109 protein-coding genes, 3 pseudogenes and 1 riboswitch (1 of these 113 running past the window's edge) are annotated in these 115343 nt (G+C 60.0%); of the genes and pseudogenes, 34 read left to right on the top strand and 78 right to left on the bottom strand.

What is annotated here, in order from left to right; all coding sequences use genetic code 11:
- The 3 genes in view from E2F50_RS17955 to E2F50_RS17945 are tightly spaced (at most 39 nt apart) and all read left to right on the top strand, a layout consistent with a single transcriptional unit that may run on beyond the window.
- A protein-coding gene (locus E2F50_RS17955) for an amino acid ABC transporter ATP-binding protein (RefSeq protein WP_133317549.1) crosses the window boundary here: on the top strand, positions 1–534 show its 3' portion. It extends 270 nt beyond the left edge of the window; only the last 534 of its 804 coding nucleotides appear in the window; its start codon lies off the left edge, out of view; the stop codon is at positions 532–534.
- Positions 531–1877: an MmgE/PrpD family protein gene (locus E2F50_RS17950; protein ID WP_133317548.1), complete on the top strand. Its 1347-nt coding sequence runs from the start codon at positions 531–533 to the stop codon at positions 1875–1877. The genes E2F50_RS17955 and E2F50_RS17950 overlap by 4 nt, the downstream gene beginning before the upstream one ends.
- Positions 1878–1916: 39 nt before the next feature.
- Positions 1917–3221, top strand: a complete 1305-nt coding sequence (locus E2F50_RS17945) for an LLM class flavin-dependent oxidoreductase (RefSeq protein WP_133317547.1) — start codon at positions 1917–1919, stop codon at positions 3219–3221.
- A gap of 73 nt (positions 3222–3294) precedes the next feature.
- Here E2F50_RS17945 and fhuB read toward each other — a convergent pair whose 3' ends face one another.
- From fhuB to E2F50_RS17870, 15 genes are all read right to left on the bottom strand, one after another.
- On the bottom strand, positions 3295–5262 hold the full coding sequence (gene fhuB / locus E2F50_RS17940; RefSeq protein ID WP_133317546.1) for a Fe(3+)-hydroxamate ABC transporter permease FhuB: 1968 nt from the start codon (positions 5260–5262) through the stop codon (positions 3295–3297).
- Positions 5259–6143, bottom strand: a complete 885-nt coding sequence (locus E2F50_RS17935) for an iron-siderophore ABC transporter substrate-binding protein (RefSeq protein WP_133317545.1) — start codon at positions 6141–6143, stop codon at positions 5259–5261. Before E2F50_RS17935 ends, fhuB begins: the two co-directional genes overlap by 4 nt.
- A gap of 11 nt (positions 6144–6154) precedes the next feature.
- Complete coding sequence (locus tag E2F50_RS17930; protein WP_425375395.1) at positions 6155–6967, bottom strand: ABC transporter ATP-binding protein; 813 nt, start codon at positions 6965–6967, stop codon at positions 6155–6157.
- A gap of 60 nt (positions 6968–7027) precedes the next feature.
- Complete coding sequence (locus E2F50_RS17925) at positions 7028–7888, bottom strand: alpha/beta hydrolase (protein ID WP_133317687.1); 861 nt, start codon at positions 7886–7888, stop codon at positions 7028–7030.
- A 151-nt stretch (positions 7889–8039) separates the two neighbouring features.
- Positions 8040–10181, bottom strand: coding sequence for a TonB-dependent siderophore receptor (locus tag E2F50_RS17920; protein ID WP_133317543.1), 2142 nt, complete (start codon positions 10179–10181; stop codon positions 8040–8042).
- Positions 10182–10822: 641 nt separating this feature from the next.
- Positions 10823–12784, bottom strand: a complete 1962-nt coding sequence (locus E2F50_RS17915) for an FAD-binding monooxygenase (protein WP_133317686.1) — start codon at positions 12782–12784, stop codon at positions 10823–10825.
- 136 nt (positions 12785–12920) lie between these two features.
- A complete protein-coding gene (locus E2F50_RS17910; protein WP_133317542.1) occupies positions 12921–13898 on the bottom strand; it encodes an ABC transporter substrate-binding protein in 978 nt (325 codons plus the stop codon).
- 81 nt (positions 13899–13979) lie between these two features.
- On the bottom strand, positions 13980–14768 hold the full coding sequence (locus E2F50_RS17905) for a class II aldolase/adducin family protein (RefSeq protein ID WP_133317541.1): 789 nt from the start codon (positions 14766–14768) through the stop codon (positions 13980–13982).
- Positions 14769–14828: 60 nt separating this feature from the next.
- A complete protein-coding gene (locus tag E2F50_RS17900; RefSeq protein WP_245515460.1) occupies positions 14829–15833 on the bottom strand; it encodes an ABC transporter substrate-binding protein in 1005 nt (334 codons plus the stop codon).
- Complete coding sequence (locus E2F50_RS17895) at positions 15830–17359, bottom strand: aldehyde dehydrogenase family protein (protein WP_133317540.1); 1530 nt, start codon at positions 17357–17359, stop codon at positions 15830–15832. The genes E2F50_RS17900 and E2F50_RS17895 overlap by 4 nt, the downstream gene beginning before the upstream one ends.
- A gap of 77 nt (positions 17360–17436) precedes the next feature.
- Positions 17437–18402 carry an ABC transporter substrate-binding protein gene (locus E2F50_RS17890; protein ID WP_133317539.1) on the bottom strand — a complete coding sequence of 322 codons (966 nt, stop codon included), beginning with the start codon at positions 18400–18402 and terminating at the stop codon, positions 17437–17439.
- A 113-nt stretch (positions 18403–18515) separates the two neighbouring features.
- Positions 18516–19298: an ABC transporter permease gene (locus E2F50_RS17885; RefSeq protein ID WP_245515459.1), complete on the bottom strand. Its 783-nt coding sequence runs from the start codon at positions 19296–19298 to the stop codon at positions 18516–18518.
- Complete coding sequence (locus E2F50_RS17880) at positions 19277–20053, bottom strand: ABC transporter permease (protein WP_245515458.1); 777 nt, start codon at positions 20051–20053, stop codon at positions 19277–19279. The genes E2F50_RS17885 and E2F50_RS17880 overlap by 22 nt, the downstream gene beginning before the upstream one ends.
- Positions 20050–20889 (bottom strand): ABC transporter ATP-binding protein, encoded by an 840-nt coding sequence (locus E2F50_RS17875; protein ID WP_133317682.1) that lies wholly within the window; start codon positions 20887–20889, stop codon positions 20050–20052. The genes E2F50_RS17880 and E2F50_RS17875 overlap by 4 nt, the downstream gene beginning before the upstream one ends.
- A 5-nt stretch (positions 20890–20894) precedes the next feature.
- A complete protein-coding gene (locus E2F50_RS17870) occupies positions 20895–22709 on the bottom strand; it encodes a thiamine pyrophosphate-binding protein (RefSeq protein ID WP_133317538.1) in 1815 nt (604 codons plus the stop codon).
- A 245-nt stretch (positions 22710–22954) separates the two neighbouring features.
- Between E2F50_RS17870 and E2F50_RS17865 the strand changes: the two genes are divergently transcribed.
- The 3 genes from E2F50_RS17865 to E2F50_RS17855 all read left to right on the top strand — a co-directional run bounded on the left by E2F50_RS17865 (position 22955) and on the right by E2F50_RS17855 (position 26187).
- A complete protein-coding gene (locus E2F50_RS17865) occupies positions 22955–23908 on the top strand; it encodes a LysR family transcriptional regulator (protein WP_161974223.1) in 954 nt (317 codons plus the stop codon).
- 514 nt (positions 23909–24422) lie between these two features.
- Positions 24423–25481: a four-carbon acid sugar kinase family protein gene (locus E2F50_RS17860; RefSeq protein ID WP_133317536.1), complete on the top strand. Its 1059-nt coding sequence runs from the start codon at positions 24423–24425 to the stop codon at positions 25479–25481.
- A gap of 1 nt (position 25482) precedes the next feature.
- Positions 25483–26187, top strand: a complete 705-nt coding sequence (locus tag E2F50_RS17855; RefSeq protein ID WP_133317535.1) for a FadR/GntR family transcriptional regulator — start codon at positions 25483–25485, stop codon at positions 26185–26187.
- A gap of 186 nt (positions 26188–26373) precedes the next feature.
- On the opposite strand, the gene E2F50_RS17850 is transcribed toward E2F50_RS17855, so the two are convergent.
- From E2F50_RS17850 to E2F50_RS17840, 3 genes are read right to left on the bottom strand one after another with little or no spacing between them, the layout of a single operon-like run.
- The gene (locus E2F50_RS17850; RefSeq protein ID WP_133317534.1) at positions 26374–27495 is read right to left on the bottom strand and encodes an iron-containing alcohol dehydrogenase; all 1122 of its coding nucleotides are present in this window, start codon (positions 27493–27495) and stop codon (positions 26374–26376) included.
- Positions 27492–28466, bottom strand: coding sequence for a 4-hydroxythreonine-4-phosphate dehydrogenase PdxA (gene pdxA / locus E2F50_RS17845; RefSeq protein WP_133317533.1), 975 nt, complete (start codon positions 28464–28466; stop codon positions 27492–27494). The genes E2F50_RS17850 and pdxA overlap by 4 nt, the downstream gene beginning before the upstream one ends.
- 2 nt (positions 28467–28468) lie before the next feature.
- Positions 28469–29674 carry a sialidase family protein gene (locus E2F50_RS17840; RefSeq protein WP_133317532.1) on the bottom strand — a complete coding sequence of 402 codons (1206 nt, stop codon included), beginning with the start codon at positions 29672–29674 and terminating at the stop codon, positions 28469–28471.
- A gap of 351 nt (positions 29675–30025) precedes the next feature.
- On the opposite strand from E2F50_RS17840, the gene E2F50_RS17835 reads away from it, so the two are divergent.
- The 5 genes from E2F50_RS17835 to E2F50_RS17815 all read left to right on the top strand — a co-directional run bounded on the left by E2F50_RS17835 (position 30026) and on the right by E2F50_RS17815 (position 36095).
- Positions 30026–31543, top strand: a complete 1518-nt coding sequence (locus E2F50_RS17835; protein WP_133317531.1) for an ABC transporter substrate-binding protein — start codon at positions 30026–30028, stop codon at positions 31541–31543.
- Positions 31544–31633: 90 nt separating this feature from the next.
- Positions 31634–32548, top strand: coding sequence for an ABC transporter permease (locus E2F50_RS17830; RefSeq protein ID WP_133317530.1), 915 nt, complete (start codon positions 31634–31636; stop codon positions 32546–32548).
- Positions 32549–32562: 14 nt separating this feature from the next.
- On the top strand, positions 32563–33495 hold the full coding sequence (locus E2F50_RS17825; protein WP_133317529.1) for an ABC transporter permease: 933 nt from the start codon (positions 32563–32565) through the stop codon (positions 33493–33495).
- Positions 33488–35146, top strand: coding sequence for an ABC transporter ATP-binding protein (locus E2F50_RS17820; protein WP_133317528.1), 1659 nt, complete (start codon positions 33488–33490; stop codon positions 35144–35146). Before E2F50_RS17825 ends, E2F50_RS17820 begins: the two co-directional genes overlap by 8 nt.
- 52 nt (positions 35147–35198) lie before the next feature.
- Entirely contained in the window at positions 35199–36095 is an 897-nt protein-coding gene (locus E2F50_RS17815; protein WP_133317527.1) for a dihydrodipicolinate synthase family protein, read from the top strand.
- A gap of 369 nt (positions 36096–36464) precedes the next feature.
- On the opposite strand, the gene E2F50_RS17810 is transcribed toward E2F50_RS17815, so the two are convergent.
- Complete coding sequence (locus tag E2F50_RS17810; protein WP_281029214.1) at positions 36465–36758, bottom strand: FCD domain-containing protein; 294 nt, start codon at positions 36756–36758, stop codon at positions 36465–36467.
- Between the two features lie 10 nt (positions 36759–36768).
- Between E2F50_RS17810 and E2F50_RS17805 the strand changes: the two are divergent.
- Positions 36769–37807: pseudogene (locus E2F50_RS17805) on the top strand (tartrate dehydrogenase).
- 225 nt (positions 37808–38032) lie between these two features.
- Positions 38033–38278, top strand: a complete 246-nt coding sequence (locus E2F50_RS23705; protein WP_133317526.1) for an MOFRL family protein — start codon at positions 38033–38035, stop codon at positions 38276–38278.
- A gap of 183 nt (positions 38279–38461) precedes the next feature.
- On the opposite strand, the gene E2F50_RS17795 is transcribed toward E2F50_RS23705, so the two are convergent.
- The gene (locus E2F50_RS17795) at positions 38462–39118 is read right to left on the bottom strand and encodes an NrsF family protein (protein ID WP_245515456.1); all 657 of its coding nucleotides are present in this window, start codon (positions 39116–39118) and stop codon (positions 38462–38464) included.
- Between the two features lie 2 nt (positions 39119–39120).
- The gene (locus tag E2F50_RS17790) at positions 39121–39681 is read right to left on the bottom strand and encodes a sigma-70 family RNA polymerase sigma factor (protein ID WP_133317525.1); all 561 of its coding nucleotides are present in this window, start codon (positions 39679–39681) and stop codon (positions 39121–39123) included.
- 154 nt (positions 39682–39835) lie between these two features.
- Between E2F50_RS17790 and E2F50_RS17785 the strand changes: the two genes are divergently transcribed.
- The gene (locus E2F50_RS17785) at positions 39836–40621 is read left to right on the top strand and encodes an alpha/beta hydrolase (RefSeq protein WP_133317524.1); all 786 of its coding nucleotides are present in this window, start codon (positions 39836–39838) and stop codon (positions 40619–40621) included.
- A gap of 594 nt (positions 40622–41215) precedes the next feature.
- Here E2F50_RS17785 and E2F50_RS17780 read toward each other — a convergent pair.
- Positions 41216–42142, bottom strand: a complete 927-nt coding sequence (locus E2F50_RS17780; RefSeq protein WP_133317523.1) for an NmrA/HSCARG family protein — start codon at positions 42140–42142, stop codon at positions 41216–41218.
- A 98-nt stretch (positions 42143–42240) separates the two neighbouring features.
- Between E2F50_RS17780 and E2F50_RS17775 the strand changes: the two genes are divergently transcribed.
- Positions 42241–42639, top strand: a complete 399-nt coding sequence (locus tag E2F50_RS17775; protein WP_133317522.1) for a winged helix-turn-helix transcriptional regulator — start codon at positions 42241–42243, stop codon at positions 42637–42639.
- Positions 42640–42811: 172 nt separating this feature from the next.
- Here the strand turns inward: E2F50_RS17775 and E2F50_RS17770 are convergent, their stop codons facing one another.
- The 8 genes from E2F50_RS17770 to E2F50_RS17735 form a co-directional block, all read right to left on the bottom strand.
- Positions 42812–43345 (bottom strand): 2,4'-dihydroxyacetophenone dioxygenase family protein, encoded by a 534-nt coding sequence (locus tag E2F50_RS17770; protein WP_133317521.1) that lies wholly within the window; start codon positions 43343–43345, stop codon positions 42812–42814.
- Positions 43346–43370: 25 nt separating this feature from the next.
- Entirely contained in the window at positions 43371–44129 is a 759-nt protein-coding gene (locus E2F50_RS17765; protein ID WP_133317520.1) for an SDR family NAD(P)-dependent oxidoreductase, read from the bottom strand.
- Between the two features lie 80 nt (positions 44130–44209).
- Positions 44210–45661: an aldehyde dehydrogenase gene (locus E2F50_RS17760; protein ID WP_133317519.1), complete on the bottom strand. Its 1452-nt coding sequence runs from the start codon at positions 45659–45661 to the stop codon at positions 44210–44212.
- Between the two features lie 27 nt (positions 45662–45688).
- Complete coding sequence (locus E2F50_RS17755; protein WP_133317518.1) at positions 45689–46402, bottom strand: ABC transporter ATP-binding protein; 714 nt, start codon at positions 46400–46402, stop codon at positions 45689–45691.
- The gene (locus E2F50_RS17750; protein ID WP_133317517.1) at positions 46395–47123 is read right to left on the bottom strand and encodes an ABC transporter ATP-binding protein; all 729 of its coding nucleotides are present in this window, start codon (positions 47121–47123) and stop codon (positions 46395–46397) included. The genes E2F50_RS17755 and E2F50_RS17750 overlap by 8 nt, the downstream gene beginning before the upstream one ends.
- Positions 47120–48067 (bottom strand): branched-chain amino acid ABC transporter permease, encoded by a 948-nt coding sequence (locus E2F50_RS17745; protein ID WP_133317516.1) that lies wholly within the window; start codon positions 48065–48067, stop codon positions 47120–47122. The genes E2F50_RS17750 and E2F50_RS17745 overlap by 4 nt, the downstream gene beginning before the upstream one ends.
- A complete protein-coding gene (locus E2F50_RS17740; protein ID WP_133317515.1) occupies positions 48064–48936 on the bottom strand; it encodes a branched-chain amino acid ABC transporter permease in 873 nt (290 codons plus the stop codon). The genes E2F50_RS17745 and E2F50_RS17740 overlap by 4 nt, the downstream gene beginning before the upstream one ends.
- Positions 48937–49014: 78 nt before the next feature.
- Positions 49015–50256, bottom strand: a complete 1242-nt coding sequence (locus E2F50_RS17735; RefSeq protein ID WP_133317514.1) for an amino acid ABC transporter substrate-binding protein — start codon at positions 50254–50256, stop codon at positions 49015–49017.
- Positions 50257–50437: 181 nt separating this feature from the next.
- Between E2F50_RS17735 and E2F50_RS17730 the strand changes: the two genes are divergently transcribed.
- The gene (locus E2F50_RS17730; RefSeq protein ID WP_133317513.1) at positions 50438–51337 is read left to right on the top strand and encodes a helix-turn-helix domain-containing protein; all 900 of its coding nucleotides are present in this window, start codon (positions 50438–50440) and stop codon (positions 51335–51337) included.
- Here the strand turns inward: E2F50_RS17730 and E2F50_RS17725 are convergent.
- The 7 genes from E2F50_RS17725 to E2F50_RS17695 form a co-directional block, all read right to left on the bottom strand.
- On the bottom strand, positions 51319–52422 hold the full coding sequence (locus E2F50_RS17725; RefSeq protein WP_133317512.1) for an alpha-hydroxy-acid oxidizing protein: 1104 nt from the start codon (positions 52420–52422) through the stop codon (positions 51319–51321). The two genes, E2F50_RS17730 and E2F50_RS17725, sit on opposite strands and share 19 nt — an antisense overlap.
- Positions 52422–54134 (bottom strand): thiamine pyrophosphate-requiring protein, encoded by a 1713-nt coding sequence (locus tag E2F50_RS17720; protein WP_245515455.1) that lies wholly within the window; start codon positions 54132–54134, stop codon positions 52422–52424. Before E2F50_RS17720 ends, E2F50_RS17725 begins: the two co-directional genes overlap by 1 nt.
- A gap of 22 nt (positions 54135–54156) precedes the next feature.
- The gene (locus tag E2F50_RS17715) at positions 54157–55455 is read right to left on the bottom strand and encodes a TRAP transporter large permease (protein WP_133317511.1); all 1299 of its coding nucleotides are present in this window, start codon (positions 55453–55455) and stop codon (positions 54157–54159) included.
- Between the two features lie 4 nt (positions 55456–55459).
- Positions 55460–56011, bottom strand: coding sequence for a TRAP transporter small permease (locus tag E2F50_RS17710; protein WP_245515454.1), 552 nt, complete (start codon positions 56009–56011; stop codon positions 55460–55462).
- An 85-nt stretch (positions 56012–56096) separates the two neighbouring features.
- Positions 56097–57128: a TRAP transporter substrate-binding protein gene (locus tag E2F50_RS17705; RefSeq protein WP_133317677.1), complete on the bottom strand. Its 1032-nt coding sequence runs from the start codon at positions 57126–57128 to the stop codon at positions 56097–56099.
- Between the two features lie 171 nt (positions 57129–57299).
- Positions 57300–57755, bottom strand: a complete 456-nt coding sequence (locus E2F50_RS17700; RefSeq protein ID WP_161974221.1) for a MarR family winged helix-turn-helix transcriptional regulator — start codon at positions 57753–57755, stop codon at positions 57300–57302.
- A 54-nt stretch (positions 57756–57809) separates the two neighbouring features.
- A complete protein-coding gene (locus tag E2F50_RS17695; protein WP_133317509.1) occupies positions 57810–59258 on the bottom strand; it encodes an aldehyde dehydrogenase in 1449 nt (482 codons plus the stop codon).
- Positions 59259–59509: 251 nt separating this feature from the next.
- On the opposite strand from E2F50_RS17695, the gene E2F50_RS17690 reads away from it, so the two are divergent.
- On the top strand, positions 59510–60439 hold the full coding sequence (locus E2F50_RS17690; protein WP_133317508.1) for a ketopantoate reductase family protein: 930 nt from the start codon (positions 59510–59512) through the stop codon (positions 60437–60439).
- Between the two features lie 230 nt (positions 60440–60669).
- Here E2F50_RS17690 and E2F50_RS17685 read toward each other — a convergent pair whose 3' ends face one another.
- From E2F50_RS17685 to E2F50_RS17650, 8 genes are all read right to left on the bottom strand, one after another.
- Positions 60670–61566 carry a DMT family transporter gene (locus tag E2F50_RS17685; RefSeq protein WP_133317507.1) on the bottom strand — a complete coding sequence of 299 codons (897 nt, stop codon included), beginning with the start codon at positions 61564–61566 and terminating at the stop codon, positions 60670–60672.
- 362 nt (positions 61567–61928) lie between these two features.
- Complete coding sequence (gene ribB, locus E2F50_RS17680) at positions 61929–62564, bottom strand: 3,4-dihydroxy-2-butanone-4-phosphate synthase (protein WP_133317506.1); 636 nt, start codon at positions 62562–62564, stop codon at positions 61929–61931.
- A 110-nt stretch (positions 62565–62674) separates the two neighbouring features.
- A riboswitch (FMN riboswitch) is annotated at positions 62675–62820 on the bottom strand.
- A 180-nt stretch (positions 62821–63000) separates the two neighbouring features.
- Positions 63001–63783 carry a glucose 1-dehydrogenase gene (locus E2F50_RS17675; RefSeq protein ID WP_133317505.1) on the bottom strand — a complete coding sequence of 261 codons (783 nt, stop codon included), beginning with the start codon at positions 63781–63783 and terminating at the stop codon, positions 63001–63003.
- 53 nt (positions 63784–63836) lie between these two features.
- Entirely contained in the window at positions 63837–64574 is a 738-nt protein-coding gene (gene tpiA / locus E2F50_RS17670; RefSeq protein ID WP_133317504.1) for a triose-phosphate isomerase, read from the bottom strand.
- 4 nt (positions 64575–64578) lie between these two features.
- Positions 64579–65367, bottom strand: coding sequence for an SDR family oxidoreductase (locus E2F50_RS17665; RefSeq protein ID WP_133317503.1), 789 nt, complete (start codon positions 65365–65367; stop codon positions 64579–64581).
- A 22-nt stretch (positions 65368–65389) separates the two neighbouring features.
- The gene (locus E2F50_RS17660; RefSeq protein ID WP_133317502.1) at positions 65390–66868 is read right to left on the bottom strand and encodes a sugar ABC transporter ATP-binding protein; all 1479 of its coding nucleotides are present in this window, start codon (positions 66866–66868) and stop codon (positions 65390–65392) included.
- Between the two features lie 30 nt (positions 66869–66898).
- Positions 66899–67828 (bottom strand): sugar ABC transporter substrate-binding protein, encoded by a 930-nt coding sequence (locus tag E2F50_RS17655; RefSeq protein ID WP_133317501.1) that lies wholly within the window; start codon positions 67826–67828, stop codon positions 66899–66901.
- A 128-nt stretch (positions 67829–67956) separates the two neighbouring features.
- Positions 67957–68937, bottom strand: coding sequence for an ABC transporter permease (locus E2F50_RS17650; RefSeq protein WP_133317500.1), 981 nt, complete (start codon positions 68935–68937; stop codon positions 67957–67959).
- Positions 68938–69141: 204 nt separating this feature from the next.
- On the opposite strand from E2F50_RS17650, the gene E2F50_RS17645 reads away from it, so the two are divergent.
- The 4 genes from E2F50_RS17645 to E2F50_RS17630 are packed head-to-tail and all read left to right on the top strand — an operon-like array spanning position 69142 to position 73416.
- On the top strand, positions 69142–69951 hold the full coding sequence (locus E2F50_RS17645; protein ID WP_133317499.1) for a transketolase: 810 nt from the start codon (positions 69142–69144) through the stop codon (positions 69949–69951).
- On the top strand, positions 69952–70914 hold the full coding sequence (locus E2F50_RS17640; protein ID WP_133317498.1) for a transketolase family protein: 963 nt from the start codon (positions 69952–69954) through the stop codon (positions 70912–70914). It begins immediately after the preceding gene.
- Positions 70915–70972: 58 nt separating this feature from the next.
- Positions 70973–72439 carry an FGGY family carbohydrate kinase gene (locus E2F50_RS17635; protein WP_133317497.1) on the top strand — a complete coding sequence of 489 codons (1467 nt, stop codon included), beginning with the start codon at positions 70973–70975 and terminating at the stop codon, positions 72437–72439.
- A gap of 23 nt (positions 72440–72462) precedes the next feature.
- Positions 72463–73416 (top strand): sugar-binding transcriptional regulator, encoded by a 954-nt coding sequence (locus E2F50_RS17630; protein ID WP_133317496.1) that lies wholly within the window; start codon positions 72463–72465, stop codon positions 73414–73416.
- A 115-nt stretch (positions 73417–73531) separates the two neighbouring features.
- Here E2F50_RS17630 and E2F50_RS17625 read toward each other — a convergent pair whose 3' ends face one another.
- On the bottom strand, positions 73532–74512 hold the full coding sequence (locus E2F50_RS17625) for a sugar phosphate isomerase/epimerase family protein (RefSeq protein WP_133317495.1): 981 nt from the start codon (positions 74510–74512) through the stop codon (positions 73532–73534).
- Positions 74513–74951: 439 nt separating this feature from the next.
- Between E2F50_RS17625 and E2F50_RS17620 the strand changes: the two genes are divergently transcribed.
- The 5 genes from E2F50_RS17620 (at position 74952) to E2F50_RS17600 (ending at position 80111) form a co-directional block, all read left to right on the top strand.
- Positions 74952–75890: a D-ribose ABC transporter substrate-binding protein gene (locus tag E2F50_RS17620; protein WP_133317494.1), complete on the top strand. Its 939-nt coding sequence runs from the start codon at positions 74952–74954 to the stop codon at positions 75888–75890.
- Positions 75891–75963: 73 nt separating this feature from the next.
- Positions 75964–76608, top strand: a complete 645-nt coding sequence (locus tag E2F50_RS17615) for a DUF2291 family protein (protein ID WP_202615479.1) — start codon at positions 75964–75966, stop codon at positions 76606–76608.
- The gene (locus tag E2F50_RS17610; protein ID WP_133317493.1) at positions 76605–78149 is read left to right on the top strand and encodes a sugar ABC transporter ATP-binding protein; all 1545 of its coding nucleotides are present in this window, start codon (positions 76605–76607) and stop codon (positions 78147–78149) included. Before E2F50_RS17615 ends, E2F50_RS17610 begins: the two co-directional genes overlap by 4 nt.
- Positions 78146–79204: an ABC transporter permease gene (locus E2F50_RS17605; RefSeq protein WP_133317492.1), complete on the top strand. Its 1059-nt coding sequence runs from the start codon at positions 78146–78148 to the stop codon at positions 79202–79204. The genes E2F50_RS17610 and E2F50_RS17605 overlap by 4 nt, the downstream gene beginning before the upstream one ends.
- A gap of 94 nt (positions 79205–79298) precedes the next feature.
- Positions 79299–80111 carry a DeoR/GlpR family DNA-binding transcription regulator gene (locus E2F50_RS17600; RefSeq protein WP_202615478.1) on the top strand — a complete coding sequence of 271 codons (813 nt, stop codon included), beginning with the start codon at positions 79299–79301 and terminating at the stop codon, positions 80109–80111.
- Between the two features lie 231 nt (positions 80112–80342).
- Here the strand turns inward: E2F50_RS17600 and E2F50_RS23560 are convergent, their stop codons facing one another.
- The 4 genes from E2F50_RS23560 to E2F50_RS17585 all read right to left on the bottom strand — a co-directional run bounded on the left by E2F50_RS23560 (position 80343) and on the right by E2F50_RS17585 (position 82553).
- On the bottom strand, positions 80343–80477 hold the full coding sequence (locus E2F50_RS23560; RefSeq protein ID WP_281029210.1) for a hypothetical protein: 135 nt from the start codon (positions 80475–80477) through the stop codon (positions 80343–80345).
- Between the two features lie 362 nt (positions 80478–80839).
- The gene (locus tag E2F50_RS17595; RefSeq protein ID WP_202615477.1) at positions 80840–81262 is read right to left on the bottom strand and encodes a DUF6640 family protein; all 423 of its coding nucleotides are present in this window, start codon (positions 81260–81262) and stop codon (positions 80840–80842) included.
- A 29-nt stretch (positions 81263–81291) separates the two neighbouring features.
- Positions 81292–81645, bottom strand: coding sequence for a putative quinol monooxygenase (locus E2F50_RS17590; protein ID WP_161974219.1), 354 nt, complete (start codon positions 81643–81645; stop codon positions 81292–81294).
- 47 nt (positions 81646–81692) lie between these two features.
- A complete protein-coding gene (locus E2F50_RS17585; RefSeq protein ID WP_133317490.1) occupies positions 81693–82553 on the bottom strand; it encodes an SDR family oxidoreductase in 861 nt (286 codons plus the stop codon).
- Positions 82554–82783: 230 nt separating this feature from the next.
- On the opposite strand from E2F50_RS17585, the gene E2F50_RS17580 reads away from it, so the two are divergent.
- Both E2F50_RS17580 and E2F50_RS23000 read left to right on the top strand, forming a co-directional pair.
- Positions 82784–83650 (top strand): helix-turn-helix transcriptional regulator, encoded by an 867-nt coding sequence (locus tag E2F50_RS17580; RefSeq protein ID WP_133317489.1) that lies wholly within the window; start codon positions 82784–82786, stop codon positions 83648–83650.
- 95 nt (positions 83651–83745) lie between these two features.
- On the top strand, positions 83746–83889 hold the full coding sequence (locus E2F50_RS23000) for a hypothetical protein (protein WP_161974217.1): 144 nt from the start codon (positions 83746–83748) through the stop codon (positions 83887–83889).
- A gap of 115 nt (positions 83890–84004) precedes the next feature.
- Here E2F50_RS23000 and E2F50_RS17575 read toward each other — a convergent pair whose 3' ends face one another.
- Positions 84005–84802: an amidohydrolase gene (locus tag E2F50_RS17575; protein ID WP_425375397.1), complete on the bottom strand. Its 798-nt coding sequence runs from the start codon at positions 84800–84802 to the stop codon at positions 84005–84007.
- Positions 84803–84872: 70 nt separating this feature from the next.
- On the opposite strand from E2F50_RS17575, the gene E2F50_RS17570 reads away from it, so the two are divergent.
- Positions 84873–85130 carry a DUF3253 domain-containing protein gene (locus E2F50_RS17570; protein WP_133317488.1) on the top strand — a complete coding sequence of 86 codons (258 nt, stop codon included), beginning with the start codon at positions 84873–84875 and terminating at the stop codon, positions 85128–85130.
- A 99-nt stretch (positions 85131–85229) separates the two neighbouring features.
- Here the strand turns inward: E2F50_RS17570 and E2F50_RS23430 are convergent.
- The 13 genes and pseudogenes from E2F50_RS23430 to E2F50_RS17505 form a co-directional block, all read right to left on the bottom strand.
- Positions 85230–85775, bottom strand: a pseudogene (locus tag E2F50_RS23430) (spore photoproduct lyase family protein); the annotation flags it as partial.
- Positions 85776–85782: 7 nt separating this feature from the next.
- Positions 85783–86598: a DUF2461 family protein gene (locus E2F50_RS17560; protein WP_133317487.1), complete on the bottom strand. Its 816-nt coding sequence runs from the start codon at positions 86596–86598 to the stop codon at positions 85783–85785.
- Positions 86599–87131: 533 nt separating this feature from the next.
- Positions 87132–88616: an HAL/PAL/TAL family ammonia-lyase gene (locus tag E2F50_RS17555; protein WP_133317486.1), complete on the bottom strand. Its 1485-nt coding sequence runs from the start codon at positions 88614–88616 to the stop codon at positions 87132–87134.
- Positions 88613–89614: an ornithine cyclodeaminase family protein gene (locus E2F50_RS17550; protein ID WP_133317485.1), complete on the bottom strand. Its 1002-nt coding sequence runs from the start codon at positions 89612–89614 to the stop codon at positions 88613–88615. The genes E2F50_RS17555 and E2F50_RS17550 overlap by 4 nt, the downstream gene beginning before the upstream one ends.
- A 12-nt stretch (positions 89615–89626) precedes the next feature.
- Positions 89627–90943 carry an LLM class flavin-dependent oxidoreductase gene (locus tag E2F50_RS17545; RefSeq protein ID WP_133317484.1) on the bottom strand — a complete coding sequence of 439 codons (1317 nt, stop codon included), beginning with the start codon at positions 90941–90943 and terminating at the stop codon, positions 89627–89629.
- A complete protein-coding gene (locus E2F50_RS17540; protein ID WP_133317483.1) occupies positions 90940–91992 on the bottom strand; it encodes an LLM class flavin-dependent oxidoreductase in 1053 nt (350 codons plus the stop codon). Before E2F50_RS17540 ends, E2F50_RS17545 begins: the two co-directional genes overlap by 4 nt.
- Positions 91992–92735, bottom strand: a complete 744-nt coding sequence (locus E2F50_RS17535) for a DUF427 domain-containing protein (protein WP_133317482.1) — start codon at positions 92733–92735, stop codon at positions 91992–91994. Before E2F50_RS17535 ends, E2F50_RS17540 begins: the two co-directional genes overlap by 1 nt.
- Before the next feature lie 13 nt (positions 92736–92748).
- A complete protein-coding gene (locus E2F50_RS17530) occupies positions 92749–93681 on the bottom strand; it encodes an ABC transporter ATP-binding protein (protein ID WP_133317481.1) in 933 nt (310 codons plus the stop codon).
- Entirely contained in the window at positions 93678–94319 is a 642-nt protein-coding gene (locus E2F50_RS17525) for an ABC transporter permease (RefSeq protein WP_133317480.1), read from the bottom strand. The genes E2F50_RS17530 and E2F50_RS17525 overlap by 4 nt, the downstream gene beginning before the upstream one ends.
- Positions 94320–94332: 13 nt before the next feature.
- Positions 94333–94947 (bottom strand): ABC transporter permease, encoded by a 615-nt coding sequence (locus E2F50_RS17520; protein ID WP_133317479.1) that lies wholly within the window; start codon positions 94945–94947, stop codon positions 94333–94335.
- Positions 94948–95062: 115 nt separating this feature from the next.
- Entirely contained in the window at positions 95063–95938 is an 876-nt protein-coding gene (locus E2F50_RS17515; RefSeq protein ID WP_133317478.1) for a glycine betaine ABC transporter substrate-binding protein, read from the bottom strand.
- Positions 95939–96216: 278 nt separating this feature from the next.
- Positions 96217–96702 (bottom strand): gamma-glutamylcyclotransferase, encoded by a 486-nt coding sequence (locus E2F50_RS23700; RefSeq protein WP_425375396.1) that lies wholly within the window; start codon positions 96700–96702, stop codon positions 96217–96219.
- Positions 96703–97045: 343 nt separating this feature from the next.
- Positions 97046–97369, bottom strand: a complete 324-nt coding sequence (locus tag E2F50_RS17505) for a glutathione S-transferase family protein (protein ID WP_245515452.1) — start codon at positions 97367–97369, stop codon at positions 97046–97048.
- Between the two features lie 11 nt (positions 97370–97380).
- Between E2F50_RS17505 and E2F50_RS23425 the strand changes: the two are divergent.
- A pseudogene (locus tag E2F50_RS23425) lies at positions 97381–97689 on the top strand (hypothetical protein); the annotation flags it as partial.
- Here the strand turns inward: E2F50_RS23425 and E2F50_RS17495 are convergent.
- Both E2F50_RS17495 and E2F50_RS17490 read right to left on the bottom strand, forming a co-directional pair.
- Positions 97662–100082 carry a CheR family methyltransferase gene (locus E2F50_RS17495; protein WP_245515469.1) on the bottom strand — a complete coding sequence of 807 codons (2421 nt, stop codon included), beginning with the start codon at positions 100080–100082 and terminating at the stop codon, positions 97662–97664. The pseudogene E2F50_RS23425 and the gene E2F50_RS17495 overlap by 28 nt on opposite strands.
- Positions 100083–100431: 349 nt before the next feature.
- Positions 100432–101454: a chemotaxis protein CheB gene (locus tag E2F50_RS17490; protein ID WP_133317477.1), complete on the bottom strand. Its 1023-nt coding sequence runs from the start codon at positions 101452–101454 to the stop codon at positions 100432–100434.
- Between the two features lie 217 nt (positions 101455–101671).
- On the opposite strand from E2F50_RS17490, the gene E2F50_RS17485 reads away from it, so the two are divergent.
- A complete protein-coding gene (locus E2F50_RS17485; protein ID WP_133317476.1) occupies positions 101672–102175 on the top strand; it encodes a sigma-70 family RNA polymerase sigma factor in 504 nt (167 codons plus the stop codon).
- On the opposite strand, the gene E2F50_RS17480 is transcribed toward E2F50_RS17485, so the two are convergent.
- The 3 genes from E2F50_RS17480 to E2F50_RS17470 form a co-directional block, all read right to left on the bottom strand.
- Positions 102172–102567 (bottom strand): response regulator, encoded by a 396-nt coding sequence (locus tag E2F50_RS17480; protein WP_133317475.1) that lies wholly within the window; start codon positions 102565–102567, stop codon positions 102172–102174. The genes E2F50_RS17485 and E2F50_RS17480 overlap by 4 nt on opposite strands.
- Positions 102568–102576: 9 nt before the next feature.
- Entirely contained in the window at positions 102577–103008 is a 432-nt protein-coding gene (locus E2F50_RS17475) for a response regulator (protein WP_133317474.1), read from the bottom strand.
- Positions 103009–103138: 130 nt separating this feature from the next.
- Entirely contained in the window at positions 103139–104227 is a 1089-nt protein-coding gene (locus tag E2F50_RS17470) for a helix-turn-helix domain-containing protein (protein WP_133317473.1), read from the bottom strand.
- Positions 104228–104471: 244 nt separating this feature from the next.
- Here E2F50_RS17470 and E2F50_RS17465 point away from each other — a divergent pair, with 244 nt between their 5' ends.
- The 3 genes from E2F50_RS17465 (at position 104472) to E2F50_RS17455 (ending at position 107379) form a co-directional block, all read left to right on the top strand.
- Positions 104472–105476 carry an HWE histidine kinase domain-containing protein gene (locus E2F50_RS17465; RefSeq protein ID WP_133317472.1) on the top strand — a complete coding sequence of 335 codons (1005 nt, stop codon included), beginning with the start codon at positions 104472–104474 and terminating at the stop codon, positions 105474–105476.
- An 11-nt stretch (positions 105477–105487) separates the two neighbouring features.
- Complete coding sequence (locus E2F50_RS17460; RefSeq protein WP_133317471.1) at positions 105488–105844, top strand: response regulator; 357 nt, start codon at positions 105488–105490, stop codon at positions 105842–105844.
- Positions 105845–106125: 281 nt separating this feature from the next.
- A complete protein-coding gene (locus E2F50_RS17455) occupies positions 106126–107379 on the top strand; it encodes a cation:proton antiporter (protein WP_245515451.1) in 1254 nt (417 codons plus the stop codon).
- A gap of 132 nt (positions 107380–107511) precedes the next feature.
- Here E2F50_RS17455 and E2F50_RS17450 read toward each other — a convergent pair whose 3' ends face one another.
- From E2F50_RS17450 to tssI, 9 genes are all read right to left on the bottom strand, one after another.
- Positions 107512–109311 (bottom strand): APC family permease, encoded by a 1800-nt coding sequence (locus tag E2F50_RS17450; protein WP_133317671.1) that lies wholly within the window; start codon positions 109309–109311, stop codon positions 107512–107514.
- 801 nt (positions 109312–110112) lie between these two features.
- Positions 110113–110700, bottom strand: a complete 588-nt coding sequence (locus E2F50_RS17445) for a suppressor of fused domain protein (protein WP_133317469.1) — start codon at positions 110698–110700, stop codon at positions 110113–110115.
- 2 nt (positions 110701–110702) lie between these two features.
- Positions 110703–111230 carry an HNH/ENDO VII family nuclease gene (locus E2F50_RS23555; protein ID WP_133317468.1) on the bottom strand — a complete coding sequence of 176 codons (528 nt, stop codon included), beginning with the start codon at positions 111228–111230 and terminating at the stop codon, positions 110703–110705.
- A gap of 2 nt (positions 111231–111232) precedes the next feature.
- Complete coding sequence (locus E2F50_RS17435) at positions 111233–112456, bottom strand: hypothetical protein (RefSeq protein WP_133317467.1); 1224 nt, start codon at positions 112454–112456, stop codon at positions 111233–111235.
- A complete protein-coding gene (locus E2F50_RS17430) occupies positions 112453–112848 on the bottom strand; it encodes a PAAR domain-containing protein (RefSeq protein WP_133317466.1) in 396 nt (131 codons plus the stop codon). Before E2F50_RS17430 ends, E2F50_RS17435 begins: the two co-directional genes overlap by 4 nt.
- Before the next feature lie 21 nt (positions 112849–112869).
- Positions 112870–113724: a hypothetical protein gene (locus E2F50_RS17425; RefSeq protein WP_133317465.1), complete on the bottom strand. Its 855-nt coding sequence runs from the start codon at positions 113722–113724 to the stop codon at positions 112870–112872.
- Entirely contained in the window at positions 113721–114188 is a 468-nt protein-coding gene (locus E2F50_RS17420) for a hypothetical protein (protein WP_133317464.1), read from the bottom strand. Before E2F50_RS17420 ends, E2F50_RS17425 begins: the two co-directional genes overlap by 4 nt.
- 161 nt (positions 114189–114349) lie before the next feature.
- Complete coding sequence (locus tag E2F50_RS22990) at positions 114350–114505, bottom strand: hypothetical protein (RefSeq protein ID WP_161974213.1); 156 nt, start codon at positions 114503–114505, stop codon at positions 114350–114352.
- A 194-nt stretch (positions 114506–114699) separates the two neighbouring features.
- A partial coding sequence (gene tssI / locus E2F50_RS17415; protein WP_133317463.1) for a type VI secretion system tip protein TssI/VgrG occupies positions 114700–115343 on the bottom strand: 644 nt, incomplete at its 5' end.

Genomic DNA, 115343 nt, shown 5'->3' with positions numbered 1-115343 from the left:
AAACGCGTCGGCATCGTGTTCCAGCAATACAATCTGTTTCCGCACCTGACCGTGCTCGACAATATCGTGCTGGCACCGACCAAAATTCTCGGTGCCGACAAGACCGCGACCGTCAAACTGGCGCGCGAGCTTCTCGAAAAGGTACGCCTCTCGGAAAAGGCGGATGCCTATCCCGGCCAGCTTTCCGGCGGCCAGCAGCAGCGCGTGGCGATTGCCCGCGCGCTTGCAATGAAGCCGGAACTGGTTCTGTTCGACGAAGTGACCTCCGCGCTCGACCCGGAAACCGTCGGCGAGGTTCTATGGGTGATCCGTGATCTCATCCGCGACGGCATGACCAGCATTCTCGTGACCCACGAGATGCGCTTTGCCGAGGAGATCAGCGACACCGTCGTCTTCACCGAAAACGGCCGCATCGTCGATCACGGCTCGCCGCAGCAGATTTTTCACACGGCCGACAATCCTCGCATCCGCCAGTTCGTCGGCGGTCTTTCCGGTGGCGGGCGCGGCGCAGTGCGCGACGGCGAGGGTATCTGACCATGGCCAGTGCACCTTGTACCACCGCTTTTGTCGAGGCGATCATCCATTCCGACCCGACCCGCGATGCTGCGGCCATGGATGCGGCCCGTACGGCAATCATCGATTTTCTCGCCTGCACGATTGCCGGCGCGACAGACCGGACGACCAGTGTGCTCGCAAAGGCAGTGGGCGCCGATCTGCCGGGCAACGCAATCCTCGTCGGCAGCGACAAGAAGACCGACGCGCTGGTGGCAGCAGTAGTCAACGCCTATGCCGGCCATGTGCTGGATTACGACGACGTTCATGCCAGCGTGCGCGGCCATCCGACGACGGTGATCCTTCCGGCGCTGCTAGCTCTCGCGGCAGAACGCGAGTTTTCAGCCGAAGCTTTTGTCGCCTCCTACGTGGTGGGGCTGGAAGCGATGGCGCGGCTTGGTCTTTCGCTCGGCTCGAAACATTACGAGAATGGTTTTCACGCGACAGCAACGCTTGGCCCAATCGGTGTTGCTGCCGCCATCTGCCATTTGACCGGCGCATCCGTGGAAGAAACCGCTATTGCGCTCGGCATCGCTGCTACCCAGGCATCCGGTCTGCGACTTCAATTCGGCTACGACACAAAACCCTATCACGCCGGCATGGCCGCCCGATCCGGCCTGCTGGCTGCACGGCTGGCGGCGGCCGGTTTCGGCGGCGCACCGGATTTCCTTGACAATTCGGTCGGCTTCCATTCGGCCTACGCTTTCGACGCAGGCAAGCCGGAACTGGTCAGTGCAAACTGGGGCGCACTGTGGCAGATCGTATCGCCCGGTCTGACCCTGAAAGCCTATCCCTGCTGCACGGCCAGTCACCCGGTCGCCTCGCTGGGCATCGAGCTTAACGGCGAAGGTCTCAAAGCAGACCAGATCGAAACGATCACCTTCACCTATCCGCCCGGCGCCGATGCTGCTCTGGTCGTGACCAAACCGACCAATGGTATCGAGGCCCGTTTCAGCCCGGAATATGTGTTTTCCGCCGCCCTGATCGACGGCGCGCTGCGGCTCGACCATTTTGACGAACGCCCAGTCGAAGACCGCATCATGACGCTCGCCGCCCGCGCTGGCCGCCGCCATGACGAAAGCGCACCACGCATGTCAAGCGATCCGACCACGCGTTTTGTCGTGCTCGACATCATGCTGAAAGACGGCGGCACCATCAACCGGCGCTTCAACGGCCTGCCAGGCATTACCGATCCGACAGAAAAATTTTCCGACGCCACGGCCGGCAGCTCCGCCTTTGCCGAGATCCCCTCGCTCGTTCGCGGCATGAAGAGCGCCGGCGACCTTGGTCGGCTTCTGGCGCTGCTCAACCAGACCCATAGTTGACCAAAGAAATCCGCGCTAGATCCGACGAAAGACACTGCCATGACCGCCAAGCGACAAATCCATCTCGGCCTGTTCCTGCAGGGCGCCGGCCACCACGTTTCCGGCTGGCGCCATCCGCAGGCGGAGGCCGGCAGCGAAAATTTCGACCTGCTGCGCCGCGTCTCAGTCATCGCCGAAAAAGCGAAATTCGACATGGTGTTCCTGGCCGACGGCCTGACCAGTGGCGTCGACGCGCATCCTTCCACCATTGCCCGCTTCGAGCCGCTGACGCTGCTCGCTGCACTGGCGCTGGTGACGGATAAGATCGGCCTCGCCGCGACATCGTCTACCACCTACGGGGAGCCCTATCACACTGCCCGCGCCTTCTCCTCGATCGACCATCTGAGCCATGGCCGTGCCGCGTGGAACATCGTCACCACGTCCTATGCCCGCACTGCCAATAATTTTTCCAAGCCGCATCCCGAGCATGACGAACGTTATGCCGTTGCCGAAGAATTCGTCGACGTCGTGCGGGGCCTTTGGGACAGCTGGGACGATGACGCCTTCATCAAGAACAAGGAAACGGGCGTTTATGCCGACCCGTCAAAAGTTCGCCTGCTCGATCATAAGGGCAAATATTACTCGGTGAAGGGTCCGCTCAACATTCCGCGTTCGCCGCAGGGCCATCCGATCCTCATCCAGGCCGGTTCTTCCGGTCCCGGTCAGGACCTTGCCGCCCGCACAGCTGATGTGGTGTTCACCGCCCAGCAGAGCCTCGCGGAAGCGCAGGCCTTCTACAAGAGCCTGAAGACCCGCGTCGAAAAGGCCGGCCGCCATGCCGATGACGTCGCCGTCATGCCCGGCTTCCTGCCGGTGATCGGCCGCACGTCGGAGGAAGCCGCCGACAAGCTGGCCGAACTCGATCAGTGGACCGACTTGAAGAGCGCCATGCCGCTTCTGGAAGAACGCATCGGCCACAGCCTTGCCGATTACGATCCGGATGGCCCGCTGCCGGACCTGCCGATCTCCGACCAGCTGCGCAGCCGCGCCGAGCTTTTGACCGCGTTGGCGCGACGGGAAAACTTGACAATCCGCCAGCTGGCGCTGCGCGTCGCCGCCGGGCGCGGCCACCATATCGTACTCGGCACCCCGGTCGAAATCGCCGACCGCATGCAGGAATGGTTCGACGGCCGCGCCGCCGACGGCTTCAACGTGATGCCGCCCTTCTTCCCGGAAGGTTTAGAAGACTTCACTCAGTCAGTGGTGCCTATCCTGCAGGAACGTGGCCTTTTCCGTACCGAATACAATGGCTCAACCTTGCGCGACCATCTAGGTTTGGCTCGACCTCCGTTGTTGAGCCCGTGACACGTCAGATACCGCGCCGAGCCAGTAGCTGCCGACTTTAAGCAAGTCATCTTCTCGATCAACATATTGAAGATTACCGCTTCCTGCTCATCAAGAACATTAAGCAGGGCGCGCCGATAAGCGCCGAGATGAGGCCAGCCGGAATCTGGTAAGGTGCGGCAATGGTTCGACCGGCAAAGTCTGCCGCGACCATCAGCCCGCTGCCGATCAACGCTGCGCCGCTCATCTGCGGCAGAGATCGCGTCAGACCTGCCTCCCGTGCAAGATGCGGCGCCATGAGCCCAACAAACGAAAGAGGTCCAACTGTCAGTGTAGCGGCCGCGGTCATCAGCCCCGACAGCCCGAACAGCGCCAGTCTCGAATGCTTCAGAGGGATGCCGACAGCGGCGGAAGGAGCAGGGCCGAGCGGCAGGATGTCCAGCCAGCGGCGTGCAGCCAGAGAAACCATGATCAGCACTGTCGCGATTATCACCTCGGCCATGGCCGTCGAGCCGCTCACCAGATAGGTCGATCCGCTCATCCAGCGCATCAGCAAAGCCGCCCTCGGATCTCCCGTGGAGTTCAGAATCCCGACGACGGCGTCGACCATGGCACTCAGCGCGATGCCGGCGAGCAAAACCCTTTCCGGAGCAAACCCGGAGCGTCGCGACGTCAGGAGGATAAGGCCAAGAACCGCGACGGCTCCGGCAACGGCAAAGGCGAATTGTCCCAGAAAGACCGGAGCAATTGCGAAAAGCGCAATAGCCACGCCAAAGGTTGCGCCAGCGCTGATCCCGAGAACCTCTGGGCTCGCCATCTCATTGCCGGTCAGCCGCTGGAGGATCGTCCCCGCAACGCCGAGCATCGCACCTGACGCAAGCGCCGCGAACGCCTTCGGTGCACGGATCGCCAGGATCTGACCGAGAAAATCACCGGAAAGAATTGTCCATCCGCCGCCAGGGGTACGGCCGACAAACAGGCTCAAGATGACAAGAACGAGAACGGTTGCGGCTAGGATGATCACCGGCACCTTTGCCCCCCATAGACGCGGCCGCTGCCAGCTCTGCGCCTGCTGAATCCGGTGACGGATCTTCAGCCGCGGTAACAGTGCCAGAAGCAACGGCGAGCCGAAGATTGCAGTGACCGCACCGGTCGGCAGGAAGTCCCGGACGCCGCCTGCAAGCAGCTGCAGCACGGCATCCGCAAGGAAAAGCAGGCCTGCACCGATCAACGGAGACCAGAAGATCAGGTGAACCGGCCGGCGCGCTCCCGCCAATCGCGCAAGCGTCGGAGCAACGAGCCCGATGAAACCAATTACCCCGACCGCGCTGGTGACGAAACCGGAAAGCGCCACTGCGCAGGCGATGACAAGGATACGAAGGCGAGCCAACCTCACCCCAAGTGCTGCCGATCCACTTTCCCCCAGATCGAGCAGCGACAACGGCCTGATCGCCAGCCCGCAGATGGTCGCAAGCAAAACAATCTTCCAGGCGAGAGACAGGGGAATGACCCAACTCTGCTGTGCCAGCGATCCCGCCCCCCATATGAATAGGCTTACGAGATATCGCTGGTTGAGATAGGTGAGGATTGCCGAAAGCCCTCCGCACCAGAGGCTCAGGACCAGACCGCAAAGAACCAGCGAAAACGGCGAAAATCCCCGTCGCGCGCCGAGGCCCACGACGATCGCCGCCGCTGCGGCACTTCCCCCGAGCGCAACGATGTCGCGGCCCGCACCAAGAAGACCGGGCACGAAAAGCGAGACCACGACCAATGCGAGATTGGCTCCAGCCGAAATGCCGAGCGTGCTGGGATCGGCCAACGGGTTTCGCAGAACCTGCTGGAACAGTGCGCCCGACAAGGCCAGTGCAGCGCCGGCAAGCAGTGCCGTGGCAAGCCGCGGCAAGGTCGAATAATAAAGCAGCATGCGCTGGATGTCGTAACCTTGCACTGCCGGAGCCGACAGCGCCGGTTCCACAACCAGCCACGAGGCAACACTCCCACCACACAGCAAAGCCAAGAACACAAGCGCTGGCCCGAGATGGTCACGGCGATAAGCGCTCATACGTCCTGATCCAGAAGGTCGGTCACAAGGCGGGCGAAACGCACGGCCTCGTTGACCATGCCGAACATCAGTGCCGGCGGAAGCACGGAGAGGTGGCCAGGCCGTGGAAAGGGAAGCGACTGCCACAAGGGGCTCTCCGCAAGTTTGGGCAGCACGTCGGCCGGAACCGGATCAAAGGCGATCAGCCGGGCCTCGGGGTCGGCAATACTGGACAGCTCTTCGAGGCCGATCGTTTCGAAGCCCCAGAAGTTGGATTGCCGCGTCCACGCATTGCGCAGGCCGATGCGCTCCAGCGTGTTGTGGAACAGTCCAGGGGCAGAATAGATGCGCGCATGGCGGGCATCCATGAAGCTGACCAGCGCCACCGAAGGACTTGGCCGGTGAGACAGCCGCTCACGGCAGGTCTCGAAGAACGCGTCGGAACGCGCCAGGAAAAGCTCAGCCTGGCTTTCGCGGTTGAGTTCAACCGCCAGCTTGCGTGTGGCCGCGACCGCGGCCGGGAGAACAGCGCCGCTATCGGGCGTGAAGATTTCCAGCCGAAGCACTTTCGCTATGGGCTGAAGCTTCGGCAGAAGCTCGTCGAGATAAGGCGTGGTCAGGATGATGTCCGGCTTCAGTTGAACGAGGACCTCGAAGTCGACCTCGTAGGAGCTACCGATATCGACGACGGATGGCGGCAGGGCTGGCTCGACTATCCATTTGTTCCAGTCCGCCTGTTCGGAAATTCCAACAGGGGTTATCCCAAGCGACAGAAGTGTGGAGGCAAGTCCGTAATCCAGGCTGACAATCCTCTGCCCGGCGACTTCCGCCAAGACCGGCCCCGGAATCTGTAGAACTGCCGCGGCGGTGTATTGGAGAAATGAGCGCCTTGTAATCTCCATCCCCATCGGCCTCAACAGGCATAGGCGAGCGGATGCGGGAGTGCCGGAACAGCAACCACATCCATTTCGACCCCATAGATTGCGCGCAGCGTTTCCGGAACCAGGATCTCGCCCGGCGTCCCGCTCGCCACCACCCGTCCGCCTTTTAAGGCATGGATCCGGTCGCAGAAGCGCGCCGCCATATTGATGTCGTGAAGGACGATGACGACGCTGCGGCCGCCTTCATGGGCCAGCCGCCGTACCAGAGACAGCACTTCGACCTGATGGGCCACGTCGAGCGCCGCGGTCGGTTCGTCGAGCAACAGACACCGAGCGTCCTGCGCGATCAGCATGGCGATCCATGCCCGCTGCCGCTCGCCGCCGGACAGTGTTCCCACCAGACGATCGGCGAAGGGCTCGATATGGGTTGCGGCGAGTGCTGCTTCCACCATCTGCTTGTCGACCGGAGAAAAGTGTCCAAGCGCACCGTGCCACGGATAGCGCCCGCAGGCCACCAATTCGCGGATTGTCATCTCGGAGCCGGTGCCAAGATCCTGCGGCAGATAGGCGACAGACCTTGCGAAGTCCCGTCCGGGGAAATGCTGGAGGGCGCGACCGCCGTAAGCAACCGATCCAGCCGTCGGCGTCAGCTGTCGTGCAAGGATCTTCAGGAGGCTGGATTTGCCCGAACCGTTATGGCCGACCAGCGCCACCACCTCTCCTGCAGGGAAGGAAAGGCTAACCTCCGACAGGATCGCCCGGCCGTCGATCGACAGGTCGATCTTGTCGACAGCGAAAGCATTCGTCGTCTCAAGCGTATCGTGCGCGGATCGGGCAAGGGCCACGGCATTTCCTATTCTTGTTTTCAGGACGCGGACACAAGGCCGCATTCCGTGAAAGGCAGATTATGCTGCGCTGCTTCGAAAGGCGATGCCGACAGCGCGGTTCACGGCTGGCCCGAGCACGGACATGTGGGTCTGGCGGGCAAACAGCTCGAACTCCGTCCGGATCTCAAACCCGTTCAGCCGGTCTGCCATTTCCTGAGCCAAGGCAACCGTTCGCTCGCTTTTCTTGTTTTCCAGGCGCTTCTCCGCATCATTGTTGCGGTACTGGAAAGGCGCAAGCTCGTCTCCCTCGTACTCACCGGCCGACAGATGCAGGAAGGCTGCGTGACCGGAAACCCTTTGGCGCCGGGCCTCGTTGTTCAAGATCTCGCTGCCTTCCCAGTAGATCGTCGGGCTCGCCGAGATCCAGTTAGCGAAGAGGCTCGGGCGCTCGAACAGTGCATAGAGCGTGAAGAGACCGCCAAAGGAGTGCCCGAAGAGCGAACGGCGTGTCGTGTCAAGCCGCACCATCTCCCCCAGCCGCGGGAAGAGCTTCTTCTCGATGAAGTCTAGCAATTCCCTCGTCCCGCCGATGCGAACCGGAGGCCCCCCTTCATGGTAGGGTGGATAAGTCTTGATCGGCGGCGGACCGAGATCCCAAGCGCGTCGCAGCGCATCATAGGGTTCATCGGATGGATAGCCTATTGCCGCGATCGCGCCCCAGGTGACATTGGTGCCGGTTGGATAGGGTGCCTGCGTCACAAGGCTTGCGAATGCAAACGGAAAGGTCGCATTGCCATCGGTTAGCACCAAAAGCGGCCACCCCTCGGCGGGCGGCTCACCCTCCGGGATGAACAGGAGCACGCGATAGGGTTCGCCGCCCGCATCTGATGCAAGGTCGAAATAAGTGGTTCCGGGCAGTGTGTAGGCTTTTTCGGTCATGCTCATCGACTGGGAATGATACCCCTTAACATTGAACTGAACGGCCGTGCGGCCGAAGCAGGACGTTCCCTGGTTTTGCGTTAAGTCCGGCCAGGTTGCGCAAACGTCTGCTTCCGGTGGATGACGGAAGCAGACGCAGAATTAGTCCAGTTCACCACTTATACTTCAGCGAACCCAGCACTGTACGGCCTTGGCTGAAGTAGCAATAGCCGCCATTGCAAACCTGCTCCTCGCGGTTGGCGAGGTTTGTCGCGCTGACGGCGAGCGAAAGTCCCTTCAGGTCCGGCGATTTGGCGCCGAAATCGTAGGAGAGCGATGCGTCGAGATAGGCGACTCCCGTATTCTTTGCGGTGTTGTAGTCGTCGGTAAAGGACTCGCTTGTGGCCCGCACGCCCGCACCGATGCTGAACCCGCCAATGGCGGTCTCTTCCGGTGCTGCATAGTTCACCCAAAGCGACGCCACGTGGCGCGGGGTGGTCGTGGGGGTGTTGCCGATGATGCTGCTGTCGAGGTTCCCGGTCACTTCGCCGTGGGTATAGGTATAGGCGGCAATCAAGCTTATGCCGTTGTCGAAGGTCGTGCGTCCTTCAACCTCAAAACCTGTAAAGGTGTTCTCGCCGGAGTTTTTATAGATAAAGATCGGAGGGGTGTAGCCGGCATATTGTGGCTTATCTGTTTCAACGAGCCGATAAACAGCAGTGGTCAGGGAATAGTTTTCGCCTTCGGGCTGGTACTTGATACCCGCCTCAATCTGGCGGCCTTTCGTCGGATCAAGCACGACGCCTCCGGCCGCACGCTCGGTCGAAGGCACGAAAGATGTTCCGTAGCTGACATAAGGAGCCAAGCCGTTGTCGAAGAGATAAAGGAGCCCGACCTGTCCCGACAAGGCGCCCTCATCCTTTTCCGCGCCCGTGCCTGCGACCTTGTCGCTGGTTTCCTGGTGCAGCCAGTCGTAACGCAGGCCGCCGACGAAGCGCCAGTTGCCGATCTCGGCCTGCTCCTGCGCATATATCCCCGTCTGGCGCAGATCATTACCGGTAAAGCCCGTCAGCGCAGGAGTAGGCGCGCTTCCAATGGCGGAGGGATATGCATAATCATACCCGTCTGCAAAATCCGAGTTTACCCCTGTGTAATCCAGCCCAAACAACACGGTATTGGCTACTGACCCGGTGTCGAACTTCGCTTGGAGCTGGTTGTCGATCTGGTAGGCGCGAACTTCGTCAGTTACTCCTGCGGTTGCCCAGCTGTCAGCGGGTGCGCCTGGTGCGCGAGGCACCAAGGTTCTTGTATCGACATAGCGAGCCTCGAGATCGAGATCGCTGACGCGCGCGTTCTGCCGGAAAGTCAGGCCGTTTTCGAATTCATGTTCAAGCTGGTAGCCCAGCTGGTACTGCCGAACCTTCTGAAAGTCGTAGTCGGCATGACTGACGCGGCGAATGTCTCCGCCATCCTCATATGTCCAGGTGCTCGCTTCGCCTTCGCTCTTCTGCGCCAACCCATAGACCGTGATTTTGGTGCTGTCTGTCGGCTCCCAGGTGAAGGAGGGCTGCAACAGATAACGGTCGTCGGCGATGTCGTTATTGGTTTCCCCCTCACGAACCAGGCCGACAACCCGGTAAAACAATTCGTCGCTTTCTCCGACGGGGCCGCCGAAGTCGAAAGCCGCCTGTTTGCGGCCGATCGTGCCGTATTGGAGCTCGACCTCATGATGGCTTTCTTCCTGGGGCAGCTTGGAGATCTTGTTGACGATGCCGGCGGCGCTCGCTGCGCCATACATGACAGAAGCCGGTCCCTTCAGCACTTCCACACGGTCAAGCGTGTAGATCTCCGTCGGGAAGGTTCCATAGGTCATCACCGGCTGGCGCAGGCCGTCACGAAAATCACCGCTGGTGGTTGTTTCGATCCCGCGGATGTAGACCTGGTCGAAGCGCGGATCGTAGCCGAAGCCACCGGTCGTAACGCCGGACGTGTAGCGGGTGGCCTGGATCAGGTCTGTCACGTGACGCTGCTCCATCTCTTCGCGGGTTAACACCGAAACGGAACGAGGAGTCTCCACAAGAGGTGTATCGGTCTTCAATGCGGAAACGGATTGCCGGGGGACAATCGTGTCGTTGTCCTCATTAATCGTCTCCGCGCCGGAGCTTACGACGATCGTCTCCAACTGCGTTGCCTCACCAGCAGCATTTTGCCCGGAAGCCGTGACCGCTGTCAGCAAAACTGTCATTGCGCTCAGCAGCATTGTAGAACCGAGAACTTGGCCACGGGCAGGAAACTGGTGGAAGGCGACTATCATTGCCCAATCCTTTTCGGCATGCAGCAGATGGTGATGGTGATCGAAGGATCACCGAGGTGAGGAAGCGACTGGAGACGTCCAGCGCACCTATAGAACCCGATTTCTCAGCGATCAATAAATATGACGCTTGCAGTCATCTTTAAATCGAGGTCTGTTAAATTTGCAACGCATCCTGCTGAACAAGAGCCCATTGCAGCCGAGGCATTAGTAAGCAACTCAGCCTATTTGGGCAGTGAGCGTCCTTATCGCGCACCCCGTCTGCGAACAACCAGATCTCTGGCAGGATGGCCACAGCCGCACAGCGACCTGCTCGACGCCCAAGCCATCGCCGGAACGAGACAAAATGATCGCCCATTTAGATTTCTCGCTGTGGCTGTGATCACTTCAGACTGTCGTGCGAGCTCAAGATGATCATCGCGTCGTCCAGCAAGCCGCGCCGCTTGACAGCCTCTATCACCGGTCCACTCCCGAACAACATTCGGCAACCCGCATCTTTTAGGATTAATACAACGGATCGGGAGTTTATCCGCTTTCAGACATCGAACCCGAAAACCTCATCTTGTAACCGATTGTTGAAAGACAGTACTTGAAAGGACTGGAACGGCAGCCGGGATGAAGAGCAAGCAGGCCATCAACGGTCATTATTCACCGTTCCCTCGCATTATAGTCTCGCCTCTGTGGACCGGAAGAAAAACGCTCATAAAGAACGCGATAAGTTCTTCGTAAGCGTCAAGCTTGAAAATTTGAGACACATATTGATCAGGGCGGACCACGATCATGCACCCCATTTCCCGGCTCACGCTTCGGAGTTCGAAAATGTCTTTGCCAACACTGAGATCAGCACAAAATATCTTTTCATAATCCCGCAGATCAAGACGTCCTTTGGCAGGTACAAGCAAAGTTGGCATTTTCTCGACCTTAAGCTCGCGATGAGGCTGCTGAAAAGTGACGCGCAGGTCAATCACTGAGTCCACGTCCTCGCCTGATGGCGTATAAACTTCTAATGGGGAAGTCGCCGAACCAACCAGAAATTCGCACAGTTCCGCAATTGGGTGACCCGGCTGCCCGTTGTCGCCGACTCCGGCGAATACATAGAAGCGCCAACGGCCATCGGCTCTAGCCACATGGCCGAGTTGCATGGGCTTAGCGTCGGCGAGGCGAATAACAGGTGCCGAATGAAAGCGCATGCCGATGGGGAAACCAGGCGCAAGATTTTGGCATGATGCATTTCCGGTTAAGACCGAAGGCCCATAGAGGGTTGCCGTTCCCGCCGTGTAGCGACCCGACCTGATGAAATATTCCTGCACCTCACGCGGCTCTATCCCATTCGGGTTGGTGGCCGACTTCAGCGGCGCGCTAAGCATCCTGGCCCATCCGCGGTCGAACTCGATAAGTTCGCGGGCAATTGCCTGACGTTCTGCGGAGTAGGTGTGAAGCAAATCCGGTGAAGACCGCCCCTCAAGCACGGCGGCAAGCTTCCAGCCTAAGTTGAAAGCATCCTGCATCGACACGTTCATTCCCTGCCCGGCTTTTGGGCTATGGGTATGGCAGGCATCGCCTGCAATGAACACTCGCGGCAGAAGGGTCGCCATCTCTCCATCCGGAACATCGTCGAACTTGTCGCAAAGGCGCTGGCCGATCTCGTAAACCGACCACCAGGCCACCTCCTTCACCTCGAAAGTATAGGGGCGCAGAACACGCTGTGCAGCCGCGATCAGATGATCCACCGTGATATTCCTGCTTGCAACGCGCTCCTGCTCGGCAAGCTTGTCAAGTTCGACATAGATGCGGACCAGATACCCACCTTCCCGCGGTATGAGCACGATACTGCCCTCCCCCGCGGATTGTATGACGCATTTCAGGCGGATGTCAGGGAAATCGGTCACAGCGAGTACGTCCATGACGCCCCAGGCCTGATTGGCGGAATCGCCCTTGAGTTCGAGCCCAAGTGAGCGGCGTACCGTGCTCCTGGCGCCGTCACAACCAACGGCGTAGCGTGCGCGCACCGTCTCGATTTTATGGTCGTCATCCGCCTCAACCCGGTCAAAGCGAGCGATTACTGGATGGGTGCTGGAGGCCGCAGGCTCGATTGTCAAATCGACAAGTCGCCTCTGATAAAAAGGCTCAAGCCGTGTCGGCGAACGGCGCATGATGTCGAGATAGAAATCGTGAATGCGAGCCTGATTCAGAATGACATGCGGCATCTCCGACAAGCCTTCTTCAACATCCTGAATTCGGCCCTGACGATCAATGTTTTCGCGCATCCGTTCATCTGGTTTCCAGAACGCAGTCTCGTTGACCCAATAGGCTTCCTTGAGGACACGTTCGGCGAAGCCGAAGGCCTCGAACATCTCCATCGTACGGCAGGCGATACCATCTGCCTGCCCAAGCTGAAGAGGACCTGGCTTCTGATCGACGATCAGAGTTTTGATCTTTGGGAAGGCCGCAAGCTGCGATGCAAGCGTGAGGCCTGCGGGTCCGCACCCGACAATCAAGACATCGGCTTCCTCGGGCATCGAAGAAGTATCTGACCCAACATGGTCGTCAGACGCTTCTGCAACGGTCGGATCACCGGGACGAAAGCCATTCATATGAAACTGCATCATACTGCCTATTTCAGGATTAATTGAGCATCTTCACTACCGTGAGCTTTAGTGCCTCCAAACTTCTTCAGTTCCTCAGACCGTCGAGCCACGTCCCACGCAACGGGCCGCGGACCTCCTGTCAGCAGGCTGCCGCCTAAGGCGCAAGCGGGCCCGTGCCGGCGACGACCAGTTTCTTGACCTGATCTGCCTGCAGCGGAGCAGGAAGGTATTTGTAGGTCACCGCATCGACCATCAGCTTGTCGAGGCCGTTCACCGTATCGGGAGCGAGATTCTTCTTCGGGTAGAACTCGTCTCGTACCCGCTTGGCAAGCGCCGCATCGGTGCCGGCCCAGGCGGCATAGGCGTCAAGTGCCGCCGGATCTGAGTAAAGCCAGTCTAAGGCTTCGCGGTAGGCCTTCATGACGCGGCCGTAAGCCTCTGCCCGCTGCTCGAACGCTCCGGCATTGGCAATCATCACCCGCACCGACTGGTTAGCGAATTCCGGCACTTCGCCTCCCCGCGCGACGATCCGGATGCGACCCGCATCAATGTCCTTGACACCGAAAGGCGGCGAGGCCCATCCGACGTCGATCTGGCCGGACATCACCTGCGTCAGGGTGGAAGCAGGGCTGCCGGTCGCCGTCGGGGTGAATTTGACGCCCAAGGTCTTCTGCAGCCCCAGCACGACGAGGTTGGTCGAGGAGCCGTTGGTGGAATAGGCGACGGTCTTGCCGGCAGCGTCCTTGATCGTCTTGATACCGCTCTCGGTCTTCGCGTACCAGTAAAGGTCGTTGGCCCCAGTCATCGACGAGCCGATGATCTTCAGCGGCGCGCCCTTGGCCGAAGCGCCCATGACACCATAGGTACCGACGCCGATGCCGATATCGGCACTGCCGGCGATCACCGCCTGCTGTGTCTGCCCGCCGCCCTCGGTATAGAGCAGCTCGAGCGTGATGCCCTGCTTCTTGAAGAAGCCGGCGTTCTGGCCGAGTTCGCAAACGGAATTCTCCCAGTTACCGCGCTGGCCGATGGCGAGCTTGAACTTGTCCTCGGCGGCCCAGACGCGGCTGGAAGACAGGGCTATGGCGGGTATGGTGGCGCCGATCAGGCGCAGGGCATCACGACGTTTCATTTTGGCTTCCTCCCGGTTTTATGGATCTGCACTGCTCCTGCGCCGGCGACTGACAAGGTCGCGTCGCCGCTTCGATGATTGTCAACCGCGTCGGACGCGGGCCTGCTCGAGCCACATGTCCCAGGGGCGCTGGATCTGCCCTTCAACATTCTGCACGCAGGTCCGGCTTTCTTCCTCGGTCAGGAAGGTCACTTCGCCGAGCTGCATCGCCTGCAGCTGGTAGCGGGCGTTGAGTTCTGCATAAACCGCACGGTAGACAGCCTGCTTGATCGAGCCGCCAACCACAGTCGAGCCATGGCCGCGCATCAGCACGATGTCGTGCCCGTCGAAATGCCTGGCGAGCGCCTCGCCGAGCATGTTGTTGCTGATCAGCAGGTCGGTCGCATCGCCGCCGGCCTCGCGGATTTCGAAGACTGGAGCCCCTTGGCCCACAAAGCCAGCCATGTGGAAGATCGCCTTCAGCCGCATTCCCTTGACCACGCTCAAGGGCACGATCGAATGCGAGTGGCTGTGGACGACCGAAACCACGTCCGGCCGCGCCCGGTAGATCTCGCTGTGGATGAACCGCTCCAGATAAACCTTGCGGCCGTTAGCGTTTACCGCCTCGCCGTCCAGCGTGAATTCGACAATGTCTTGCGCCGTCACCCGGCTTGGCGCCATGTTGCGGGCCAGCAGAAATCGGTCCGGCCGCTTGTCGTGCCGCACACTGATATGCCCGAAGGCATCAACAACGCCTTGATCGAACAGGATCTGGTTGGCGGCGACCAGTTCCTCGATCAGCTCCGTCGATGGCGCGGCGGAAGCCTCGGCCGCATCGTCGATATCGACGGCGACCGGCTCGGAACGATGATGCGTGCTGGAACTGCACATGATGGTGGTCTCCTCCCAGAGAAAATGATCAATCGCCGAACCAGGCGGGAACTGGCGGCGCTATAGGCGATGCGTCTCTTGCGTGCCGGGGTGGAACAGGTCGCCGACGGTCAGCCTGCGCGACGACAACCCTTGCTCATGATGGTGCTTCAGGAATGTCTCGAGGGTCGGGAGGTTGTTCTTGACCCCATAAGTCCAGAAGTCCTCGCCCATCAAGGCCTTCGCCGTCGCCAGCTGCTCCTCGACGAAGGGCATGGTCACCTTTGTTGCCGACGTGTCCGCCAGCTTCCGCTCTGCAACCGCCTTCGAGGCCGAAAACGCTTTGAGCAACGCCGCCGGCAGCCAGGGATGCTGCTCGGCGATGGTGCGACGCAGACCCAGCACATGCATGATCGGGAAGATCGAGGTGCGCCGGTAGTAGTCTTGGGCGGCAGCCACCGGATCGGCAAACAGCCAGCCGACATTGGGCGCCCGGCGTGCGAAGCACGAGGGTGCGCGCGGCGTGATCATCGCGTCGATCTCGCCGTCCTCCAGCATCTGAGACAGCGACCGGTCCGCAGGCGCGGCCTCCAGACGGATTTTTTCCGGCAGCGTCACGGCCAGCTTTTCCACCCGGCCGGGCTGCTCGATGCCACCTCGGACCCAGGTCACGTCGTCGGCATTGACACCGTAGTCGTCGGCGAGGATCGCCCTTGCCCAGACGCAGGCGGTCAGCTGATATTCCGGCAGGCCGATGCGCTTGCCCTTGAGGTCTTCCGGGCGTTTGATCCGGTCGGTGCGGACATAGATCGACGTGTGCCGGAAGGCGCGCGACAGAAACGCTGGGATGCCGACATAGTCGCTCGTCCCCTGCGCCACCTTGAGCGTGAAGCTCGACAGCGACAGCTCGCAGACGTCAAACTCGGCATTCTTGAAGGCCCGGAAGAAGATCTCCTCCGGGTCGAGCGTCATGAATACCGGAGCAACGCCGTCCACCAGAACGCTGCCGTCGAACAGCGCCCGGTTGCGGTCGTAGTCGCCGATCGCAAAGGAAAGGCTGAGCTTGCCGAAAGAGTGCATGTTCATGACTGATGGCGCTCCGGTGTCTTGGCGGTGCTGGCTTGCGGGCGAATGCGGATGTGAATGTTCTTTTCCTGGGTATAGGCCAGCAGTTCGCCTAGGCATTCCTCGCGCCCGAGACCGGATTGCTTGACGCCGCCGAAAGGCGCGCCGAGGAAATGCTTCGATACCTCGTTGACCCAGACATAGCCCGCTTCCACCGCCACCGCCGTGCGGTGGGCGGCATCGAGGTCGTTGGTCCAGATCGAGCAGGTCAGGCCGTAGTCGACGGCGTTGACGGTCTCGATCATCGCCGCCTCCTCCGACCAGGGCATGACAGAGAGTACCGGGCCGAAGATTTCCTCGCGGGCGATGCGCATCTGCGGGTCGACGTCTGCAAACACCGTCGGTGGCACAAAGCAGCCGTCTGCCAGCTGGGCGTCGGCCGGTACTTCGCCGCCGCAGATCAGCCGGGCGCCTTCCGACTTTGCCGAAGCGATGAAATCGAGCACCCGCTCATATTGCTGGCGGCTGGCAAGCGCACCCATTGTGGTCGCCATGTCGAGAGGATTGCCCGGCCGAAAATTGCCGCAGACGTCCGGTATCAGTGCCAGGACCTGCTCGTAGATCGAGCTGTGCACAAAGGCCCGGCTGGTCGACCCGCAGGACTGGCCGCACCAGGTAAAATTCATGCCTGCCGCCATGGCTCTGGCGACCTCCATCGGATCCGCGTCGGCAAAGGCGATTAGTGCATTCTTGCCGCCCAGCTCCAGCAGAAGCGGCTTCACGGTTGCCGATGCCGCCTGCATGACGGCCCGGCCCGTCGGCACGCTGCCGATCAGCGACACCATGGCGATCTGCGGGTGCGAGGCAATAGCCGCACCGGCTTCGCGACCGCCTGGAAGCACGTTGAAGACGCCGGCCGGCAGCAGACCCTCCACGAGTTCCGCCAGCCGCAGCGCCGAAAGCGGCGCCTGTTCCGGCGGCTTGACGATCACGGCATTGCCGGCCGCGAGCGCTGCGGCGGACTTCCCTGCGACGAACATGAACGGGTGATTGAAGGGCAGTATCTTTGCGACGACGCCGATCGGTTCGCGGATCGAGAAGTTGATCGCCCCTCTCCCCATCGGGATCGAGGCGCCCTTCATCTCGGTGACCAGGCCAGCAAAGAAATCGAGCTGCGCTGCGGCTGTGTCGGCATCACCGAGCATAACCTTGACTGGATTACCGCAGTCCACCGCATCTATCGCAGCAAGTTCCAACGCATTGTCACGAACGATCTGGGCAATCTGTCTCAAGATCTTGGCGCGCTCGTTCGGATGTACATCCCTCCAGACCTTGAAACCGGCCCGCGCGGCGGCGACGGCGGCATTCACATCGGCTGCGTCGGCATGGGCGACCTGCCCGAGCGACAGGCCGGTTGATGGGCTCGTCACCTCCGATCGGCGATCGCCGGATGCCGGGTGCCAAGCGCCGCCGTAATAAAGATCGCGATGCTGCGGCAGGTTCGGCTGGATGATCCCGGGCGTCGGTTCGGATTTCGCTATGTCCATTGTCGTCCTCACAGCGTCATTGCAGGCTTGGGGATGATGCCGGCCTGCCTAGGGCCGGCATGCGAAGCGGTTTCGGGTCAGTTGCGCGCAGGAATGCGGATCAGCGTCTTCAGCTGGTCTGCGGTCAGCGGCTGCGACATCGCCTTGAACTGAATGCCGTCGGCTATCAGTGAGTCGAGCCCGGACATCTTGTCGGGGTCGATCAGGCTCTTCGGGAAGAACTCGTCGCGGATCTTGCGGGCCGTTTCTAGATCGGTCTTGGCGAATGCCGCATAGGCCTTCAGTGCGTCGTCGCCCTTGTACATCCACTCGATCGTCTCGCGGTAGGCATCCATGAACCGCTGCAACTGGGAAGCTTTGGCGTCGACGACCGAGGCATGGGCGATCAGGGTGCGGATCGACTGTCCCTTGACCGTTTCGACATCGTTTGCATGAGCCAGGATACGGATCTTGTTGGCAGCAAGCGCATCGAACCCGAACGGCGGCGAGGACCAGCCCACGTCGATCTGGCCGCTCATCACCTGCGTAAACGTGGCGGAGGGATTGCCGGTCGCTACAGCCTTCGCCTTCAGCTTGTAGGCGTTGAGATAACCGAGCACGATACTATGCGTCGATGAACCGTTAGTGGAGTATGCAATGGTTGTGCCGTCGGTGGCATCCTGGATCGTCTTCAGGGGCGAGTCGGCCTTCACGTACCAGAAGTCTGCCGCACCGGTTGCCTGGGCTCCGACGATGCGCACTGGAGCACCCTTTTGAAATGCTCCCAGCACGCCGATCGTGCCGGCGGCCACGCCGATGTCGACGCTATTGGAAATCACTGCCTGCATCGTCTCCCCACCGCCCTGGGTGTAGAGCAGCTCGAGGTCGAGATCGTGCTTCTTGAAGATTCCCGCATCACTGCCAAGCTGGGCGACCACCGTATCCCAATTACCCCGCTGGCCGATCGCCACCTTCAAAAGGTCCGCTGCCTGTGCCGGCATGGCCGCCGCTGCCAGACCTGCCGCCATCAGCACGCTGGCAATCCATGGATTGATCTTTTTCATCTCTTTCCTCCCGTATTGAACTCCGGCGGCTTAATTGTCGCCAGGATGTCGATCCAGACCATCGGGTGTTCCTCCACCCCGAAGGCCTTGAGGCACTGGTCCTCGTATGCCGTTCAACGGCGCCGACCGCCGCGAGACAGGCGGCCGAGCGCCGCATTGACGGCAACCGCAATGACGAAGATCGCGATCAGCAGGGCGTACATTCCCGGCATGTCGAAGCGTTGGTAGTTCTGGATCACCAGAAAGCCGAGGCCCTGGTTCGAAAGTTTGGTTTCGGCCAGCAGGACGCCGATCAGGGCGACGCCGAAGCCGAGCCGGAAGCCGTTGACCACCGGTTCGCGCATCGCGGGGAGGTGAACCTTGGTCAGCATCTGCCAACGGTTCGCCCTGAAGCTTTCACCAACGCGTATCAGGATCGGTGGGATCCGGCGCATGCCGGCTGCAACCGCGAGCGCGACGGGAAAGAAGCAGGACACTGCCCCCATCGCGACCTTCGATCCGGATCCAACGCCGAACCACATGATCATCAGCGGAAAGAAGATGATCTTCGGTGTCGGACCGAGATAGTAGAAGTATCGCTCGAAGGCGCGCTCCATGAAATATGAGCCGCCGAGCGACAATCCGGCGATCATGCCGGTCAATCCCCCGATCAGGCTTGCCGCCAGGATTTCCCCAGCGGTCACCTTCAAATTGACGTAGAATTCGGTTGTGGTCAGCAGACGGTAAAGACCGGCTGTGATTTGCGGCAGGCCCGGCACCACGTCCTCGTAGAGCAGGCCGGACATCGACAGCAGCTGCCAGAAGACGAGCAACGACGCGATGATAGCGATCCGCAGCACCAGCACGGCATCCATCTTCGATTTCTGCGGGATCGTCAGCGTACCGGTCGCAGCCATTTTTCCAGCCTTTCCATGACAACGAAGACGATGATGCTGACGAACACCACGAAGCAGATGGCAGCATAGGTGCCGGGCATGTCGTAGCGTTCTGCAAGCTCGTTGATGAGCGGCCCGAGGCCGCCGAAATTGATAAGGAACTCGACGCCCACCACATTGATCAGCGCAAAGATCAGGCCGATCCTCAGGCCCGAGAAGATGCTTGGCAGCGCCGCCGGAAACATGATCTTCCAGAACATCTGCCAGCGGCTCAGCCGAAAACTGCGCCCGGTATCGACGAGCGCCGGGCGAACGGCGCTCAGGCCCTCCAGCGTCAGCATGGCAACTGGCGGAAGCCCTGCAAGCACGGCAATGGCGATGATCGTCCACGGGCTGCGGCCGAAGATCACCAGGAACAGCGGGTAGATGAGCACGATCGGCGCCGCGGCCATCCCGGCGATCCACGTCTCCGTTGCCTTGCGCAGGAGAGGCACGCCCTGCAGGAGGGTGCCGAGCGGGATGCCTATCAGGGCGACCAGCACCGCCGCCGTTCCGGCCTCCGCGGCCGTGACAAGGAACCGGCTCAGGATTTGCTCCTCGACGACGATGCGCTCGAATGCCAATAACACATCCGACGGCCGCGGAACGACATAAGGATTGAGGATGGCGGTGCGGACGAGAAGCTCGATCAGCAAGAAGCCGCATATGATGACCGCCGCACCCGTCAATTCGGGCGCCCAGCGACGGAGAAAGGGATCGCGCGCCACCGTGCTCACCGCGACCCCCGCTCTGCATCCTGCATGCCGCGGCTCGCCTCTTCGCGCAGATCCGCCCAGACCTCGGCGACGTAGCGGCCGAAGGTATCGCTCGACAGCATTTCCGAAGTGCGCGGACGCGGCAACTCGATCAGCGCGATGCGCTTCGTGCGCCCGGGGCGATAGGTCATGATCAGGACCCGATCCGAAAGTTGGACCGCCTCGGTGATGTTGTGGGTGATCAGGAGTACCGTCTGGTTGAGTTCCTGCTGGATCTGCAGCACCTTGTCGCCCAGCAGAAGGCGGGTCTGTTCGTCGAGCGCTGCAAAGGGTTCGTCCATCAAAAGCAGCTTCGGCTCTGCCGCGAGTGTCCGGGCGATGGACACCCGCTGGCGCATGCCGCCGGAAAGCTCCGCCGGATATCGTTTCTCGAATCCATGGAGGCCGACGAGCGACACGAAATGACGCGCCCTCTCCAGCCGTTCGCCCTTCGCCATGCCCTGCAGCTCCAGCGGGAAGGCCACGTTGTCGATCACCGTCCGCCAAGGGAAGGTCGCATCCTCCTGGAAAACCATGCCGATCGACTTGTGCGGGCCGTTGATGGCTTCGCCGTCGATACGGATAGTGCCGTCGCTGATCGAAAGCAGGCCGCCGACGAGGTTGAAGAGCGTCGACTTCCCGCATCCGGATGGGCCGATGATCGACACGAACTCGCCGCGTCCGACGGTTAGCGATATATTGTCGACCGCGACCACAGGTCCGTCCGGCGTCTCGAAGCGCTTGGTGACATGGTCTATCACCAGCATCGGTTCGGGTGCCGTGACCGGAGGCTGCGCAATCTGTTCTGGTCTGATCATGTCGTTCACGAACGTCCTCCACCGTGGCCAGCATGTTCGCGTGTCAGTCCGCTTGCCATGGCTGGCGTGTAGCCCGGCTCCACATGCACCTCGACCACCGCGACACCTCCCGCGTCGACGATTGCGATAGCCTCCTGATAAGCCTTGGTCAGCGCCTCGCGGTCTTTGACCGGTCCGAAGGCGGTGGCACCCTGGGCGCGGGCGACGGCGGCAATGTCGACTTCCGGATCGTCCATCCGCTGGCCGATCCACTTGTTCTCCACCGGCCGGCCGCGCATGCGCGCCATCCGCTCCTGATGCACTTCGTCGTTGTAGAAGGACCGGTTGTTGGCAATCACCATCAGCATCGGGATGCGATAGTGAACCGCGGTCCACACTGCCGTCGCGCCCATCAGGAAATCACCGTCGCCGCAGATCGCAACCGGCATGCGACCGGTGCCACGCAGGGCAAGAGCCGCGCCGACGGCAATGCCGGGTCCACCGCCGATGCCGCCGCCGCCGTCGGACCCGAGAAAGTCCAACGGATCACGGAATGGCCAGCAGCCGCCATCCCAGGAGAGTGGCAGATGGGTTAGGGAAACGTGCTTGCCGATCAATGCCCGACGTAGTTCATAAGCCAGGTCCGGCACGCTGAGCGGTGCGCCGTCCGAGGCGGCCTGTTCGGCCGGCGCGTCGAGTCCCTGCGACGCCCCAGACTCGACATTCACATCAAGCCTCCGGTTGAGGGCGAACACCATCTGGTCGGGATCGGCCGCAATCAAAAGATCAGCGAGCGGCATGGCCTGGTGGTCCATGCTCCAGCCGTTGTGGATATGGTGGTCCAGCGAAACGCGGATCAGCTTGCCGCTAAAGCCGGCTTCCGGCGGCAGCACACCGGCCGGCGCGACCCAGTCGAGATCGAGCACTACGTCCGCATCACGGATGGCTTCCAGCGCTGACGACGACGGGAAGATTGCCGGCGGCGACAGCATCAGCGGATGGTCGGTCGGGAATGAGGCGCCGATTTTCAGGTCTGTCAGGACACGGGCGCCAAGCTTTTCGGCCAGCGCGACACGCTCATCCCAGGCCTTTCGGTCGCGCGACACCCGGCCCGCTAGAATGATGGGTCGTTTTGCGTCTTTTAAAAGAGCCGCGACCCTTTCGACATCGACTTCGCCGGGTGCGTGACTGATATGCGCCGCCATGCGGGAGATATCGAGCGGAGCCGGCATGGCCTCCAGCCGATCTTCCTGCAGGCCGGCATCGAGATTGACATAGACCGGACCGGCCGGAAGCGTTTCGGAAATCCATTTCGCCCGGACGATGGCCTCGCGGGCGGCAAGCGGCGATGCCGGCTGGTTGTCCCATTTGACATAGGGGCGGACGATCGCCCCCTGATCGGCCGCGGTATGGATCCAGTCGATCCAGGGGCGGCGCTTGGCGGCATCGACGGGACCCGTGGCGCCGATTACCAGAACCGGCATGCGGTCGCACCAGGCGTTGAAGATCGCCATCGTCGCATGCATGAGCCCGACATTGGAATGCACTGCGGCAGCGATCGGCTTGCCGGTGACCTTGGCATAACCATGGGCGATAGCGACGGAATGTTCCTCATGCAGACACACGAGCATCTGCGGCGACGTGTTGCCCAGGTAGTTCACCAGGCTGTCGTGCAGGCCGCGAAAGCTTGCACCAGGCACCAGCGCAATGAACGGGATGTCGAGGCTTCTGAGCGTATGGGCAATGAGGTCGCTGCCGAACAGCGCGGTGCCATTGGATGCGACCGGCAGCTCTTTGTTAGCAAGCGCCGTGCTATCCTGCGCAGTGACGCGAGTGTTCATCGCACCGTCCTCGCCGACCGGGCGCCAAGGAGCGATTTCAAAATCGCGCAATCTTCAGCCGGACGCGCTGCGCATGCCGGCAGATCGAACCTCGTCATGGAATACCTCCCTTGACCGCAGGCTGTCTCCTCATCCCTTGGTCGGCTATCAGCAAACCGAAAAGCGATGCCGTTGTCCAATACCGAAAACTTGCGTAGTCAGATTAAAAATGTTTGACTGCGCCGGCTTGCTACTGGGAGGACAGCGTGCGCATCCGGCAATTGGAATACTTTCTGGAAGTCTGCGCCTGTGGCAGCATCACCCAAGCTTCGGCAAAGTTGAACGTCGCACAGCCGGCTCTAGGCATGCAGCTGCGAAGTCTTGAGCAGGAGCTAGGTACCAAGCTGCTGAAGCGTACGGCACGGGGTACGGTTGCCACTGCGGCGGGCCAGGTCTGCCTTGAAGAGGCAAGGATTATTCTCAATCGCGTCCGGTTGCTCAAGCAGCGGCTGAAGGAGATGGAAGCCGCCGAGACGAGCACGGTGAGGCTCGGCCTGACGCCCAGTATGGCAACGCTGATGACCGGCCGCCTCCTGGAGACGATCGGTGCTGGTGCAGTTCCCATCAACGTCCAGATTTTCGAGGAATTCAGTCATATCCTGATGTCGCGGGTCGAGCGGGGCGAATTAGATATCGCACTTGCTTTCAGCGTCCCCGAAGGCACAAGACTCTCGTGTGAGCCGCTGCTGCAAGAGGAACTAACGCTGATCATGGCGCCCGGCACCGAATTCGACGTCGCCAAACCCATCGCTTTCCGTGATCTCGTCGATATCCCTGTCGTCATGCCGAGCGAAAGGGATTTTTTGAGGCAGCTTATCAACGAAGCGCTACGCCGCGAAGACCTGTCTCTCAACATCCTCTACCAGGTAGAATCCATGCGTGCGATGAAGGACCTGATCCTGCGCGGCAGAGCCTGCGGGATTCTACCTTACGGCAATGTCGTCGGTGAGGTCTCGGCAGATCATTTGCGGACAAGGCGCATCATCGATCCGCCGCTTACGCGGACATTGTACTTCATCTGGCCGGCAGGCATTGATTTTGGAAGAAAAGAAAGGATCGTGGTTTCTGCGCTACGCGAGCTTCTGCCCAATCTGTTCGAGGAGGTCGCGACATTCAGTCCTCTTCCCGCGCTCGATAAGGCCACTGGCCGAGTTCCGTAAAATGTCTGCATCCGGACAACGATCGTACTCAACGCAACGCGGCAGCAAGTGAAGCTCGCCTTAAGAGCCCTAATCCTAAGACCAGTAGTTGCAGGCGTATCCTAGTTCGTCAAGGCGCGATGCGGGAGCTTTCAACAAAGCGGCTCCTCAGCTCTGATTGATTTAGGCTTCCTAGATTGCCTAAAGAAGACGATGTTCGATCACGATCTAAATGACCTTCGTCTCAGGCAGCCAGCGACTTCGGATGCCAATGCAGCACCGATTTCGAGCTCGAAGAAGGGCGCTAAGCCGCTTGTTGATTCCAATAGTACGGGTCAGGGAGGTCGCCGATGTCACTGGCTGTATGCCCAAAAGCCGTCCTTTGACGCATGACTTAGGGACTGCAGCATGGTGGTTTTGTAAAAGTTATTGCAAAGAGAGTAACAGGAAACATTGTAATGAGATTGCCGCTTCTTATTGACAGCGCGGGCGTTTGAAGGCTTAAAAAGCTTACAACAAGATTTGGTAGCCGCTGATGCTGGTCATTCTCGCTGACGATCTTACAGGTGCGCTTGACTCGGCTGCCCCGTTTGCGGGACGCGGCTTTCGCACTGAGATTGCGCTTCACCGTTTTGCCGTCCATGTTATCGCCGAGAAACGTCCCGACGTGCTTTCAATCAATCTCAATACCCGCGAAATTGGAGCAGATGACGCCCGTCAAGCCACAGCGGCAGTGATCGCGATGCTGCCGGCCGGTGTCCGCCTATTCAAGAAGGTCGATTCCCGTCTCAAAGGCAATATTGCGGCCGAACTCGACGCCATTCCTTACGCAAGTGCTCTTGTCGCACCCGCCATTCCGGAATTCGGCCGCATCGTCGACGCGGGTTGCGTGACCGGCTTTGGCATCGACACGCCGATCGTCATAGCCGACAAGCTCGGGCCGCATGCCGGGCGTGCCAAGATGCCCGACACCCGATCGAGCGCCGACATGGATGCCGTGCTCGATACCGCGCAGACCGAGGGCACCGATCTCATGATCGGCGCACGCGGCCTAGCGGAGGCGCTCGCGCGGCGCATGACGGCACGGATAGAGGCACAGCCGGCCGCCGTGCCCGTTGGCCGTATCACCTTCGTCATCGGCTCGCGCGACCCGATCACGCTCGCGCAGATCGATGCGCTGCGCGCCAGCCACGACGTTGCGTATTTCGCCGCCCCCAACGGCCGGCTGGACACCGCGCCCGACGATGGGGAGCGGGCGGCGCTGACGCTGGTTCAGGCAACGCCGGGGACGGAAGCAGTCGATCCACATCAGGTTTCCGAACTGTTGGCCGAGGCCTTGGCCGGCGAATGCGCGGGCGATCGTGTAGACATGCTCGCAGGCCCCGGCACGACGCTTCTCCTGTCCGGCGGAGCGACGGCGGAAGCGGTGCTGCGAAAGCTCGGACTTTCGAGTATGCTGCTGCATGGTGAATGCCTGCCGGGTCTCGGCCTTGCTTCGGCTGGCGGACGTTGCGTCATCGCCAAATCGGGCGGCTTCGGCCCTCCCGACACGTTGACGCGCATTGCCGACATGGTTTTGGGAAGGACGACCTGAAATGGGGCTGGAAACCGGAACCGCCCGCAGGGGTCTCGCCGACATCGTCTTCGAGCGCATGCTGCGCGCCATCAAGTCGGGCGCCTACAAGCCCGACGAACGCTTGCCGACCGAACATGATCTCGCCGCAGAATTTGAGGTATCGCGCCCGGTCATCCGCGAAGCGCTGAAACGCCTGCGCGACCAGAGCTTGATCTATTCGCGCCGCGGCGCGGGCAGTTTCGTGCGCTCGGTCGGCCTGCGCAATCCGCTCGGTTTTGGCCAGCTGGAGAACGTCGCTGACCTGCTCAACTGCTATGAATTCCGCCTGACGCTGGAACCAGCAGCCGCCGCTGCTGCTGCCGCTCGCCACGACGCCGACCGCCTGATGGCGATCCGGCAGGCGCTGGAACTGCTGCGCGACGCCACCAACCGGCAGTCGCACCGCGAAGACGCCGATTTCCAATTTCATCTGGCAATCGCCCGGGCTGCCCAGAACAATTATTTCTCCACCGCCATGGAAGCGCTGAAGGAGCACATCGCCGTCGGCATGAAGTTCCACGGCGCGTCAATCAAGCGGGAAGTCTCCGGCCTTACGCGGGTTTTCGGCGAGCATGAAGCGATTGCCTCAGCCATCGCCAGTCGCAATGAGGACGAGGCACGAAAGCTGATGCTGGAGCATTTGAATGGGTCGCGCGAGCGGCTGTTTCAGTCGTCGCATCAGTAGCCCCCTCCTTCGTCATCCTCGTGCTCGATCCGAGAACCTAAGCACCGCGCAAAGTTCAGCACAGCAGATGCTCGGGACATGCCCGAGCATGACGATTGTAGGAAAAGTGCGCCTCTTTTCTTCTCTTCAAAAACATAAAAAGGCGGCACGATTGCTCGCACCGCCTCCCTCCTCCAAACCAGCTCCTCAAAAAGCGGAGCGGTAAATCCCCAGCACATCATCGACGCTCATGTCGGCCGGATTATTGTCCATCAGCCTGCGGATGGCATGCGCGTCGGCAGCGAACCGCGAAAGATCGGCTTCGGTGGCGCCATGCTTGGCAAGTGACATTTCAATGCCTAGACCGGCGCAGAAACCATGTGCCTCTTCCCGCAGATCTGCTTGTGACAGACCCTTTCCGAGCCCCAGCGCCTGAGCCACTTCCGCCGTCTTGTCGGCGACGAGCGGCTGGTTGAAGGCCAGAACATGCGGAAACACGATGGCATTGGCGAGCCCGTGCGGCAGGTGCAGAAGCGTCCCGAGCGGGTAAGCGATGGCATGGCCCGCCGCCGTGTTGACGGGCCCAAGGCAGATGCCGCCGTAATAGGAAGCGAGCATCATGCCCTCGCGGGCTTCCCGGTCCGATCCGTCCTTGACGGCGCGGGCAAGATACCTGCCAACGAGCGAAAAACCCATGCGGGCAAAACCGTCAATCATCGAATGCGCGCGTTTGCTGGTAAACGCCTCGACGCAATGGGCCATGGCATCGACGCCGGTAGCGGCCGTCACCTCCGGCGGCACTGAATAGGTCAGTTCCGGGTCGAGCACGGCGAGATCGGCGATCAGGTGCGGGCTTTCCACCGCGATCTTGCTACCCTTGACCGGATCGGTGATCAGCGAGCGGATGCCCGCTTCCGAGCCGGTACCGGCTGTGGTGGCCACCTGCACCAGGCGGGTCTTCCGGCCGGCCACCTTGTTCGGTCCGGCAACATCGGCCAACACCTGTTCCCCATCCCAAAGAGCGGCCACCAGTTTTGCGACATCCATGACGGAACCGCCGCCGAGACCGACGACCAGATCCGGCCGAGCGTCGCGCGCCGCCGCCAGCGCCGCATCGAGCGTGGCGATGTCCGGCTCGCCGGGAATAGAGTCGAACAGGGAAACCTTGCCCGGCAGTTGCAGGCGGTCGACGAAACCGCTGGTGATCGGCGTTGCGATCACGAGCGTCGAGGCAATCTCACCGGCCCAAGGGCCGACCTCGCCGATCGTACCGACGCCGACGATCAGCCGCCTCGGCTGGTGCAGGACGATGACGGGAGCGCTGCTCATGCCTGCGCTCCTTGCAACGCTCCGGCTCTGCCACCGCTCACCAGCTTGCGGGCATAGGCGATTGCCTCCAGCATGTTGCCATGGTTGGCAATGCCCTTGCCGGCAATGTCGAAGGCGGTACCGTGGTCGACCGAGGTGCGGTCGATCGGCAGGTCGACGGAAACGTTCACCGCCGTATCGAAGGCGACGAGCTTGATCGGGATATGGCCCTGATCGTGATATTGCGCCACAACGAGATCAAAGGCACCGGAATAGGCGCGGTGGAACACGGTGTCGGCCGAGATCGGACCATAGGCATCGATGCCTTCGGCACGCGCGGCAGCCACTGCCGGGGCGATCTGCTCGTCATCCTCGGTGCCGAAAAGACCATTCTCGCCGCAATGCGGGTTGATGCCGGCCACCGCGATGCGTGGTGCTGCATAACCGGTGCGTTTCAAATGGTCGTTGCCGGCCTTGATTGTTGCAAGCACCCGTTCGGTCGTAGCGCGGCCAATGGCTTCCTGCAGTGAAACGTGAGTGGAGACGTGGATGACCTTCAGCCTTTCAGAGGCCAGCAGCATATAGGCGGCCGCGGATTGCGTCAGGCTGCGCAGCATGCCGGTATGGCCGTCGTAATGATGGCCGGCAAGGTTCAGCGCTTCCTTGTTGATCGGCGCGGTCACCACACAGCCGATCAAGTCGGCCTCGGCGTCGCGTACCGCCTTTTCGATAAAGCGAAAAGCCGCATCGCCGGCAACCGGCGACAGCGTGCCCCAGGGCAGCGGCGCCCCCTCGATCGGCAGATCGACCACGTAAGGCACAAGATCGATATCGACGTTCAATGCCATCCGCGCCGCTTCCAGCGTCGGCAGGTTGCCGTAGATGCGCGTATCGGCACGGTCCGCATCGCCCATTTCGGCCAGCGCCCGGACCGTGATTTCCGGTCCAACGCCGCACGGGTCACCCATGGTGATGCCGATGATATTGCTCATGATTACTCTCCCGCTTCTGCAGCGCCCGAACCCGTATCGGCCCAGCCGGGTGCCAGACGAACATATTTGATGGCGCGCCTGTGATAGGTGTAGGTGATATGAAGACTGCCGTCGGTGCCTTCCAGCAGCCACGGATAGGACATTTCCCGGTTGTGACCGTCGATGGAATTGTTCGACAGGCAGGTGCCTGGACCATCCTCGATGACAATCCGCTGCGAAAAACTCTTTGCTCCGTCATCGGAAATGCAGACGGCAACCGGCGCCCGCGGCACACCCCAGATGGGCACACAGCCGCCATCCGGATCAGCGTCCGGCCGGTCGTCATCCTCGCCCAGTTCGTCGTAAAGCGAGGCGCGGCGATCTGCAGACATTTCGGCATTGGTCGGGTTGCAGATCATCGCGATACGACCGTCTTTCAGGGTGATCGCGGCAATCGATGAATTGTTGTTGGGCACGTCCGTCGCCTGCGGCGCGGACCATGTGCGGCCGCCATCGGCGCTTTCGGTGTGATAGACGAAATCCGCCTGACGACGTCGGAACACCGCCGCCAGCTTGTCATCGCCAATCGAGACGGGGCTCATGTGTACGCAGCCGGTGGACTGGTGGAGATCCTCGAGAACCCAGGTCTTGCAGCCATCCTGCGAAATACCGACCGCGGCGCGGTCATGGCTGCCATTCCATTTCTGGCCCGGACGCTGGATGCAGCGGAAGATCGGCAGAAGCCATGCGCCATCTTCCCGCACGGTCAGCGGCGCACGAACGAAACAGCCGCGCGGCAGATCGAGAAATTGCCCCTCGCCCGCCGTTAGCTTCGTCGGATCGCCCGCATCGCGCGAAATTTCCGCCACACGGATCCGGCATTCGTCCTGATTGCCGGAAGGCTGCGACGTATGAAACAGCCACAACCCGCCGCCGGGCTGCTGAAACAGCACCGGGTTCTGCTCGGAATGGTGCAAATCGAAACTCAGCCGCTGCGGTTCGCCCCACTGGTCGGAGCCATCGGCCAGCACGGACGCGAAGATCGAGATATCCGACTTGCCTTCCAACGTGCCGCCGAACCAGGCGCAGATCAACGCGCCGTCATCGGCCAGATGCAGGAATGATGCATGGTTTTGGATCATCGGCGAGGCGAGCATCGCCTCATGGCGCGCGGGGCCAACGGCTTTCACCGTGCCGTTCATGACGGTTGCAATCTCATCAGGCGTCATCGGGGTCTCCTCCTACCCGATGAAAATCACCCAAATGATAAAGTTGTCAAGTTTGAAAAATCTCCAGATCTACGGTCGATCATCGTTGTTACCGCAATATAACGTTGAAATTAAACACTAATATGAGATGAAAGTTTGTACAAACGGACGCTTCCCAATAATTAATTTGACAAAGTTGCAAAGAAAACAGATGGTCGCAATCAGCCCAGCAGGCACCGGTCAAGGGACGGAGGCATCCCCAATCGTGGTCAAGGGTCAGGAGGAATGCCTTCAGACCGTGCAAGGCCGGAACAGCCCGCGCGTCATGAGCAGCAAGCGGTGTACTAATCCGCATCCACAGGGAGGAATGACATGAAGACTTCGCAATTGCTTGGGGCCCTGCTGGGTTCCGTTCTCGCATTGGGCACCGGCATCGCACCGGTTCAGGCGGCAACGACCGATATCAAGATCGTCCTGCCGGAAGAGGCAGACCTGCTCGAACCCTGCATGGCGACCCGTTCCAATATAGGCCGTGTCATTATGGAAAACGTCAGCGAGACCCTGACCGAGCTCGACGTGCGCGGCAAGGAAGGCGTCATGCCCCGCCTGGCTGAAAAATGGGAACAGACCGGCGATGGTGCCTGGCGTTTCCACCTGCGTCAGGGCGTGAAATTCTCCGACGGCAAGGCGTTCGGCGCCAAGGATGTCAAATACTCGTTCGATCGCATTTTCAGCGACAAAAACATCTGCGAATCCCGCCGTTATTTCGGCGGCATGAAGTTCGACGTGAAGGTCGTTGACGACAACACAATCGATTTCAAGGTCGATCCGGTTCAGCCGATCCTGCCGCTGCTTCTGTCGCTGGTCACGATCGTGCCGGAAGGCACGCCGCTCGAATTCGTCCGCGAGCCGATCGGCACCGGCCCTTACAAGCTCACCAACTGGACGCCGGGCCAGCAGATCGTGCTTAACGCCCGCGACGATTATTGGGGCAAGAAGCCCGCTGTTACCAAGGCAACCTATCTGTTCCGCTCCGACCCGGCCGTTCGCGCCGCCATGGTCCAGGCCGGCGAAGCGGATCTCGCGCCGTCGATCTCGCAGGTCGAAGCCACCAACGAAAAGACCGACTTTTCCTATCTCGACAGCGAGACCGTTTACCTGCGTATCGATGGCAACATCGCGCCGCTCAACGACGTGCGCGTCCGCAAGGCGCTGAACCTCGCGATTGACCGTCAGGCTTTCATCGGCACGCTGGTGCCGCAGGATGCCGTTCTCGCCACCGCTCTGGTGCCGCCGACAACGCTCGGCTGGAACCCGGATGTGAAGGTGTTTCCCTTCGATCCTGAGCAGGCCAAGAAACTGCTTGAGGAAGCAAAGGCCGCAGGCGTTCCAGTCGATACGCCGATCACGGTCGTTGCCCGCACGGCTAACTTCCCGAACGTGACGGAAATCATGGAAGCCGTTCAGGCGCAGTTGCAGGATGTCGGCTTCAAGATCGATTTGAAGTTCGTCGAAGTCGCGGAACACGAGGTTTATTATTCCAAGCCGTTCAAGGATGGCCGCGGTCCGACCATCGTTGCCGCCATGCACGACAATTCCAAGGGCGATCCCTCCTTCACCATGTTCTTCAAGTATGACTCGAAGGGCACCCAGTCCGGTTACGCCGATCCGAAGGTCGACAATCTGATTGCCCGGGCTTCGGCCGCCACCGGTGACGAACGTGCAAAACTGTGGTCGCAGCTCTTCGCCTATGTTCACGACGATCTCGTAGCCGATGCCCTGCTCTTCCACATGGTCGGTTACTCGCGTGTATCGGAGCGGCTGGACTTCAAGCCGAGCATCGCTACCAACGGCATGCTGCAGCTCTCGGAGATCGGTTTCAAGAAGTAGCCGGACCATAATGAGGGGGTAATCACGACCCCAATCGAAGCGAAATGGGCGGCGGCTCTGTCGCCGTCCATTCCAGCAATCGAGGTCACCATGCTCAGTTTCATCCGCAAGCGCGCCTTCGCCAGCCTCATCTCCCTTATCGGGCTGCTGGTCATGGTGTTCTTCCTGTCGCGCTTGACCGGCGATCCGGCATCGCTCTTCCTTCCCGTAGAAGCTTCCGCCGAAATGAAGGCCGAGTTCCGCGCCCTTCACGGTCTCGATCAGCCGCTGCTCGTGCAGTTCGGCCAGTATGTCGGCAACGTTTTGACGGGTGATCTCGGCGAGAGCCTGCGCAAGGCCCGCCCCGCCCTTGACGTCGTGCTCGAAGCCTTCACATGGACACTCTGGCTCGCCGTCATCACCATGACGTTGGTCACCGTCTGCGCCATCGTCGTCGGCTCGCTCGCAGCTTTCCGCACCGGCGGTTTCTTCGACCGCTTTTCCTCCATGGTCTCGCTGATCGGCGCCTCCGTACCGGATTTCTGGCTCGCCATCGTTGCCATCGTGGTGTTTGCCATCCAGCTGTCCTGGCTGCCGACCTCCGGCACCGGCTCGCTGTCGCACTGGATCCTGCCGATCTGCGTATTGTTCGTGCGCCCCTTCGGCATCATCGTCCAGGTCGTGCGCGGCTCGATGATCTCGGCGCTTTCCTCGGCCTATGTCAAAACGGCCCGCGCCAAAGGCGTCAAGGCGGGCCCGATCATCTTCATCCACGCGCTGCGCAACGCCATGTTGCCTGTCATCACCGTGATCGGCGATCAGGCGGCCAGCCTGCTCAACGGCGCCGTTGTCATCGAAACCATTTTTGGTTTCCCCGGCGTTGGCAAGCTGATGATCGACAGCATCTTGCAGCGTGACTTCAACGTCGTCTTGGCGGCAATCCTCGTCACCGCTTTCGCCATCTTCCTCATGAACCTCGTGATCGACCTCGCTTACGCGCTGCTCGATCCACGCATCCGCTACTGAGGATCGAAATGACCATGGCCATTCCATCCACACCCACCAAGGACGCCGTGATCGCCGAGGAACCAAGCGCCCTGTCACGCGTGTGGCGCATGCTGCTTGCCGACAAGTTCGCGCTCTGCGCTGCCGTCTTTCTCATCTTCGTCGTCCTTATGGCGATCATCGGCCCGACCTTGCTCACTGATCTCGCCACCAAGCAGAACCTGCGCGGCCGCAACCTCGCGCCCTTCATGTTCGATCGCGAATGGTTCATGTGGCTCGGCGCCGATGCGCTCGGCCGTCCGCTTCTGCCACGCATCATCGTCGCCACCCAGAACACCATCATGGTCGCCGCCGGCGCCGTCGTTATCTCGGCCGTCATCGGCACGCTGCTGGGCCTCATAGCCGGTTTCGCATCGGAGCGCGTCAGCCAGGTCATCATGCGTCTCGCCGACGTCATCATGTCCTTCCCCTCGCTTTTGGTCGCGGTGATCGTGCTCTACATCCTCGGCTCGTCCATCATGAACCTCATGCTGGTCCTGTCGATCACGCGCATCCCGGTCTATCTGCGCACGACCCGCGCCGAGGTGCTGGAAATCAAGAGTCGCATGTTCGTGCAGGCGGCCCAAGTCATGGGCGCGTCGAGCAAACGCATCCTCTTCCGCCACATCCTGCTCGTGGTCTTCCCGACGCTGACGACGCTTGCAACGCTCGATTTCGCCTATGTCATGCTGGCCGAAAGTGCCTTGTCCTTCCTCGGCATCGGCATCCAGCCGCCGGAAATCACCTGGGGCCTGATGATCAGCCAAGGCCGTCAGTATCTCACCAATGCCTGGTGGCTGTCCTTCTGGCCGGGTCTGGCGATCATCCTCACCACGCTCTCGCTCAACCTTCTGTCCAACTGGCTGCGGATCGCGCTCGACCCTGTCCAGCGCTGGCGCCTGGAAATGAAAGGACCGAAACATGGCTGATCATCTTCTCGAAGTCCGCAATCTTTCGGTCGATTTTTACACCGGCACCGGCACCGTCCATGCCGTGCGTGACATCTCCTACCACCTCGACCGTGGCGAAACGCTCGCCATCCTCGGCGAGAGCGGTTCCGGCAAGTCGGTGTCGTCCTCGGCGATCATGAACCTGATCGACATGCCGCCCGGAAAAATCGCCTCGGGCGAAATTCTGCTCAACGGTAAGGACCTGTTCAAAATGAGCAGCGAGGCCCGCCGCGAGGTGAACGGCCGTCGCATCGCGATGATCTTTCAGGACCCGCTTAGCCACCTGAACCCCGTCTATACCGTCGGCTGGCAGATGCGCGAGGCGCTGAAAACGCACGGTATCAGCAGCGCCCAAGCTCAGTCGGAAGCGTTGCGGCTGTTCAAGCGCGTCGCTCTTCCCGAGCCTGAAAAAGCGCTCGACAAATACCCGCACGAGTTTTCCGGCGGCCAGCGCCAGCGCGTCATGATCGCCATGGCGCTTGCGCTCAAACCGGACCTCCTGATCGCCGACGAACCGACCACCGCACTCGACGTGACGGTGCAGGCGGAAGTGCTGGCGCTGTTGAAGGAATTGCAGCGTGAAACCGGCATGGGCGTGCTGATCATCACCCACGATCTCGGCGTGGTCTCGGAAGTTGCCGACCGCGTCGTCGTCATGGAAAAGGGCCAGCTGGTCGAAAGCGGCACGGTGCGCGAGGTGTATCACAACCCGCAACACGCCTACACGAAAAAGCTGATCGCCGCCGCCCCCGGCAAGGGCGAAATGCACGAACCGCACGCCACGGGCGATGCCATCCTCAGCGTCAAGGATGCGCGAAAATTCTATGGCGGCTTCGAAGCCCTGAAAGGCGTGTCTTTCGACCTCAAGGCAGGTGAAACCGTCGCCGTCGTCGGGGAAAGCGGCTCGGGCAAATCCACCCTCGCCCGCATCCTGCTGCGTCTGGAAGAAGCCGATGGCGGCACCGCCAAGTGGAAGGGAAAAGACCTTTTTACCATGTCGCCAAGCGACCTGTTCAAGCTGCGCCGTGACCTGCAAATGGTGTTTCAGGACCCCACCCAGTCGCTCAACCCGCGCATGACCGTCTACCAGCTGATTTCCGAGGCCTGGGTCATACACCCGGAAATTCTGCCCAAGGCAAAGTGGCGGGAGCGTGCTGCCGAACTGCTCGATCAGGTTGGCCTGTCACCGGAACATATGGGCCGTTATCCGCACCAGTTCTCCGGCGGCCAGCGCCAGCGTATCGCCATTGCCCGCGCACTGGCGCTTGAACCAAAACTGATCGTCTGCGACGAGGCCGTCTCGGCGCTTGACGTTTCGGTTCAGGCGCAGGTGATCAAGCTTCTCGACAAGCTACGCCGCGACATGGGCATCGCCTTCATCTTTATTGCCCACGACCTGCCGCTGGTGCGTGATTTTGCCGATTACGTGATGGTCATGCAGAAGGGCGAAGTCGTCGAATTCGGGACTGTCGCGCAAGTGTTCGACAATCCGCAAAAGCCCTACACGCAGGCGCTTCTCGCAGCCAGCCTCGATCCCGACCCGGACGTGCAGGCCGCCAATCGCAATGCGCGCCTCACGCATCGACCCGAAAACCGGTCCCGGTTTTCGAAAAGTACGATGCGCATCTAAGAGAGACACAGCGCTGTGCGCTGTGTCGTAGCATCCTGACAGGAACACATCCATGACCAAGAAAGCCTTTGTCGCAATCGTCACCTGCTTCAACGACGACGAAACCATCAATTTTCAGGCCACCCGCGCACAGGTGCGCCGTCAGGTAGCAGCCGGCAACAACATCATGTGCGCCGGCACCAATGGCGATTTTTCCGCCCTCACCCACATTGAGAAGATCAGGCTCCTGGAAGAAGTGGTCGATGAGGTCGGGGGCAAGGTCGATGTCATCGTCAATGCCGGCATGCCCGCTACGTTCGAGACGCGACAACTGGCTAACGAGTTCGACCGCATTGGCGTCACCGGCATCGCTGTCATCACGCCCTTCTTTATCGCCTGCACGCAGGACGGCCTGATCCGCCATTTCTCTACCGTCGCCGATGCAGTCAACACACCGCTCTATCTCTACGATATCCCAGCCCGCACCCAGAACCATATCGAGCCTGAAACCGCTCGAAAACTCGCGACCCACGGTAACATCGCCGGCATCAAGGATTCGGGCGGCGCGCAAGAAACCCTTGCGGCCTACCTCCAGGTCTCGAAAGAAGTCGAAGGTTTCGAGGTCTATTCTGGCCCTGACCATCTCGTCCTGTGGTCGTTGCAGAACGGCGCCGCCGGCTGCATTTCCGGCCTCGGAAACGCTATGCCGGACGTTCTCGCTGGCATCGTCGGCGGCTTCAACTCGGGCAATATCGAGGAAGCTCAGCGGCAGCAGGACATCTACACCGCCTTCCGCACCGACCTCTACCAGCACGGTTTCCCGCCGGCCATGGTCAAGCGCGCTCTCTACCTGCAGGATTCGTCCGTCGGCGCCAGCCGCCAGCCGGCGCTTCTGCCGGACGCGGAGCAGGATCGACAGATCGTTGGAATTCTGAGGAAATTTGATCTTCTGCCGGGAGACATCTGTTAAGATATTTGTTCACAGATATTGCAGATGAACATGACCGGGGTGAAACACATACCGAACAAAGACAGCCCCAATTGATCGCAGTCAACCATGTCGGCGTCGCTGTTCGCGGCCGCAGCCAAGCCTGAACTGGTACCAGAATTATTGCCAGTTCGAACGCCTTTATTGTGACTGTGATCTTGCGCGCCGGGAGCCGTTCAGAAGTGCCGATCGCTTTTGTGTTGAGGCAGGCAGAGGATGGGCGCCGATTGTAATCCTGCTCATGCCATAGCCAACAGAGATCCATCGTCAACCTACATCCCGCTGAATTTGCCTCAAGGCGGCGGCGCTGCAGAGCCTGGGCGTGACCATCTCCACTGCGAGCGGCTCAAGCTAAAGGCTGCGAAGATCATACTTGGCGATCAGAGGCACGAGCGCGTCGTGAGCGTGCTGTCGATGAAGCCGGGCAGCGCGACTGGCCGCCGTGGCATCGCCGTTCTCAATTGCCTCGACTATTGCGTGATGCTCTTCGGACGAGGACATAGGCAAGGGACGGAGCCGCAAGGTAAACATACGTGCCCGATGAAGCTGATCCGCCACCGTTCCCGTCATGCGCATTAATCTGCGGTTGCCGCTGCGAGTAACCAAGGACTGATGGAACACCTCGTCGGCCTGCGCCCAAGCCAGCAGATCTTGTATAGGCCCTGAAGTTATCGCAGCTGGTCTGCAGGTTCTCGAAGCTCTCGCCCAGAGGAGCGGCGACTTCCAGATCCATACCGAGAGCTTCGACTGGGGGTCGGAATATTACCGGAAGCACGGCGTGATGATGCCGGTCGACGGTCTGGAGCAATTGAAAAAAATTCGATGCCATCTTTTTCGGCGCGGTCGGGGCTCCAGACGTTCCGGACCATATCAGCTTGTGGGGTCTGCGTTTGCCGATCTGTCAGGGCTTCGACCAGTATGCCAATGTCAGGCCAACGAAGATCCTGCCGGGCATCACCTCTCCGTTACGCAACTGTGGTCCTGGCGACCTCGACTGGGTCATCGTACGAGAAAACTCCGAAGGAGAATATTCCGGACACGGCGGCCGCGCCCACAGGGGGTTACCCGAGGAAGTCGGAACTGAGGTTGCGATCTTCACGCGCGTGGGCGTGACCCGCATTATGCGGTACGCCTTCAAGCTGGCGCAGGCGCGGCCTCGTAAGTTGCTCACCGTCGTGACCAAGTCGAACGCGCAGCGCCACGGCATGGTCATGTGGGACGAGATCGCCGCAGAAGTCGCGAGGGAATTTTCCGACGTTACCTGGGACAAAATGCTGGTAGACGCGATGACCGTGCGGATGACTCTTCACCCCAAGAGCCTGGACACCATTGTTGCCACGAACCTCCATGCCGACATCCTGTCGGATCTTGCGGGTGCGCTTGCCGGAAGTCTCGGCGTGGCGCCAACCGGCAACATCGATCCTGAACGCCGCTTCCCTTCGATGTTTGAGCCGATCCACGGATCGGCCTTCGACATCACGGGCAAGGGCATCGCAAACCCGATCGCGACGTTCTGGACGGCGGCTCAGATGCTCGAACATCTGGGGGAAGCGGACGCGGCGGCTCGTCTGATGCAGGCGGTGGAGCGCGTCACTGAAGAAGGCATCCTGACGCCTGATGTGGGAGGGACGGCTGACACGAGACGAGTAACGGAAGCGGTCTGCGCGACCCTCGCGGGATCCAACATTCTCTAGCTGAACATGCAGGGGAACAGGTCTTCAAGGGAGGAAGACCATGTAAGGATGCGGAAGGCGAAGCCAGGTGATCTCCCGAATTGATCCGCATCTCGTAGCAGCGCCGCACAAGGCTCTTGAAGCGGCGGCGCCAGTCACCCGACGCCACGCCATCCAGCCTTGGACCCTCGTGACTCGCTGGAGGGCGAGGCGAGGGAGATAGGCCGCGTCTTCGGCGGCATTGCCATGTTTATTTGTGGGGAAGGCCTACCGATAACGTGTCCAGCGGCCCTCACGTCCAGAGACGAAGGGATCGTTACGATCCGCAACAGTGAGCGTGGTCGTGGCGGACGCAATACTAAGTTTCTTACGGGACTTGCTCAGGCACTTAAAGGCGCTTCGAAAATCTGGGCGCTTCCTGGGGATACCGACGGCATGAATGGCCATCGAGATTGGTTAGCGCCGAGTGGGAGGAGTATAAGCCGGCGCTAATCTAAGCAGCTAACGAGCGCTTGCATAAAATCCTGGCTGAAAGATCGAGACGTCCTGCCAGAGCTGTCATAGCTCCATCTGGCAGATGTGCCGAGGTTTTCTTTACGCCGCAGGAGGTTAATAAAACAGATAATCGGCGGGCCTAAGCATGCAGCAACCCAATTGGTCACGCGCTGACACAGGTCACCATCTCAAAGCTATTCGGCCAGTGATTGCTCCGATCACCGCGACTATGCCAATCGAAACCAGATACCACAAAGCAACGAAACTGGCTCCATCGTTAAGGCACGCAATGGTGTAGGAAAGCGCTCCTACCGATCCCGCCAGTAATCCTGCGACTGCTCCCGCTTGTGCCAAATGCGTTGGCGTCCCTGCACGCATTGCTGCAAGAATTGCACCCAGTGCCGGAATGGACGACAGGATGATGACACCCGCGCAAGCGGGTACCGAGTACGTGTGGGCGCCAAGCAACGGGAAACCGCTTCGGTCAAACAAAGAGCCAAGCAGCAGAAACGCTACGCCAGGACCCAGGCCGTGTAATAAATGAACCGGCACACCCGGCTGCACAATATGTCGCGCGACCAGAACAGTGCCAACTGCAATAAGGATCATTCCGACAACCTTGAACTGGAATGTCCACGTCGAAATAATAACCATCAGATCAGGGCGGGTGCCGGCCGTCAGAAGCACAATAGCAGTTGCAGCCAGAAAAGAAACTAGCAGCGCTGCCGCGAGAACGGCATCAAAACGCGGTCGGACCGCCCGCCGCTTGCCTGCCTGTGTTGCAAGTCCTTTGATCAACATAATCGTGTTGTGAGGCAGGTTCTCCTCTTCCGTCATGGTCAAAGCCTTCCCTGGGCGGCTAACATCAGCTTCTTTAACGATCGATGGAAGGCAACCCGTACCGCAGCGTCGCTTGTACCGAGCTTTTTGGCTGCCTCGCCAGTGGACGCACCTTCAAGGGCAATAGTGCGAACGGCAGCCTGTTCTTTGCGAGGCAATTCCGATATCAATCTCTCAGCGTCTGCTAAGTTGTGGTCGAAATTTATGCAGTCGGATGTGAACATTCGTGCCCATTCCTCTTCAGACAGATCAATGCGCATTCGGGCATCACGGCCGAGACGCCGGCTGGTGTCGATGATCTTGTAGCGTGTGATTGCGTTCAACCATGGCAGCAGAGGTCTTTGGATGTCCCACTGGTCGCGGCGCGAATGAACTGCAATCAGCACCTCCTGCACGACATCTTCCGTTTCTGCGACACCGAACCTCGTCCTTCGCAGATGCGTCTCTACCAAACGTCGTAAGAATATCGCAAACTCCCGTAGAAAAGCCTCATAAGCCATGCTGTCGCCGACCCTTTCGGCACGCATCGCCTCCGCCCATCTGATTTCCCGTGTGTCCATGTGACTATAATTCGTTTCGGGAGCGCTGTTGTTACGTGGGATGTTAGAAATATTTTACTGCCCGGCGATCATCACATGAACGTGAGCATGTAAGATTCATGGAGCCGGTTCGAAAGACGTCCTGAAGCATGTGCTTTGAGACAGGAGACCCTGAATGAACATCAACCGACGTACATTTTCCGCTACAGTACTTGCAGGCGCTGCGGCCTCGCTTGTCTCGAAGCCAAGCATGGCCGCTCCGGCGGTTGCCAGGCCAATAAAGGCGCGTAACATTGTTTTCGTCCATGGGCTTTTCGCAGATGGCTCATGCTGGAGCGAGGTCATAGCTCAATTGCAGCCCAAAGGGCTGAACATCACTTCCGTTCAGAACCCGCTGACGATCCTTCCCGAGTCGGTGGCGGCTGCAGAACGTGTCCTGGCCCGCCAGGATGGGCCGACCGTTTTGGTCGGTCATTCTTTCGGCGGCATGATCGTCACTCAAGCCGGCATGCACCCCAACGTGTCGGCTGTTGTCTACATCGCGGCTCGCGCGCCTGATGCGAATGAGGATTTTGGGGCTCTTGCAAAGACCTTTGCCACGCCACCGGCGTCGGCAGGCATCGTGTTTGACGGCGACGAGGGTAGACTCACCAAAGAGGCATTTCTTCGAGATTTCGCCGGGGACGTTCCTCAAGACCGGGCCGAGGTTCTCTATGCAACTCAATACCCATTCCAGAAAGCCCTCCTTTCTGGAAAAGTCACTGAGGCGGCTTGGCGGCACAAGCCAAGCTTTTATGCCGTGTCGAGCGAAGACCGCACCATCAACCCAGACCTTGAGCGGTTTCTTGCCAAACGAATGGGAGCAAAAACAATCGAGCTGAAGGCGAGCCATCTCTCTCTGATCTCCCACCCTCGTGAAGTCTCCGAACTTATCTTGGAAGCTGCCGGCCAAAACACTTAGAGCTGTCATCCAGGCATACATGATGATTAATCCCGGAATCCACTGGCTCAACCCCTGAAGTGCTTGGTCTTCCGGGATCAGTCTGCAAAGCTAACAGGGTGGCGTCAGGCATCACGCTGGATTTGGTGTACGGCCGAAAGAGAGGCTGTTAAGACTCCTGACAGTCCCGACATAAAGGAAACGGCCACCGCGGCAGCTCCGCCCGGCAAGGCTATTTGGTCGGCCATCTCACCGGGACCTTCTTCAACAAGCCACTTTTCGCAGAGGCTGTCCCACTGGTCCATTATTGCGACGGGATTAAAAACGCGGCGGCGGAAGCATGGAGCGAGATGCAGGGCAGCTCATCATCAATGTCAATTCGCTCCTGGATCTAGCCATTGACATCATAGTCTCATTGGGCGTCCACCTGATGCAAGAATGGCTTCGTTTGGGAGACACCCAGTTCGATGACCCCCCTATATAGCCAATGCATAACACTCTTCAAAATCGCACCAATCCCACCACTGGGTTTTGGCCGGCACAATAGCCAAACGAACGACGGTGCCGCCATTTCTGACTATGCTTTACCCCCCTTCGAGCGGAATCGCCTACCATCTATTCATCATCGGCTTTACTAAATTTCCAACTGCCACCGGCTTCAAGTGCCTGTTCAAAGGTCTTTCGGCCGGGGCCCTGCAGCCAGGACTTGAAGGACCACAGCTCCGGATTGATCTGGCGCATCTGGTCGAGGTTGGCATGCCCTGCCAGCCTTCCGTCGTCCACTAGTGCCGCCAGCTTTTGCAAGAAGGGGTTGGCTGCTAGAACTTCGTCGGGGAAGCGTGCGTAGGGGATGGGCCGCCCTGCCATCTCAGAGAATAACTCCTGCAACTCAAGGCCTGAAACCGTATCACTGGCGATTTCAAAGGTCTGCCCGCCAAACCGGGCAGGATCAGCGAACACTGCCGCGACGATCTTGCCGATGTCTTCCACCGCCAGCACCTGGATGGCGCGTTCGGGATGCATGAAGAAGGTGTAGTGGCCTTGATCAAGACCGAAGCCCGGCATGAGCAAAAGCTCCATGAAAGTTGAAGGTCGCACGATCGTGGAAGTGATGGGCAACGTGCGAATATGCTTTTCGATCTGCGCCTTGGTGTCGTAGTGGGCGACACCGGTCGGCTGATCGCCTGCGGCACTACCAGACGTGTAAACAAGGTGCTTGACGCCAGTCTCGACAGCCAGGTCAGCAATGGTCGTCCCGTAGCGTACTTCGTCCTCGTCGCTCACGACCCCGCCCGGTGAGCTGGGCTGCACACTGAACACGCCATAGGCGCCGTTCATTGCAGCCCGCATGGCATCTGCATCATCGAACGACCCTTCAACAAGCTCTACCCCGGCATCACGGAGCGCTTCTGACTTCTGTGCTGTCAGCTCCCGAACCATAGCTCGCACCGGCCATCCAGACCGCGACAGTGCGGCAGCGACCGACCCGCCTTGCTGGCCGGTCGCCCCGAAAACTAGAATAGGCTGTTTCTCAGTGGGCATGTCTCATCCTCGTGTTGCACAAGGGTTCCCCATATATACCCTTGAACGACCGGCGGAAGACGGCACATTTTGCAGCCTCAGGCACAGGAGTGATACGATTGGAAAAACAGATTCACGGCCGCCGCTACGAAGAGCGGAATAACAAGCCGCTTTTCAAGCCCTGTGCCCCCAACAGCGTGCTGACCCGGCTCGGCGACAAGTGGACGATTCTCGTCATGTCGCACTTGGCTTTGGCAGATGGCCATCGGTTACGGTTTTCCGAGCTCAAGCAGGGCATTGAGGGTATAACTCAACGCATGCTAACGCTGACGCTTCGCAATCTTGAGCGGGATGGCCTGCTGATCCGCGAGTATTTTCCTGAAGTGCCGCCGCGTGTCGAATATCAATTGACCGACATGGGCGCGAGCATGCTCCCGGCGTTGGAAGGATTCACATCATGGATCAGAAACAACTGGCCTAGTATTGAGGAGTGCAGGAAGACTTACGATCAGCGCTAAAGACCGAGGCGGTCCGCCACACCCTATGAGTTCCCCTGAATGCGGGAACGCACTGGCAAACAGACCGCCGAACATCTCGCTCAATCAAAGGCATTTGGCTTTCTTGTCCCTTCCTGCGGAAGTATGCCTCGAATCTTCGAAGCCGGCCGCCGAAACGCCCGTACCCGCATCTTCAGCGGAACAGCGTATCAACACACGCCTTGCCAAAGCCGACTTTCTCATAGTGGTCGCGACACAGCGCGATGTAATTATGTACGTCGAAGAAGCCATTTGGTTCGCCCTGCTCGTCGAGCCAGATCAACGGCCCCTTCACCTGGAAAAACACCTTCATCGGCTGTTCGTGCTCATATGCGACCAGGGTATGTCCCTCGCCGGGCGTCTCATAAACGAAATCTCCCGCGGTCGCCGTCCAGTCGTGCTCCAGATATCCCCACTTGCCGGATATCGTATAAGCGAAGACCTCGTGCGGATGATAATGGCGATTCACCAGACCGGCCTGCTTGGCCATCAGGATATCGCACCACTTGTTCTGCGTGGGAGAGATCCAGAGGGGACGGGAGAACACTGTTTCCGTGAAGGGGACATAGTATCGCTCGTCCTCGGTCGCAGCGTTGCTGATATAGACCTCCGGCAGCGCGTCCGGCTGAAAAACCTTCGTGACTGGCGCGAGATCCTTCCAGAATTCGGTTGTAGCTAGTTCGGGCATGATTTCCTCCTTGGTATTTGATGTTTCAGACGCTCATACCGCCGTCGACCAGCAGCGTTGTTCCGGTGACGAAGCTGGACTGGTCGGAGGCAAGGTAGAGCACGGAGCGGGCGACTTCCGCGGGGGTGCCATGACGCCCCAGCGGAATCATGGCGTTGAAGAAGGCGTTAGCGTCGCGGCCTATGGCTTGCCCCAACCCTTTCTCAACGGCAAGTTGGAAGCCGTTGTCGATCGGGCCCGGATGGATGGTGTTGACGCGGATGTTGCGTGGTGCAAGCTCCTTGGCAAGGCAGCGCATCAGCCCGACCTGAGCATGTTTGGCAGTGATATAGGCATAGACGCCTGGATCGCCGCGCAGGCCGGCGACAGATGAGGTAATGATAATCGATCCGCCATCGCGCATGTGGGGCACGGCGTGCTTGGCTGCCAGAAAAGCTCCCTTTACGTGCACTTGCTGCACTTGGTCGAAGATGTCATCCGGATAGTCTTCGATCGGAGCGACGGTTCCAAAATTCCCTGCATTGGAAAACAGCACGTCGATTGCTCCGAAGCGCTCCACTGCCCGCGCCACATAGGACTTGGCATCGGCTGCACTGGAAACGTCAGCGGGGATCAGCTCTACCTGGTCTTCGGACAGCCCTTCCGCTGCTTTTTCGAGGCTCGCCTGCGAAAGATCGACCAGCACCACCCTGGCACCCTCTTCGATAAAAAGCTTTGCGGCGGCAAGTCCAAGGCTCCCCGCTCCTCCCGTGATGATACAGGTCTTGTTCTGGAGAAGCGGCATCTGGGATCCTCTTTCGACGGCTGGTGTTCATCCGGCTCATGCACAGCCGCCGCCTGTCGAAGGCATGGCGGCAGAGCGGTTCAGATTGGGTAGTGAATGGGGCCATCCTGGATGGTGATCCAGCGCAGTTCGGTGAACTCCGCGATGCCAGCTTTGCCGCCGAACCGCCCATAGCCGGACTCCTTGACGCCACCGAAGGGCATCTGCGCCTCGTCATGAACGGTCGGGCCATTGATGTGGCAGATGCCGGATTCGATCCGACGCGCGACACCCATGGCACGATTGATGTCCCGGCCGAAGACGGCGGCAGAGAGCCCGTATTCCGTATCGTTCGCCACGCGCACGGCCTCGTCCACGGAGCCGACGCGGATGATGGATGCAACAGGGCCGAAGCTCTCCTCGCCGTAGATGCGCATTGCCGGCGTCACCTGGTCGAGCAGCGTCGCCTCGACGATCGTCCCTTCGACGCCGCCGCCTGCGACAAGCACGGCGCCCTTCGAAACCGCATCGCGAACAAGCATGTCCAGCCGCTGCGCTGCACGTGCATCGACCACGGAGCCCAGAGGGGTGTTGCCCTTGCGGGGATCACCCGCGTCCAGCGTCTGAACCTTTCCAGCCATCGCCGAAACAAAGTGGTCCGCAATCTTCTCATCGACGATGATCCGTTCCGTCGACATGCAGATCTGACCTTGGTTCATGTAAGCGCCAAAGGCGGCTGCCGCGACGGCTTCCTGGATATCGGCATCGTCGAGCACGATCAGCGGCGCCTTGCCTCCGAGCTCCAGCAGGGCGGGCTTCAGGTGACGACCGGCGCTCTCTGCGATCAGCCGGCCAACCCGGGTCGAACCCGTGAAGTTGATCCGCCGGATGGCGGGATGGGCAATCAGCGTCTCGACGATTTCCCCGGCATCCTCCGGCGCGTTGGAGATCGCATTCAACACACCTTCCGGCAGTCCCGCATCGTGCAGGGCATCGACGATCAGCCGGTGAGTGCGCGGGCAGATTTCGGAGGTTTTCATCACCACGGTATTGCCGCAGGCGAGCGGCATGGCGATGGAACGGACACCCAGAATGACCGGAGCGTTCCATGGCGCCATCGACAGGATGGCCCCAACCGGCTGCCGAACAGCCATGGCAAGGCTTCCGGGGCGGTTTGACGGAATGACTTCGCCGACGATCTGCGTGGTCATGGACGCCGCCTCGCGAAGCATGTCGGAAGCAAGCGTTACGTTGAACATCGCCCAGCCGGCTGTCGCGCCTGTTTCCGCAGCCATGGCCGCGACGAATTCCGGAGCTTTTTCCTGAAGCCGTTCGGCTGCAGCCAGCAGGATCTTGCGCCGCGCTCCGGGGCCGAGGGAGGACCAGCCTGGAAAGGCCTTGGCCGCTGCATTCGCGGCCTGCCGCGCATCCTCCACCGAGGCGGCGGCAACAGTCGATGCAACTTCCCCGGAAATCGGATTGAGGCGCTCGAAGTGCCGGCCATCAGTTGCCTGCACTTCCGCGTTATTGATTTTCAGGCCCAACATGGTCATAGGATCCTCCTCCCTTGCGTTTCCGGTTCAATGCGCCGCGCCAAGAAACGCTCGCTGGACGGCTGGATCACCCAGCAATCCCTCCGCCGTGTTCTCACCGCCGATGCGACCCGCTTCCGCGAGATATCCGCGGTCGGCGATCGACAGGCTCATCTTGACGTTCTGCTCGACGATCAACAGAGCAAGGCCCCGTTCCCGGATCCGGCCAAGGCTCTTGAAAAGTTCGCCCACCACCACTGGCGCCAGGCCGAGGCTCGGTTCGTCGAGCATCAGAAGGTCGGGCTTCGACATGAGCGCACGTCCGATCGCGACCATCTGCTGCTCACCGCCGGACATCGTGTTGACGTATTGCGCCCGCCGCTCCCTTAGCTTCGGAAAAAGTTCGTAGACAAAGGCGCGGCTATCTTCCGCATCGATCCTCGCCCGCTTTGCATAGGCACCCAAGGCAAGGTTTTCCTCTACGGTGAGGTCGCCGAATACGCCGCGGCCTTCGGGAACAAGCGCTATTCCCAGCTCGACCACCCGATGCGCCGGAACTCCGGTGATCGCCTGCTTGCCGAAGCTGATGACGGTGCCCTTGTCCGGCTTTGTCATCCCGGCGATCGATTTCAGGAGCGAAGACTTGCCCGCGCCGTTTGCGCCGAGGATCACCACGGTCTCACCCTTGGCAACCCTGATCGACACTCGGTTCAGCGCCACATGCCGGCCGTAGTGAAGAGAAAGATCCGCGACCTCAAGCATAGGCCTCTCCCAGATAAGCGGTAACAACCTCCCGGTCGGCCAGCGTGGCCGCGGTCGGCCCATCTGCGATCTTGCGGCCGGCATTCATCACGACGCAGCGGCTGCAGAGCGCCCGGATCGCATCCATCATGTGCTCCACCATCAGGATCGTCGCCCCGCGCCGCTGGATGGAACGGATGAGCTCGATCCCTGTCGCCATTTCGGTCGGATTGAGACCCGCCAGCCACTCGTCGAGCAGCAGCAGTTCGGGCTCCAGCGCCAGCGCACGAGCCAGCTCCATGCGCTTCTGGTCGATATAGGTCAGTTCCTGCGCGCTCTGATCCGCCCGATGCGCCAGACCGACTTCGTCGAGCCGCTGCAGCGCCTCCGCCTGAGCCGCCTTTCCCCATAACTTGCGCCGGCCGAAGGCAAGCGCTGCGACAACGTTTTCGCCGACCGTGAGCGAAGGAAGCCCGCGCACCAGCTGAAAGGTCCGGCTGACGCCCTTCAGAACGATCTGGTTCGGCGCGAGGCCGGAGATCGTCTGCCCACCAAGCGCGATCCTCCCGCTGGTGGCCGGCAAGTGGCCGGAGATCATGTTCAGCACCGTGGTCTTGCCGGATCCGTTCGGCCCCAGCAATCCGACAACCTCTCCCGGAGCAACCGAGAAAGAGACACTGTTTACTGCAGTTAGCCCGCCGAACCGCTTAGTCAGTTCTTCTATTTTCAGGAGTTCGCTCATTCTGCTACCGCCGGAAGCTTCTTGATCTCTCTGCGACGCCAGCGCTTCCAGTTTTCCTCCACGAAGGCCAGGACTCCGCGGGGCAGGACGAATACGATAGCGATGAAGACGAGGCCGAGGATGATGGAGTAGTGATTGGGGAAATGTGCCGACAGCCACTCGAACAGCAGAAAAAGGGGAACGGCGCCGAGCAGCGGCCCGGTCAACCGATGCGCCCCTCCCAGCAAGGCCATGATCAAGGTCAGGAACGAGATGGTGGGGTTGAAGGCGATCGTGGGTTCGACATAGGTCCAGCGAGGCGCCTGGATGGCTCCCACCAGGGTGATGATGACGGAGGACACTGCAAATAGTGCCAGCTTCATCCGGGCGATGTTGATGCCGCAGTGGGCCGCCACCACTTCGTCGTCGCCGATCACTTTCAGCGCCATCCCGACGCGGCTACGGCCGACCCACCAGGAGATGATGAAAGTAGCGGTCGCCAGCGCCAGAAGCTGCCAATAGATGCCCTCAGGTGTCACCGGAAGGAAGATGTAGCGGCCGAGAGTTCCGGTCATGTTGACTTCGTACCAGGTAACCAGCTGGCGAATGAGCTCGGCCAGGCCGAACGTGAAGATCACGAAATAGACGCCGGCCAGTCGTAGAGTCGATAGCCCGACCACGATCGCGACACCCAGTCCGACCGCTCCCGCGGTGACGAGCACCAGCGGGTACGGCATGGACTCGCTCAGTACCGCGACGGTGTAGGCACCGATCCCGAAGAAAGCGACTGTCGCGAGCGAAACATAACGAGTGGGGCCCGAAAAGAGGGCCCAGGCGGAGGCAAGCGTCACATAGCCCAGCATGCCTATCCCGAGCGTGACGCCGTAGCTGTCTGCGAACAAGGGGATGCAGGTCAGTCCGATCACCGCGGCCAGGAAGAGAATGGGCGGAAGAAAGCGCGTCATCGTGCAATCCTCCCGAACAGGCCGGCCGGCCGCCAAAGAAGCACGGCGAGAAAGATCATGTAGGTGGCAGCAAGCGTCAGGCCCGGGTCGATGTAGGTCGAAACGAAGGTCTCCACCAGACCGAGCAGGAGGCCGGCGGACAAGGCGCCGAGGATGTTTCCGACACCACCCATGATCACGACGATGAGTGCCTTCATGGTGAACACCACCCCGCTGGTGGCCGTGAATGTCTGATACATCGAGATGACCACGCCGCCTGATGCGGCCAGGGCGCCTCCGAGCGCGAAGGCCAGCCGTGCGGCACGATTGACATCGATACCGACCAGCGGTGCGGCGGCGGGATTTACGGCGACCGCGCGAAGCGCCGTTCCCCACAATGTTCTTGTCAGCACCAGGTAGAGGCCGCCGCCGAGAACCAGGGCCAGCACCAGGGCAAGGACCCGGTTGGTAGCCAGTGTGGCGCCAAAAATCGTCACCGGGTCGTTGAGGTAACTGTAGCTGGTGAAATTCGCCCCGAACAGAACGAGCATTACGCCCTGGATGACGAATAGCAGGCCGAAAGTGGCGAGAATGGAATCGATCTCAAGGCTGGCCTTGTCGCGGGCCCGCGCCACCAGCGGGCTCATCATCACGCCATAGACGAGATACCCCAGGACGAAACCGAAAGGCACTGCGAACACCAAGCCCGCAACGGGATTGATGCCGAGGTTGGAAAACAGCACGTAGGCCAGGAAGGCTGCCGATATGATCATCTCGCCATAGGCAAGATTCATGATGCGGGAAATGCCGTACTGGAGCGTCAACCCCATAGCCACCAGCGCATAGGTTCCGCCGAGAACGAGCCCGGACAACAGGGCCGCGATGAACATCGGGCCATCTCCTTCATATGCTTGAATTGACGGAAGCCGCGGCGACAAGCCGGCCCGCGGCCTCCCGCGCCGGAGTTGTTACTTCTTCTTCCACTCGCCGCGTGGCAGCACAGCCTTGCTGGCGCCCGGACGATCCGAAGGCATGACGCCCACGAACTGGCCGTTCTGCCACTGGCCGGTCCACCAGAGCTGCCGCAACTGGTTGTTCTCGAACTTGGTTTCGCCGAGAACGGTCTGGAAGGTTCCGGAAGCAAGCTCTGCCGAGACCGCTGCCTTGTCGAGGCCCTTGCGCTTGATGGCCTCCTGCAGCATCTGCAGGCTGGCATAGGTGATGACGCTGCCCCAGTAGTCCGGGGCGACGCCCGTCACAGCCTCATGCCTCTTGCGATAATCCGCATTCATCGTGTTGCTGGGATCAATGCCGCCGAGGCTCATGATGCCGGTGGCGTTCTCGCCGTTGTTTTTGCCGTAGATGGGAAACCCGGTGCCGACACCCAGGTAAAGGATCTTGGGGCTGAAGCTGGCGACCTGCGCCTGCTGGGTCAGCGCAAAGGTTTCCGGAGGATAGGAGAAGGCGACGAATGCATCGGCGCCGCTGGACTTGGCTTCGTTGATCATCGGCGAGAAGTCGGACGTGCCGGCGGGATAGGTCTTGTCGTAGACCACCTCGATGCCCTTCTCCTTGAAGGCCGGGCGGGCGGCGGTGACGAGATCAATGCCGAAACCGTCTGCGACCGAGATCATAGCGACCTTACCGTTCACGGTGCCGGCCGCCTTTGCGCCGGAAACAATGGCGGCGAGAGCGCCAGCATAATCGTGGCCGCCGCCGAGCATCCAGAAGCTGTTCTTCCAGCGCTTGACGAAATCCGGGGCCTTGTCGGTCACAGCCGAGACGGCGAGCTGGGGATAGCCGAAGCGGTCGTAAAGCGGTGCGACTGCTAGGTTGAAGCCGGTGCCCCACGGCACAAGCATGAAATCCACCTTGTCCTGGGTCGCGAGGCGCTCGGTAGCACGCACCACCTCCTCCGCAGAGGACCGGTCGTCGTATTCGACGATTTCGAGAGGCAGCTTCTTGCCGTCCGGCATTTCCAGGCCGCCAGCATCGTTTACGTCCTTCACCCACAGCTGATAGTTCGGCAGCGTGGTGATCCCTGCCCCGCCAGCATTGCCGCCGGTCTTGGAGATGGCATATCCGATCTTGACGGATTTACGATTCTGGGCAGCCGCTTCGCTGTGGAAGCCTGCCACGGCACCAACTGTCAGTGCCGTCGTCGCAAGCGCTATCGTTCGCAGGACATGCCTGCGCTGAATGGTCCTCATGATGATCCTCCCGATCTGACCTGCTCCCACAGGTCGTTCCCGCCAACCCGTCACCGCACACCTGTGGCTCCTCCACCGCGAACGACTGTCGACATGGGAACAATAGGCTCTCTGGCGCGGCATGAGAATAGACTTTTACAGGAGATACTTGTACTTCTGAGGGAGAGGAGATTGTCTGAAGATGCCGACACCGCCGGAACGACCAGGCCCAAGTCTGCAACTGGCCGCCCGGCTGTCTCCGCAGATGGAAGCCCGGCTGTTTCGAGGATCTCTGTCAGCGTCGGAATGGACCTTCAGAGGCCACCGCAACCGGATCTTCCTTCTTTCCTCCGGCAGCGGTCACGTGAGGCTGGGCCGGCGCGAAACCGAACTTACTGGTCCGGCAATGATCTGGTCGCCAACCGGAGAAGCCGGGTCCGTGATATTCGATGCAGGATCGGAAGGCGCCGCGCTCGCGGTACCCGATGAAACGCTCGGCTCCGCCATGCCGACGGGGGCAGTTTTCGCTCAGGTCCGGGAAGCGATCGCTCGCCCGATCCTCGGCCGTCGCCTGGCCTCCCCCGATACGCGACGCATGGTGGGGACCGTGGCCACCATCGAACAGGAGCTGAAGGCGGATCAACCGGGGGCGCAGGAAGTGATCCGCCATCACCTTGCGCTCTTGCTGCTGGCCATCTGGCGGCTGGCCGATCCCCTTGCGGATCAGGTTCAGCCTTCCCCTCGCGCCGTCGTCCGAGGCTTCGTACACCTCGTGGAACTGCACGTGCGGGATCATTGGACGATACCGCAATATGCTTCGACCCTCGGCGTCACCGCTGATCGACTGAATACGGCGGTACGGCGCGCGACGGGGCGTACGCCGGTGGAAGTGATTCATTCGCGGCTGATGACCGAGGCAGCCGTTCTCCTCGATCAGTCCGCGCTGCAGATAGCCGAGATCGCGGAGGCTCTGGGATTCAAGGATGCGGCCTATTTCAGCCGGTTCTTCAAGCGGACGGCCGGACAGTCACCGCGCGATTATCGCCAGAATGTTTCTCAGAAACGGATAGTCGGCGACGGAAACTACGCCGCCTGGCCCTGAGCATCGAGCCTCGGAAGGCCCAGGAGAGCCTGTGTCCGGTCGATCTCCGCTTGAAGGAGGCGCACCACATCGACGACGCCCTCTTCGCCTCCGACGGCAAGCCCATAGAGGGCTGCCCTGCCGATCATGACAGCCGTGGCGCCGAGCGAGACGGCTTTGACGACGTCGCTGCCGCGTCTGATGCCGCTATCCAGAACAAGCGGCGCTCCGACCCGGTTGAAATCGGGAAGGATCGAAATGGGTGCAGCTGCTGCATCGAGCTGACGTCCGCCGTGATTAGAAACAACGACCGCATCGACGCCAAGCGAGACGGCACGAGCCGCGTCGTCGGGATGCATGATCCCCTTGATCAGCAGGCGGCGCGTCCAACGGTCCCGGAGGCGCTTCAGGTCATCCCAATTGAAGCTGGCATCCATCTTTCGCGACAGAAGCGCCGCCTGGGTATTCGGATCGGCACCAGCCGTCAGCATATTGCCCATGGCCGGAGCACCGTGACGCCCCACCTGCCAGAGCCAGCGCGGATGGAGCACCATGTCCGCGAGAGTTTTGGGCCTCAACCGGAACGGCATCACGAAGCCGTTTCGCTCATCACGATCGCGCTTTCCGCTCACCGGCACGTCAACCGTCAACACAAGGTGGCCGAAACCGGCGGCAAGGGCGCGATCCACCAGCTGATCGGCAAACCCCCGATGCATGACGTAGAGCTGAAACCAGCGATCTCCATCGGCGGCGGAAGCCACCTCCTCGATGGAATTGTTCGAGGCGGTGGACAAGACGAACGGAATGCGGAGCCTAGCAGCAGCTTTTGCCAGGGCGATATCGCCATTCCGGCAGAAGAGGCCGTTCAGTCCGGTCGGCGCCAAGATCAAGGGAAGGGAAAGCCGCTGGCCAAACCACTCGACGCTCTGGTCGCGGATCGAAACATCGGTCAGCGGCCGCGGCGTCAGTTTCATCCTGTCGAAGGCGGCACGGTTCTCCGTCAGCGCCACCTCGTCCTCGGAGCCTCCGTCGAGGTAGTCGAACACGAAGCGCGGCAAACGTCGCCGCGCCTCCCGCCGATAGTCCTCGACGTTGAGCAGCACCATCAGGGAGCGATCCTGATTTCGACCAGCGCTTGCGTCCTCTGAACCGTCACATGCTCGATGGCAGCCTCGAGAACGGACAGGAGGTCATCCGCCTTCTCGACCTTCGCCGTCCAGGCGCGGCTTGCCGCAGCAACCTTGGTGAAGTCCGGCGATGGCGTAAGCGACACGAGTGGCATCGCGTTGGCTTTGGCCGCGTAGCCGTCCGGATAAACGCCGACAACCGACTGCCGGACGGCCCCCCATTCCAGATTGTTCAAGACCAGAACGAGAAGCGGTATCTCCATGGCTTCAGCGATCTGGTGGCAGGCAACGGGATTGGCGAACATGTAGGACCCGTCGCCCATGGTTGCGATGACCAGCCGGTCTGGATCGGCGAGCTTCATCCCGAGGCCCGTGGGAAAGGACCAGCCGAGGCCGCCGGAATGCGGCTCCTGATACCACGATCCGTGCTCCCCAAGCGTCAGTGGCTCCAGTGGAACACCGAGTTCCGACAGCACCGTGGCCTTCTTTCCCTCGATCGCCTTGGACAGGCAAAGGCTCACGAAGGCCTTTGTCATCAACTCCGCACTACCGGCTTCGGCCTGGCGAAGGACTTCGCTGCGGCGCTTCGTTGCCGCTTGCTGGACCTCAGCCCGCCGCTGTTCGCGTTGGTTGACGGTCGCATCCATGTAACCAGTCGTCGCTTGCGAAAGTGCCAGCACGATCTCCGAGGTATCGCTGACGAGCGCCAGGTCGGAACGGAAATTGCGGACGGGGAAACGGGAATAGAGCGGATCCTGCCCGATATGCACGACCTTGCAGTCATCTCTGAGATCGTGGATGTCCGGCGACCAAGGAGCAAGGCAATCGATCACCAGCACGAGGTCGGCGTCCTGAAGCCAGGGACCGGGGTCCATGCCGACGAACATGGGATGATCGGTGGGAACGCCAAGCTGGATGGCCCAGTATTGGCAGACGGGGATGCCCCACTGCAGGGCAAGCTCCGACAAGGCGTCGAACCCTTCTTTGCTGCCTGCTCCGCGTTGGACGATGATCAGCGGATGCTGGGCTTCGCTCAGAAGCTGTGCCGCCCGATCGATATCGGCAGGACGGGCAGCGGACGTCGCCGACGAGATGCGGCTCGGTCCGTCCAACTCGTCGGCGGGGCAGAGCTCGCAGAGCACCTCGCGCGGCAAGCTCAGATAGACTGGTCCGCGCGGCGTCGAGGTGGCGATCGCATAGGCCCGGTCGACGATTTCGACAGCCTGTTCAGGGAATTTCAGCTCGTAATCCCACTTCACCGTTTCGCGGATCATCGCGGCCTGATCGCGCATCTCCTGCCCCCAGCCGATCGGCACGGTGCGGGCGCCGAGCCGGCCCTTTTCGACGACCGGCGTGCGGCCTGAAAACAGCAGCATCGGAATGTGTTCGGTGGCGGCATTGATGGCGCCGATAGCGCAGTTGGCGAGGCCGACATTGGTATGTGCCATCACCGCCTGCGCCTTGCCGGTCGCCAGGTAGTAACCGTAGGCCATGCCCATGGCGGCGTTTTCGTGCGGGATGACGACGGCCTTCGGAAGCGGGATCTGCTTGGCGGAGGCTTCCGCCAGCCCCTCGATGATCGGCGGGAAGTCGGTTCCGGAATTGGCGAAGATGTAATCGACGCCGACGGCCTTCAGCCGCGCCAAAATAGCGCCGCCGGCAGTGATGTTTTCGCCCATGGGTTTGCTCATGTTCTAGCTCGCTTGCGAAGTTTCAGAGAAGACTCGGCAGCCAGGTGGCCAGGATCGGGAAGGCGATCAGCAGGCCGAGGCGGACGAGGTCGGTGATGATGAAGGGCGCGACGCCCCTGAATATCTTCGAGAAGGTCAGCTCCGGCACGACGCTCTTGATGACGAAGACGTTCATGCCCACCGGCGGATGGATGAGGCCGAGTTCGACCGTCATGACGATGATCACTGCGAACCAGATCGGATCGAAGCCGAGCGAGACGATCACCGGATAGACGATCGGCACGGTGAGGATGATCATCGCCATCGCGTCCATCAGGCAGCCGAGCACCAGATACATCAGGAGTATCAGCATCAGCACGCCGTAGGGGCCGAGGCCGAGTTCGCCGAAGAAGGCCGTCACCTTCTGCGGTGTGCCGGTGATGGTGAGGAAGTAGCCGAAGATCAGCGCGCCGATCAGCACCGTGAACACTGCGGCGGCCGTGCGGGTCGCCTGCAGCAGCGACATCAGGATCTTTTCGCGGTTGAGCTTGCGGCGCAGCAGGCCGATGATGAAGGCGCCGCCCGCGCCGACGCCGCCCGCTTCCGTCGGGGTAAACAGGCCGCCATAAAGGCCGCCGATGACGAAGAAGAAGAGCAGTAGCGGCGCCCAGACGTCCTTCAGCGCGCGGATGCGGTCCGCCCAGCTGCTTTTCGGCGCCGCCTTCAGCATGTCCGGGCGGACCAGCCCGATGATGACGATCGTCATCATGTACATGAGCACGGCCAGGATGCCGGGGATGATGCCGGCCATGAACAGCTTGCTGATGTCCTGCTCGGTCATGATGCCGTAGACGACAAGCACGGTGGAGGGCGGGAACATGGCACCCAGCGTACCGCCGGCGGCGATCGTGCCAGCCGCAAAGGATTGCGGATAGTTGAAGCGCCGCATTTCCGGATAGGCGACCGTTGAGAAGGTCGCTGCGGTGGCGACGGACGAGCCAGAGATCGCAGCAAACCCGGCGCAGGCGACGATGGTGGCGAGGCCGAGACCGCCCTTGAGATGGCCGATGAAGGTGTTGGCGGCGCGGAAGAGCTCGCGGCTCATGCCGGAATTCGACACGAAGGCGCCCATCAACAGGAACATCGGAATGACGCCGAACGTGTAGTCGGTGACGGTTCGCATCGATGTCTGGCCGATCAGCTTCAGCGCCGGGCTGAAGCCTGCCAGCAGGCCGAAGCCGGTGACGCCGACGAGGCCCATGGCCATGCCGACCGGCACGCGCAGCAGCATCAGCGCAAACAGCAGGACGAAGCCCGAAACGGCGACGAAATTCTGGGTCATGGGTTCACTCGACCGGTTCGGTTGGGTGTTCTTGGTTCACCCGCTGCGGATTGAAGACGAGGCGGAAGGTGCGCACGGCGATCAGGATGACCGCGGCGACGTCGCCAAGCCAGGCGATCATGAAGAACGGCCAGGTGGGAAGCTGGAGGTCGTAGGTCAGCACGTTCTGCGCCTTGGTCTGGATGACCTTGTCGAAGAGCATGATGGTCTGCACCGTCACCACCAGGAGGACCACGAGCGTGGCGAAGACGTCGATATAGCGCTTGAGTTTCGGCCCGACGCTTTCCCAGATGAGATCAACGGTGATGTGGGCGCCGCGATAACTGGTGGCGGCAATCCCCCAGAAGATCAGGATGCCGAGAAACAGCCGGCCGAAATCGTAGCCGTCCGGAATGGCGTAAGAGAAGAAGTAGCGCAGCATGACCGAGATGAAGATATCGGCGGCCACCAGGCCGACGAAGCCGGCAGCAATCCACTCGATCCCGTCGATGAAACGGTCCATGGCGTTTTTCGGAGGCTGCGGGGGCATGGCCGCAGGGCTCAATGGTTCGCCCATAATGGCGCTCCTTCAAGGGTTGGCAATTTGGCTCGCAGGGAATGCCGGCCGGCGCGGAGCGCGCCAGCCGGCCGAGAGGGTCTTGTCAGAATGCGGCCTTGTTGTCGGCAAGGCTCTTCTTCAGGTCGCCAAGCACGGTTGCCGGGTCGTAGCCCTTGCCCGTCACTTGCTTTTCCCAGTTGACTTGGAGCGGGGAGACCGCCTTGCGCCATTCGTCGATCTGCGCCGGGGTCAGTTCGACCACTTCATGGCCTGGCGCCGCCTTCATCTTGTCGCGGCCGGCATGCTCGAAATCCGTCCACGGAGCCGATAGCTTGATGGCCCATTCGGTATTGCAGTGGTCGTCGAGCACCTTCTTCTGGGCAGCGGAAGCGCCGTCATAGACGTCCTTGTTCATCGACCAGGTATAGGCGGTCGTGTAGAGCGGCACGTCGAGCGTATATTTCGTCACCTTATCGATGCCGAACAGGAAGATCGAATTCCACGGGAAGGTGATCGCATCGGCAATGCCGCGCTCCAGCGCGTCGCGCGATTCCGGCGCCGACGCCTGGACGTTGGTACCCCCGAGCGTCGTCACCATCTCGCCAATCGTCTGCTGCGCCGGGCGAACCTTGAGGCCCTTCACGTCGCTGGGAAGGGTGATCTTCTTGCGAGAATGAAGCGAGCCGGGATCATGCACGAAGGCGAGGCAGAAATGCGTGTCGGCCATCTCCTTCGGCGCATATTTCCGGTACCAGCCGTCGACTGCGGCAGTGCCACCCTTGGCATCGGCGACCGTGAACGGCAGCTGCGCGGCATTGATCACGGGAAACCGGCCCGGCTGATAGCCCGGGCTGACATAGCCGACATCGGCAATCCCGTCGCGGACCATGTCGTAATGGTCGAAGGCCTTGCCGAGCTGTTCGGACGGAAACACCGTCGCGGTGATTGTGCCGCCGGATTCCTTTGTGATGCTATCGGCCCAGGCCTGCGCCGATTTGACCAGCGGATGGACCGGCGGCACCCAAAGCGAGATCTTCAGGTTGATCGGCTTGTCCTGCGCCTGCGCCTGCGCCGGTAGGCTGCCGAGGCCCAGCAGCGTTGCCGCCGCGATACCGGCTGCAGCTGCGCGTTTCATTCTCTTATGTATTGGCATTGTCTCTCCTCCACCATATGCGGCGATCAGGTCAGCCGCGTGCCTTTCCGGCCTCCCTCCTCGGAAGCCGGATCCTGCGGGGTGCTCCCGCCGATCTCGAATGTCTTCAAGTCTCCTTCGCCGGGACGCCTAAGCCCCCGGCAAGTCGATGTTTTACTCGCCGCCGAGCGCTCCGACGATCCTGCCGAGCACCGCGATCAGCACAGCCTTGTCCTTGCCGACGATCTCGTCCAGGTGCCGGTCGTGCTGGTCGGCGATCTCGTGAAGCCGTTCCTGCATGCGGCGGCCGTCATCGGTCAGGCGGACGCTGTAGCTGCGCTGGTCTTCCGGCTTGCGTTCCCGCTCGATCAGCCCCTGATCCGCCAGCCCTTTCAAGGTCGGCGTCAGCGTCGACCGGTCCCGGCCGCAGACGCGACTGAGTTCTGAGGGCGTCAGTCCGTCGTATTCGGACAGGATGGTCAGGATCGAGTACCAGCCGGGCTTGAGGTCGGCCTTGTCCGCAGCCGCGCTGAAGGCCTGGAAAGACGCCTCCTGGGCGATCCGGAGATGATAGCCCAGGACATCGCGGAAAGCGCTGGGAATCAGCGCCTCGCTATCGTCATTGGCCACGGTTTCCGGTTTCCTTTTGGCGGAAGACTTCACATGCGCTCCTTGGTCATTCGCTTAGAAGGGATAATGCTGGTGCGGATCCTCGATGGTAATCCAACGCAGGTCGGTAAATTCGTCGATCGCCGCGCGGCCGCCGAAACGGCCGTAGCCGGAACCCTTGACGCCGCCGAACGGCATCTGCGCCTCGTCATGCACGGTCGGTCCGTTGATGTGGCAGATGCCGCTTTCGATGCGCTTGGCAACCGCCATCGCCCGCTGGATGTCGCGGCTGAAGACGGCGGCCGACAGGCCGTATTCGGTGTCGTTGGCGACGCGGATCGCCTCCTCGTCGCCCTGCACGCGGATGACGCTCTTGGCCGGGCCGAAAGATTCTTCCGAATAGATGCGCATTTGCGGCGTCACCTTGTCGACGAGGGTTGCTTCCATGATGGTACCTTCGCGCTTGCCGCCGGCCACCAGCGACGCGCCCTTGGCGAGGGCGTCCTCGACCATTTCCGACACGCGTTCGGCAGCATCGAGGCTAACGAGCGAGCCGAGCACGACATGGCCGCGCGGATCGCCGGAAGGGAGGGCGTTGGCCTTGGCCGCCAGCTTCGCCACGAAGGCATCGGCGATCTTCTCGTCGACGATGATCCGCTCCGTCGACATGCAGATCTGGCCCTGGTTCATGTAGGCGCCGAAAGCGGCTGCATTCACTGCCGCATCGATATCAGCATCGTCGAGAATCAAAAGTGGCGCCTTGCCCCCGAGTTCCAGCAGCACCGGCTTCAGCTGTTCGGCCGCAAGCTTTGCGATGATCTTGCCGACCCGTGTCGAGCCGGTGAAGTTGATGCGCTTGACGGCGGGATGCGCAACCAGCGCCTCGACCACCTGGGCAGCGTCGGCCGGGGCATTGGTGACGACGTTGACGACGCCCTTCGGCAGGCCTGCCTCGCGCATCACCTGGCCGATCAGCAGATGGGTGGCCGGGCACATTTCCGAGGCCTTGAGGACCACCGTATTGCCACAGGCAAGCGGCATGGCGATGGCGCGGGTGCCGAGAATGACCGGTGCATTCCACGGCGCAATGCCAACGCAGACGCCGGCCGGCTGGCGGATGCCCATGGCAAGGCTGCCCGGCTTGTCGGAAGGAATGATCTCGCCGGAAATCTGGGTGGTCATCGATGCGGCTTCGCGCAGAATATTGGCCGCCAGCATGGTGTTGAAACCGCCCCAGGGGCCGGTCGAACCGGTCTCGGCTGTCATCAGCCTTGCAAAGTCGCCGGCCTTGCTGTCCATCACGTCGGCGGCCTTCAGCAGCAGCTTGCGGCGGTCGCCGGGACCCATGGCCGACCAGGCCGGGAAGGCGGCAGCCGCAGCGTCGCAGGCGGCGCGGGCATCGTCCGGTCCGCCGGCCGGGGCGCTGGTCGCCACATTGCCGGTCACCGGATCGAACCGCTCGAACAGGTTGCCGGACGCGGCGGCGCGATCATCGTTGTCGATCAACAATTGAATGCTGTCCAAGAAATCCTCCTGAGCGCGACATCTAACCTTCTCGGCCGGGCGCAACCTGGCCGCTGAAAGCGCATCGTGTTCCTCTGACGACAAGCTTCACACTGCTCGCCTTTCCTCTTGGCCACGAAGGCTACGCAAAACCGAAACATTTGGCAATATAATTTGGTAGCAAAACTTTTTTATGTCAAACTATCTTGGCTGGACCCATCACTTGCAGGAGAATCCGAAGTCGTACGGTGGGCACCAATGGTTGGAGAAGCATGAGAATTGCAATTATCGGCGCTGGTGCCATGGGGACCTTATTTGCTGGCAGGCTGGCGGACAGTGGACAGGAGATTTTGCTGGTGGAAGTCTCGCTGGCGCAGATTGATGCGATCGGCAAGCATGGCCTGCGCATCTCTGACGAGGCCGGGGAGACACGACACATCCTGCCTATCGGCACAGCCGATCGATATGTGGGGGTCGTGGATGGGCTTGTGGTGTTCACCAAGGGAATGCATACGCGAGCGGCTGTGGAGGCTTGCCGTCACCTGATTGGTACCGAGACCTGGGCCCTTACTGTCCAGAACGGGCTCGGCAATGTCGAGGCTATCGAAGCGTCTATCGGAAGGGACCGCATCATCATGGGAATGACAAACTGGCCCGCAAGTCTTGTTGAGCCAGGCCATGTCCAGGTGCCGGGAACCGGAGAGATCAGGATCTGGAGCGCCGCCGGCATGCATTCGCAGCGTCTGGATACGATCAGCGAGATGCTGAGCCAAGCGGGCCTTAGATGCGTGCTGGACCCCCGGGTCGAGATTTCGATTTGGGAGAAGCTGGCTTTCAATGCGGCAATGAATTCATTGGCGGCTGTGACGAATTTAACGGTAGGCCAAATGGCCGATCGCCCGGAAGCGCGCGCTTTGGTGTTCGCTATTCTGGAAGAAGCTTTGCTCGTCGCAAAGGCTCGGGGTATCGATGTAGATGCGGAAAGGACGCGGCGCTCGGTGGAGTTTGCATTCACGCATCACAGGCCGCATAAGCCTTCCATGCTACAGGACAGGCTGGCCGGCCGCGCCATGGAAATCGACACAATCACCGGCGCTGTAGCTGCGCAAGCATCATATTGCGGTGTGGCGGCTCCGGTAACAGCAACCTTCGCTAGACTTCTGACATTGCTCGATGGCGACACTCGGCACTCGTCGCCCTGAGCAAGGACCAGCATCGGATCATGCGCGGTTAAATCGCCCAAGCGGTTGAGGCTGCTTAGGCGAGCCCTGAGACCTATATTATCATCGTGCTACGGCACCGGCTGGTTGATTGCACCACGTGATGTGTAAGGCACAACAACGAATGTATCGTCGAGGCCAATCTGGTGCCGAACTCGACGAAGCGTCTCCCCTCCGCGATGCAAGCCGCCGACCTCGTCGCCTGATCCTGCTCATCCTCTCCGGGCGACCATGATCCCGGTAAGCACCACCAGCCCGCCGATCGCCTGCATCGGGCCAATCGGCTCGCTCAAGATTATCCAGGCAAGGATCGCCGCCACGACAGGCTGCAACAGCAGCGTCAGCGACGAAAAGGCGGCAGGCAGATAGGCGAGCGCATAGGTGATCGCCATCTGGCCGCCGGCATGGCTGATGAAGGCGAGGCCGAAAACCATCGCCCAGCCATAGGCTGTCGCCGGTAGCAGGTGATCCTCCAGGAAGTATCCGAACGGGAATAGGCAGACTGCAGCCGATGCAGTGCTCCACAGCATGATGCGAATGGTGTGGAAACGGCTGCGCAGCCTGCCGATCGCAAGGATATAAAGTGCGTAGGAGATAGCTGCGAGCACTGCGCCGCCATCGCCCCGCAAATCGCCATGGGTCAGGGCTCCAGGCCCACCCTTGAGGATGACGACGCCGCCAACTGCAAGCCCGAGACCGATCACGAAGGTCCGATTAACGGAGGCCCCCAGAAAAATGACGCCGATGGCGGTGACGAAGACCGGCGCCAGATTGGCGAGCAGGGTCGCGTTAGCGACGGACGTGATGGTGATCGACAGGTGCCAGGTAATCAGATCCGTGGCAAGGATGACGCCTGGCAAAATCAGTAGACCGTAGTCCGACCAAGTGGCGGGCCTAGGGCCGGCGTCGTTTCGCTTGATAACGGAAAAGATGAAGATCGGGATCAATGCCAGCGCCACGCGCCAGAAGCCGGTTGCCATTGGTCCAACTTCTGACAGGCGGACGAAGATCGGCGACCCGCCGATCGCCGCGCCACCCAGAATAAGAGCCGCAAGCGCCAGCCGGTTGGAGGGCGACGACTGGGCGACGGTGGAGCCGGCTTGCGACATGGTTTCTTCTTCCTATTTTGCTGATCTCAAGCATGGAGCTGAATCCGTGTAGGCCCGACCAATAGATGCGACCACGCGACGGGTCCAGGCTGATCATGCCGCCGTCGAGCAGCGCGTAGAGCAGGCGGTTGACCGTAATCTTTCAACAGATTGAGGGTCACGGTTAAGCGCAAAATGCCGCTATCCCACCTCGTGCATCGGTGGAGCGGCCTCGAGGCTCGATACCCTGACGCTTCCGGAAACCAACGGCCTGAGCGTTTGACGCCATATTGGATCGGAGGCAGCATGTAGATGACCTCCGAAGTACATGTCATTCTAGCTGGCAATGCGCTGCCTGACCGCGACGCAGTGCATGAAATGAATTAGGCAGCAAACGCCTTCGAGGCTCCTGCGGCATTTTTGATGTATACGATCAGGTCAGCAATCGTTACCAGCGGCATCTTGTGTTGGCTCGCAAACTTTGCAAGGTCAGGCAACCTTGCCATGCTGCCATCTTCCTTGGCGACTTCGCAGATGACGCCTGAAGCTGTGAGGCCAGCGAGCCGGCAAAGATCGACCGCAGCTTCCGTATGTCCTGATCGCGAGAGCACGCCGTTGGGATGCGCACGCAGAGGAAAGATGTGTCCCGGTCTGGCAAAGTCATCTGCGTGTGCCGAAGGATCAACGAGTGCCCTTACAGTCGCGGCCCGGTCGCTTGAGGAAATGCCTGTCGTCGTGCCTGGAATGTAATCGACAGAAACGGTGAAAGCGGTCTTGTGGGATTCGGTGTTGCGCGGCACCATCAACGGAATGTCGAGCTGGTCGAGCCGATCGCCCTCCATCGCCACGCAAATCAGACCGCGTGCATGGTTCATCATGAATGCTATGGTTTCGGGTGTCGCGGTTTCGGACGCTGCGATGATATCGCCTTCGTTTTCTCGGTCTTCGTCATCGACTACGACGATCATCTGCCCGCGGGCCAACGCGTCGAGAGCAGCTTCGATTGTTGCAATTGTCATTTCAACGCCTTTCAAGGGTTACCCGCGTTAGCGGCAAACTGCGGCCTTTCGAGCCGCCATTTATCCCTTGGGCGAACAAGCCGGACGCGCCCCCTGGCGGAGACGTTCTGACCTGCCCTCTTCCATCCGGACTGTGACCGTCGGCTCCGGCTTCCCACCGGATCTGCTGACCTTCCGCTTTGACGGAAGCGCTCGCGGGCTCCGGGACAATCCCGATACCGCCGGTGGGGAGTTTCACCCCGCCCTGAGAACAATACGGAGTTAATGAAACTGGCCGTTTAAACGCAAGCGTTTAATTTCAAACAAGCTGTTCACTTCCGACGACTTACAAGGATTTTCCCATTTGGTCAGCGTGATGACGCCGAACGCGCAAGAGCCGCAGCACCTTGTCCCGCCGCCGAATGGCGCCCGGCAGGCGAACTAGCATCCCTGATCGTCAGGACATGATCAGCCCGCCGTCGACATTGATTGTCTGGCCCGTGATATAGGCGGCGTCCTCGCTGGCAAGGAAAGTGACGAGGCCTGCGACGTCCTCGCCCGAGCCGGCCCGTTTCATCGGAATGCCTTCAACCCATTCCTTCATCAGCTCCCCGGGTGCGTAAGTGCCGAGAAGCTTCCCCCAGGCCTGGTCGTTATAGGCCCACATGTCCGTTTCGATGATGCCGGGGCAGAAGGCGTTGACCGTGATGCCATCTGTGGCGACTTCCTTGGCTAGGCTCTGAGTGATGCCGACGACGCCCATCTTGGATGCGGCATAATGAGGCGTGTAGATGAAGCCGTCGCGCGCCTGACCGGAGGCGGTATTGATGATGCGGCCGCCGCGGCCATGCTTGCGGATCCGTGCAATCGCTTCCTGGGCGCAGAGGAACACGCCCTTGGTGTTCACCGCCATGACCTTGTCCCATTCGTCCTCGGTCATGTCCTCGATACGTGAAATGGTAATGACACCGGCATTCTGGATCGATACATCGACCGCCCCGAATGCCTCCTCGGCGGCGTCGTAAAGCGCCTTGACGCTGACCTTGTCGGTGACGTCGCCGACGAAGGAGATTGCTTTGCCTGCGTCCACCTTGATCTGCTCGGCCACCGAATGGACGAGGTCCTCGTTGGCGGAAACGACGAGGTTCGCCCCTTCCCGCGCGAAGCGCTTGGCAATTGCCGCGCCGATGCCGCGACTGGCCCCGGTGATCACGACTGTCTTGTTTTCAAAGCGTCTCATGGGAGAATTTCCTTTCGATTTCGGTGTATGGCAGCGACGGCGCCGCAAGAGCGTCAGGCCGCTGCCGAGATAATTTCGGCGAAATCGGAAGCCTTCAGCGAGGCTCCCCCCACCAGGGCACCATTGACATCGGGTACGTCGAAGATGGACGAGGCGTTAGAAGATTTCACTGATCCACCGTAGAGGATCCTCACCAGCCTCCCCTCCTGGCCAAGCTCCTGTTCAAGGATCTGCCTGAGAGACCGGTGGACTTCGTCGATTTGATCGATGGTGGGCACGAGACCGGTGCCGATTGCCCAGACCGGCTCATAGGCTATGGCGGTATTTGCACTTGCTGCTGCGATCGGAAGAGAGCCGCGGAGCTGCCGGCGGACCACGTCGAGCGCTATCCCCTCGTCGCGTTCGGCGCGGGTCTCGCCGACGCAGATGATGCTCGCCAGCCCGGCCTCCTGAGCAGCGGTCGCCTTGCGTGCGACGATCATGTTGGTTTCGTGGTAGACCGCACGCCGTTCGGAGTGCCCGAGGATCACGAAACGTGCCCCTGCCTCACAAAGCATTGCAGCGGAAATGTCGCTCGTGAAAGCGCCGGAGGTCTTCGTGTGGCAATCCTGGGCGCCGATGGCGATATGCGATCCGCGAGCCTGTTGCGCGGCCTTTTCGATCAGCGTGAAGGGCGGGCAGACGACAATATCGCATGCCGCACCGCCCGTCAGTCCCTTCAGTGTCTCGATCTCTTCCAGGGACGAGGCCAGGCCGTTCATTTTCCAGTTGCCTGCGATCAGCTTGCGCATCGGATCACCAGCAGCAGAAGCCGCCATCGACCAGAAGGTCGACACCGGTCACGAAGCTCGCCGCCCCGGAAAGCAGGAATACTGCTGGTCCCACCATCTCGTCGACGGTCGCCATGCGCTGCATCGGCGTCTGCTCTTCGAAGAGCTTAGTCTGGTGGATCATTTCCGGGCGAGTGTTCATCGGGGTTGCCGTATATCCCGGCGAGATCGTGTTGACGCGGACGCCCCGATCGACCCACTCCATCGCCATCGACTTCGACATGTGGATCACGCCAGCCTTGGACGCATTGTAATGGGCCTGGCTAAGACCGCGATTGACGATCACGCCGGACATCGACGCAATGTTGACGATTGCCCCGCGGCCGTGTTTCAGCATGGCGCGGGCTTCGGCCTGGCAGGAGAGGAAGACGCCTTTCAGGTTGATGTCCATCAGCGTCTGGTACTGGTCCTCCTCCATGTCTTCCGCCGGGCTCGCATTGGCGATGCCGGCGGCATTGACCGCAAGCGAAAGAGCACCCAGTTCGGCTTCGGTCCGCGCAACAGCCTCGGCAAGAGAGCTCTTGCTGGTCACGTCGGCGGCGATTTCGATCGATCGCCGGCCGGCCGATTGCACGCATCTGGCAGTATTTGCAAGGCCATCGTCAGTGCGCCTGTCGAGAAGCGCGACATCGGCGCCGCACTGGGCAAGGCCAATCGCGATGCGCTGGCCGATGCCGCTGCCTGCGCCCGTGACGATGGCAACCTGGCCGCTGAGGTCGAATAGCTTGGGAGCGTTCAAGTCGATATCGGACACCGCTCTTCCTTTCCGAATTTGCCTAGATTGTTGCAAGTTCCATGACGGAGACGTCGTTCGCCTCCTCACGGCTGAGAATTCCTGCCTGCTTGCCCTGGGCAAGCACGAGGATCCGGTTCGAGACCCCAAGCACTTCTTCGAGGTCCGAACTGACGACGATGACAGCAACACCCTGCTTGGCGAGGTTGACGATGATGTCGTAGATGCCGGCACGAGCGCCGACGTCGATGCCGCGGGTCGGTTCGTCGAGCACCACGACCTTCGGATCACGCATCAGCCATTTGGCAATCACGACCTTCTGCTGGTTTCCACCGGAAAGGTCGGAAGCGTGCTGCTCGGCACGGCCCTTGACGCCGAACTTCACGACCGCCTTCTGGGCGAGACGCTGCTTGGCGCGGGCCGTGATCCATTTGCCGGACAGCTTGTCGAGATTGGCGTAGACGATGTTCTCGCCGATCCGGTGGTCAACCACGAGGCCCTGGTCCTTGCGATCCTCCGGGACCATGACGATACCCTTGGCGATCGCATCCTTGGGGCTTCGGAGCCTGATCTCCTCGCCCTCTAGCCTGATCGAGCCGGCACTAATCGGGTCGGCGCCGGAGATCGCCCTGACGAGTTCAGTCCGTCCGGCGCCGATCAGCCCGGCAATGCCGAGGATCTCGCCTGCATGGACCTCGAACGTGATGTCCCGGAATGAGCCCTCAGGCGAGGTTAGTCCAGATACCTGCAGTACTGGACGATCGGTCGGCTGCGGAAGGGCTGGAAACAGGCGGTCGAGCGAGCGCCCGACCATGCTTTCGACGATGGTGCGCACAGGCGTGGCGCTGTCGGCGAATTCCTGCACGCGTTCTCCATCACGAAGAACCACGATACGGTCGGTGATCCGCTTGATCTCGTCCATCCGGTGGGAAATGTAGATAATGCCAACCCCTTCGGAGCGCAGCTTTCTGACCTGCTCGAACAAGGCTTCGGTCTCGGTGCCTCCGAGGGCGGCCGTCGGCTCGTCCAGGATCAGCAGCCTGGCATTGAGCGCCAAGGCCTTGGCAATCTCGATGAGCTGCTGGCTGGCCGTCGAGAGGCCGGCAACTTTGCGGGTGGCGGGAATATGCAGGTTCAGCCGCGAGAGCTGCTCCTGGGCACGGCGAACCATCTGCCCGCGATCGATCACGCCGTTCTTCATCGGCCAGCGGCCGATGAAGACGTTTTCAGCAATCGAGAGCTGCGGCAGGAGTTGCAGTTCCTGGTGAATAAGCACGACGCCCTTGTCGATCGCTTCTCTTGGAGTAGCCGGGGCATAGTTCTGCCCCAGCCATGTCATCGATCCTTCGGAAGGTGTGCGCGATCCGGCGATAATGCCGGAGAGCGTCGATTTGCCGGCGCCGTTCTCGCCAAGAAGAGCGACCACTTCACCCGGATAAACGTCCAGGCTGACGTTCTTGAGAACCTGCAGTGGTCCGTAGCGTTTCGAAATGCCTCTTAGCGACAGAACGGGTTCGGTCACGACACACCTCCCTTGGAATTCAGCAGACGGTTACGGATGGTTAGCGATGAAGCCGGCCACGTTGTCCTTGGTCGTCAGCGTCGCGTCCATCAGCTGCACCGGCGGCACCTTTTCGCCAGCTGCCAGCTTGACGGCATTGGCGACCGCATCGCGGCCCATCTTCTGGGTCTGCTGCGTCGCCGTGACGTCGAAGACGCCCTTGCCGAGGGCTTCAAGCGCTGCGGTGTCACCGTCGAAACCGCCCAGAACGATCTTCTGGGAAGGGTTGCCGACCTTGATTGCCTGCGCGGCGCCGAGCGCCAGAGCGTCAGCCTGAGCAAATACGATGGAGATGTCCGGATTGGCCTGCAGCATGTTCTGCATGATCTGGAAGCCTTCGTCCTGGCCCCAGATATTGGAGTATTGCTCGGCAACCACCTTGACGTCCGGATAGGCCTTGAGGCTTTCGGCGCAGCCCTTCGAACGGTCGACTTCCGGAGTCGTTCCCTTCTGTCCGTGGATGATCACCATCTTGCCCTTGCCGCCGGCCTGCTTGAGAATGTAATCGCAGACGTTCTTGGCGGAGGCGACGGAGTCGGTGGCGAGGAAGGTATCGCCCGGTGCGCCTTCGGCGTTACGGTCGACGTTGACGACCGGCACGCCGGCATTCTTAGCAAGCTTGACCGGCACGGTCGCGGCAGCAGCACCGGCCGGAATATAGATGAGGGCGCCGATGTTCTGCGTCAGAAGATCCTGGATCTGGTTGACCTGTGTCGGGCCATCGCCCTTGGCGTCAACAGTGATCACTTCGATGCCGCGTTTCTTTGCCTCGGCTTCCACCGATTGCTTGATCTGGTTGAAGAAGTTCGCTTGAAGGTTAGCGACCGCGAGGCCGACCTTCTTGAGCTCGGCGGCATGGGCCGAACCGAGAGAAAGGCCGAGCATTGCAGCCGAAGCAAGCATGGTACGCATGATGTTCATTGGATTCTCCTCCTTGTTGTTAGCCAAACCCTCGGGGATATGTCCTCCATCCCTCCGGGAATTGATCCGCTCCGAAGCTCTCGGAAGGGAATTCTTGATGTTCGCCGCAAGCGCGGAACGAAATTTCGTCAGGCTCGGCGGCGGCGAATGGTCTCCGCTCCGACGGCAAGCACGATGACGACGCCGATGATCACCTGCTGAAGAAATGGCGACACGTTGAGCAGGTTCAGGCCGTTGCGAAGCACGCCGATGATCAGCACGCCGATCAGGGTTCCACCTATGCCACCGGCGCCGCCAGACAGGGATGTTCCGCCAATGACGACGGCGGCGATCGTATCCAGTTCGTAGCCGAAGCCGCTCGAAGGCTGGACCGAGTCCAGTCGCGCTGCCAGAACGATGCCGGCCAGTCCTGCAAGAATGGCGCTCACCACATAGACGCCGATCGTCACCACTTGGGTATTGATGCCTGCGAGGCGCGCCACTTCCGGGTTTCCGCCGACGGCATAGAGCATGCGGCCCTCGGCGCGAAAATGAAGGAAGATCCAAGCAGCAAGGACGACGGCCAGCATCAGGAAAACAGTGGCTGTCAGGATGCCGAAGTGGCGGTCGATCGCCAGCATCGTGAACCAGTCCGGGAAACCGACGATCTGCTGTCCATCGGTGATCATGTTCGCCACGCCGCGCGCAGCCGACATCATGGCAAGTGTCGCGATGAAGGCCGGCACACGGAAGACCGTTACAAGAAGTCCAACGACAAGGCCGCTTGCAGCGGAGGCAACGAGCGCAAAGCCGATGGCAACGGGCATCGGCATCCCGGCGATATTCGCGGTCCACCCCATAACCATCATCGACAGGGCCAGCACTGACCCCACCGAAAGATCGATGCCTCCAATCAGGATGACGAAGGTCACTCCCACCGCCATGATACCAAGCACAGTGATCTGATCGAGGATGTTGAGGCCGTTACGCAGCGAAAGAAACGCGTCAGTGCTTATGCTGAGGAAGATGCAAAGGGCCAGCAGACCAATGAGTGGACCGGTTGCTCCGCTGAGCTTCTTGAGCCAGCCCCCGGACGGACCGCTCTGTTCGTTAATGTCGAGCGCCACCATCAACCCTCCCTAAGTCAAGGCGTCATTTCAATCACGGCAATTAGAATAATTATTCACTATTGCTGGAAAATTCATTAGCAAGCTCGCCTGCAGCTGTCAACGATAAATCATCTTCCCCGAGTATGGGTTCAGCAAGTTTCGCTTGACTAATCAGGAACGTCTGCAAAAATATCGTCACATGCATAATTATTCAGGAGAGTGAATATGGAGATCAGCGAACTGGAGCGAATGGCTCGCCAGGTCCGACTGCGCGACCTTCGAGCCGTCTACGAAGCCGGAGCAGGTCACATCGGCGGGGAGATGTCGGTGATCGACGTGCTGACGGCGCTGTACTTCCGCGTGCTGCGCATCTGGCCGGACCAGCCCAAGAACCCGGAGCGCGACCGCTTCGTTCTTTCCAAAGGTCATACCGCCTGTGCGCTCTATGTGACGTTGGCGAAGCGTGGCTTCATTCCCGAAGAAGAGATCTCGACATTCCTGAAGCCGCATTCGCGGCTGAACGGTCATCCGAACTGCAACAAGGTTCCTGGCGTCGAGACCAATACAGGGCCGCTTGGCCACGGATTGCCCGTTGCGGTCGGAATGGCGAAGGCAGCGAAGCTCTCCGGCGCCGGATACCATACCTATGTGGTCACCGGGGATGGCGAGATGCAGGAAGGCTCGAACTGGGAGGCCATCATGGCCGCCGCGCAGTTCGGGCTCGATAACCTGACCCTGATCATCGACCACAACCGCTTCCAACAGGGCGCCGCCCTCGCCGATACCAACGACATTGCGCCGTTGCGGCCAAAACTCGAAGCATTCGCGTGGGAAGTCACGGAAATCGATGGCAACAATATGGGCGAGGTGGTGCCGGCTCTCGAACACCGAGGTGGCCGACCGCATTGCATCGTCGCCCACACGAACAAGGGCCACGGTATCTCCTTCATGCAGGACCGGGTCGACTGGCATCACAAGGTTCCCAACAAGGAACAATACGAAATTGCAGTCAAAGAACTGTCGGAGGCTCTCTAGATGAACGCGCCCGTAAACTCACCCAAGCTCTACGATTGCCGCGACGCTTTTGCCGCGACGCTGGAGCGCTTGGCGGCAGAGGATGAAACCATCGTGGCCGTCTGCAACGACTCGGTCGGGTCCTCGAAGCTCGGCGGCTTCAAGGAGAAGTTTCCGGACCGGTTGATCAACGTCGGCATTGCGGAACAGAACATGGTCGGCGTCGGGGCCGGACTGGCCAATGGCGGGCGGCTCCCATATGTCTGCGGCGCGGCACCCTTCCTGACTGGCCGGTCGCTCGAGCAGATCAAGGCCGACATCGCCTATTCGAACGCCAATGTGAAGCTGGTCGGCATTTCTTCCGGCATGGCCTATGGAGAACTCGGCCCGACCCATCATTCGATCGAGGACTTCGCCTGGATGCGGGTGCTGCCCAACCTGCCGGTGATCGCCCCCTGCGACCGGATTGAAACTGCGGCCGCCGTCGAATGGGCGGCGAGCTACAGCGGTCCTTGCTTCCTGCGCCTTTCGCGCGTCGGCGTGCCGGACCTTCTGCCGGAAGGGCACAAGTTCGAACTCGGCAAAGCCAATCTTCTTCGGCAGGGTTCGGATGTCACGCTGATCGCCAACGGCACGCTGACCCATCGAATGATGAAAGCCGCAGAGATCCTTGCCGAACGCGGTATCAATGCAAGGGTCCTGAACCTCGCAACAGTGAGACCGATCGACGAAGCCGCCATCATTGCTGCGGCGAACGAGACGGGAGCGATTGTCACGGCGGAAGAACACTCGGTTTTCGGCGGCCTTGGCTCCGCGGTGGCCGAGGTAGTGGTCGATCATGCCCCGGTCCCGATGAAGAGGCTGGGCGTGCCTGGAATTTTCGCTCCGACCGGCTCGGCGGAATTCCTTCTCGACGAGTTCGGCATGGCGCCGTCGGCGATCGCCGATGCCGCCGAGGCGCTCATCAAGCGCAAGCAAGCCTGAGCAGGCGTCACAGAACCGGGGCAGCCAATTCCCCGGTCGTCTTGATAAGAGGACCAATATGAAGGCTATTCTGGCGATCGACCAGGGAACCACCAATTCCAAGGCTGTTCTGGTTTCCGAGCACGGGGAGATTTTTGCCAGAGGCTCCGCCGCGGTCGGAATTTCCTATCCGCAGCCGGGCTGGGTCGAGCAGGATCCCCGTCGTCTCTATGCCTCCGTTTGCGAGGCGGTAGAGGCCTGCCTGAAGACGGTTTCGGACGTGGCGATCGAAGCCGTGGCGATTTCCAATCAGCGCGAGTCGGTAACGGCATGGGACGCGCAGACCGGCGAGCCGCTTGGACCCGTGATCAGCTGGCAGTGCCGACGCACGGCAGTCGATTGCGAGCGGCTGATGGCGGACGGACATCTTGATCACGTGCAAGGCCTCACGGGCCTTCCGCTCGATCCCATGTTTCCGGGGTCGAAGTTCCGATGGCTGCTGGACCGCATCCCTGCGGGGAGGCAGATCCGACTCGGCACGATCGACAGCTGGCTTGTCCATTGCCTCACGAGCGGTCGCCAGCATGTGTGCGATGCATCGAACGCGGCAAGAAGCCAGCTGTTCGATCTTCGGGCCCAGGTCTGGAGCGATGAGCTCGGCGAGATCTTCGGCGTCGATACGGCCCTGCTCCCCAAGGTGCTGGACAGCTCGGGCGACTTCGGCACCACCCGCGGCCTGCCGGGCGTACCCGACGGCACGCCGATCCGGGCTGCCATAGGCGACAGCCACGCCGCTCTCTTCGGTCACGGAGCGTTCAAGCCTGGCGATGGCAAGGTGACGTTTGGAACCGGCTCCTCGGTGATGACCACTTTGCCGATCTTCATTGCGCCCCGCAACGGCATAACGACCACCGTCGCCTGGCGGATCGGCGGTACACCCACCTTTGCTTTCGAAGGCAATATTCTTGTCTCCGCAGCCAGCCTGCCGTGGATGGCCGGAATTCTCGGGCTTCCCGACGTCGCTGCGTTGATTGACCTTGCGGCGACGGCGGAGCCGGGCGGCCCAGGTTTCGTGCCGGCCTTCGTCGGACTTGGCGCTCCCTATTGGAATTCCGATGCCCGCGCCCTCTTCTCGCAAATCGGCTTCAGCACGACGCGCGCTCAGATGGCGCGTTCCGTCACCGATTCCATCGCCTTTCAGGTCCACGATGTCATCGCAGCCATGAAGGCGCAAAGCGGTGGCGAACTCGGCGCTCTTTATGTGGACGGCGGCCCGAGCCAGAACCTCTACCTGATGCAGCGCGTCTCCGATCTCGTCGAACATGCAATCATTCAACGGGACGCTCCGGAAGCCTCAGCTCTCGGAGCCGCCTATCTGGCAGGCCTTTCCCTGGGCATGTGGCGGGACCTCGATCATATCGCCGGCCTGCCCCGCAACGCGCAGGTCATCATCCCTCAGCCGGTTGAAAAGGCGGCTCTTCTGGAAACCTGGAACGACGCGCTTGGCCGCTCGACGTGGCGCACGACACCAGCTACACGTCAATAAAATTCATACTCCCCGGACGGATGATGGCCAGACTTAACGAACTTCGCCTGATCTCCAGAGTAGCCCAGATGTATCACATCGAGGGACGGCGGCAGGCTGAGATCGCACAGCATCTCCGACTTTCCCAGGCGACGGTCTCGCGCATGCTGAAGCGGGCCGAAGCCGAGGACATCGTCCGTACGAGCGTTATCCCGCCCGCCGGCACATACGGCGAGCTCGAGGCTCAGCTTCGCGCAAAATACCAGCTGCCTGAAGCGATCGTGGTGGAGTGCACCGAGGATCGCGATGGTGCGATCATGGTCCGCATCGGAGAGGCGGCCGCTCACCTCCTGGAGGTAACCCTCGCACCGGGCGAGATTATCGGCGTGTCAAGCTGGAGCCAGACGATCTTCAAGATGGTCGAGAACATCCACCCGCAAAAGAGTGCCCAGGCGAAATACGTGGTGCAGACCCTGGGCGGAATGGGAGACCCTTCCGTGCAGACGCACGCGACCCAGCTCACGACGAGACTGGCGCGGCTGACGGGCGCCGAGCCGAAGCTTCTGCCCGTGCAAGGCGTGACCACCTCGCGGGAGGCCAAGCTCCTTATGCAGGCCGACCCCTTCGTTCGCGAAACAATGGACCTGTTCGGCAGTATCACGCTCGCCATCGTCGGTATCGGCGCTGTCGAGCCATCCGAACTGCTGGCGCGATCGGGCAATATCTTTTCGTCGCGGGAGCTGGCGGACCTGGCCGAAGCGGGAGCGGTCGGCGACATCTCGCTGCGCTTCTTCGACAAGAACGGGAAAAGCGTGAAGACCCCTCTGGACGAACGAGTTCTCGGCCTTCCGCTGGAGGAGCTTGCACGGGTTGAACGGGTTATCGCTCTGGCCGGCGGCGCCAAGAAGACCGACGCGATCGCCGGCGCCCTACGCGTCGGGGTGATCGACATGTTGGTGACCGACAAGTTCACCGCGCAAAGATTGGTCGATCTGTAGACAGCTGCATGGTCTCTGAGTGCCAGACCTGAAGGTCTTGGGCACGGTGGAGCATTTCCGCTCCATCATGCCCACTTGTAGAGACCGGGTCGATCGATCTGCCGACGGCCAGCGACTACATGGCCCCGAACAACGCCTTCTGGGCGATCTTGAGCGCTCCGATGGCGTCGTGGCGGCTCTGCGCTTCCTTCAAGGCATCGACATCGAGCGCCTCCAGCCCCTTCCCCGCAGCTTTGAGGAAATCGATCGCGTGATTGGCCGTCGCGACGCTATCTTCGCGGAAGGGGAACTGATCGAGCTGCCAGACACCTTCCCAATTGTTCTTCCTGAGGACGTAGAAGAACTCGAAAAGCTCGATCGGGTGCAGGCTGCCAGCCACCAGATCGTCGTCCCATGACCGATAGTTGTCGTTGACGTCCATGCCGAACAGCCGTCCGTAATCGATCGCCAGTTGAGCGCTGTCGGCCGCCGATTCGCCACCCATGATGGCGTGCCCGAAGTCGAGAAGGATGCCGACGTTCGGCAGGCCGATCTTCTCGATCCCGAGAAGTGTGCGTGCCACCGATCCGAAGCTCATGCGCACCCGCGGCTCGCGCGGCTTGTACTCGATGACAAATTTCAGGTCCGGGTTCTCGCTTGCCAACTGCCCGACACCGTCGAGCGAATGCTTCCAGAGCGTGCCGTAGTCGACCTGGAAAGGGTAGTCCCACCCGTCCTGGCCAGGCCAAAGCTTGACATAGTCCGCGCCGAAATAGCGAACCTGATCGCAGGCTTCCGTCACTAGCTCATGCGTCCTCCGACGAATGCCGGCGTCGGGATTGGTGAAAGATCCTTTCATGAACTCCCGCGTATAGATTTCCGGCGTGATGCCGATGACACCGAGCCCGTTGCGCTCCAGAGCCTCCTTCACCTGCACATTGGAAAAGTCGCCGCCGAAGAACGGGTAGTTCATGTCGACGACGGACAGGTCCCGGACCTGCCCCGCCAGATCAATAGCGTCGAGGATGGTGCGCGGAGCGCCATAGCCGTCGGTGGCATAGCGGTCGAGATAGGTGGCAAAATGCCAGATACCGGCGCCAAAACGTTGTTCAGTCATGAAGTTCCTCCATCTGTCTGTTTAGCTTGTGATACGAACGCCCCTGAGCAAGCGACGGTCCAACCGACGAACCCGTTGCTCGCCGGCAATGCCTGTGGCGACGAAAGCAGCGCACACCGGCCCGCAACGGGACGTCAGCCAAAGGACTGAATTGCTCCACCCTCCCCGGTGGCAAGCCCTAAGCAAATCGAATTCTCTTTCGAACGCTTTCGATTGAGGCCGTTTGATGCAAACTCACCATAGTTCATGGCGATGTTCAAGAGCGTTTTTGCTGCCGTTGAGGTGACATACCGCTCCCTGGTGAACCATCATAACGAAACTGGTCCAGAATCGGGCAATATGCGGTCCCAGTCAGAAAGCGATTGACAGAAAACGAAAGCAATCGATAGTCTTAGCGTCAGGCCACGGGAGGGTGGCTGCAATCTCAAGGGAGGAAGCTATGAGATTCACGAAACGCCTGTTCATGTCGGCCGTTGCGATCAGCATCGTCGGCACCATGTCGGGTGCAGCTCTGGCTGCGGACACGATCGCAATCATCACGCCCAGCCATGACAACCCGTTCTTCAAGGCGGAAGCCGACGGCGCAGCCGCGAAGGCAAAGGAACTCGGCTACGAAAGCATGGTGCTCGTGCACAACGACGATGCCAACAAGCAGAATGAGCTGTTTGATTCCGCCATCGCCGCCGGCGTCAAGGCCATCATCCTGGACAATGCCGGCGCCGATGCATCGGTTGCCGCCGTCAAGAAGGCCAAGGATAAGGGCATTCCCTCGTTCCTGATCGACCGCGAAATCACGACCGCAGGCGTTGCCGTTTCGCAGATCGTCTCGAACAACTACCAGGGCGCCCAGCTTGGTGCTGACGAATTCGTTAAGCTGATGGGCGAAAAGGGGAATTTCGCGGAACTCGTCGGCAAGGAATCCGACACGAACGCTGGTATCCGTTCCAAGGGCTATCACGACGTCATCGACCAGTACACGGACATGAAAATGGTCGCCCGTCAGACGGCGAACTGGTCGCAGACGGAAGCCTTCAACGTAATGGAATCGATGCTGCAGGCTCACCCTGACATCAAGGGCGTGATTTCCGGCAACGACACCATGGCTATGGGCGCTTATGCCGCCCTGGAGGCTGCAGGTCGCAAGGACGTCATCGTCGTCGGCTTCGACGGCTCCAATGACGTGCGGGACTCGATCAAGAAGGGTGGCATCAAGGCGACCGTTCTGCAGCCTGCTTACGATCAGGCGCAGCTCGCCGTCACCCAGGCCGACAAGTTCATCAAGAGCGGCAAGACGGGAGTTGACGAAAAGCAGCTGATGGATTGCGTGCTGATTAATGCGGACAATGCCGCAAAGCTTGAGACCTTCGCTCTGAAGTGAGCGAAAGCCAGCTATGGCCTGGGTGCCTTGCGCACTCAGGCCCCTCTTCCTTTCAAGTATCTCGGTGCGCATCATGAGAATGAAGCTGTTGATGGCTGTCGGCATGACGGCGTTTGTAAGCCTGGCGGGCTGCAAGCTGGTGAAGACGGGCAATGCCGAGGGACAGGCGCCGGTAGCAGGCGAAGCAGGCGATGAAGCGCGCATCGCGGCCCTGCTGCAGGAGACCTACGACGCCAAGCTCGTCCCGCTTTTGCGGAGCAAGGCAACCGATCTCGTCACCCTGAGGACGGAACTGGCCAAGAGCCTCGACGAAGCCGGCAAGGCACTTGGAGTAAGGGCGGGCGGCGCCGGCGGTTCCTGGATTTTTCCGGTGAAGGCTAGTGGCAAGATCATCGAGGAAAATCGTCAGTCGAAGGCCGGCACCGCCAGCGTCGATATCGATGGCGACGGGCAGGCCGATGCGACGCTTCAGCTCGGCACGGTCGTGAAGGGCACAGCCCTGCGCGACGTGGCGCCGAGCGTCTACGACTTCTCCAAGTTCCGCGACCAGATCGAGTTCGCAAAGCTTGGCCGCGCGCTGAACGACAAGGCCGTCTCCGCCCTACCGGCCGCCGGCAGCCTCCAGGGCAAGACTGTAACCTTTGTCGGCGCCACTTCTCTCCGATCAGCAACGGAAAAACCGCTGATCGTCCCCGTGGTCGTGGAGATTGCACCATGAGCGGCGACGCAGACAATGACATCCATCCGGTCGGACTCAGCATCCGCAACGGCTCGAAATTCTATCCCGGCACGCAGGCATTGAAGAACGTCGATTTCGATCTGCGCATGGGCGCGGTCAATGTTCTCGTTGGCGAGAACGGCGCTGGGAAATCGACGCTCATGAAAGTCATAGCCGGGGTGGAGAAGCTCAACGGCGGCACTATCGAGATGAACGGCGAGCAGCTGGTGTTCGTCGACAAGGCGGATGCGGTTCAACACGGCATCGGGATCGTGTTCCAGGAGCTCAACCTGTTTCCCAATCTGACTGTTGCGGAGAACATCTTCATCGGTCACGAGAAGACGAAGGCCGGCATCCACATCGACCGGGCCGCGCAAACGGAAGCTGCGCGCATCCTCATGAAGAGGCTGGAGCAGAATATCGATCCCGAAACCCTGCTTGGCAACCTGCGCATCGGGCAGCAGCAGATCATCGAGATTGCCAAGGCTCTGGCCGGAAACGCAAACATCCTGATCCTCGACGAACCGACATCGGCCCTCTCAGCCGCGGAAGTCGACGTGCTATTCCGGGTCATCGCCGACCTCAAGAGACAAGGCGTGGGGATCGTTTATATCTCGCACCGGCTGGAAGAGCTTATCCGGATCGGCGACTACATTACCGTTCTCAGAGATGGCGTGATCACCGGGGCACGATCCATGAAGGGCGTCGATATTCCCTGGATCGTCAGCAACATGATCGGCAGCGCATCGAAGGACTTTCCGCGGGCGGTGGACCATATGCTTGGGGACGAAGTGTTCCGGGTGGAAGATATCTGCCTGCAGGGGCCGGCTGGCATTCTTGCCGTCAATCATGTTTCCCTGTCGGTCCGAGCCGGCGAAATTGTCGGTCTCTATGGCCTGATGGGCGCCGGCCGATCCGAGCTCCTCGAGTGCATCATGGCCCAGCATCCGCAATCGACGGGCGAACTGTTCATCGAGGGGAAGCCGGTCAAAGAACCGAGCGTTTCTGGACGGATCCGCCGCGGCCTGGCGCTCATCCCCGAAGACCGCAAGCGTGATGGACTGGTACAAATCATGGGGATCCGCGAAAATCTCACCTTGTCGTCGCTGCGGGACTTCACCCGCGGCATCTATATGAGCCTGTCTGCCGAGACCGCCAAGGCGGGCGAATTCGTCAGGCGGCTGGCCATCAAGATCTCGGACATGGAGCATCCGGTCTCCAGCCTTTCCGGTGGAAACCAGCAAAAGGTGGTGATCGGCAAGGCGCTGATGACGCGGCCGAAGATCCTGCTGATGGACGAGCCCTCGCGCGGGATCGACATCGGCGCCAAGGCAGAGATATTTCGCACCATGCGCCGCCTGGCTGCCGATGGCCTTGGCATTCTCTTCGTCACCTCCGACCTTGAGGAAGTGCTCGCTCTTTCAGACCGGATTCTGGTCATGGCCAGTGGTCGGTTGACGGGCAGCTTCCCTTCAGGAGCCGACCCGGCAGATGTCATATCCGCCGCCACTCCCAATCAGCGTAAGGTTGCCGTATCATGAGCAGCACCACCACGGACACGAAAGCCACGGCTTCCAGCAGATCGTCCACTCTCCTCCTTCTTTTGAAAATGCGCACGCTGGTGGCGCTTTTCCTGGTGTTTATCTTCTTCGCCGTGATGGCACCGAACTTCCTGTCGGCGGCGAACGTATTGATCATTTCCAAGCATGTCGCACTTAACGCATTTCTCGCCATCGGCATGACTTTCGTGATCGTCGCTGGAGGCATTGACCTCTCCGTTGGCTCGATTGTGGGTCTTTGCGCCATGGTTTCCGGCTACCTCGTTCTTTACGGCATCGATCTCGGCATAGGCTGGAGCATCCAATTCAACACGCTGGAGATCTGCCTGATCGTCCTCCTGGTCGGGGCATTCATCGGCATTTTGAATGGCCTGCTGGTGACCAAGCTCAACGTCGCGCCATTCATTGCCACACTCGGCACGCTCTATGTCGCCCGCGGCGCCGCGCTGCTGTTTTCGGACGGCAGGACATTTCCAAACCTCAACGGCAACCCAGACTACGGTTCGGCGAGCTTCCCATGGATCGGCGTCGGCAGCCTGCTTGGCATTCCAGTGGCAATCTGGATCCTGGCTGTCGTTGCCATCATTGCCGCCTATATCGCAACCCGGACTCCCCTTGGCCGGCATATCTACGCGGTCGGCGGCAATGAGCGCGGTGCAGCCCTTTCCGGCGTCAATGTCGGTCGCGTAAAGATCTTCGTTTACATGTTCTCCGGCCTTTGCGCAGCACTGGTTGGCCTCATCATCGCATCGCAGCTACAGGCAAGCCATCCGGCAACCGGCGAGACATTCGAGCTCAACGCGATTGCCGCTGCGGTACTCGGCGGCACTTCGATGTCGGGCGGGCGCGGCCGCATCGGTGGAACCCTGATTGGTGCTTTTGTGATCGGCATCCTGGCCGATGGCCTGATCATGATGGGCGTTTCGGCCTTTTGGCAGACCGTCATCAAAGGGCTGGTCATCATTGCCGCCGTCGTCATCGACCAGTTTCAGCAAAAGATCCAGGCTCGGGTTATCCTTCATCAGCAGGCTTCCTAACCTGCTCGGCATCGGCTATTGCCGTGGAATCCGGCTCAGGTAGAATTGGGTCATTCGGTTGGTTTCGAATATCTTGGTTGAGGTGGGATTCCTTATGGACGCGAAGTCCGAGACTGCGTCGAGCGATCAGATAGTAGGCCTGCTGTCGGAGCCCCGCCGTCGACGCATCCTTGAGTGGATCCAGGAAGAGGGTTCGGCGCGCGTACGCGAGCTGGCGGAGGCCTTCAAAGTCTCTGACGCGACCATTCGCCAGGATCTGGAAAGGCTCGAAACTGAAGGGTCCATCACGCGTGAGCATGGTGGCGCCTATTTGAACCAATCCACGCCGGCGCAGTCGAGCCCGCTCATGCTGCACCACCAGGAGAACATGGACAAGAAGCGCCGGATCGGAGCCTTGGCCGCAAGCCTGGTCGCCGACGGCGAGACGTTGATCCTCGACGCCGGGACAACGACGACGGAGATCGCCTTGCGGCTGGTCTCGCGCCGTCACCTGACGGTGATAACGAATGCTTTGAACATCGCCATCCATCTGGGATCGGTGCCGAGCTTTGCGGTGCACCTGCCGGGTGGTCAGTTTAAATCACCGACGCTTTCCATTTCCGGCGACAAATCGGTTGAGTATTTCAGCAACATCTTCGCGGCAAAGCTTTTCCTCGCAACCGCGGGCGTCGATCTGGAAGCCGGGCTCACCTATCCAAGCTTTGCGGACCTTCAGCTCAAGGAAGCCATGATCAAAGCAGCGGCGCATGTCTATCTGGTGGCAGACTCGACCAAGATCGGCAAGTCATCCTTCACGCGTCTCGGCTCACTTGACGTCATACACTCGCTGATCACTGACAGCGGCATATCGGATCGTCATGTTCGCGAGTTTGAGAAGCGCGGAATCGTGGTCCTGGTGACGGAATAGGCCGCGCTTGCGCTGATGGGCGGACCAGGCTTATGGTTTGGTACTAGAAACCATCGCTCCAGATTGGTGATTGGCACCCACCTGCACTTTGTCCAAGCGCTGAAGCCTCGTGGCGAGCGAACCTATCCGTGGTCCGCCATTCTCGAGAGGCCCTGACCACGCTTGCAGGGAGGTTTCCGGTGAGGGACGCCCAACATCTTTGTGTATTTAATCAAACGGACATCGACCCGTTCAGGGAGCGTTTCGCTTTTGTTCGGCAGCCGTATCAGGAAAGCCGTGTAACAAGAGGACGAGCGTTCCCATCCCTTCCTTAAGGTATGTCAGTTCAACACCATTTATCTGCGCGCGGCGCACCAGATCCTTCATCACCTATCTCCTGGATGTAGATTTAGATCTGCCTGCTTCCGCGGCACGGGAGTTCGAAATTCAGTTGGGTCGTCCTCATGCTCCAACGACAGCATCCGGTGTCAACTCATTCTCGGATTTGTTGAATTCCCATACCCCACTAGCTTTCATCGTCTGGTCAAAAGTCTTTCGCCAGGGCCCTGCAGCCAGGACTTGAAGGACCACAGCTCAGGATTGATCTGGCGCATCTGGTCGAGGTTAGCATGTCCTGCCAGCCGTGGCCCAGCATCGAGAAAAGCCGCGAAATCTACGATCGGCGTTAAAAGATGCGATTTCTAGCAGGCGCAGCTCGCCTGTCACGTTAGCAAGTCAGCCTGTACCAGTTAAGTGGCGAGAGCTGACAAGACTGCTATCGCCAGAAGACAAAGCAAGATGTACCCGATAAGCTGCTGCGGGTGCAAACCTAATGGGGTAGGCGTGGCCTCAGCAAATTCCGGATCGACCCAGGCGGTGCCCGGAAACATGGGCGCAACCATCAGGGCCGCCCAATAAATCGATGATATGAGCGCGGCAAGGACAATGTTGCCGACGCCGAGCGGGATGAAGACGAGCAATCCGATGGCCAGCACGCCCTGACCAAACCCCATGAGAATGGCCTGGGCGTTGTGAAACTTGGCGTGCGGCATCCATGCCGGGTTCTTGAGATGCTGACGTGCCCCAAATGGAATGAACCAATCAGCGCAAAGGCCGCCGATTGCAGTCACGGCTGCAACAACAAGGATGATCCAGCGGGCGATTTCCATCATTTAAGCACTCCTGTGCGTGACGCCATGGATCAACCCGCGGAAATGGAGGCTTTCAGCGTGTAGAGGACGGGCGAAAAGCTTTTTGCGATCTGCAATTGCTTCTGCATAAGCGCCGCGAGCTTCGGGTTTTCGCGCGCTGCGGCAAGCGCCTCTACGTTCTGCCACTGCGCGTAATTGACGACCTGCGAACGGTCGTGTGCGATGTGGAGGTTGGCTGAGATAAATCCGGGGACGTGGCGGACCGTTGAAAGGGTTGACTCCACCAGGAAGGAAATCAGTTCATCGGCACGCTCGGGCTCAACGACGTATGTGTTGACGATTGTGACTTGCCCCGCTTCAGGATCGAGCACGGTCGAGCCGCCCTGTAAGATGCTATCGCTCATAAGAGATTCTTTCGTTCGGGTTGTTTGAAATAGGCGCAGGATCAGCCTCAGCGAAAGGCTTGCGCGTTCTCCTGCGTCCATTGGGCCAAACTGCGTGGTGCGCGGCCGAGCAGCGTTTCGACATCAGGCGAGATTCGGGAAGCCCTTCCGGTTGCCGTATAGCCCAGAAGCTCTGCTGTGGCGGCGGCTTCGGTTTGTGGCATGCCGAACCCTAGAAATGTCTCGATGAGTTGGCTTCCCCCGACATCGACGCTTTGCACCGATTTGCCGGCCGCTTCGCTGAAAAGGGCCACGACGTCATCGCGGCTCAGACTGTCTGGTCCCGTTAGATTGTAGATCTGACCTACATGATCGCGAGAGAGAAGCGCGGTCGCGGCAACATCGCCAATGTCACGCGCATCTACGAAGCTGACGGGTGCGGTAGCATAGGTGTTGTAATAGACGCCCTGCACCTTGATCGTCGGAAGAGCGCCGTAGAAGTTTTGGATAAATGAATTGGGGTGCAGAAACGTCCAGTCGAGCCCGGAGGCGCGGATCACTTCTTCGGCGGCGAAATGCCATTGCGCGAAAGCGAAGTCACCCTTGTCAACGTCCAGACCCGAGAGTTTAACCACATGGCTGACGCCCGCAACTTTTGCCGCCTGGACCATGTTACTCGTGAGAGTCTCCGTATGCTGGGACACGGGGGTTACCAGATAGAGCCCCTCGGTGCCGCGCATGGCGTCAGTCATCGCCCCGATATCCGAGAGGTCGAACGGCCGAACCTCCGCCCCAAGCGACTTAAGCGCATCTGCCTTTTCTGGCGAATGCACACCTGCCACCACTTTGGCACCTTTCGCGAGCAGTGCTTGAACGGTCAGACGGCCGGTATTGCCTGTGGCACCACTGACGAAAATGGTTTTGGTCATTGCATGTCTCCTTTCACCGATGGTTCGCCGGAACCATGTGTTCAAGGGACGTTAGGCCGGTCCAGATAGGGTCGGTATCGAAAAATAACCATTTTCGACACGGCTTTGCCGACGGCAGAAAAAATCGCTCCAAAGACGCTTGGGGATGATAAATTCGCGACAGAAAGTTTATTGAGTAGTCGGATCAGTATCCTACAGTCGGCAATCCGTGTTGAAGGCAGAGTTTGAGTATGCAGGCGCTGGAAGATACGATTGAGGTGCTCGGACAGCCAGTCTTCGTTCGTCGGCTGGGCGCTGCGGCCGAACCAAGCGCTTACATTGCCCGCTGGCAACATGGAGCGGCTGTCGTCGACGTCGCCCCTTCGAGGACAATCAGGCTGACGATGAGCCTTGTCGACGGCCGGAACGCAGAAGATGACAAGGGTGCCGCACTCGCTGATCGAATACGGGGTGGCAGCGTCTCGATTTTTTCGCCGGCAGAAGGGGCCACCGTGGAGGTGAATGGTGCGGCGGACGTCGTCCAGCTCTTCGTGGATCAGACTTACGCGGAGGCAGCACTTGATGCGCCGTTTACCTCCCCACCCATGTACGGCCTACGCGATGATCCGATACGGGCTGCGATGATGCGCGTTCTGGTGACCAGCATCCGAAACGGTCCCGACGATGCGCTCATGGTTGAAGAAGAGCTCCAGGCGCTTGCGCTGAGCATCGAGAGGCTGGCAAGGAGCGAGCGGGCGGGAACGCTTAGAACGATGTTTCATGGCGGCTTGTCGCCGGCAGCATTTCGGCGTGTGAGAGCGATGATTGAGGCGGCGCTGGACCATGGGAACTCGCCGACGCTGGCTGATATGGCCCGTGCGGTCGACCTCAGCATTACGCACTTTGTGCGTGCGTTCCGACAACAAACCGGCACCACTCCGCATAAATACATCGTTTCCCGGCGTATGGATCGCGCCGTCTCACTCTTGCGTCTCAAGGCAAACTCGGTTGGTGACGTGGCTGACGGGGTGGGCTTTTCAACTCCCGCTCAGTTTGTTGCGGCCTTTCGTGCCGCGATGGGTGTCACGCCCGGTGCCGTACGCGATGCTCTCAGCTGAGGCTACCGCGGAGGATCGACGCACAGGGGGCCACCTATGTCTTCATCAGCCACGACCTTGCCGTCATCCGGCAAATTTGCGAGCGGACAATCGTAATGAAGCGCGGTGAAATGGTCGAGCAGGGCGAGACAGAGCAGATCTTTCTTGCACCGCGACAGGATTATTCGACGGCGCTGATTGGAAGCGGTCGCAAGACGTTGCAGGCGGCCAACGGCGGCAGGGTTGAACTGCAGGGCTGACGTGCCGCCGTGCCGCATTTCCCAGATCAGCGCAAAGCGCATCCGACAGAATCTGGGTGGAAATAAAAATGACCGCCAATAGCGCCCTTTCGTTTTCTTGGATTAGGGCGACGCTTTACAGATCGAGATAACGCTCGGCAAGCCGCGCCCACAGGGCGGCGCCGGTGGTCAGGCTGCCATCGTTGAAATCGTATTTCGACGAATGGAGGATGGCGGAATCTCTCCCATTGCCGAGCCGCAGAAAACTGCCGGGACGGTGCTGGAGGAAATAGGCGAAATCCTCGCTGGCCGGGAGCAACGGGCAGGTCGCCACGTTGTCCGCGCCGATCAGTTCTTCCGCTACTTCACGGGCAAACGCCGTTTCCTTTTCGGAATTCACCACCACCGGATAGCCATGTTCATAATCGATCTCGGCCGTGGCGCCGTGGCCTTCGGCAACACTTACCGTTAGTTTGCGGATGCGCTCCTCAAGGAAGGTGCGGATGGCCGGGTCGAAGGAGCGTACGCTCATCGAGATTTTTGCAGTGTTGGCGATGACGTTGGAGGCTTCGCCGGCATGGATGGTGCTGACGGTGACTACAGCTGTCTGGGTCGGATCGACATTCCGCGACACGATCGACTGCAGCGTCATGACGAGATTGCAGGCCACTAGAACCGGGTCGACGGTCAGGTGCGGCCGCGACGCATGACCGCCCTTGCCGATGATGGTGATCTTGACGGTATCGCCAGCTGCCATGATCGGGCCTTCGCGCGTCAGAAGCGTGCCTACCGGCATGCCGGGATGGTTGTGCAGGCCGAAGATGGCGTCAATCGGAAAACGATCGAACAGGCCGTCGGCGATCATGTGCTGGGCGCCGCTGACCTTGTCCTCGCTCGTAACGAGTGTGACACAGCGACCCTTCGACAAGAAAATGGTCCGCCGTCAGTCGCAATCCCTGTCCCATATAAGGTTGGAAAGCGCCTTCAGAGAACGAAGTCAGGCTATGAGTGAAAATGCCGAACCGACGATTTTGGGTTTTGTTGCAAGCAGACCTGCTGGCACAATATGTCCGAGCGAAGTGGCGCGCAGCCTTGCAAAGGATCACAACGCCCCGCTCGAATGGCGTAAATTCATGCCGGTCGTCCATGAAGCGGTAGATGTCTTGCTGGCGCGAGGCGAGATAACCCTTACATGGAAATCTGCCGTCATGAGCGAGCGAGCAGGTCCCTACCGAATAAGTGCTCGCAAGCAGAAGGGCTGAAACGTGGAGCGATCAAAGCCGATATGTTCTCGCGCATCGGCTTGTCCTTGAGGCTCTTATCTCACAGCAAGGAAGAAGCAGTCGTCACCAATGAGGCGATCGAAATGGGCCTTGCGAAGTGCGGACATCCACGATTCTGGCAATCGTTTCTGGCATAAGAGAGAAACGGATGCGTGTGTGGCCTTGAGGATCGTAATCGAGAAGGTCGCGGTTAACGCGTTTGGTAGCAAACGAGCCGTTAGCGCCGGGATCGAACGGGAAGCTGCGACAAGATCCCGAATATTATTGGATAGAGACGCATCAACTGATAGATCGCCGTTCTCTTTCCGCTGCCCGACATAACAGTATGCACACGCCATCCCGCACCCATTAGATAATGAAGGCGCAATGAAGTCGGCCGAACGTCCATTCGGCCTCATGGCAACACAATTGTTGACGTCTAGTACCAGCGTGTCGCGCTTTACCTTGAGCCAATCTTCGGCGAGCGCTGGATCCGCCAGTTGCGGGATCTTCCAAATGGCTTGCGACCTCCACGAGCTTTGCGTCAGGAAACCGAGCAAGCACCTCGCAACCACGGGGATAGTCGAAGACAGCTGGTTCCACATAGACAAGTTTGGGATCGATGAGCGTGCGTGGAAGAGCCATATCGGTATTAGACTTCAGGAAGCCTTGTCGTTGCGCGATTGATGTAGTCGACTAAGGCACGGGCGGCTGCAAAAGATTTTACGGTTTCCTCTACCAGGCTGGTGGACATCAATTGCTCGTCTGGAACGCCACGACATGCGCCGAAGTTCTTGAGATTGAAAAAATCGAGCGCATCATGGTTTTTGACATACCCTTGGGCAATGGCATCAAGTCCACCGGTCAGACCGTTCGGGAAATATTTCTGAAACAGCGGACTCTCGACGATACCGCGCCATTTCCCCGTGTGGCTCGCGATCGTTTGCCTTAGGATGCGAGCGAGGCGCGGTGGCGGCAACAACGCGCCGCCTCCACTATAAGAATGGCTGGGTGAAATCTGCATGAAGTAGGTTGCGGCAGCGTTCTTCGATAACGAAACTCGCACAGTTATCGACGCTATCCCTTTCGACACCGACGCTCTGGCCAGACATTTTCGCGAGTCAATGTTTGCTGTCGCTATACGAGGGTCTACCAATCCGGCGCGTGTAATCAGCTGCGATGTAAACTCCATGAGGTTGCGCCGCGCGCAAGCTATTTCGGCTTTGTTGTCGGTCAGCCACTCGGCTCCCTGATTACTGGAAGCTTCTGACAGAAATTTCAGGGTAGATTGGTCAATCATTTCCGTTCCCTGCACAACAGGCCTTTGTTTCGCGCGAGAGAAATAGTAGTGGAACATAAACGGAACAGAAATATGTCCGATGTGACTGCTTGGAAGCCCGGCGATGTTCGTGTGCCCACTTAGTCCGCTCTTGATGCGATGTGGACCACGGGCACCCGCCGCGCCCATCCAGCCCACCTTACAGCATCCCTGGCTCCAATCCTTTGACGGGAGTCGAACTGGCAACGCGCTACCCTTTTTCGCTTAGTGGACAAATTGTCTAGCGAGAGCAAGCTGGGACAGGGCCAAAGGATGGAAACCAGCTATCTTCGGACTACTCCTGCTGAAATTCTGATATAGACGCGCAACCCCTGCGACTCTGTCGATCTTGCGGTTCGTAATCTACATTGTGGAGATCGGGTACGTAGGTTCGCAACCGTTGCAGGACTGCGTTGCTATCACCGAAGCTAGAGATCCCGTCGTACCTACATCCGGCGGACGACCAACAGACCAATCGAGTCCCCGGAGGTGATGCCCGCGCCGGGCATCCCGCTGTTCGTAGCTAGGCGTGACAGTAGTCCACCGCCTGATCGAGCTGCTCGGGTACGTCGCTAAAATGAAGTGCTCAGACAATTGTGAATGTGGTACCATTTCCGTCACGTCGTCCCTAGCTCGGGCGCAACTTACAGCGCAAGGGTTGCGATACTCAAATCCGGCCGGCTTTAAAGGGGTGCAATGGCCCCTTCCAGATGGCTGGCCAGTGCCCAGACATCCTCGCCCAGCGAACGGTCTTCACAAAGGACCAACACCTTGGACCGGATCATTTCATAGGTCGTCCGTGTGCCTGCACCGCAGTGGTGCCCTTGCCGCAGATCAACGGCTTGGGCGGCGGCCACCATTTCGCACGCGATCAGCAGCCGCCAGGAGGTCAGCATCTGGCCGAGCTTCCGGATCGTCAGAAGCGATTGCGTTGCATGATCCTCGACGCCTTCGGAAACGGGGAGAAAATCCAGCATGACGGGGTTAGCCTTGTGGCGGATCGAAGCCAGCAGGGCGGCTACGGTCTTCTGCATTGGCACGAAGCCGGCAGACGGACCACCGATCGGCGAAAGATAGCGAGGCAGGCCATTGCGACCCACACCGGTCAACTGGATGAAGCGTGCGGCCGAAGCTGCGGCTGCCTGCGCCAAGGCCAGCCCTAGATTTTCGAACGCTAGCGCAAGCGCCGGTGTATGGAAATTGCCGGTCGAGAGCACCCTTCTCTCCTCGACGATGACCAGAGGATTGTCGGTGGCTGAATTGAGCTCGAGTTCTACCGAACGTTCGGCCCGATCCAGTGCATCAGCAAGCGCACCCTGGATCGCCGCGATGCATCGCAGGCTGAGCGGGTCTTGGATAGCTGCATTTCCTTCGTAGAGGGACGATCCGGTAATCGCATCCTCCAGCACGCGTGCCTCTTCGACCTGTCCTGGCGTCGGCCGTGCCGTCTGGATGGCCGTAGCAAAGATTGCCGGATTGCCGGCCATGCCTTCGAAGCTCAGCGCCGCAGCCTGCCTCTGCCAGCCGAGGAGACGTCCGAGATCGTGCAGGACTAGAGCGCCTTCTCCCGCTGATACCGCGGAGGCATTGAGTAGGGCAATCCCGTCCTTGGGCTGAAGAATCGGGGGCTTGAGGCCGGCCCGGGCGAGCGCCTCCGAGGCAGCAAGCACTTCGCCGCGATATTCTGCCTCTCCCTCGCCGACCAGGACGCGCGCCATGGCCGAGAGAAGGACAAGGTCACCGGCGCCGATCGAGCCGATCGAGCGCATTACAGGATGCACGCCGGCGTTGAGGAGAGCCAGCAAGGCTTCGAAAACACCGGGCGAAATGCCCGATCCGCCAACGGCCAGCATCGCAAGCCGCGCAGCGATGACGGCGTGGGTCACGTCACGCGGAAGCGGCTCGCCGACAGCGGCTCCCCTGCCCTGGATCAATTGCAGCTGGAAGGCTGCGAACTCGTCGGTGACGGCGGTCTTCAGATTGCCGCCGAGGCCGGTATTCATGCCGTAGATCGGCTGGCCGGAGGCAGCCACGCTTTCGAGCACGAGCCGCGCCTGCGCAAGGCGGGCAAGCACGTGCTCGTCAGCCGCAACCTGCACCTGGTTCCGGGCAATCGCCGCAATATCGGCGATCGAGATTCCCGAACCCGCCAGCTGGATCGTCGTCATGCGAAACGCAGCCTCTGTCCGATATTTGCAGCCCTCGCCTTTTCCAGCAGCGCCGAACCGAGGGCGATGTCGCTCAGTGACAGGCCGCGATGCCAGAGGAGAATAGTTTCGTCGTCGCTTTGGCGGCCGGGCTTCACGCCTGCGACGATCTGGCCGAGTTCCGCATGCAGCGTCCGCTCGGAAAGCTTTCCGGCCTCCACATGCGCGCGCAGAGAGCCCAGCTTACCGCCTTTGCACTGGCCCCAGTCGTCTACCACCAGCTTGTCCATGATGTCGGTCAGCGACAGCTCGATCGCGCTCATGGTGCCGTAGGGCACAACGAAGGCACCTTTCTTGATCCATTCCGTCTTCAGCATCGGTTCTGGCGCATTGAGCCGGGATGCCTCCACGACTATGTCGGCACCTTCGACACAATCCTTCCAACTGTCTGTCACCGCGATCTTCTTGCCGAGGTCCTTCTCGAGCTTGGCGCCGAAGGCATTGCGGCTTTCCGGCCGGCGCGAATGGACGCGGATCTCGTCGAAATCGAACAGATGGTCGAGCAAGCGCACGTTCCAATAGGCGGTGCCTCGCGCGCCGATATGGCCGAGGACTTTCGCGTCCTTTCGGGCGAGATGTTTGGCGCCCATCGCGGTGACCGCGCCGGTGCGCATGTCGGTTATGACGGTTGCGTCGAGGATCGCCTTCGGTACGCCGGTTCGCGGATCAAAGAGGTTGAGCACGCCGAATTCTGACGGATAGCCGAGCTTGTAGTTGTCGACATAATCGCCGACGACCTTGATGCCCGCCAGGCCCAGAGGCGCCACGTATCCGCGCAAGACGTTGAAGTGACCGTGGAAGCTCGCATCCGGCTCCAGGTGCACACGCGGTTCAATCACCGTTTCGCCCCTACCCTGCGCGCCTAGCGATGTCTCGATCGCCTTCAGGATCTCGTCATTGCTGAAATCGAGCGCGTCGATGTCGAAGGCGTTGAGATAGTCGATATAGATCGGGTCCATTATGATCTCACTTCATCCTTTGCTGGGCGAGGCAACGCCGAGATTTCTGCGCAACGTCCTACCCTCATATTCTTTGCGGAACACGCCACGGCGTTGCAATTCCGGCACGACCAGTGTCACGAAATCCTCGAGCCCCGAGGGAAACAGCGGCGCCATGACGTTGAACCCGTCGGCAGCGCCATCGAGAAAGCGCTCCTCCATCGCATCAGCCACCTGGCTTGGCGTGCCGACCACCTGCCAGTGGCCGCGGGCACCGGCGAAATGCCGGGCCAACTCACGGATCGACAACCCTTCGCGCTTGCCGAGGTCGACAATCAGCTGTTGCCGGCTCTGGATCAGATTGGTTTGCGGCATTTCCGGCAAGGGACCATCGAGAGGATATGCAGAAAGATCCTGGACGCTGAGATAGCTTGCAAGCAGCGCGACGCCGACCGCATCGGGAATAAACTCCTGCAGCGCGCGATATTTCGCCTTCGCTTCTTCCTCAGTCGCACCGACGATCGGCGAAATGCCGGGCATGACCTTCAGGTCGTCTTGGCCGCGGCCGTATTTGCCGAGCCTCAATTTCACGTCGGCATAATAGGCCTGGGCTTCCGCCTTGGTCTGCGAAGCGGCAAACACAACGTCGGCGGTGCGCGCCGCCAGATCCTTGCCTACATCCGATGCCCCGGCCTGCACCATGATCGGCCGCCCCTGCGGCGAACGCTGGCTTTCGAGAATTCCGTCGACCGCAAAGTGCTTGCCGTGCCAATGAACGGGATGAAGCTTCGAATGATCTGCAAAGGTCTCCCCACCGGCCGGAAAATAGGTCCCATCCTCCACGCCGTCCCAAAGCGCTAGCGCCGCATCGGCGAATTCCTCGGCGCGTTCGTAACGCTGCGAATGCGGGCGCAGACCACTGGACGCAAAGTTTTCGGCCTCGAGTTCGCTGGCGGATGTGACAAGGTTCCAGCCGGCGCGACCACCGCTCAGCTGGTCGAGCGCTGCAAAGCTCCGAGCAAGCCCGTATGGCTCCGTATAGCTGGTCGAGGCGGTCGCCACGAGACCGACATGGGACGTGTTGACGGCGATCGCCGCAAGCAGGCTGAGCGGTTCGAAGGCCGTCGAGCGGGCCGCCTGGCTGGCGAGGTCCGGATTGCGCTCGCGAATGGCGGCCGCATCCTCGATGAAGATCATGTCGAACTTGCCGCGTTCGGCGATCCGCGCCACGGCGATGAAATGGTCGATATCGCTGCCAGCCGGCGCATGTGCGTCCGGGTGCCGCCAGGCAGCAATATGATGGCCGCCCGCCATCAGGAAGGCGCCGAGCTTCATATGCCGCTCGCTCATGCCGACACCTCCTTGCCCGAGGCGGCCGGATGCACCGGTTGTGCAAGGCCGAGCCTGTCGCGCAGCGTTTCCTGCCGCCGGCTGCCGATCAAGCCGCGGCGTCCGAGTTCGGGAACGACGTCGCCAAGAAAACGCTGCCCCATCTCCAGCGAAGGCGGCAGGATCGTGAACCCTTCCAGGTCGGTAGCCGTCGCCAGTTCCTGCAACCGGTCCGCGATCATCTCCGGTGTTCCGTCCATCTGTATCCCTGCGATCGGTAGTATCCTGCCGTCCTCCCCGAGCGCCTGTTCGCTTTCCGCAACGACCGGAACGATATTGGCGACAAGCCGGACATCACTTCTACGGCGACCGGCTGCCTCGACGGACCTGATCATGCGCGCCGCGATCGCGACCAACCCCTCGACGGTGTCCGCCTGCAGCAAAAGCAGTTCCCCTGTTCGCGCAGCGAGAGCATCGTCGCCTTCTTCCAGCAGATGCGCCAGAACCGGCCGGCCCTGCGGCGAGCGGTTGACGTTGAGCGGCCCGCGAACGGCAAGATACGCGCCCTGGTGGTGTGCCACATGCATCTTCGAAGGATCGAAAAAACGGCCGGCGGCTTTGTCGTAAATAAAGGCATCATCCTCGAAACTGTCCCAGAGGGCAGTTACGACATCCACATATTCGTTTCCGCGACCGGCATCGCCGTCATCAGGAACGACCAGCCATCCCGCGCGCCCTTTGCTCACGAGATCCAGCGAGGCGAAACGGCGGGCGAGATTGTAGGGCTCGTGCTGGGCCGTGGATGCGGCCGCGACAATGCCGATCCGATCTGCCCGTGTCGCCAGTGCCGAGGCAAGCAAGGTCGGTTCGAAAGGAACCGCCACCGACGACAGATCATCGACAGGACGGACACCCAGCCGGTCGGCAAGCAGGACGAAATCGAAGCCCGCCGCTTCGGCCGCCGCAACCTGATCCAGCAAGGCATCGAAGCCGAGACGTCGGCGATCGCGCGCTTTTGTCCACGCGTCCGGATCATGGCCGAAGGGCGTCAGCGAATATCCGAGCAGCATCAGGACGAAGCCTCTGCGCTGACGCGGATCTCGTCGACCTTCTCGTTGTAGAAGGAGATCAGCCCCCGGACTTTCAGGCTCTCGTCGAGCGGCTCGGGATAATACCAGACGATATTGTCATGCCGGTGCCCGTCCAGCTCGAAATGGTAATAGGATGCGGTTCCCTTGTAGGGGCAATAGGTCGTGAGGTCGCTCTCCACCAGGCGACCGGCGAGAATGTCCTCGGCCGGAAAATAATAGCGGGGGATGAGCCCGGTCTCGAACAGGAAGACGGCGCGGTTGCTGCGCGCGACAAGCTGGCCGGAGACAAAGACCTCGACCAGCCGCGAGCTCGTGATCGTATCGATCCGTTTGTAGACATTGCGGGCATGCCGGAAGATTTCCTCGTCCTCCTCGAACCAGCGCACGGCCGACCAATCCACCGTGACGAAACCGGCAAGCTCGTCGCGTCCGATGGTCGATCCGTCGAACGACCATGCCCTGGATGCGCCGACCTCGGCTACATCGAAGACATGCCTTTCGCCGAGAAGCGGCGAGGCCTCGCCCTTGGCCGCCGGCGACAGCACGCCGGCAACGAAGTCGCCCTTCGGCAGGTAATAAACCGGGTGTCCGCCATTCTCGTAGATCACGATCGCGCCTGTCGTGTCGGCGATCGTCCTCTCGCCCACCTTCAGGCGGATCCGGCGATGGGTGGGCTCGATCAGCACTGCCGGCACTTCGGATGAACGATAGGAAAGGGACATCGGCTTTCTCCGGTCAGATCGAGAAGATCGCTTCGCGTGTCAGCTGACCGGTCACGCTTCCGTCGTCTCCGGTCACCGCCAGTATATCCGTATTGCCCGCCACCATCAGCGACAACGCATCGCGAAGATTGAGCGACGCGGCGACACTGGCTGCGCCCTCCGGCGGCCGCCCGGCCAGCGCGGCATCCGCCACCGAAAACAGGCTGAGCCGCTTGATCGCCCGGTCGACGCCGACGAAATTGGAAACGAAGTCGTCCGCCGGTCGCGAGAGAATAGCGTCCGGCGTGTCGTATTGCACGATCCGGCCATCCCGCATGATGGCGATGCGATCGCCGAGCCGGATCGCCTCGTCGAGATCATGGGTGACGAGAACCACCGTCTTGCGCACGCGGCTGAGGATCTGCCTGAACTCGTCCTGCAGCCGCGCGCGGGCGATCGGGTCGATCGCGCCAAACGGTTCGTCCATCAGGAGAACGGCGGGATCTGCGGCAAGCGCCCGGGCGACGCCGATGCGCTGGCGCTGGCCGCCCGAAAGCTGGCGTGGATAGCGGTTCAGCATTTCCTTCGGGTCGAGGCCGACGAGATCGAGCAGTTCCGCCGTGCGTGTGCGGATGCGAGCCTGATCCCAGCCGAGCAGGTTCGGCACTGCCGCGATGTTTTCCGCGATCGTCATGTGCGGGAACAGGCCGACATTCTGGATCACATAGCCAATATGGCGGCGCAACTGCACCGGATCGGCGCGGGTCACGTCCTCGCCATTGACGAAGATGCGCCCCTCGGTCGGTTCGATCAGGCGGTTGATCATCCGCATCGTCGTGGTCTTGCCGCAGCCCGACGGGCCGATCAGCGCCACGGTCGATCCTTCCGGAACCTCGAGCGTCAGGTTGTCGACCGAAGGTACTGCCCCTTCTGCATAACGCTTGGTGACGTTCTCCATGCGGATCATGCGGTTGTTCTTTCTGCAAAAAGCTTCTTCTCGGTAAAGCCGAGGATGAATTCCGTGCCAAGCGCGAGAATGGCGATCGGTACGGCGCCGACGAGCAGGCGCGACATGTCCATCATGCTGATCCCGCCGGCGATGAAATCTCCCAGCCCCCCGCCGCCGATGAACGGCGCTAGCGTCGCACCGGCCAGAATCTGCACTGCGGCGGTGCGCGCACCGGCAAACATCGCGGGTGCGGCCAGCGGAATGCGGATCTTCCACAACACTTGGCTACGGCTCATGCCCATGCCGATCGCAGCCTCGACAGCATCGGGATCGACGTCCCTCAGGCCCACATAGGCGTTGAGCAGGATCGGCGGCAGCGCAAGTATCGTCAGCGCCACGATCGACGGCATCAGGCCGATGCCGAGCAACGGCATCATGATGGCGAGGATGGCGAGGCTCGGAATGGTGCGCAGTCCGTTGACCGTATTGATCACCCCGAAGGCAAAGCGCCCGTAATTGACGAGCGCCACCGACAGCGGCAGCGCGATGGCAAGCGCGATCGCCAGCGACACGCCGGACATGACCAGATGCTGGCCGAGCGCGCGCATGAACACGTCGGGATTGTTGGCGATCCAGGAAGCGGCATTGTTCAGCATGACGATCCCCTCACTACCACCGGAGCAGCAACCGTTCGGCGCGGGTCAGGATGAGATCGAAGGAGATCGCTAGCAGCGCCGTCAGAATGCCGCCGACAAGGATTTTTTCCGGATATTCCTGGTCGATGCCGATGAGGATAATCGTGCCGAGCCCGCCGCCGTCGATGAAGGCCGCAACCGTGGCGATCCCGATCGTCGTCACCAGCGCGATGCGCGCGCCGGAAAGGATCAGTGGTGCGGCAAGCGGCAGTTCGATGCGGAACAGTCGCTGCCAGCGTCCGTAACCCATGCCGTCGGCGGCATCGAGCACATCTGCGGGAACGCCCCGGAGACCCGTGACGATATTGCGCAACAGGATCAGCAGACAGTAGGATGACAAGCCGATCAGCGCCGGCTTCATGCCGAGCCCGACAAGCGGGATGAGCAGCGCGAAGAGCGCCAGGCTCGGAATGACGAAAATGACGTTGGCGACAGTGAGCGCCACGGCATAGAGCCTCTGGCGGCGCGCACAGAAAATGCCGATGACGAGTGCGATGACCAGGCCAATCAGAACCGCGGAGATCGACAGGACCAGATGCTGCCAGACGGCGAGCGCGATCTCGGGAATATGTCTGGGAGCCCACTTCAACGCTTGGAAACTTTCTCTGAGGCAATCAAGAAAATATAAGCGGACGATGCGGCAGGGCAAAGGCCCGCCGCATCGTCACGTCAAGTTGCGCGTTGCGCAATTATAACAAGAGCTTTCAGATGCCCTGCGCCTTTAGAAATTCTTCGGCGACGTCAGCCGGTTCTTCCTTGTCGCGATCGACCTTGGCGTTCAGCTCGCGCATGTTCTCGTTGTTGAGAAGCGGGCTGATCTTGTTCAGCACCTCGGCGATCTTCGGGTTCTTGGCGAGTGTGTCCTGGCGGACGACTGGAACCAGATAGTAGGGCGGGAACAGGTTCTTGTCGTCGGCAAGAACGACAAGCTTGTTCTCCGAAATCTGCCAGTCGGTCGCGAACCCATAAGAAACATCGAGATCCTTGGCTGTCAGCGCGCTGTAGCGGATGCCGAGCTTTGCGAAGATCTTGAATTCCTTGAACTCGATGCCGTAGACCTGCTTCAGGCCCGGCAGGCCGTCCTTGCGCTCGCCGAAGCCGGCTTCCGCACCGAAAGTAAGGTCCTTAGAGACCGGGCCGAGATCGGTCAGCGTCTTCAGCTTGTACTTCTCGGCCGTGTCCGGGAGCGTGATGATCGCATAGCCGTTGTTCACCTGGGTCGGTTCAAGGAGCGTGAGCTTAAGGTTCTTCTCGTAATAGTCCTTGACCTCGCCGTAGATCTTCCCGGCGGTGCCTGACAGGTCACCCTTGACAACGGCTGCGAGCGCCGTGCCGGTATATTCCGGATAGAGATCGATCTCGGCATTCGTCAGTGCGGTATGGGCAACCAGTGTGGCACCGAGGTTGAGGCGGCGCTCGACTTCGATGCCTGCCTTCTCGAGCGCCTGGGCATAAATTTCGGCGACAACGAACTGCTCCGTGAAGTTCTTGCTACCGATCTTGACCGCCTGCGCATTGGCCTGTGACGTTAGCCCGACCAACGTTGTCAGAATCAATCCCGCGAATAGTTTTAGCTTCATTGGTTTCCCTTCCGCCATAATTGCACAAGCTTCTTTACTCGCTCGGTGTTCTGACTGCGCAGGACGGTATGCTATTTTAGGACGTTTCTGGGAAACAATTACCTGTGATTTCATGCTTTGCCACATTGGCAAGCCCGCGACATTGGATCAAGCGGCTGCCGCAGATCGACAGCCCGCTCGCCTTGAGCGGATTGCTTGCTGGGAGTGAGACCACTAAAGCCGCTTCCTTCGTCGCCCAGCGAGGCTCTATGCGGCAAGGCATCGTTCTCCGAAAAGACCTAACGGTCAGATAGCCCCTGCGTCCTCAAAAATCTCCATAATTTGGCATCTTGGATGCCGTGCGCCTCTAAGCTTTCCTGAGTGCGTCGAACGTAGTCGAAATTTGATCCCCCAATTCCCGAGGCTGTCGCTAAGCGTCTCGTTACTTCCTTATCGGTTAAACGCCCCGCATGATGGTCGCTTGCTCGGTTCGCTACAAACGTCAGAGCTCTAATGGAGCGGTCGCCTGATTCCGCATCCAGCCATTTCGGATTATATGCCCCAGACATCATTTCTCGCCGCCACAATAGCTTAAGTTCATTCGGTACGTCTCCACCGACTTTCATCACGAGTCCCTTGCAAGATCCGCCGGGATCAAGCCCAAGCATCGCGCCGGGATTAACGATCGAGCCCCGGCCGCGGATCGAGTTCATGCACAGTGATCTGTGATAACCGTGGATCGTAGCTGATAAGGAAAACTCGACCGGAAATATCGGATTCCAGATCAGCTAGCCATAGGCAAAGACCCAGACGTCTTTGTCTTGCGGTGCGTTTTGAAACGTCTGGGCAAGCGATTTGTCCAATTCGTCGTTCGTGAGCAGGAATTCCGTTCATCGGGACCGAGAAGTTGATGGTCCTGCTGCAAGGAAGACAAATGCTCACGTGTGAGAAGCAGCGCCTCACGTCGACCTGATAGACCTTTAGGCATCGCTAGTTCTCATTTGTCGGCTGGAGCAGTGCTGGGAAGGCAGCCAGTGACGGCCCCCTCCTCGGCACAGTGGCGTCCTCCGCGTGGTGAATACGCCATCCTCAACATCCGGACGCATCCCCCCAAGTCCGGAACCTGCTTTAGAACTCGAGCCCAATGCCGTTGAAAAACGTGTCCATGCGTGCATCGAGATCACGCTTCGTTTCTGCCCAGGCCGGCACGGTATCGAGAAGGCGCTGTTGCCAAGCCGCAAGGTTTGGATACTCGTTCAACGGCGGCTTGGACCGATTGATCTGGGAAAATGGGGCCGCGATGTCGATGTCAGCCAACGTGAGCTCGTTGCCGACGATGAACTTCCGGTCCGCGAGATGAGCGTCAAGCACTGACGCGGCGCCACGGATTTTTGTCACGGCAAGCTCGATAACCGCGTCATTTTGTGGCTTGCCCATTGCGCGCGCGCCCACCCGCTCATCAGGGCGTACGTCTGCGCTCGGCAACCGTACAAACGTTGTCGCTCGCGCTGCACGAACTGACGACGAATGCTGTTAAGTATGGGGCTCTCAGTCAGCCGAGTGCGCAATTAGCCGTTACTTGGCGCGTCGAAGGCCTTGGCGAAGCCGGCAAGCCATGGCTGCACATCGATTGGCAGGAGCGAGGCGTCGCCATGCCTCCGGAAGGATCTGGACCGCAGGGTGGGGGGCAAGGCCGGGAACTGATCGAGCGGGCGCTTCCCTACCAGCTCGATGCCAAGACGACCTACCAGCTCGGACACGACGGCGTCCACTTGAGGAAGACCCCGTTGGCGTCGAAGATCACCCCGTCGGAATCGAAGAAAATGACGCCGACAGCGTCTGTTTCCAGAACGAGCTGCAGACGCTCCTCGCTGCGCCGCAGAGCAGTTTCAGCTCGATGCGTAGCGGTGAGATCCGTAAAGGTGACGACCGCACCGCTGATATAGTTGTCGACACTTCGGTACGGCAGGACGCGTGCGGCATAGTGCCGGTCGCCAGCACCGTTGCTGACCTGCCGGTCGACAGGTACCAACGAGCGCAAAACCGTGCGCACATCGTCCTGAAGTTCCGGATAAGCCACCCTTGAAACAACGTGGTCCAACGGGCGCCCCACATCCGTCTCCAGAAGATGGAAGACCTCTGTCGCCGCCGGCGTGAAGCTTCTGACGCGCAGGTCGTTGTCGAGGAAAACTGTAGCGATCTGCGTCGCCTCAAGCAGGTTCTTCAGGTCGGAATTAGTACGGTCAAGCTCCGCCACGCGGTGGGCAAGCTCGCCGTTAACGGTCTGCAATTCCTCATTAACCGACTGAAGCTCCTCCTTTGAGGTTTCCATTTCCTCATTGGCAGATTGCAGTTCCTCGTTGATGGACTGGTATTCCTCGTTGGATGACTTCAACTCTTCGTTGGTCGATTCCAGTTCCTCGATGGTCGCCTGGAGCCGATCGCGCGTGACGCGTAAATCCGTTTCGAGCCGCTGGACATGCTCCTCATTGGTCAGCCGCGCGCCTTCGGATGCAATCCCTTCGGCAACCTGCCCCGCATCCTGAAAAAGAACGACAATCGACGTGATGTCACTCGTTCCAAGAGGCTCGACGACCAGGTTGACCGCATGCGTCCGGTCGTCCTGGCGCAGAAGCACGCGAGGGATCTCTACCCTGACAGCCTCCGTAGAGGCCCGTTGCAGGGCCGAGCGCAGGTCAACCCTGAGGTCGCGATGCGCCAGGCTGAGAAGGTTGAGCGTCGCGGTTCCGCTGGCGGGTTCCAGATAGCGGCCGGTGCGGCCCGAGAAGTGCAGAACATCAAAATGGGAATCGACGACTACATAGGCCGGAGCGTAGCGCTCGGCGACGACCTCTGCCTGCCGGCTTATCGACGCAGACAGACGCCCCGTCTGCAATAAGGGCGTCTGCGAAGGAAGAGAAACATCCAAGCTGCGCGCTCGGGAGCTAAGCGGAAAGTCCGGTATGACGCGGGTTGCGGTCTCCAGGCGGCGAAAAAGCCGGCTCTTGCGATCCACCGGCGCAAAGAGCTTGCTGTGCCGCGTCACGTTCTCGGACGAACCGAGGAACAGGATGCCGCTCGGCCTCAGCGAAAAGTGAAAGATCGGGATCACTCTGTTTTGCAGGTCGCTGTCCAGATAGATCAGCAGGTTGCGGCACGACAGGATGTCAACGCGGGAAAAGGGCGCATCCTTGACGATGTTATGCGGTGAGAAGATGCACATCTCCCGCAAATCCTTTGCAACACAATAGGTATCGCCCTCGCGCACAAACCAGCGCGCCAGGCGGTCGGAGCGAACCTGCGAACTGATCGCCGCCGAATAACGGCCAGCACGCGCGATCGCGAGCGCCCGGGCGTCTAGATCCGTGGCAAAGATCTGAACCTCGGGCGGGTAGTCCAGGCTCGCCATATGCTCGCGAAGCAACATGGCGATGGAATAGGCTTCCTCGCCGGTGGCGCAACCCAGCACCCAGACCCGAAGCTGATCACCGGGTTCCTTATCCTTGAAAAGGCGGGGGATCTCCCGCTCCAAAGCCTCGAATTCTCCCGGATCCCGGAAAAACTGCGTGACGCCAATCAGGAGATCCTGAAAAAGGTTCTGGGCCTCGTCACGATTGGCTCGCAACCGCTCCACGTAATCTTCGATCGTCGCGATCTGCAGGACCTGCATGCGCCTTTGGACGCGGCGAGTGAACGTGCCCCTCTTATAACCGTGGAAGTCATGGCTGGTGACATTGCGAAGAATAGTGACAATCTGGGTGATGTGTGCCTCGATCTCCGCTGGCAGCCGGACCTCTGCCTCGGTGCCTTCCGCTTCATTGAAATTGTCGGCGTAAAGACGGATTTGCTCAGGAATTTCCTGTACCGGCAGATAAAGATCCACGAAGGCGGACGGCCCAGCATTTTCCTGGCTCAAGCCTTCCTTGCCCTCGGCTTTCTCGGCGATGGAGAGCCCACCGAATTTCTTGGTTGCGGCCACGCCCGCCGCACCGTCGCTGCCAAGCCCCATCAGCACCACTGCGACAGCGCGCTCGTGAGCATGTTCGACGAGCGAGATCAGCATCGTGTCCACCGTGCCACGATGGCCGACCGGTTCGGAGGCGGGGCGAACGTGAAGGTGCCCATCCTCGAGGCTCAGCATGTCGTCCGAACCGCCGACATAGATGCAGCCGGGAACGAGCCGCTCTCCATCCTCGGCAATTTTTGACCGCCAGCCTATCCTGGCGGGCCAGGACCTTGACTACGGTGGCGACGTCCAATCCCTCCTGCTGGCGAACTGCTATGAGATAGGACGCCTCGATCGTCGCATTGATGTCTGAAAATAGCCGTTCAAGCGAACCGAGCGACAGCGCGCACACGCCCACACCGATGATGACCGTCGGCTCTTGCTGCACGTCGCTCGCAAGTGGAGTTGCTTGCCCTTCCAACTCTTGCTGTTCTTCGTATTCCATAGGCCTTCCAAGTCTCTCTGCTTCGCTACTTTAGCCCGTTTGCTAGGCAGAGGAATAGGGTCATCACATTTCCTGGCGGCGCGGCGCTCGGCCAAGACGCAAGGAGGTGATGGCGGCTTCCCGAAGAGTCGCAGCATATTGCCGATATTCTATAGCCCGTGCCTCATACAGTTCCGCCACAGCCATGCGGCCGGTTTCGCGCGCATCCCGGGCCATCCGCTCAACCAGCGTCACGCGCTCTTCCATCACTCGCATGGCGATCCGGATCGCCTCGTCGACTTCGTCAATGTGCGAAGCAAGCGCCTCGGCGGTATAGGCGTGACCGATTTGGCACCTGAACCGAAGCGGCTGGGAGCCGCGAACTTCCGACAGAACGCCGTGACAATCGGGGCAGGTAATAGCGCTTGGTGAGGCAATGTTTAGCAGTTCGGCGCTGCCGAGCCGCATGCCGGCTGCGATCTGCACCTCAAGCTGCAGGTCTTCCGGCACGACATGGTAATCTGACGCGACCCCACTGCCGGCAATACTCGTGATCAGCCTGCCCAGATCCGCGGCTGGCGCAACGTGATCGACCTCTGCCGCTTCCAGCGCGGCCAGCGGCATCTGATCGGCCTCGGCATCTAGCGGGTGCTGCACCACGGTTGTCCCGCCGCAGGTCTTGATGGCCCGCAGCCCCGATGCCCCGTCGTTCAGCATGCCCGTCAGCACAACCCCCACCACACGAGGCCCGAAGGACAATGCCGCCGAGCGGAACATCGGATCAATGGAGGGGCGAACCATATTTTCGCGGGGACCAGCGCCCAGCCTGATCGTATCGCCCATCAACAACAAATGCCGATCCGGCGCGGCGACATAGACCCGACCCGGCTGAATGGGCTGCCCGTCCACCACCTGCGTGACGGGAAGCTTCGATCGCGCTGCCAATAGCTCCGACAGAAATCCGGGAGAACTGGCGGGAATATGCGTGCTGACAAATACGCTGGCGGGCAGTTCGGATGGCAAGTCGGCGATAAGCGATTTAAGAACCGCTCCGCTCCCTGCGGAACCACCAATCACAACGATATCCTTGGTCGCATCTAAAGGCATGGTTCCACCTTTCGTTGACAAGAAACGGCAAGATAATGCTTTCGTTCCTTGCCGCCGCTGCGCCACCGAGGTGGCTTAAGCGGCCCACTCGGACTGCACGAAGACCATGATGTCGACGCGTACGCTACCGTACCAATCAGGGGTTTTAGACGCATAGTGAGCTTCTACCGGAACTGAGTGTCGGCGCAATTGGTTCCTGTATCGACAGGAGGGCAAAATGGACGCACATTCACAACAAGGTCAGCTCGAGAAGGAAGTGGTTCAACTTGTTCCGGAGTTGAGACGCTTCGCACGGCGCTTTCATTCCGCATCCTACGATATCGATGATCTGGTGCAGGAAACGGTGCTGAAAGCGCTCGCAAATGCGGAAAAGTTTCAACCTGGGACGCGCCTTAAGTCCTGGATGTTTACGATCATGCGCAATATCTTCTGCACCAAATTCGGCCTGCAGAAGCGGGAGCAGGTCGGCTTTGAGGATGACGTAGCTGGCAGCCGATCCGTCAACGCCGCCCAGGAATGGTCCGTTCGCGGGCACGAGTTAGAGAAAGCTATTGGCCAGCTGCCGGATCCCTATCGCCTGGCGCTCAAGATGGTCTTTATCGACGGCGTCAGCTACGAGGAAGCTGCTAAACGATGCAAATGCCCGGTGGGGACGGTGAAGAGCCGCGTCAACCGCGCCCGTCAGCAGCTCGCTAAGCAGCTTAATGACGAAGACGATTAATTGAGGCTGTCTTTGTCTGTTCCCGGACCGAAGAGAGCCAAGGCAATCCTTTCCAGTTCAGTCGGTTTTTCGCACAGCGCGAAGCCCGTATATTTGATTGGGAAGAACGAGGGGTCATAGCCGGTGGCGAACACGAACGGAATGTGCCGGGCCTCAAGTTCGTCCGCCACCGGAAATACCATTTCGTCGCCCAGGTGCACGTCAAGAACGGCAGCGTCGATAAGCTCGTCCTCAATCAATTGCAGCGCCTGCTGAACTCGACCTGTAGGGCCGACAACCTTGGCACCGAGGTCTTCCAGCTTCCTGCGCGTTTCATCTGCCAAGAAATATTCATCTTCCACAATCAGGATCCGCCTGCCCGAGAAGAACCTGCTATAGGGGCCTTTCACCATTGGACTGCCTTATTTGCCACCAGCATGAATTGCTTCTCCAGCAACGATGTCACCGGTCGACTGTTCTCGTTGAGGTAAGGCTGCGAGGGTTAGTAGTAGCTCCTTCTCGTGGCAAGGCTTGTTGAGGCAGGGAACCTCTTCAAACGGGCGGGGTATTGATCCGCATTCATAGCCAGTCACGAAGACGAAGGGGATGTACGCTTCTGCAAGCTTTGCGGCAACCGGATAAGCAAAGACGCCTCGAAGATTGATATCGAGGATGGCACCGTCCAGCTCACCGGCGCGTTCGCAAACCATCTGAAGGGCGCTAGGGATATTGGAAACTGGGCCCGCCACCTCTGCGCCGGCGTCCTCAAGCGCGGTAACGAGATTAGCTGCCGCCAGATATTCGTCCTCTACCACGAGGTATAACCGTCCTTCAAATTGCGCCTGCTTCTGCATCGCTTGCCTCCACGCCCAGGAGCGAACCTCTGCAAACAGCGAAAGTTGCCTCGTCACGTCAATTTGCCAATCACAGGCTTCGTCCTGAAGATTGTTCCTTCAGCGCCGACCGGGTGCTGATAATCAGGCGCTATTCAAGCGGCAGCTTCATGATCCGAGCATGTTCGCTCTCCGGAACGCCATAGCTGTCGCCGGCGAGCCTAATCAGTTTCGGGCGGTCGAGGATTTCAATACGGCTGCGCGTAGACCTGATCATCTTCTCTCCTTCCAGAAGATGCAGCGCGTCTGTGACGGAGGGCCGCCTGACGCCGAGCATGATGCCGAGATATTCATGCGTTAGCCGAAACTCGTTCATCCGGTCTGCCCTGTCCTGGAGCATCAATAGCCACCGGGCTAGCCGCGCACGGATTTCGAACCTGGCATTCGCCAATGCGGTAAAGCTTGCCTGGATGCTCAAGGACCGGGCGAAGCGTCTGGCAAGCAGGGCAAGGGCCGGAACTAGCCGCATCACCCGCTTCAGGTCATCTGCGGCCATGAAAAGTGCGGGACCGTCAATTTGGCTGATCAATTCGTAGGGTGATCGATCATCTCCATCGGCAAAACCAAACCCGCTCATGCCCTCCCGACCGATGAGACCTGCCTCGGTCCTGCTTCCCTCGCGACTGATTGCCACCGAAGAAAGAATGCAGCCCAGAGGGAAATAGACCCGGCTGATCGGCTGATCCTGCAATTCCACTATAGCGCCACGAGGAAGATGCACCCTGCCTACGAAAGGAACCAGAAGGTCTCGGTCCTGTCGGGTTAGTCTGCCGATGATGCCGTTGCGAGCGGCTTCTTCAGCCGTCACTGTCTCGCTCTTGCTTACGTGGGCGAATGCAGCGGCAACGGCCTCCTCGTCCACCGGCTTTCGGAGCAGGATCTTGTTGGCGTGGCGTGGGGGAACGACATCCTTCTCGTAGCCCGTTGCAAATATAAAGGGGATGGCTCGGCGTTCCAGCTCGTCCGCCAGGGGAAAGACCATCTCGCCGCCAAGGTTGATGTCGAGAATTGCGCCTCGGAGGCCTTGTCCCAGATCCAGCTGTTCCAAAGCGTGCGTAACATTGGGCGACGGGCCTGCAACGTCCACACCCAGTGCCGACAACCGGGCTACAAGTTCGGAAGCCTCATAATAGTCATCCTCCACCAACAGAATGCGCCAGCCCGAAAGGCCTGCTCTCATAGTCACACTCCACCTTACTTGAGAGCTAGATCTGGTGCTGCCGGCGATGAAGACAAGATTGGGTGATGGCTGAACAGCGGCGCGTCTTACGACGGATATAAAGTCGGTGCTAACGCCGAGACTGGCGCGGCGGCCGCCATTGTGCCAAGATGATCCTCGATCAGGATACGGCACAAGCGAAGCTCGATTATGGACCAGCTATGGGTTCGGCAAGCTCGAACCGGTCCGTGAAGCAGGAGCTTTAATGAACGTTGATGACCTTTACCGGGTTCTGCGTGCTGGCCATATTCAGGCACAGGGTATTGTCGACACCATAACCGACCCAATGCTTGTTCTGGACGAAAGCCTGCGGATCCAGAACGCCAGCCGGTCATTCTTTACGACCTTCAAGGTCGACCGCGACGAGGTAATCGGCCGATTGGTTTACGAACTGGGTGATGGCCAGTGGGACATTCCCGACCTGCGGTTACTTCTTCAGCAGGTATTGCCCAGGAGCACGGCCGTCATCGACTTCCAGGTTGAACACGATTTCCCCCGCATCGGCCGCAGGACCATGCTGCTGAGCGCGCGTACCCTGTCCCACCCGGACAACGTCGGTCTTTCCATGCTGCTGACCATGGTGGACGTGACCGAACAGGTGCGCCGCAACGTAGCGAAGGACATTCTGTTTGGAGAACTTCGCCATAGGATCAAGAACCTGCTCGGTGTGGTGCGGTCCATTGCCCGTCAGACCTCCACCAAAGACCGCTCTGCTGAAGAATACCGCCAAGCTTTTCTTGGCCGGTTCGAAGCGCTCGTGGCAGCGCAAGATCTAGCCTTTGGCGAGCAGCATTCAGGAAACCTCCAGGCGTTGATCGAGCGCGTCCTGGAGCCCTATGCCGGTGATCAACATGCCATCGTCGTCGAACCCGGACCGCCTTTGGAGCCGCTCGACCCGAGGAGGATCCAGTTGCTCAGCCTGGTGCTGCACGAACTGGCCACCAACGCCGCCAAATATGGGAGTTTATCGGTTTCGGGCGGCAAGGTGATCGCGGGTTACGCGAAGCACGGAGATGAAGAACTGGGCCTGACATGGCGAGAGATAAATGGCCCAAGGGTAACGCCCCCCGCGGCGACCGGGTATGGTACCCGGCTCATTCAATCGACGGTGACCTACAGCCTGGGCGGCACGGTGGAACTGAACTACGCGGCTACGGGTTTAGAAGCGACCATCTCGATCCCCATCCCAAAGCCAGTCATTCATAGCTGAAAGGCAGCGGCGTGCAGAAAACCGTCTTGATTGTCGAGGACGATTACCTGATCGCCATGGACCTCAAGCTCATGCTGGAGGAGCTTGGCTGGCAGGTCATTGGTCCCGCGGCGACGGTCCATAACGCGCTCGCCCTGCTGGAAAAGGAGCCACCCGCCGTTGCCCTGCTCGACGTCAGCCTTGGCGATGAGCTGGTGACGCCAGTGGCGGAGTTGCTGAAACAACGGGCTATTCCTTTTGCTGTAGCGACTGCCTATGCAAAGCCCGAGCAATATGGTGGCCCCCTTTTAGCTGCGGTGCCAAACGTGGGCAAGCCGGCCGGTCAGCGGCGCCTGCAGGCGGTGTTGGCAGAGCTTACCCAAGAGTGAGTGGCGGACTTGATGGGCTGACAGGGTCATCCTACAAACGGAAGCAAGCTTCGTCTTTCGCATGCGAACAACGAACGGTGTCCGTTCAAGGTGAAGCGGACACCCGCCTGGGCCTGCTTCGTTTCAAAGCATATCTGACTGCTATTCCGAACTCGGCCGTCGACCCTCGTTCAGCTTCTGGAACATACGGGTAACCAAAAGATTCATCCCTTCTAATGATATGAGCACGGGTGCTTTGCAGCTAAGTCAGCCGGTTCATGCGAGCGAGGTAGGGAATATTGGTGATCTATGGCTGGGCGCCGGACCCATACGCGGTGGCATTGACCAGCGCAGGACTTCTCATTGCATTGGTGGCGTGGCTGCCACTGGCACTCCGTCGTCTTCCTCTTTCGCTGCCAATCGTTTGCCTTGCTATCGGTGGCCTCATCTATACCGGCCCTTATGTGGAGCTGGATCCAGCACCGAGCGCACATCCATACGCGACAGAACGCCTGACGGAATTCGTGGTTCTGGTGGCGCTAATGGGGGCAGGCTTGAAAATAGATCGGCGGTTCTCATTCAAAGGATGGGGAGCCAGTTGGCGATTGCTTTTGATCACGATGCCGCTGAGCATTATTGCAATAGCCGTCCTTGGCATGACCGTACTCGGTCTCAGCACTGTTGCGTCACTGCTTCTGGCGGCAAGCCTTGCGCCGACCGATCCCGTTCTTGCAGCCGACATTCAAGTCGCTGGTCCTCTGGAAGGTGGAGAGGACACAGTACGATTTGCACTGACTTCGGAAGCGGGACTGAACGACGGCTTCGCCTTTCCATTCGTGCATCTGGCCATCGCACTTAGCCTTGCCGCCACCACAGGAGAAGCCTGGCTGGGTCGCTGGTTGAGCTTGAACGTCGTGTGGGAGATCGTCGCTGGTATTGGCTGCGGATGGCTCGTGGGCCGCGTGTTTGGCTGGGCAACCTTCAAGATGCCCGGCGACACCTTGGCAAAGACGGGCGACGGATTGGTCGCTATAGCCGCTACCTTCGTGTCCTATGGGTTGTCGGAGATGCTACACTGTTACGGCTTTTTCGCGGTCTTTGTTACGGCACTCACATTGCGCAACTCCCACAGGGACCACGACTTCCAGCGCGACATGCACGACATTACCGAGCAGATCGAACGTATTGCGATGATGCTCCTGCTGCTTGCTTTCGGGGGCGCCATCGTCAATGGCTTGTTGTCCAGCGTCGGCTGGGTGGAAATTGCAGCCGCAGCCTTGATCTTGCTGGTCGTTCGTCCCGTGACAGGCCTGATCGCGCTTATTGGGATGCGGGCCACTCTTTGGGAAAAACTCACGATCGCCTTCTTCGGGATCAGAGGTGTCGGATCATTCTATTACCTCGCCTATGGACTCAACCACGGAAACTTCCAGGATGGGGAGCGGTTGTGGGTCATCCTCTCGCTTGTCGTTTTTGCCTCTATCTTCATGCACGGACTAACCGTCACGCCAGCGATGCGATGGCTGGATCGACGACATGGCCGAGTGGCGGATTAAGTTCTGCCATGCCCAAGATCAGGAGAAACACCAAGCCTTGTAAAGGGCGATGATCACAAGTTGATAGCTCGCACGCGATAGACCGGTAGCGGTGTCTGTGACGCCTAATGGTTACAGGTAACTACCACAGGGTCACCCTTCTTGGCGCGACAATCGCCAAGGTACCGTCACGACGGTGAGCCTCGGTCCGCCGAATTTCAGAAGCTGCTTCCTGAGATTACCTGCGCGGTTCATGTGCAATATTTTTTGCCACCACTTTTCTTTTACTGTCTCCGGAATGAGGACGGCAACCTGGCGTTCAGGTGCATCCGCGTCCAACTTCTCGATCAGGCGCAAAAGCGGCTCGTGCAGTTCTCGATAAGGCGCGGGGATAAGCATCAAGCGGGGCGGTCGCAAGCCTTTGGCAGCAACAGGTTCTTCCACATCGATGTGCCACTTCTCGCGCAGTGCCTTTTCGCCTTCGTCATTCTCGGGGCCGCCAAGCCGGACGAGGTGAACGGCAACAACGTCCGGTGACAACGTCAAGGCAAACTTGATCGCTCGCTCGCTCAAGCGGTTCCAGCTTTCCGTCACCACCAGCACCGTTGGCGGTTCGACCTCTTCAAGCACGATCGGACCGGATTGCCGCAGTTCGCGGTCGAGCCCATCGTAATAGCTTTTGATCGCCCGCAGCAGGAGAATGGTGACAGGGACGGCGACCAATGTGATCCACGCCCCTTCGGTAAACTTTGCCAGCATGATGACGAGCAGGGCCACGCCTGTTGCCACCGCACCCACGGCGTTCATGGCAAGTTTCGCCGGCTGCTTCACTTCCTGACGTCGCCAATGAACAACCATTCCGGCTTGCGAGACGGTGAAAGTCAGGAAGGCGCCAATCGCAAATAATGGGATCAGTTTCTCGGTAATCCCGCCGAAAACCATCAGCAGAAGGGAGGCGAAGCCGGACAGGAAGAGGATGCCCGCTGTGAAGACAAGACGCCGCCCGGGTTGCGCAAACCCCTTCGGCAGATATCCATCGGCAGCCACCATGCGGCAGATACGTGGGAAGCCGACGAAGCTGGTGTTGGCGGAAAGGCACAGGATACACAGCAGGCTGCACATTGCTATGTAGTAGAAGGTGTTGAAGCCCACGACTGCACCGATCAACTGAGACAGGACGCTCTGATAGCCCTCCTCTGTTTGGCTCATTGCGCCGATGTTGAATGAGGTGGCAATCGCCGCAATCCCTCCAAGAAGAAGCGCCAAAACCACCACGATGATGGTGAGGGTGATGTAGGCATTCCGAATCACGGGCTCTCTGAAGGATCCAACCCCATTGGAGACAGCTTCCACTCCAGTCATGGCAGTGCAGCCGCTGGCAAAAGCGTGCATCAGCAGCCACAGCCCCGCCGCTCCCGTTGCTGCGGCCAGCGGAGGTGGCGCAACCACGGGGGTGGGATCACCTTCCGTCACGATCCTGAAGAGGCCATAGGCGATCACCCCCAAGAAGCAGACGATAAACAGATAGGTCGGCAGCGCAAAAAGCCAGCCCGCCTCTCCCGTGCCTCTGAGGTTGGCGAGGGTGACAAAGGCGACGACGATCAGGCAAAGGGGCAGGATGTAAGGGTGAAGGCTCGGGAAGGCAGACACAAGTGCACCTACACCTGCGGAAACGCCGACGGCGACATTCAGCACATAGTCGATCATCAGCGCCGAGGCCGCCAGAAGACTGGGATATTCCCCGAGATTTTCCTTGGCGACTGCATAGGCCCCGCCGCTAGTCGGATAGGCAGCAAGGGTCTGGCGATACGAGAAGTATAGGATCGCCAGGAGAGCGATGATGCAACCCATCACCGGTCCGAGATACACAAGGCCAAGGGCTCCAAGCGGTATTAGAATCGTCAGCGCCGCTTCGGGGCCGTAGGATGATGATCCAAGCCCGTCCAATCCCATGGCAGGGACAGCCTCTATCCAACCGAGCTTCTTGTCATCATGTTCACGGTTAGCGAGCTTGCGGCCGAACAGGAGTGTCGTGAGGTTCAAAGCTATTAATCCCTCGAAGTTGAGTGCGCCGAACCCGCCACTAGCGATGTTGGTTCCGCTCGAGGGTGCGGAACTTGAACGAAGGACGTCACTAGGCGACAACAATCGCACTTTGGGCTAAATGAAGATGCAAGACGAAATACGGACCCTCATTCTAAGCTTCGATCCATCGAAGGAGGAGGAAGCACGAGAATTCTACGTGAAGGCACGCAGTGCGTCGGCCGAACTACGGTGACAGGTGGAGCCGAAGAAAGCGTCCGGGAAGCTGCTGAAATCGACAGATTGGCGGACGCATTGAAGGAAGTCTTTGAGGCGCAAAAGCACGACAAGATCAGTCTCACCAATCAATGATACCGGCGGTCATAAAGGCGGATCAAGCTTGCTGTGGTTCCGATGCGGTTTCTAAATCATTCGCTTCTGGCGCACAGGACAGTCGCCACATGTGATGTCTGCTCAGGAAGATCACGGCAGCGCTGATGATGGACATGGAGGCGTAAAGCTGTCGTTAGCACATGATCAGCTGGTGTACGGCGGATGTGGGAGGTCAGTGTGTTGACGGTCTTGATGGGAACCGAACCGTTGGCCGAATGGCTATCGACAGCCTAATCAGCTGATTGTACGAGGATCCGGACTCTCTGCCATTGATTAAATCCGAAGTCCTCCATTTATCAATGTTCGGATATTTCGGCGACGAGAGCTCGCAGCTGCGCCTCAGACGACAGGTTCTCGGTTGATATCGAAGATGTCGATCTGGTGCTTCTCGAACTGTTCTTCGAGAGCTTCCGGCCCCTGCTTCTGCAGGAAGGTATACTCGCTGTCGGAGATCGGGATCATCTGCAGAAAGGCGACCGTTTTGGATCCCATTTTGCGGGACGAAAGCTCCTCGCCCCACAGAAAGGGATCGACAAGGAAAGCATGCGAGAGCGTCGAGGACAGTCCCTCATAGAGATCCAGCACACGAGGAAAAACGACCCCAGGATAGACCGGCGTCCCGTCCTTGATGATGTTGAAGGCGCAGGTCGAGAGGGCATTGACGAATTGTTCAGCGTCCGTTTCACAGGCAGCAACAATTTCGATGCCGAAATTGTGCCCGTCACCCTCAGCATCGATGACCGCCACATCCGATAGCGCCAGCGTCGAATAGGAATTCACCGCGTCTTGCGGCGCATCGGTACAAGTCATGATGTTGATAGTCGCGACCTTATCGTCATCGAAATATTCACGAACACTCGGCGTGCCCCCCAGTATTTTAGCAATGGAACGGGCGAGTTCGCGATTTTCTTCAGTGGGCTTTGTCAACGCTAGAATCCTAACCAGTCGCCGGTCTTCAATTCCCCGGCATGCCCTCGGTTCGACGAAGGTAGTTCGGGACGATAATGCGACGGATTGTTGTGCTCGTCGAGAAATTCTTTACGGGATATGCCGCGCTGCTGGGCGCTCTGCTGGTGCTTGCGGAACTCATAGCCGGGCTTGTGGCCCATGTCCCATTTGTCGCCAGGCTTGATTTCCTTTTTCGTGACGGGATCGCGGACCTTGCCGTCCTTGCCCTTCGCCTTATGCCAGACCTTGTCGCGAACACCCTTGCGATAGCCCGATGGACGCTCGTAGCGCTTGGCTGCGCAATCTCCAGTGCATTTCTTTTTGGCCTTTTTCGCCTTCTCGGCAGCCTCTTTCGCCTTTTTGGCTTTGTCCGCAAGCGCCTTTGCCTTGCGCGCATTATCGGCCAGGGATTTTAAGCGCTGCGCCGACTTATAGGCCTTGTATGCGCGATAGCCCATAATGGCCAAGCGCCCGGCAGCCGCCGCGCCAACGATCAGGGGAAGGACCATGCCTAAACCTCCTCCTGTTCGTCCTCTTCGGCGGATCTGATCGCTTCGTCGAACATCACTGCCAGCGCGTCATCGGGATGCAAACGGCCGTCCTGTGCAGCCTGCCGGAACTCCTCGCTATCGACAACATCGCCCATGCCCACCGTGCACATGAAAGCAAACATCAGATGCGCCGTCAGGCTCGAAAGACCGAGATCAAAACCCCGTTGCTCAAGCGTATAGACGTGCCGGTGAAGCGCTTCGTCAGACATACCCGCCGTCTCCTCCTGCGCATGCTCCCTCAAATAGAGCATGGTCTCGAAGCGGGACCGCTTCAGCTGCATCTCCTCGATCGCCGTTACCTGTTCGCGTGTGAAACGCAACGGCCCCGGATGTGGCCGCATATCCCTCGGACGCGCGACCTGGCGAGTGCCGCCGCCCCAGTCTGTATCTGGAACGAAATAAAGTTGCTCCGCAGGTCCCATCAGGCGGGCAAGCTGCGCCGGCGTGAGCTTCGGGACAACCTGCAGCATGACATTTGGATCGGCATGGCGCAGGATGAACCTTTGACTATTGTCCTTGCTAAGGAACTCCAAAACCGTCGTCTCGTCATCTCCGCCTGCTGCTGCGAGTTCCAAGCCATCGATACGCTCCAACGGCTTCGTCTCAATAGGGAGGGGAGAGATGACCTGACTTATGCTGCGCAGATGCCGATGGATTAGGTCGAGTGTCAAAGCCGCGTCGCCAATCCAGAACACGGCAGCAGGACTGTCGCCGACCATCTCCAGAAGAGCCTCAAGCCGACCCTCCCGCCCTGCAAGATCGAGCATCGGCTCGCCCGGCAGCATGCCGCCACCAGTCATGTCTCCTTCCTGCAGAGACTTGAGCATGCGAGCAGAAAGTTCTGCCGCATGGGCTTCGAGCGCCGCGTCAGACGGCGCCTCTGTATCTTGATAAGAGAAAGCTATATCGTCTTCGGCAACCGGGCTGCGGATCTCCCTGCAATTAATATCGACAAGCCACGGACCGCCACGAACGATGGCGGGATCGCCACCCGCCTGCCGGTAAAGCGGCCGATGAACGAGCCCGCGGGGTCTAAGTAGCGATGTAACATCCTCAAACCAGGCACCATCCACAACTGCAAAAATGCGCTGCACAGGATCAGACAGAATATCAGCGAGCCGAAAAGGCAAGTCACGCAGGACCGAGGGACCACTTTCCGTCGCGGTCTCGGATGTCTGGGTCATCCGCGCACCAGCGGTATTGACTGATTGGCCATAGATTTCTGGCAGGACGTACCGCCTGCCGCACCACCCCCGGCGCCAGCACCTTTCCCTCCGTCGTCGCCGATGAAAACATTGCCGGAGCCGGTCTGCGCCTGCCCGCCGCAGTCGATCGCATCGCCAATCCGCCCTGCCGGTTTGCCGTTGATGAAGACCGTGGCCGAACCTGCCGCCAGATTACGTCCATGCGCCGGCTGCGGGCATGCGGGGCAGCCATGCGGCACATAGGCGTCGCCGACCCGCATCAGCGGGCGATTATTGACATAGACATCGGGGCTGCCGCCAGTCGCCGGTGTCGGCGGGAAGTGGCAGGAATGGGCGGAACCGATATCTGCTCTGCGATGGGCTTTGGGCATTACATGTTCCGATCTTTGAACCTATGGCATGGAGCTTCCCTGCCTTCCTCTTACCCAGACCACATCGTTGTCAAGCCACCAGCGGCGAACCCTCCCACCCTTGGCGTCGTGCTTGGTATGCATTTGGTTCCAACCGGCGCGGTCCGTCGGCTTCCTCCCACTTTCTGCAAAAAGATCGATCGGCCCACCAACATTGGTCGCGTAGTCCAGTGCGTAGTAAGCCTCCAGCGGAGAACCGAACTTGTCGGACGAGAAATTGACCTTGCCAGACGAAGAGGCCATGGCAATTCTCCGATTTCCGGCAAGTTGTCCGGTCGCCGATCCGATCCGCCTATGGGCAGCAAGGAACAGGGCTTCACTGCTATCATCGAGAAGAAAGCTTTCTGCGTTTGGAAATCCGTCCCCAACCATTCGACAGGTAAACGACATTTTCTTACTGCTGCGATCAATGTGAATATCGAGTGAGTTGGTTACATCCAGGTCTGGAACGACCCCGCTGTAGAATCTCCTACCAATATCGGTGTTCGATCCCGGCATCGCAAAATTCTGCCCCCGATAAGACAGGAGAACCTGGCAGTGCTGGTCACCGTCGATCCGATACGGGTCAATCTGCCCATTTACGATTGCTGTGGGTTGCTTGCGCGGGTCGCGGTAGTCTTCATATGTGCCGATGAGCTTATTGCTGCTCGGGTCGGAAATCGGCCGGCCGGACACGATTTTCGCCTGTGTCAGATAAATTTCGACCATGTGCTTAATGCGGGCTGTTGCGCGGATATCGGAGGAGAAATCGCGATTGTCGCCATGGAAGAACAGGCCACCAGCACCGAAATTCTCCTGTGGGTGGAAGGAGCGAGTCCAAAGGGTGAGTTTGGTCATCGCGCGGCTCCGGATGCGTCGCATGCAATAGCAAGCTCATAATCGCGACAGGGGTAACGGGATCGCAAAGCGCCGATTTTGATCACCGACTCGACGCTGCGGCTGTCGGCTTCCGTCACCTCCGTACCAAAAACGTGAATATGCATGGCGAACCCTACCTTGATAACTTCGCCGGTCTTCTCGTCCATTTCCTCGCCTACGCCTCCGGTGCCTATCTCCTTTGTCTTGAGCATGTCCCAGGGAAAGTCCGAGCCAGGTGCGGGTGCAAATCGAAAATTGAATGTTCCACCCTGCGGATAATCGAACTGAACGATGCTGACCTTGTCGCGCAAAACCACCCCCAACCGCCGCGCACCCGGCGGCAGAGGCTTTTGGGATGCAAGATAAGGGTCGCTGCGAGCAGGATTTTCCTTGCTTTGGGGTTGCCACTGGTCCATCGCAACCTCCCGCGGCACGATGATCACAGTCCCGCCTTGCCCGAGAATCGGCGGCTGAAGATAAACAGTTAGATCAGACAACATGTGCTTATCGTCCTCTGCACTGGAACATGACGACAATGCGACGCCGAGGCACAACAGAATGATTGGATATGCGTTTCGAAACCAAGTAATACACACTTGTCACCTTAGGAGTTGAGATCGATACGGGCAGACTTCATGTCGATATGCTGATCCTGCTCCACCACCAGCTTCACGCCCTTCATGGTGATCGTGCCGTCCGGTTTCATGATGATCTCCGATTTGCCGCAGCGAAGGTAAAGTTCTCCATGCGCATCGATCATTTTTTTGAAAGCGACCACCTCCCGAGAATCCATACCTGACGATTGAAATGTGCTGCCAGCCACGTTGGTCGTGGAATTCAATCCGATCGTCGCGGTGTACACGCCCGCGACGGCCATATTGAAAACAGTTGTCGTGGTGAGATTGATAGAATTAGACGCGTCCAGGCTAAAGTTTCCGCTCCCAAGTCCCTCGTTCAGTGAACTGCTGAGGAAATAACCGGCGGCCGCATTCCGAAAACGTCGAGGCGGGCTTCGCCACTAATGATATTACCAAAGGATCCCGAGCCGACGTTCAGCGACAGGTTCTGGGCGACATTTTGCGTGCTCGACCGCTCGATCTCCACAAGCGACATCCCGCCGACGGACACGATCTTGTTTGCGTCGACACGTTCCGTCGCGTGGTTTTCAACTTTGGTCGTAAAGTCCCGCTGGGCATGCATGTAGATCTCTTCGCGACCGGCTTCATCCTCGAACGTCATTTCGTTGAAACCTACGCCCTTATGGGTCTGGGTTCGAAACACGCTTTTTGTCTTATTCGCCGGCAGATCGTACGGCACGCTATTGGCCGGGTTCGGCACGACGCCTGTCACCAGCGGCCGGTCCGGATCCCCATCGACATAGGCAACCATCACCTCCATGCCAATGCGCGGAATGATCTGGCCGCCCCAGGTCGAGCCAGCCCAGCTTTGCGCCACGCGTACCCAGCAGGTGTCGGTGCCGTCCTTCTTGGCCTTGCGGTCCCAGGGAAACCACAGCTTGATGCGGCCATACTTGTCCGGATGGATTTCCTCGCCGGCGGGACCTGCAACAATCGCCACCTGTGTTCCCTCGATGCGCG

This window comes from Rhizobium deserti (assembly GCF_004358025.1).
GTDB lineage: Bacteria > Pseudomonadota > Alphaproteobacteria > Rhizobiales > Rhizobiaceae > Neorhizobium > Neorhizobium deserti.
This window is presented reverse-complemented; position numbering and strand designations above follow the sequence as displayed.

Excerpts from the sequence above, each read along its gene's own strand:
- E2F50_RS17820 (WP_133317528.1), top strand. The coding sequence starts at position 33,488 with ATGGCTGATCATCTTCTCGAAGTCCGCAATCTTTCGGTCGATTTTTAC.
- E2F50_RS17465 (WP_133317472.1), top strand. The coding sequence starts at position 104,472 with ATGAACGTTGATGACCTTTACCGGGTTCTGCGTGCTGGCCATATTCAG.
- E2F50_RS17555 (WP_133317486.1), bottom strand. The coding sequence starts at position 88,616 with ATGACGACGATCCAGCTGGCGGGTTCGGGAATCTCGATCGCCGATATT.
- E2F50_RS17620 (WP_133317494.1), top strand. The coding sequence starts at position 74,952 with ATGAGATTCACGAAACGCCTGTTCATGTCGGCCGTTGCGATCAGCATC.
- E2F50_RS17905 (WP_133317541.1), bottom strand. The coding sequence starts at position 14,768 with ATGTGCAGTTCCAGCACGCATCATCGTTCCGAGCCGGTCGCCGTCGAT.
- E2F50_RS17630 (WP_133317496.1), top strand. The coding sequence starts at position 72,463 with ATGGCCAGACTTAACGAACTTCGCCTGATCTCCAGAGTAGCCCAGATG.
- E2F50_RS17450 (WP_133317671.1), bottom strand. The coding sequence starts at position 109,311 with ATGGGATTGGACGGGCTTGGATCATCATCCTACGGCCCCGAAGCGGCG.
- E2F50_RS17890 (WP_133317539.1), bottom strand. The coding sequence starts at position 18,402 with ATGAAAAAGATCAATCCATGGATTGCCAGCGTGCTGATGGCGGCAGGT.
- E2F50_RS17705 (WP_133317677.1), bottom strand. The coding sequence starts at position 57,128 with ATGAAACGCGCAGCTGCAGCCGGTATCGCGGCGGCAACGCTGCTGGGC.
- E2F50_RS17635 (WP_133317497.1), top strand. The coding sequence starts at position 70,973 with ATGAAGGCTATTCTGGCGATCGACCAGGGAACCACCAATTCCAAGGCT.
- E2F50_RS23560 (WP_281029210.1), bottom strand. The coding sequence starts at position 80,477 with ATGAAGGATCTGGTGCGCCGCGCGCAGATAAATGGTGTTGAACTGACA.
- E2F50_RS17780 (WP_133317523.1), bottom strand. The coding sequence starts at position 42,142 with ATGCCCACTGAGAAACAGCCTATTCTAGTTTTCGGGGCGACCGGCCAG.
- E2F50_RS17895 (WP_133317540.1), bottom strand. The coding sequence starts at position 17,359 with ATGGACATAGCGAAATCCGAACCGACGCCCGGGATCATCCAGCCGAAC.
- E2F50_RS17730 (WP_133317513.1), top strand. The coding sequence starts at position 50,438 with ATGCCGACACCGCCGGAACGACCAGGCCCAAGTCTGCAACTGGCCGCC.
- E2F50_RS17540 (WP_133317483.1), bottom strand. The coding sequence starts at position 91,992 with ATGCTGCTCGGATATTCGCTGACGCCCTTCGGCCATGATCCGGACGCG.
- E2F50_RS17900 (WP_245515460.1), bottom strand. The coding sequence starts at position 15,833 with ATGAACATGCACTCTTTCGGCAAGCTCAGCCTTTCCTTTGCGATCGGC.
- E2F50_RS17625 (WP_133317495.1), bottom strand. The coding sequence starts at position 74,512 with ATGACTGAACAACGTTTTGGCGCCGGTATCTGGCATTTTGCCACCTAT.
- E2F50_RS23705 (WP_133317526.1), top strand. The coding sequence starts at position 38,033 with ATGTTTATTTGTGGGGAAGGCCTACCGATAACGTGTCCAGCGGCCCTC.
- E2F50_RS17645 (WP_133317499.1), top strand. The coding sequence starts at position 69,142 with ATGGAGATCAGCGAACTGGAGCGAATGGCTCGCCAGGTCCGACTGCGC.
- E2F50_RS17920 (WP_133317543.1), bottom strand. The coding sequence starts at position 10,181 with ATGATAGTCGCCTTCCACCAGTTTCCTGCCCGTGGCCAAGTTCTCGGT.
- E2F50_RS17815 (WP_133317527.1), top strand. The coding sequence starts at position 35,199 with ATGACCAAGAAAGCCTTTGTCGCAATCGTCACCTGCTTCAACGACGAC.
- E2F50_RS17725 (WP_133317512.1), bottom strand. The coding sequence starts at position 52,422 with ATGGTGCTGCTCAACGTCGAGGACTATCGGCGGGAGGCGCGGCGACGT.
- E2F50_RS17535 (WP_133317482.1), bottom strand. The coding sequence starts at position 92,735 with ATGTCCCTTTCCTATCGTTCATCCGAAGTGCCGGCAGTGCTGATCGAG.
- E2F50_RS17945 (WP_133317547.1), top strand. The coding sequence starts at position 1,917 with ATGACCGCCAAGCGACAAATCCATCTCGGCCTGTTCCTGCAGGGCGCC.
- E2F50_RS17640 (WP_133317498.1), top strand. The coding sequence starts at position 69,952 with ATGAACGCGCCCGTAAACTCACCCAAGCTCTACGATTGCCGCGACGCT.
- E2F50_RS17910 (WP_133317542.1), bottom strand. The coding sequence starts at position 13,898 with ATGAAACGTCGTGATGCCCTGCGCCTGATCGGCGCCACCATACCCGCC.
- E2F50_RS22990 (WP_161974213.1), bottom strand. The coding sequence starts at position 114,505 with ATGATCGATGCGCATGGAGAACTTTACCTTCGCTGCGGCAAATCGGAG.
- E2F50_RS17750 (WP_133317517.1), bottom strand. The coding sequence starts at position 47,123 with ATGAGCGAACTCCTGAAAATAGAAGAACTGACTAAGCGGTTCGGCGGG.
- E2F50_RS23000 (WP_161974217.1), top strand. The coding sequence starts at position 83,746 with ATGAAGCGCGGTGAAATGGTCGAGCAGGGCGAGACAGAGCAGATCTTT.
- E2F50_RS17560 (WP_133317487.1), bottom strand. The coding sequence starts at position 86,598 with ATGGGCGCGGCGGGTGCCCGTGGTCCACATCGCATCAAGAGCGGACTA.
- tpiA (WP_133317504.1), bottom strand. The coding sequence starts at position 64,574 with ATGCGCAAGCTGATCGCAGGCAACTGGAAAATGAACGGCCTGGCCTCG.
- E2F50_RS17840 (WP_133317532.1), bottom strand. The coding sequence starts at position 29,674 with ATGACGCCTGATGAGATTGCAACCGTCATGAACGGCACGGTGAAAGCC.
- E2F50_RS17605 (WP_133317492.1), top strand. The coding sequence starts at position 78,146 with ATGAGCAGCACCACCACGGACACGAAAGCCACGGCTTCCAGCAGATCG.
- E2F50_RS17925 (WP_133317687.1), bottom strand. The coding sequence starts at position 7,888 with ATGACCGAAAAAGCCTACACACTGCCCGGAACCACTTATTTCGACCTT.
- E2F50_RS17545 (WP_133317484.1), bottom strand. The coding sequence starts at position 90,943 with ATGAGCGAGCGGCATATGAAGCTCGGCGCCTTCCTGATGGCGGGCGGC.
- E2F50_RS17765 (WP_133317520.1), bottom strand. The coding sequence starts at position 44,129 with ATGCCGCTTCTCCAGAACAAGACCTGTATCATCACGGGAGGAGCGGGG.
- E2F50_RS17770 (WP_133317521.1), bottom strand. The coding sequence starts at position 43,345 with ATGCCCGAACTAGCTACAACCGAATTCTGGAAGGATCTCGCGCCAGTC.
- E2F50_RS17610 (WP_133317493.1), top strand. The coding sequence starts at position 76,605 with ATGAGCGGCGACGCAGACAATGACATCCATCCGGTCGGACTCAGCATC.
- E2F50_RS17835 (WP_133317531.1), top strand. The coding sequence starts at position 30,026 with ATGAAGACTTCGCAATTGCTTGGGGCCCTGCTGGGTTCCGTTCTCGCA.
- E2F50_RS17785 (WP_133317524.1), top strand. The coding sequence starts at position 39,836 with ATGAACATCAACCGACGTACATTTTCCGCTACAGTACTTGCAGGCGCT.
- E2F50_RS17870 (WP_133317538.1), bottom strand. The coding sequence starts at position 22,709 with ATGAACACTCGCGTCACTGCGCAGGATAGCACGGCGCTTGCTAACAAA.
- E2F50_RS17825 (WP_133317529.1), top strand. The coding sequence starts at position 32,563 with ATGGCCATTCCATCCACACCCACCAAGGACGCCGTGATCGCCGAGGAA.
- E2F50_RS17850 (WP_133317534.1), bottom strand. The coding sequence starts at position 27,495 with ATGAGCAGCGCTCCCGTCATCGTCCTGCACCAGCCGAGGCGGCTGATC.
- E2F50_RS17855 (WP_133317535.1), top strand. The coding sequence starts at position 25,483 with ATGGGGCTGGAAACCGGAACCGCCCGCAGGGGTCTCGCCGACATCGTC.
- E2F50_RS17935 (WP_133317545.1), bottom strand. The coding sequence starts at position 6,143 with ATGGAGATTACAAGGCGCTCATTTCTCCAATACACCGCCGCGGCAGTT.
- E2F50_RS17580 (WP_133317489.1), top strand. The coding sequence starts at position 82,784 with ATGCAGGCGCTGGAAGATACGATTGAGGTGCTCGGACAGCCAGTCTTC.
- E2F50_RS17735 (WP_133317514.1), bottom strand. The coding sequence starts at position 50,256 with ATGAGGACCATTCAGCGCAGGCATGTCCTGCGAACGATAGCGCTTGCG.
- E2F50_RS17525 (WP_133317480.1), bottom strand. The coding sequence starts at position 94,319 with ATGCTGAACAATGCCGCTTCCTGGATCGCCAACAATCCCGACGTGTTC.
- E2F50_RS17615 (WP_202615479.1), top strand. The coding sequence starts at position 75,964 with ATGAGAATGAAGCTGTTGATGGCTGTCGGCATGACGGCGTTTGTAAGC.
- E2F50_RS17435 (WP_133317467.1), bottom strand. The coding sequence starts at position 112,456 with ATGACCCAGACATCCGAGACCGCGACGGAAAGTGGTCCCTCGGTCCTG.
- E2F50_RS17740 (WP_133317515.1), bottom strand. The coding sequence starts at position 48,936 with ATGTTCATCGCGGCCCTGTTGTCCGGGCTCGTTCTCGGCGGAACCTAT.
- pdxA (WP_133317533.1), bottom strand. The coding sequence starts at position 28,466 with ATGAGCAATATCATCGGCATCACCATGGGTGACCCGTGCGGCGTTGGA.
- E2F50_RS17715 (WP_133317511.1), bottom strand. The coding sequence starts at position 55,455 with ATGACCCAGAATTTCGTCGCCGTTTCGGGCTTCGTCCTGCTGTTTGCG.
- E2F50_RS17690 (WP_133317508.1), top strand. The coding sequence starts at position 59,510 with ATGAGAATTGCAATTATCGGCGCTGGTGCCATGGGGACCTTATTTGCT.
- E2F50_RS23555 (WP_133317468.1), bottom strand. The coding sequence starts at position 111,230 with ATGGTCCTTCCCCTGATCGTTGGCGCGGCGGCTGCCGGGCGCTTGGCC.
- E2F50_RS17485 (WP_133317476.1), top strand. The coding sequence starts at position 101,672 with ATGGACGCACATTCACAACAAGGTCAGCTCGAGAAGGAAGTGGTTCAA.
- E2F50_RS17530 (WP_133317481.1), bottom strand. The coding sequence starts at position 93,681 with ATGATCCGCATGGAGAACGTCACCAAGCGTTATGCAGAAGGGGCAGTA.
- ribB (WP_133317506.1), bottom strand. The coding sequence starts at position 62,564 with ATGACAATTGCAACAATCGAAGCTGCTCTCGACGCGTTGGCCCGCGGG.
- E2F50_RS17875 (WP_133317682.1), bottom strand. The coding sequence starts at position 20,889 with ATGATCAGACCAGAACAGATTGCGCAGCCTCCGGTCACGGCACCCGAA.
- fhuB (WP_133317546.1), bottom strand. The coding sequence starts at position 5,262 with ATGAGCGCTTATCGCCGTGACCATCTCGGGCCAGCGCTTGTGTTCTTG.
- E2F50_RS17830 (WP_133317530.1), top strand. The coding sequence starts at position 31,634 with ATGCTCAGTTTCATCCGCAAGCGCGCCTTCGCCAGCCTCATCTCCCTT.
- E2F50_RS17480 (WP_133317475.1), bottom strand. The coding sequence starts at position 102,567 with ATGGTGAAAGGCCCCTATAGCAGGTTCTTCTCGGGCAGGCGGATCCTG.
- E2F50_RS17570 (WP_133317488.1), top strand. The coding sequence starts at position 84,873 with ATGAGTGAAAATGCCGAACCGACGATTTTGGGTTTTGTTGCAAGCAGA.
- E2F50_RS17675 (WP_133317505.1), bottom strand. The coding sequence starts at position 63,783 with ATGAGACGCTTTGAAAACAAGACAGTCGTGATCACCGGGGCCAGTCGC.
- E2F50_RS17515 (WP_133317478.1), bottom strand. The coding sequence starts at position 95,938 with ATGAAGCTAAAACTATTCGCGGGATTGATTCTGACAACGTTGGTCGGG.
- E2F50_RS17790 (WP_133317525.1), bottom strand. The coding sequence starts at position 39,681 with ATGGACACACGGGAAATCAGATGGGCGGAGGCGATGCGTGCCGAAAGG.
- E2F50_RS17685 (WP_133317507.1), bottom strand. The coding sequence starts at position 61,566 with ATGTCGCAAGCCGGCTCCACCGTCGCCCAGTCGTCGCCCTCCAACCGG.
- E2F50_RS17470 (WP_133317473.1), bottom strand. The coding sequence starts at position 104,227 with ATGAGAGCAGGCCTTTCGGGCTGGCGCATTCTGTTGGTGGAGGATGAC.
- E2F50_RS17860 (WP_133317536.1), top strand. The coding sequence starts at position 24,423 with ATGCTGGTCATTCTCGCTGACGATCTTACAGGTGCGCTTGACTCGGCT.
- E2F50_RS17745 (WP_133317516.1), bottom strand. The coding sequence starts at position 48,067 with ATGACGCGCTTTCTTCCGCCCATTCTCTTCCTGGCCGCGGTGATCGGA.
- E2F50_RS17425 (WP_133317465.1), bottom strand. The coding sequence starts at position 113,724 with ATGACCAAACTCACCCTTTGGACTCGCTCCTTCCACCCACAGGAGAAT.
- E2F50_RS17590 (WP_161974219.1), bottom strand. The coding sequence starts at position 81,645 with ATGAGCGATAGCATCTTACAGGGCGGCTCGACCGTGCTCGATCCTGAA.
- E2F50_RS17710 (WP_245515454.1), bottom strand. The coding sequence starts at position 56,011 with ATGGGCGAACCATTGAGCCCTGCGGCCATGCCCCCGCAGCCTCCGAAA.
- E2F50_RS17885 (WP_245515459.1), bottom strand. The coding sequence starts at position 19,298 with ATGGCTGCGACCGGTACGCTGACGATCCCGCAGAAATCGAAGATGGAT.
- E2F50_RS17915 (WP_133317686.1), bottom strand. The coding sequence starts at position 12,784 with ATGCAGTTTCATATGAATGGCTTTCGTCCCGGTGATCCGACCGTTGCA.
- E2F50_RS17760 (WP_133317519.1), bottom strand. The coding sequence starts at position 45,661 with ATGACCATGTTGGGCCTGAAAATCAATAACGCGGAAGTGCAGGCAACT.
- E2F50_RS17475 (WP_133317474.1), bottom strand. The coding sequence starts at position 103,008 with ATGCAGAAGCAGGCGCAATTTGAAGGACGGTTATACCTCGTGGTAGAG.
- E2F50_RS17755 (WP_133317518.1), bottom strand. The coding sequence starts at position 46,402 with ATGCTTGAGGTCGCGGATCTTTCTCTTCACTACGGCCGGCATGTGGCG.
- E2F50_RS17585 (WP_133317490.1), bottom strand. The coding sequence starts at position 82,553 with ATGACCAAAACCATTTTCGTCAGTGGTGCCACAGGCAATACCGGCCGT.
- E2F50_RS17655 (WP_133317501.1), bottom strand. The coding sequence starts at position 67,828 with ATGAACATCATGCGTACCATGCTTGCTTCGGCTGCAATGCTCGGCCTT.
- E2F50_RS17430 (WP_133317466.1), bottom strand. The coding sequence starts at position 112,848 with ATGCCCAAAGCCCATCGCAGAGCAGATATCGGTTCCGCCCATTCCTGC.
- E2F50_RS17595 (WP_202615477.1), bottom strand. The coding sequence starts at position 81,262 with ATGATGGAAATCGCCCGCTGGATCATCCTTGTTGTTGCAGCCGTGACT.
- E2F50_RS17600 (WP_202615478.1), top strand. The coding sequence starts at position 79,299 with ATGGACGCGAAGTCCGAGACTGCGTCGAGCGATCAGATAGTAGGCCTG.
- E2F50_RS17720 (WP_245515455.1), bottom strand. The coding sequence starts at position 54,134 with ATGAGCAAACCCATGGGCGAAAACATCACTGCCGGCGGCGCTATTTTG.
- E2F50_RS17550 (WP_133317485.1), bottom strand. The coding sequence starts at position 89,614 with ATGGACCCGATCTATATCGACTATCTCAACGCCTTCGACATCGACGCG.
- E2F50_RS17490 (WP_133317477.1), bottom strand. The coding sequence starts at position 101,454 with ATGCCTTTAGATGCGACCAAGGATATCGTTGTGATTGGTGGTTCCGCA.
- E2F50_RS17650 (WP_133317500.1), bottom strand. The coding sequence starts at position 68,937 with ATGGTGGCGCTCGACATTAACGAACAGAGCGGTCCGTCCGGGGGCTGG.
- E2F50_RS17795 (WP_245515456.1), bottom strand. The coding sequence starts at position 39,118 with ATGACGGAAGAGGAGAACCTGCCTCACAACACGATTATGTTGATCAAA.